This is a genomic window from Pseudomonas sp. AP3_22 TE3818, from assembly GCF_053628995.1.
Genome location: NZ_JBRJHL010000001.1, coordinates 5,299,379 through 5,414,721, shown reverse-complemented (window position 1 = coordinate 5,414,721; position 115,343 = coordinate 5,299,379). Strand labels below are relative to the sequence as shown.

General features: G+C 60.0%; 93 protein-coding genes and 1 pseudogene (2 of these 94 running past the window's edge). 52 read left to right on the top strand and 42 right to left on the bottom strand.

The features are described 5' to 3' along the window. Position 1 carries a 1-nt sliver of a PadR family transcriptional regulator gene (locus AB7M25_RS24690; protein WP_007975131.1) on the bottom strand. The gene continues 575 nt to the left of window position 1, outside the view, so just 1 of its 576 coding nucleotides falls inside the window; only part of the start codon is in view: it crosses the left edge, with 1 base visible at position 1; its stop codon lies off the left edge, out of view. 433 nt (positions 2-434) lie between these two features. On the opposite strand from AB7M25_RS24690, the gene AB7M25_RS24685 reads away from it, so the two are divergent. The 12 genes from AB7M25_RS24685 to AB7M25_RS24630 all read left to right on the top strand — a co-directional run bounded on the left by AB7M25_RS24685 (position 435) and on the right by AB7M25_RS24630 (position 15,193). Beyond that, positions 435-923, top strand: a complete 489-nt coding sequence (locus AB7M25_RS24685) for a CS1 type fimbrial major subunit (protein ID WP_429385684.1) — start codon at positions 435-437, stop codon at positions 921-923. A gap of 108 nt (positions 924-1,031) precedes the next feature. After that, positions 1,032-3,554: a TcfC E-set like domain-containing protein gene (locus AB7M25_RS24680; RefSeq protein WP_454238098.1), complete on the top strand. Its 2,523-nt coding sequence runs from the start codon at positions 1,032-1,034 to the stop codon at positions 3,552-3,554. A gap of 15 nt (positions 3,555-3,569) precedes the next feature. Further along, entirely contained in the window at positions 3,570-4,850 is a 1,281-nt protein-coding gene (locus AB7M25_RS24675; protein ID WP_454238097.1) for a hypothetical protein, read from the top strand. Between the two features lie 37 nt (positions 4,851-4,887). After that, positions 4,888-5,628 (top strand): molecular chaperone, encoded by a 741-nt coding sequence (locus AB7M25_RS24670; RefSeq protein ID WP_429391312.1) that lies wholly within the window; start codon positions 4,888-4,890, stop codon positions 5,626-5,628. Between the two features lie 8 nt (positions 5,629-5,636). After that, complete coding sequence (locus AB7M25_RS24665) at positions 5,637-6,221, top strand: CS1 type fimbrial major subunit (protein ID WP_429560251.1); 585 nt, start codon at positions 5,637-5,639, stop codon at positions 6,219-6,221. A 134-nt stretch (positions 6,222-6,355) separates the two neighbouring features. Continuing rightward, positions 6,356-7,624 carry a hypothetical protein gene (locus AB7M25_RS24660; RefSeq protein ID WP_454238096.1) on the top strand — a complete coding sequence of 423 codons (1,269 nt, stop codon included), beginning with the start codon at positions 6,356-6,358 and terminating at the stop codon, positions 7,622-7,624. A gap of 515 nt (positions 7,625-8,139) precedes the next feature. Beyond that, on the top strand, positions 8,140-8,619 hold the full coding sequence (locus tag AB7M25_RS24655; RefSeq protein ID WP_429385696.1) for a CS1 type fimbrial major subunit: 480 nt from the start codon (positions 8,140-8,142) through the stop codon (positions 8,617-8,619). Between the two features lie 111 nt (positions 8,620-8,730). Beyond that, on the top strand, positions 8,731-11,253 hold the full coding sequence (locus AB7M25_RS24650; protein WP_429517687.1) for a CS1-pili formation C-terminal domain-containing protein: 2,523 nt from the start codon (positions 8,731-8,733) through the stop codon (positions 11,251-11,253). Continuing rightward, positions 11,254-12,507: a hypothetical protein gene (locus tag AB7M25_RS24645; protein ID WP_454238095.1), complete on the top strand. Its 1,254-nt coding sequence runs from the start codon at positions 11,254-11,256 to the stop codon at positions 12,505-12,507. A gap of 59 nt (positions 12,508-12,566) precedes the next feature. After that, positions 12,567-13,310, top strand: coding sequence for a molecular chaperone (locus AB7M25_RS24640; RefSeq protein ID WP_454238094.1), 744 nt, complete (start codon positions 12,567-12,569; stop codon positions 13,308-13,310). Between the two features lie 40 nt (positions 13,311-13,350). Continuing rightward, positions 13,351-13,845 carry a CS1 type fimbrial major subunit gene (locus AB7M25_RS24635; protein ID WP_454238093.1) on the top strand — a complete coding sequence of 165 codons (495 nt, stop codon included), beginning with the start codon at positions 13,351-13,353 and terminating at the stop codon, positions 13,843-13,845. Positions 13,846-13,945: 100 nt separating this feature from the next. Further along, positions 13,946-15,193 carry a hypothetical protein gene (locus AB7M25_RS24630; RefSeq protein ID WP_454238092.1) on the top strand — a complete coding sequence of 416 codons (1,248 nt, stop codon included), beginning with the start codon at positions 13,946-13,948 and terminating at the stop codon, positions 15,191-15,193. A gap of 58 nt (positions 15,194-15,251) precedes the next feature. Here AB7M25_RS24630 and AB7M25_RS24625 read toward each other — a convergent pair whose 3' ends face one another. Next, positions 15,252-19,892, bottom strand: coding sequence for a dermonecrotic toxin domain-containing protein (locus AB7M25_RS24625; RefSeq protein ID WP_454238091.1), 4,641 nt, complete (start codon positions 19,890-19,892; stop codon positions 15,252-15,254). Positions 19,893-20,063: 171 nt separating this feature from the next. Then, on the bottom strand, positions 20,064-23,186 hold the full coding sequence (locus tag AB7M25_RS24620) for a transglycosylase domain-containing protein (protein ID WP_454238090.1): 3,123 nt from the start codon (positions 23,184-23,186) through the stop codon (positions 20,064-20,066). A gap of 609 nt (positions 23,187-23,795) precedes the next feature. Here AB7M25_RS24620 and AB7M25_RS24615 point away from each other — a divergent pair. Then, positions 23,796-25,217 (top strand): amino acid permease, encoded by a 1,422-nt coding sequence (locus AB7M25_RS24615; RefSeq protein ID WP_454238089.1) that lies wholly within the window; start codon positions 23,796-23,798, stop codon positions 25,215-25,217. 112 nt (positions 25,218-25,329) lie between these two features. Here the strand turns inward: AB7M25_RS24615 and AB7M25_RS24610 are convergent, their stop codons facing one another. Next, positions 25,330-26,469 (bottom strand): OpgC family protein, encoded by a 1,140-nt coding sequence (locus AB7M25_RS24610; protein ID WP_429385714.1) that lies wholly within the window; start codon positions 26,467-26,469, stop codon positions 25,330-25,332. 245 nt (positions 26,470-26,714) lie between these two features. Between AB7M25_RS24610 and AB7M25_RS24605 the strand changes: the two genes are divergently transcribed. The 3 genes from AB7M25_RS24605 to AB7M25_RS24595 are packed head-to-tail and all read left to right on the top strand — an operon-like array spanning position 26,715 to position 29,537. Further along, on the top strand, positions 26,715-27,089 hold the full coding sequence (locus AB7M25_RS24605; protein ID WP_429385716.1) for a GtrA family protein: 375 nt from the start codon (positions 26,715-26,717) through the stop codon (positions 27,087-27,089). Further along, the gene (locus AB7M25_RS24600) at positions 27,086-28,027 is read left to right on the top strand and encodes a glycosyltransferase family 2 protein (protein WP_454238088.1); all 942 of its coding nucleotides are present in this window, start codon (positions 27,086-27,088) and stop codon (positions 28,025-28,027) included. Before AB7M25_RS24605 ends, AB7M25_RS24600 begins: the two co-directional genes overlap by 4 nt. A 1-nt stretch (position 28,028) precedes the next feature. After that, positions 28,029-29,537 carry a glucosyltransferase domain-containing protein gene (locus AB7M25_RS24595; RefSeq protein ID WP_454238087.1) on the top strand — a complete coding sequence of 503 codons (1,509 nt, stop codon included), beginning with the start codon at positions 28,029-28,031 and terminating at the stop codon, positions 29,535-29,537. A gap of 55 nt (positions 29,538-29,592) precedes the next feature. Here AB7M25_RS24595 and AB7M25_RS24590 read toward each other — a convergent pair whose 3' ends face one another. Both AB7M25_RS24590 and AB7M25_RS24585 read right to left on the bottom strand, forming a co-directional pair. Continuing rightward, positions 29,593-31,212 (bottom strand): FMN-binding glutamate synthase family protein, encoded by a 1,620-nt coding sequence (locus tag AB7M25_RS24590; protein ID WP_429385722.1) that lies wholly within the window; start codon positions 31,210-31,212, stop codon positions 29,593-29,595. Positions 31,213-31,377: 165 nt separating this feature from the next. Further along, positions 31,378-32,178, bottom strand: a complete 801-nt coding sequence (locus tag AB7M25_RS24585; RefSeq protein ID WP_429385724.1) for a helix-turn-helix transcriptional regulator — start codon at positions 32,176-32,178, stop codon at positions 31,378-31,380. Between the two features lie 124 nt (positions 32,179-32,302). On the opposite strand from AB7M25_RS24585, the gene AB7M25_RS24580 reads away from it, so the two are divergent. The 4 genes from AB7M25_RS24580 to AB7M25_RS24565 all read left to right on the top strand — a co-directional run bounded on the left by AB7M25_RS24580 (position 32,303) and on the right by AB7M25_RS24565 (position 34,820). Beyond that, entirely contained in the window at positions 32,303-33,124 is an 822-nt protein-coding gene (locus tag AB7M25_RS24580; protein WP_429517696.1) for a carbon-nitrogen hydrolase family protein, read from the top strand. Between the two features lie 102 nt (positions 33,125-33,226). Then, positions 33,227-33,658 (top strand): NUDIX hydrolase, encoded by a 432-nt coding sequence (locus AB7M25_RS24575; RefSeq protein WP_429385728.1) that lies wholly within the window; start codon positions 33,227-33,229, stop codon positions 33,656-33,658. Between the two features lie 23 nt (positions 33,659-33,681). After that, on the top strand, positions 33,682-34,320 hold the full coding sequence (locus tag AB7M25_RS24570) for a LysE family translocator (protein WP_015093692.1): 639 nt from the start codon (positions 33,682-33,684) through the stop codon (positions 34,318-34,320). 2 nt (positions 34,321-34,322) lie between these two features. Beyond that, on the top strand, positions 34,323-34,820 hold the full coding sequence (locus AB7M25_RS24565) for a GNAT family N-acetyltransferase (RefSeq protein ID WP_429385729.1): 498 nt from the start codon (positions 34,323-34,325) through the stop codon (positions 34,818-34,820). A 178-nt stretch (positions 34,821-34,998) separates the two neighbouring features. On the opposite strand, the gene metR is transcribed toward AB7M25_RS24565, so the two are convergent. Together metR and AB7M25_RS24555 are read right to left on the bottom strand one after the other, a co-directional pair. Beyond that, positions 34,999-35,916, bottom strand: a complete 918-nt coding sequence (metR, locus tag AB7M25_RS24560) for a transcriptional regulator MetR (RefSeq protein WP_015093694.1) — start codon at positions 35,914-35,916, stop codon at positions 34,999-35,001. Between the two features lie 108 nt (positions 35,917-36,024). Further along, complete coding sequence (locus AB7M25_RS24555) at positions 36,025-41,259, bottom strand: dermonecrotic toxin domain-containing protein (RefSeq protein ID WP_454238086.1); 5,235 nt, start codon at positions 41,257-41,259, stop codon at positions 36,025-36,027. A gap of 218 nt (positions 41,260-41,477) precedes the next feature. On the opposite strand from AB7M25_RS24555, the gene AB7M25_RS24550 reads away from it, so the two are divergent. After that, positions 41,478-42,512 carry an alpha/beta fold hydrolase gene (locus AB7M25_RS24550; RefSeq protein ID WP_454238085.1) on the top strand — a complete coding sequence of 345 codons (1,035 nt, stop codon included), beginning with the start codon at positions 41,478-41,480 and terminating at the stop codon, positions 42,510-42,512. 199 nt (positions 42,513-42,711) lie between these two features. On the opposite strand, the gene AB7M25_RS24545 is transcribed toward AB7M25_RS24550, so the two are convergent. The 7 genes from AB7M25_RS24545 to AB7M25_RS24515 all read right to left on the bottom strand — a co-directional run bounded on the left by AB7M25_RS24545 (position 42,712) and on the right by AB7M25_RS24515 (position 51,333). Then, entirely contained in the window at positions 42,712-44,040 is a 1,329-nt protein-coding gene (locus AB7M25_RS24545; RefSeq protein ID WP_429385732.1) for a two-component response regulator AauR, read from the bottom strand. Further along, complete coding sequence (aauS, locus tag AB7M25_RS24540; protein ID WP_454238084.1) at positions 44,037-45,938, bottom strand: two-component sensor histidine kinase AauS; 1,902 nt, start codon at positions 45,936-45,938, stop codon at positions 44,037-44,039. Before aauS ends, AB7M25_RS24545 begins: the two co-directional genes overlap by 4 nt. A gap of 156 nt (positions 45,939-46,094) precedes the next feature. Then, positions 46,095-46,829: an amino acid ABC transporter ATP-binding protein gene (locus tag AB7M25_RS24535; protein ID WP_104450728.1), complete on the bottom strand. Its 735-nt coding sequence runs from the start codon at positions 46,827-46,829 to the stop codon at positions 46,095-46,097. Then, positions 46,826-47,497, bottom strand: coding sequence for an amino acid ABC transporter permease (locus AB7M25_RS24530; RefSeq protein ID WP_429385737.1), 672 nt, complete (start codon positions 47,495-47,497; stop codon positions 46,826-46,828). The genes AB7M25_RS24535 and AB7M25_RS24530 overlap by 4 nt, the downstream gene beginning before the upstream one ends. Next, positions 47,497-48,243: an amino acid ABC transporter permease gene (locus AB7M25_RS24525; RefSeq protein WP_429385734.1), complete on the bottom strand. Its 747-nt coding sequence runs from the start codon at positions 48,241-48,243 to the stop codon at positions 47,497-47,499. Before AB7M25_RS24525 ends, AB7M25_RS24530 begins: the two co-directional genes overlap by 1 nt. Positions 48,244-48,436: 193 nt before the next feature. Beyond that, entirely contained in the window at positions 48,437-49,351 is a 915-nt protein-coding gene (locus tag AB7M25_RS24520) for a glutamate/aspartate ABC transporter substrate-binding protein (protein WP_429385735.1), read from the bottom strand. 353 nt (positions 49,352-49,704) lie between these two features. Then, complete coding sequence (locus tag AB7M25_RS24515; protein ID WP_429560244.1) at positions 49,705-51,333, bottom strand: glucan biosynthesis protein D; 1,629 nt, start codon at positions 51,331-51,333, stop codon at positions 49,705-49,707. Between the two features lie 419 nt (positions 51,334-51,752). On the opposite strand from AB7M25_RS24515, the gene AB7M25_RS24510 reads away from it, so the two are divergent. Next, entirely contained in the window at positions 51,753-51,938 is a 186-nt protein-coding gene (locus AB7M25_RS24510; protein ID WP_007975077.1) for a hypothetical protein, read from the top strand. Between the two features lie 11 nt (positions 51,939-51,949). Here the strand turns inward: AB7M25_RS24510 and AB7M25_RS24505 are convergent, their stop codons facing one another. Both AB7M25_RS24505 and AB7M25_RS24500 read right to left on the bottom strand, forming a co-directional pair. Continuing rightward, on the bottom strand, positions 51,950-52,144 hold the full coding sequence (locus AB7M25_RS24505; protein WP_429386016.1) for a hypothetical protein: 195 nt from the start codon (positions 52,142-52,144) through the stop codon (positions 51,950-51,952). 100 nt (positions 52,145-52,244) lie between these two features. Then, positions 52,245-52,757, bottom strand: a complete 513-nt coding sequence (locus AB7M25_RS24500) for a BRO-N domain-containing protein (RefSeq protein WP_429386015.1) — start codon at positions 52,755-52,757, stop codon at positions 52,245-52,247. A gap of 438 nt (positions 52,758-53,195) precedes the next feature. On the opposite strand from AB7M25_RS24500, the gene AB7M25_RS24495 reads away from it, so the two are divergent. Together AB7M25_RS24495 and AB7M25_RS24490 are read left to right on the top strand one after the other, a co-directional pair. Beyond that, the gene (locus AB7M25_RS24495) at positions 53,196-53,762 is read left to right on the top strand and encodes an AbrB/MazE/SpoVT family DNA-binding domain-containing protein (RefSeq protein ID WP_429386013.1); all 567 of its coding nucleotides are present in this window, start codon (positions 53,196-53,198) and stop codon (positions 53,760-53,762) included. Further along, complete coding sequence (locus AB7M25_RS24490) at positions 53,762-54,163, top strand: type II toxin-antitoxin system VapC family toxin (protein WP_429386011.1); 402 nt, start codon at positions 53,762-53,764, stop codon at positions 54,161-54,163. The genes AB7M25_RS24495 and AB7M25_RS24490 overlap by 1 nt, the downstream gene beginning before the upstream one ends. 58 nt (positions 54,164-54,221) lie before the next feature. Here the strand turns inward: AB7M25_RS24490 and AB7M25_RS24485 are convergent, their stop codons facing one another. From AB7M25_RS24485 to AB7M25_RS24445, 9 genes are all read right to left on the bottom strand, one after another. Continuing rightward, positions 54,222-56,084 (bottom strand): NAD(P)-binding protein, encoded by a 1,863-nt coding sequence (locus AB7M25_RS24485; protein ID WP_429386010.1) that lies wholly within the window; start codon positions 56,082-56,084, stop codon positions 54,222-54,224. A gap of 62 nt (positions 56,085-56,146) precedes the next feature. Then, complete coding sequence (locus tag AB7M25_RS24480) at positions 56,147-57,631, bottom strand: APC family permease (protein WP_454238083.1); 1,485 nt, start codon at positions 57,629-57,631, stop codon at positions 56,147-56,149. Positions 57,632-57,906: 275 nt separating this feature from the next. After that, positions 57,907-59,331, bottom strand: coding sequence for a gamma-aminobutyraldehyde dehydrogenase (locus tag AB7M25_RS24475; protein WP_454238082.1), 1,425 nt, complete (start codon positions 59,329-59,331; stop codon positions 57,907-57,909). A gap of 178 nt (positions 59,332-59,509) precedes the next feature. Continuing rightward, a complete protein-coding gene (locus tag AB7M25_RS24470; protein ID WP_454238081.1) occupies positions 59,510-60,319 on the bottom strand; it encodes an ABC transporter permease in 810 nt (269 codons plus the stop codon). Beyond that, a complete protein-coding gene (locus AB7M25_RS24465; protein ID WP_015093713.1) occupies positions 60,309-61,256 on the bottom strand; it encodes an ABC transporter permease in 948 nt (315 codons plus the stop codon). Before AB7M25_RS24465 ends, AB7M25_RS24470 begins: the two co-directional genes overlap by 11 nt. Position 61,257: 1 nt before the next feature. Next, positions 61,258-62,295, bottom strand: a complete 1,038-nt coding sequence (locus tag AB7M25_RS24460; RefSeq protein ID WP_429386003.1) for an ABC transporter ATP-binding protein — start codon at positions 62,293-62,295, stop codon at positions 61,258-61,260. A 232-nt stretch (positions 62,296-62,527) separates the two neighbouring features. Beyond that, a complete protein-coding gene (gene ydcS / locus AB7M25_RS24455; protein WP_218485965.1) occupies positions 62,528-63,679 on the bottom strand; it encodes a putative ABC transporter substrate-binding protein YdcS in 1,152 nt (383 codons plus the stop codon). A 225-nt stretch (positions 63,680-63,904) separates the two neighbouring features. Further along, entirely contained in the window at positions 63,905-65,392 is a 1,488-nt protein-coding gene (locus tag AB7M25_RS24450) for a gamma-aminobutyraldehyde dehydrogenase (RefSeq protein WP_429391267.1), read from the bottom strand. 102 nt (positions 65,393-65,494) lie between these two features. Then, entirely contained in the window at positions 65,495-66,409 is a 915-nt protein-coding gene (locus AB7M25_RS24445) for a LysR family transcriptional regulator (RefSeq protein WP_007975056.1), read from the bottom strand. 183 nt (positions 66,410-66,592) lie between these two features. On the opposite strand from AB7M25_RS24445, the gene AB7M25_RS24440 reads away from it, so the two are divergent. From AB7M25_RS24440 to AB7M25_RS24365, 16 genes are all read left to right on the top strand, one after another. Next, the gene (locus AB7M25_RS24440; RefSeq protein WP_429385998.1) at positions 66,593-67,285 is read left to right on the top strand and encodes a tellurite resistance TerB family protein; all 693 of its coding nucleotides are present in this window, start codon (positions 66,593-66,595) and stop codon (positions 67,283-67,285) included. Positions 67,286-67,595: 310 nt separating this feature from the next. After that, a complete protein-coding gene (locus AB7M25_RS24435) occupies positions 67,596-69,218 on the top strand; it encodes a methyl-accepting chemotaxis protein (RefSeq protein ID WP_429385996.1) in 1,623 nt (540 codons plus the stop codon). Beyond that, positions 69,218-69,754 carry a chemotaxis protein CheW gene (locus AB7M25_RS24430; protein WP_429385994.1) on the top strand — a complete coding sequence of 179 codons (537 nt, stop codon included), beginning with the start codon at positions 69,218-69,220 and terminating at the stop codon, positions 69,752-69,754. The genes AB7M25_RS24435 and AB7M25_RS24430 overlap by 1 nt, the downstream gene beginning before the upstream one ends. Beyond that, entirely contained in the window at positions 69,751-71,022 is a 1,272-nt protein-coding gene (locus AB7M25_RS24425; RefSeq protein ID WP_429385992.1) for a CheR family methyltransferase, read from the top strand. The genes AB7M25_RS24430 and AB7M25_RS24425 overlap by 4 nt, the downstream gene beginning before the upstream one ends. Next, positions 71,019-71,699: a chemotaxis protein CheW gene (locus AB7M25_RS24420; RefSeq protein ID WP_429517717.1), complete on the top strand. Its 681-nt coding sequence runs from the start codon at positions 71,019-71,021 to the stop codon at positions 71,697-71,699. The genes AB7M25_RS24425 and AB7M25_RS24420 overlap by 4 nt, the downstream gene beginning before the upstream one ends. Next, positions 71,696-74,005, top strand: a complete 2,310-nt coding sequence (locus AB7M25_RS24415; protein ID WP_429385988.1) for a hybrid sensor histidine kinase/response regulator — start codon at positions 71,696-71,698, stop codon at positions 74,003-74,005. Before AB7M25_RS24420 ends, AB7M25_RS24415 begins: the two co-directional genes overlap by 4 nt. Further along, positions 74,002-75,012, top strand: a complete 1,011-nt coding sequence (cheB, locus tag AB7M25_RS24410) for a chemotaxis response regulator protein-glutamate methylesterase (RefSeq protein WP_429517719.1) — start codon at positions 74,002-74,004, stop codon at positions 75,010-75,012. The genes AB7M25_RS24415 and cheB overlap by 4 nt, the downstream gene beginning before the upstream one ends. A gap of 48 nt (positions 75,013-75,060) precedes the next feature. Then, a complete protein-coding gene (locus AB7M25_RS24405; protein ID WP_429517721.1) occupies positions 75,061-76,062 on the top strand; it encodes a diguanylate cyclase domain-containing protein in 1,002 nt (333 codons plus the stop codon). A gap of 207 nt (positions 76,063-76,269) precedes the next feature. Continuing rightward, a protein-coding gene (prfB, locus tag AB7M25_RS24400; RefSeq protein ID WP_095965010.1) for a peptide chain release factor 2 occupies positions 76,270-77,365 on the top strand; the annotation gives its coding sequence in 2 pieces (ribosomal slippage) (positions 76,270-76,341 and positions 76,343-77,365; 1,095 coding nt in all). Between the two features lie 95 nt (positions 77,366-77,460). After that, the gene (gene lysS, locus AB7M25_RS24395) at positions 77,461-78,963 is read left to right on the top strand and encodes a lysine--tRNA ligase (protein ID WP_429560243.1); all 1,503 of its coding nucleotides are present in this window, start codon (positions 77,461-77,463) and stop codon (positions 78,961-78,963) included. Positions 78,964-79,065: 102 nt separating this feature from the next. Continuing rightward, positions 79,066-80,288 (top strand): IS3 family transposase gene (locus tag AB7M25_RS24390; RefSeq protein WP_454236982.1). Its coding sequence is split into 2 segments (ribosomal slippage): positions 79,066-79,417 and positions 79,417-80,288, totalling 1,224 coding nucleotides; the frame shifts between segments, so codons are not numbered across the junction. 86 nt (positions 80,289-80,374) lie between these two features. After that, on the top strand, positions 80,375-81,091 hold the full coding sequence (locus tag AB7M25_RS24385) for a TetR/AcrR family transcriptional regulator (protein ID WP_429385983.1): 717 nt from the start codon (positions 80,375-80,377) through the stop codon (positions 81,089-81,091). Positions 81,092-81,230: 139 nt separating this feature from the next. Then, a complete protein-coding gene (locus AB7M25_RS24380; protein WP_429385981.1) occupies positions 81,231-81,785 on the top strand; it encodes a hypothetical protein in 555 nt (184 codons plus the stop codon). A 32-nt stretch (positions 81,786-81,817) separates the two neighbouring features. Beyond that, the gene (locus AB7M25_RS24375) at positions 81,818-83,095 is read left to right on the top strand and encodes a flavohemoglobin expression-modulating QEGLA motif protein (RefSeq protein WP_015093729.1); all 1,278 of its coding nucleotides are present in this window, start codon (positions 81,818-81,820) and stop codon (positions 83,093-83,095) included. Positions 83,096-83,234: 139 nt separating this feature from the next. Continuing rightward, entirely contained in the window at positions 83,235-84,149 is a 915-nt protein-coding gene (locus AB7M25_RS24370; RefSeq protein WP_454238080.1) for an alpha/beta hydrolase, read from the top strand. Next, the gene (locus tag AB7M25_RS24365; protein ID WP_008051386.1) at positions 84,146-84,475 is read left to right on the top strand and encodes a hypothetical protein; all 330 of its coding nucleotides are present in this window, start codon (positions 84,146-84,148) and stop codon (positions 84,473-84,475) included. The genes AB7M25_RS24370 and AB7M25_RS24365 overlap by 4 nt, the downstream gene beginning before the upstream one ends. A 102-nt stretch (positions 84,476-84,577) precedes the next feature. On the opposite strand, the gene AB7M25_RS24360 is transcribed toward AB7M25_RS24365, so the two are convergent. The 4 genes from AB7M25_RS24360 to AB7M25_RS24345 form a co-directional block, all read right to left on the bottom strand. After that, positions 84,578-85,963 carry a transposase gene (locus AB7M25_RS24360; RefSeq protein WP_454238079.1) on the bottom strand — a complete coding sequence of 462 codons (1,386 nt, stop codon included), beginning with the start codon at positions 85,961-85,963 and terminating at the stop codon, positions 84,578-84,580. 148 nt (positions 85,964-86,111) lie between these two features. Beyond that, the gene (locus AB7M25_RS24355) at positions 86,112-86,909 is read right to left on the bottom strand and encodes an OmpA family protein (protein WP_454238078.1); all 798 of its coding nucleotides are present in this window, start codon (positions 86,907-86,909) and stop codon (positions 86,112-86,114) included. 45 nt (positions 86,910-86,954) lie between these two features. After that, on the bottom strand, positions 86,955-87,368 hold the full coding sequence (locus tag AB7M25_RS24350; protein ID WP_007975021.1) for a DUF4398 domain-containing protein: 414 nt from the start codon (positions 87,366-87,368) through the stop codon (positions 86,955-86,957). A 372-nt stretch (positions 87,369-87,740) separates the two neighbouring features. Beyond that, positions 87,741-88,085, bottom strand: coding sequence for a pilin assembly protein (locus AB7M25_RS24345; RefSeq protein ID WP_104450704.1), 345 nt, complete (start codon positions 88,083-88,085; stop codon positions 87,741-87,743). 201 nt (positions 88,086-88,286) lie between these two features. Between AB7M25_RS24345 and ppc the strand changes: the two are divergent. From ppc to AB7M25_RS24315, 6 genes and pseudogenes are all read left to right on the top strand, one after another. Next, positions 88,287-90,918 (top strand): annotated as a pseudogene (ppc, locus tag AB7M25_RS24340) (phosphoenolpyruvate carboxylase). A 288-nt stretch (positions 90,919-91,206) separates the two neighbouring features. Beyond that, positions 91,207-91,854 (top strand): adenylate kinase, encoded by a 648-nt coding sequence (gene adk / locus AB7M25_RS24335; RefSeq protein ID WP_007990793.1) that lies wholly within the window; start codon positions 91,207-91,209, stop codon positions 91,852-91,854. A gap of 94 nt (positions 91,855-91,948) precedes the next feature. Beyond that, positions 91,949-92,623, top strand: coding sequence for a tRNA (adenosine(37)-N6)-threonylcarbamoyltransferase complex dimerization subunit type 1 TsaB (gene tsaB, locus AB7M25_RS24330; RefSeq protein WP_454238077.1), 675 nt, complete (start codon positions 91,949-91,951; stop codon positions 92,621-92,623). A gap of 255 nt (positions 92,624-92,878) precedes the next feature. Beyond that, positions 92,879-93,184, top strand: a complete 306-nt coding sequence (locus AB7M25_RS24325; RefSeq protein ID WP_429385967.1) for a hypothetical protein — start codon at positions 92,879-92,881, stop codon at positions 93,182-93,184. Beyond that, a complete protein-coding gene (locus AB7M25_RS24320) occupies positions 93,184-94,044 on the top strand; it encodes a DUF72 domain-containing protein (RefSeq protein WP_454238076.1) in 861 nt (286 codons plus the stop codon). The genes AB7M25_RS24325 and AB7M25_RS24320 overlap by 1 nt, the downstream gene beginning before the upstream one ends. A gap of 35 nt (positions 94,045-94,079) precedes the next feature. Beyond that, a complete protein-coding gene (locus AB7M25_RS24315) occupies positions 94,080-94,901 on the top strand; it encodes an isocitrate lyase/PEP mutase family protein (protein ID WP_454238075.1) in 822 nt (273 codons plus the stop codon). Between the two features lie 3 nt (positions 94,902-94,904). Here AB7M25_RS24315 and AB7M25_RS24310 read toward each other — a convergent pair whose 3' ends face one another. Further along, complete coding sequence (locus AB7M25_RS24310; RefSeq protein WP_429385962.1) at positions 94,905-95,525, bottom strand: energy transducer TonB; 621 nt, start codon at positions 95,523-95,525, stop codon at positions 94,905-94,907. 93 nt (positions 95,526-95,618) lie between these two features. Here AB7M25_RS24310 and AB7M25_RS24305 point away from each other — a divergent pair, with 93 nt between their 5' ends. Beyond that, a complete protein-coding gene (locus AB7M25_RS24305; RefSeq protein WP_007975001.1) occupies positions 95,619-96,401 on the top strand; it encodes a class I SAM-dependent methyltransferase in 783 nt (260 codons plus the stop codon). Between the two features lie 136 nt (positions 96,402-96,537). Here AB7M25_RS24305 and AB7M25_RS24300 read toward each other — a convergent pair whose 3' ends face one another. Continuing rightward, positions 96,538-97,176 (bottom strand): TetR/AcrR family transcriptional regulator, encoded by a 639-nt coding sequence (locus tag AB7M25_RS24300; RefSeq protein WP_454238074.1) that lies wholly within the window; start codon positions 97,174-97,176, stop codon positions 96,538-96,540. A gap of 93 nt (positions 97,177-97,269) precedes the next feature. Here AB7M25_RS24300 and AB7M25_RS24295 point away from each other — a divergent pair, with 93 nt between their 5' ends. The 3 genes from AB7M25_RS24295 to AB7M25_RS24285 all read left to right on the top strand — a co-directional run bounded on the left by AB7M25_RS24295 (position 97,270) and on the right by AB7M25_RS24285 (position 102,652). After that, positions 97,270-98,370, top strand: coding sequence for an efflux RND transporter periplasmic adaptor subunit (locus tag AB7M25_RS24295; protein WP_429391236.1), 1,101 nt, complete (start codon positions 97,270-97,272; stop codon positions 98,368-98,370). A 6-nt stretch (positions 98,371-98,376) separates the two neighbouring features. Further along, entirely contained in the window at positions 98,377-101,442 is a 3,066-nt protein-coding gene (locus AB7M25_RS24290) for an efflux RND transporter permease subunit (RefSeq protein ID WP_258684356.1), read from the top strand. Positions 101,443-102,370: 928 nt separating this feature from the next. After that, positions 102,371-102,652, top strand: a complete 282-nt coding sequence (locus AB7M25_RS24285) for a DUF6124 family protein (RefSeq protein WP_429385953.1) — start codon at positions 102,371-102,373, stop codon at positions 102,650-102,652. Positions 102,653-102,720: 68 nt separating this feature from the next. Here the strand turns inward: AB7M25_RS24285 and AB7M25_RS24280 are convergent, their stop codons facing one another. The 4 genes from AB7M25_RS24280 to plsB form a co-directional block, all read right to left on the bottom strand. After that, positions 102,721-103,410: a DUF4197 domain-containing protein gene (locus AB7M25_RS24280; RefSeq protein ID WP_102699395.1), complete on the bottom strand. Its 690-nt coding sequence runs from the start codon at positions 103,408-103,410 to the stop codon at positions 102,721-102,723. Positions 103,411-103,438: 28 nt separating this feature from the next. Next, positions 103,439-103,837 carry a YbaY family lipoprotein gene (locus AB7M25_RS24275; RefSeq protein WP_429385951.1) on the bottom strand — a complete coding sequence of 133 codons (399 nt, stop codon included), beginning with the start codon at positions 103,835-103,837 and terminating at the stop codon, positions 103,439-103,441. Between the two features lie 99 nt (positions 103,838-103,936). Next, complete coding sequence (locus AB7M25_RS24270) at positions 103,937-104,293, bottom strand: YbaY family lipoprotein (protein WP_429385949.1); 357 nt, start codon at positions 104,291-104,293, stop codon at positions 103,937-103,939. A 169-nt stretch (positions 104,294-104,462) separates the two neighbouring features. Further along, on the bottom strand, positions 104,463-106,955 hold the full coding sequence (gene plsB / locus AB7M25_RS24265) for a glycerol-3-phosphate 1-O-acyltransferase PlsB (protein ID WP_454238073.1): 2,493 nt from the start codon (positions 106,953-106,955) through the stop codon (positions 104,463-104,465). Between the two features lie 236 nt (positions 106,956-107,191). Between plsB and AB7M25_RS24260 the strand changes: the two genes are divergently transcribed. Continuing rightward, positions 107,192-107,401, top strand: coding sequence for a cold shock domain-containing protein (locus AB7M25_RS24260; RefSeq protein WP_007954750.1), 210 nt, complete (start codon positions 107,192-107,194; stop codon positions 107,399-107,401). A 125-nt stretch (positions 107,402-107,526) separates the two neighbouring features. Here the strand turns inward: AB7M25_RS24260 and AB7M25_RS24255 are convergent, their stop codons facing one another. The 4 genes from AB7M25_RS24255 to AB7M25_RS24240 form a co-directional block, all read right to left on the bottom strand. Beyond that, the gene (locus AB7M25_RS24255) at positions 107,527-107,904 is read right to left on the bottom strand and encodes a hypothetical protein (RefSeq protein ID WP_429385944.1); all 378 of its coding nucleotides are present in this window, start codon (positions 107,902-107,904) and stop codon (positions 107,527-107,529) included. An 84-nt stretch (positions 107,905-107,988) separates the two neighbouring features. Beyond that, positions 107,989-108,798, bottom strand: coding sequence for a putative RNA methyltransferase (locus AB7M25_RS24250; RefSeq protein WP_429385942.1), 810 nt, complete (start codon positions 108,796-108,798; stop codon positions 107,989-107,991). Next, the gene (dapE, locus tag AB7M25_RS24245; protein WP_007995764.1) at positions 108,798-109,949 is read right to left on the bottom strand and encodes a succinyl-diaminopimelate desuccinylase; all 1,152 of its coding nucleotides are present in this window, start codon (positions 109,947-109,949) and stop codon (positions 108,798-108,800) included. Before dapE ends, AB7M25_RS24250 begins: the two co-directional genes overlap by 1 nt. A 215-nt stretch (positions 109,950-110,164) precedes the next feature. Further along, a complete protein-coding gene (locus AB7M25_RS24240; RefSeq protein WP_429385938.1) occupies positions 110,165-112,756 on the bottom strand; it encodes a glycosyltransferase in 2,592 nt (863 codons plus the stop codon). Between the two features lie 250 nt (positions 112,757-113,006). On the opposite strand from AB7M25_RS24240, the gene tcdA reads away from it, so the two are divergent. After that, positions 113,007-113,825, top strand: a complete 819-nt coding sequence (gene tcdA, locus AB7M25_RS24235) for a tRNA cyclic N6-threonylcarbamoyladenosine(37) synthase TcdA (protein ID WP_429385936.1) — start codon at positions 113,007-113,009, stop codon at positions 113,823-113,825. Positions 113,826-113,939: 114 nt separating this feature from the next. Here tcdA and AB7M25_RS24230 read toward each other — a convergent pair whose 3' ends face one another. Further along, complete coding sequence (locus tag AB7M25_RS24230; RefSeq protein ID WP_429560237.1) at positions 113,940-114,344, bottom strand: SufE family protein; 405 nt, start codon at positions 114,342-114,344, stop codon at positions 113,940-113,942. After that, positions 114,341-115,343: the 3' portion of an aminotransferase class V-fold PLP-dependent enzyme gene (locus AB7M25_RS24225; protein WP_429385932.1), read on the bottom strand. Its footprint extends 203 nt past the window's final position; 1,003 of the gene's 1,206 nt are visible here — the last part of the coding sequence; the start codon falls outside the window, past its right edge — the gene reads right to left on this strand; it ends in the stop codon at positions 114,341-114,343. Before AB7M25_RS24225 ends, AB7M25_RS24230 begins: the two co-directional genes overlap by 4 nt.

The window sequence follows — 115,343 nt, the reverse complement described above, 5'->3', positions numbered from 1 at the left end:
TTTTTTGCGTTCTCTCACGTCGTGTTTAGATACAACTTAAGATATATCTTATGTCTTGTGCAAGCAGGATCGACCGACGGTTCCCCCCTATGCAAGAAAACCAGCACGCGAGAGGTCGGCATTGTAAGTAATTGAGTCTTACAAAATTGGCTGAGAGGTTTTTCAAATATCTGCTGATGCGGTTTGTAGTACTAGTTAAAGGAGTCTGTAGGTTTTTTATACGATGGAGTATTTCGCTATAGTTAATTCTTTTAGGACTACAGGTTACGGAGAACGGTCCTACATACCTTTCTTCTGCATTACTGGATCATCTGCGCCGTTAAAAGTCTGGATGAATAATCAATCACGAACTTGCTGCCCGCCCGGACAGTGAGGTTTGAGTATTTCCATTTGGCTTTTATATGCCTGTCAGTTAATTTATAAGGTAACAAGTCATGTTCAACAAAGTCGTATTTGCCGTTCCTGTAGCCCTTCTGGCGCTCAGCTCTTCTTTCGCATTCGCCGCCGATGATGCACGCAGCTCCATCAACATCAGCGCCACCATTCCAACCAAGGTTTTCCACGCCCAGCCACGGGACCCGAACTTCGGTAAAGACGAAAAAATGGCCTACAACCTGGTGGATGGCACCTTGTCTCCACTGCGTGCGGTATACGATGTGAAGCACACCGACGGTGCGGTGGGTGCCTATGTCGAGGGTGGTCCACAGCCATTGTTCAACGGTGCCAACAACATTCCGTTGACCTACACCTTTAATGGCAAAACCTTGACGGCGGTATCTCAGGAAGTAGTAGCTGAAGCCGAGGCCAAGGGCGGTATCGCGGCCGACCTGGTAATCGCCGCAGCCAAACCAACCGCTGACCAGAACGGCAACTACACCGCAACGCCAGTGGTGGTCTTCGACGCCATTCCGACAGTGCCGTAATTTGGTTATGAACTAAGGCTTAGTCATTATTTGATAACAATTACCGAATGACGAACTACTTTGTTTGTCGTTCGGTTTTAACGTTTTTATATTCAGAGTAATTCGTTCATGTTCCCGATGACTCCCATCGCGACGGCGCTTGCCCTTGTCTTTTGTGCAAATGCCTTGGCTGCGCCAACGGACAATGGCCATACACCTCGAAGTTTGCTGTCTCAGGCCAAGGGATTGCCGGCTGAGTTCGAGGAGCATTTCTTTGATGTGCCGTTGGCGGTCCGCGTGGAACTTGACCAACAATTTCTCGGTGAAGCGATGGTGGTGTTAAGCCGCGATGATCGCATCACCCTCGTTGACTTTACCGATGTCAGCGACAGCAAATTCAAGGCAGGCGAACGAGATACCTGGTCAAACTATCTGAGCCAGGGCGTAGCCCTCGGCAGCTGCCAGGGCAAATGCCCGGAGCAATTGCTTGCCGTGCACTACAGCCTGGAAAACTCACTCGTCTCCATCCTCACGGCAAATTCCGAACGCGATGAGCAGGCGCAGCGTTACTACAGCCTGCCGGAAGGCGGCAGCAGCGGCCTGATTGTGCGCAATCAATTGAACCTCAATGGCGGCCAGAACCAGGATACGGGCGGGCGCTACGGCCTCGAAGCCAGCAGCAGCCTGGGTAACTGGACTCAAGCCGTCAACCTGCAGTTGTCCCGAATGGGGGGCGTGGACAATCAGGTCTATCACGCCGTGCATGGGCTCTATACCCAGCGCGAACTGGAGGGCAATTTCCTGCGCCTGGGCTACTTCACTCCCACCACCGAAGGACTGACTCGCCAGCCTCGTACATTTGGCGTAAGCCCCGATACAGCGCTAGGTGTCATGTATGGCAGCTCCGACAGCCTGGTGATCAACAATCCGAAGCCGGCGATTTATCCGATCTACGTCACCGCCAATCGCCAGGGCTCGGTGGAAATCTACCGCGACGGCCTGTTGATCAATACCCAAGCCGTGCCCGCCGGATTGCAAACCCTCGATACGCGCCCGCTGCCGGGCGGCATCTACGAGGTGGAAGTGCGACTGGTCGAAGACGGTCAGATCACGTCCAGCACTCAGGAATTGGTCTACAAACCGAACAACTGGCGCAATCATGATGAGCGCTGGCGCTACAACCTTTTCGCCGGTCGTGAGTCCAGGTTGCTCAGCAACTGGGATGAGCAATCCGAGGGGGATATGACCGCCGGAGCGGCATTCAACTACCTGTTGCACCCGCGAGTGATCCTCGGTTTGACCGGCCGGCAGGTGCGTGACTCTCTGCAATACGGCGCATCGGTCGACTGGACGGTCGTCAACAACGCCAGTCTTTTCGCCAACATCTACCAGACCGAAGACTACGGTACCGGCCTTGATGTGCAGGGTTTGTATTCCTATGGAAAGGGCAGCATCGTCGCCAGCCATAACCGCAGCTGGCTCGACACGACCCGGCTTTACGACACCTTGCCCGACGGGACGCGGGTGCGTCAGCGCAATGTGTTCGTCGGCCAGACCAGCAACTCATCGCTATCGGTCAATCACCGACTGACCACCAAAAGCTCGGTCAATGCCCGTGTATCCCATAGCCAGGGCAATACCGAAGGCACGGGGCTGGACCTGGGATGGACTCAGCGTACTCAACTTTTCGGCAGCGATGCCAACTGGCGATTGTCGCTGTTCGACCGACCGGGCAGTGTCAGTTCAGGTAGTGACAGAAACCGTGGTATTGACCTGAGCCTCAACATCGCGCTGGGCGACTCGGGAGAGCAATGGTCCGGCAGCATCGGTTCGCGCACGGCGCGGGAGGGCGGGCGTGATAACAATGCCTCGCTGACCTATCGCAAAGAGCTTCAGGATCACTTGCTGCAGAGTGTCTCGGCCACGGCGACCTCCGATACCTATGGCATGGGCTTGTCCGCCATGACCACGATGCAATCGGACCTGGTCAATGGCGACGGTTTTATCCAGCGATCCTCCTATAACAATGACCTGACTGGCGGTCTTAACCTGGACAGCACCGTGGCAATCGGTGCGCGGAAAATGGTCATGACCAGCCAATCCCACCGCGACGGGGCGGGCATGATCATCGACGTGGAGTCGGATATCGCCGACATTGCCCTGCGTGCCGACGACCTGAGCGGCGGCAGTGCGGTGCTGCGCCCGGGTCGTAATTTCGTGCCGCTCACGGCGTATAAAAGCAGCTCGGTGAGCTTCGACTTCGAGGGCAACCACGTGCCCGCCGCGAGCATTCAACCGCCTCGCTCCAGCTATCACCTGAACAAGGGCGGCGTGGAGTACCGCAAGATCACCATCAGCAAAACCGTCACCGTGCTCGGGCGCTTGGTCGACCCCCAGGGTAAACCACTCAAGGGCCATCACATCATCAACCACGCCAGTCGTGGGGTGAGTGAAGTCGATGGTTTCTTCTCCATGGAAATGAACGCCGGCTCGCCGACGCTGGAGGTGCGCTCCGGCAACCACTTGCTCTGTCAGTTCCGACTCGATCCAGACAACGCCCAACGGGAAAACGATGTGTTGATGATTGGGGAGTTGCGTTGTTCGCCGGAGACGTTGGCGGATGCGATGTATCGGACGGAGAAGGCAATCTAAATGCTGGAGTGGAGTATGAAGGGTTTGTTTGTGACTTATAAAGCCGCTGCTGTATTTATTTTAAGTGGGGTTTTGTTTTGGATGTTTTCAGCTTCCGTCCGGGCTGATGTTGTACAAATTACTGCAGGCTTTAAACCTGATCCCGCGAAACCTTATATTAATTCATTTGAGAATCAAACGCCTGTTACGGGTGTCTGTCGCGATACTCCGGAAACGTGTAAATGGTTAGATGAAGGGCGTCAGGTTTTTAGTATCGAAACCAATATTGACTTCAATTCCATCGCTCCTATAGTGGCCCACGATGGAAATTTTCGTCAGGGCGCAATGTTTAATATTCCGGCCAATGCATGGAGACAGGTTTCGGTTCGATCTGCAGACGGTAAAGAGGCATTGGTTGAAGTAAGGATCGTCGGAATCGGCGGTCGATACAGACTTGGTAAACGCGTCCAGGAACTGACTGGAGAGCCTGATGCAGTTAGGGGGCATTATTTATTATGGGACCACGGAGATTGGGGCATTGCCCCCAAACCATGCCTCCATACGCGTGCTGGTGTGCGGCCAACTGACACAGACTTTACGTTCTTATGGTTAACACCCGCGGGAGCTGGTACTTGCGGAACAAGTGCAAATTTTGATATTCCCGGTTTCGCCTACCCGAAGTTGAATTTCATGTACTCCCTCCGTACGCCTGATCCTTTGAAGATGGCACCTGGTACTTACACCGGCAGCATTAATTACACCGTAGGTCCTTTTGGCGATTTCGACATGGGCGATAATCTTTTACCCACCGATTCCGGTCTTCAACTTGATTTTACCCTGAACGTGGAACACGTTCTATCTGTGGAGGTACCGCCCGCTGGTCATCGCGTGGAACTGGTTCCTGAGGGCGGCTGGCAGGCTTGGTTAAACCAAGGCCGTAAACCAACACGGTTGTTTCGGGATCAGTCCTTTAATATCTGGACCTCTACGAACTTCAAAATGCAGCTGGAGTGTCAATACTCCTTTGAGAATAGCTGTGCGCTTAAGGAGTCGAATTCCGGTGAAAATGCCCCTCTCTCTATCAGTGTGAGTTTGCCAAGTGATTTGAGGGATGTTAGCGGGCAACCGATTATTCGTCGTCCATTATTAATAGATGGCAGTGGTACTGAGTTGTTTCAGCCTAGCGTTTACCTCGTTCGCAAGCCGGCGACCCTGCACTTCGAGATTAGCAGGGAACATGTTGAGCGGATGCTGTCCGAGGGAGTCGCCAAGGAATATTCGGGTAATGTCACGGTGCTCTGGGACTCGCAAATTTAAGCGGTTTGGTTGTGTTTTACAATTGAGGTATTACGTCATGAAGCGCCTGTTGGCACTGTTTGGTTTTTCGCTTTTTTCTCACGCGGCCCTGGCCGCGCCGCAGATCAATGTCGGGGTGGTCTATGACTATCTGGATGGCGATAAAAGTTCTTATCTGAAACGAGTATTCAATGGTGGCGACAGCACGGCTTTCGTCAAGATCAATATTCTCGAAATCATCTACGATGCCGATGGCAAAGCCCGGGAAATTCCTTTGGTCAACCAGGCGGACGCTACGTCGCGTGACGGGCTGATGGCCAGTCCGGCGCGACTGATCGTGCCGGCCAATGGCATGCAGGGTTCGCGTTTGTTGTACATGGGGGAGCGTGACAAGGAACGTTACTTCCGCGTGCGTTATGTGCCGGTAGTGCCGGAAAAGGAAGATGAGTTCGCCGTCTCCGAGCAGGAGCGCGACGACTACAAGAAAAACCTGTCGGCCGGGGTTAATGTACTGGCGGGTTATGGCACGGTGTTCTTTGTTCGCCCGAAAGAGACACGCTTTGACAGCGTGATCGAGAACGAGGCGGGGCAGTACCGGATCCGCAACAACGGCAATAGTGTGGTGGTGATCGACGAATTCAAGGACTGCTCGATCAAGAACGAGCAGGAGTGCCAGCCAACGACCAAGCATCACATTCTGGCCGGTCGGACATTCCAGTTCGAAAAGCAGGCTGGTCGGCAATACCGTTTTACGATGGTTGAAGGAAGCAAAAGCCAGAACCTGGAGATCAAGGGATGAAGCCGTAGTTGGGTGAACGTCTGTTTGCTTCCAGGCTTTTTAGTTTTATATCGATTTCGATTTATTTGTTTGCAACATTGAAGTGCAAGCAACAGGTGAAGATCATGTTGAAAAAATGGATAACCGTCGCCTCGATGGTATGTCTGACGCTGGCGAGTGTTTACGCCTTTGCAATAGTGGAACGCGAAACCTTTGAAGTGTCAGTGACTATCCCTGTTGCGGAGTTTTATGTGTTGCCGGTGGATCCGGGGTGGATAGGGCGTGAACAAACACTACCCTGGAATATGGCGACGGAGGAACTTGGGTCGCTGCGTAAACAATTCGATGTCAAAAACGCCAATGGAGCGATTGCTGCTCGTTTGAGTGAGGTACCTTACTTAAGTAACGGCAGAGACATCGACAACATCGCGCTGGATGTAACGTTCAACCGGATAAAACTCACGCTGGATAATGCTGAGATTATTTCGGAACTGGACGGTAAAGCTGGCACACGCGTGGAGTTGGTGATTGCAGCAGTCAAACCGGATGACGGTTATAAGCCTGGTGAGTACTACGGTAGTGTGAATATGATTTTTGAGGCTGTCGTTCCATGATCCGGTTTAGAGCAGTAAGTGTTGCAAGCTTTTTTCATATTAAACATAAACTAACAATAAAGGTGAGAGGCGAGCAAAGCTCTAGATGTCAAGAGGTAAATCAAGCGCCTGATCTTAAGTTACAGGTAATAAACGTGTTTAAGGAAAAATCCGCAGAGACTTCGATAAAAAAAAATATAGCCCGATTCCTGTTTGGTGGGGTTTGCTTCTACTTCAGTTTATCTGCGGCGGCGGCAGTGAATGAGATAACCGCCGTCTTTAAACCGGATCCTGCAAATCCGCTGAGAAACCTGTTCCTCAACACAACACCAAACGGTCATTTCTGCGGTTCGCGTCCCAGTTTTTGCAAGGATCGCAATTTGTTCAGTCTACGTGTCAACATGCCGTTGGAGCAGACTGTCGGCGGTAAGATTTCCGCCGGTCATATCAATGAACGACTGGGAGCTTATCTCAAGGCCCCGTCTGAGTGGCGGTCGGTTGAGGTACATCCTCCGTCGGGTGGCCCCTCTGAAAGGGTCGAGGTCCGTATAGCTGGCATAGGTGGTAGGCACGATCTCGGTGCGCGAGCTACTGAACTGGCTCCTGGCGGTCATTCTGCGTTGTGGTCCATTCCTAGTTGGGCGTCAGCGCCAGCTCCCTGCAGTGGGTCGGGAAGTGTATGGGAGGGGCCTGACCACTCCATCTTCATGTGGATTGTTCCAGAAAATACAGGGAGTTGTTCTACTCAGGCGAAAGTTGATATCCCCAATTTTCGTTACCGCTACCTTGAAATTATGTATGAGCTTCGCACGCCCAACCCGCTAACAATGCGCACCGGAACCTACGTTGGCACTATCTCATACACGTTAGGGCCGATGATGGACTTCGATCTTGGTGATCTGGTACTTCCCAAAGATAACACCCTGCAACTTAATTTCACTCTGGATGTGCAACACAGCCTTAAAGTAGAGATTCCACCTGGCGGTAATCGAGTAGAGCTGGTTCCTCAAGGCGGCTGGCAGGCCTGGTTGAATCAGGGGCGCAAGCCTGTGCGCCTGTTCCGCGATCAAACCTTCAACGTCTCTTCTTCAATCCGCTTCAAGATGCAACTCGAATGCCAGTACACCGTGGGCAATACCTGCGCGTTGCGCGACACGGATTCCACTGATCTTGTGCCCTTGAACACCAGCATCAGCCTGCCCAACGGCTTGACGGACGGTTCGGGGCAGGCGGTCGATCGTCGTCCTCTGCGCCTCGATGGCAGCGGCACCGAGCTGTTCCAGCCCGGTTTCTATGTCGATCGCAAGCCAGGGACCCTGCACTTTGAGGTAACCAAGGAACACGTCGAGACGATATTGCGCGAGGGTGTTGGCAAGACCTACTCGGGTAACGTCACGGTGATCTGGGACTCTGAATTGATCTGACACCTGCGCCCCTGAAGTCTCCTGGTGGGAGTATTTCAGGGGCGTTTCATTGCCTCGCTCGCTGGGCAATCAGCTGCTTTTTCGTCAATTTCGTCGAGCCGATGTCCACATCAATTTTTTTCGGATCAAAAAAAGGGTTTTTTAGTCGAGTCAAGAAGCTGAAATTAGTGTTAACTCTCTAATTGTGCGGTTCACCCCTTAATTCGTTGGTTTTGTAATATCCCTCCTACAGAAGTTACTGTGTCGTTGTCGGCCTTAATTGCCTGTGTAATGGCTTCATGTAGTATGAATCTGACAGTCGAACAGTGACTTTATCAATATTTCAGTGTTTTTCTTGCCACTGTCGTGGCCCTTTGGCTACGCGCTTTGAGGAACTTGCCTGCTTACTTTCCAGAATATTTGATCGATCATCTTTCGGCGTTGAAAGTTCAGCTGCGCAAATAGCTGCTCGTGACAGTTTTGCTCAACTTGAACTTTCAACGACTCGATCCTTTTAAAAAGACAGGTACTGAAAGATGTTCAAGAAAATCGCGTTTGCTGCTCCTCTGGCTGTTCTGGCTCTGAGTTCTTCGATGGTATTTGCCGCTACCGAAGCCAGGCACTCCATCAGTCTGGTTGCTACTGTCAATGCTGACGACTTCTATGCGGTGCCGGTTGACTATGATCTGGTCAACAAGGATCAGGACATGAGCTACAACCCGTCTACCGACGCCATGCGCACCGTCGATGGGCACTTTGACGTGCTGCATACCGCCGGCAAGGTCAATGCACGACTTGAAGGCGTTCCAAAGCTGATCTCCGGTAACAACACCATCGACTTGAAAGTCGAACTTAATGGCAAGACGCTGACAACCACTTCGCAAGAGGTTGTTGGAGAAACTGAATCCAACACCCGTTATCGTGCGCCGTTTAAAATCAGCGCGGTCACCGCTAAAAAACCTGATGCAGGCGATTACACTGGCGTCGTGATGCTGGTCGTCGAACCGTCCGTCTAAGTAATACCTGCGACGGCAAAGCGCTTACTTTTCAAGTAGCGTTTTTCGGTCGGCAAACTTTTCGGTTTGTCGGCCGAGTTTTGATCTCCCTTGTAATCAGAGTATTCGTTCATGTTCCCGATGACGCCCATCGCGGCAGCGCTTGCGTTGCTGTTATGTAGCAGTGCATTTGCGGCGCCCACTTCAATTGATAATACGCCCCGAAGTTTGCTCGCCCAGGCCAAAGGCTTGCCGGCGGATTTCGAGGAGCACTTTTTCGATGTGCCGTTGGCCGTTCGGGTCGAACTCGATCAACAGCCCCTCGGCGAGGCGATGATCGTGTTGTCCCGCGATGACCGGGTCACCTTGCTCGATTTCACCGACACCAGCGACAGCCGCTTCAGCGCCGGCGAACGCGACACCTGGGCCGGCATTCTGAAACCCGGCGTGGCGCTGGGTACCTGCACCGCTCAATGCGCAGAACAAATGCTGGCGGTGCACTACAACCTGGAAAACTCGTTGCTGTCGATCGTCACCGAAAATGCCGAACGTGACACTGAGGCCAAGCGTTTCTACGACCAGCCCGAAGGTGGCAGCAGCGGCCTGATGGTGCGCAACCAGCTCAACCTCAATGGCGGCCAGGACCAGGACCTGGGCGGACGTTTTGGCCTGGAGGCCAGCGGCAGCCTCGGCAACTGGAGCCAGACCTTCAACATGCAACTGGCGCGTCTCGGCGGGCCGGACACCAAGACCTATCACGCGGTACACGAGCTCTACACCCAGCGCGAACTGCAAGGCAGTTTTTTCCGCCTGGGTTACTTCACCCCCAATTCCGAAGGTCTGACGCGTCAGCCGCGTTCGTTCGGCACCAGCCCCGACACCGCCGTGGGCGTGATGTACGGCAGTTCCGACAGCCTGGCGATCGACAGCCCGAAACCCAGCGTTTATCCGATCTATGTCACCGCCAATCGCCAGGCCTCGGTGGAGATTTATCGCGATGGTTTGCTGATCAACACCCAAGCTGTACCGGCGGGTTTGCAAACCCTCGACACCCGGCCATTGCCCGGTGGCATCTACGAGGTGGAAGTACGCCTGATCGAAGACGGCCAGATCACCTCGACCACCCTGGAGCTGATCTACAAGCCGAGCAACTGGCGCAACCATGACGAGCGCTGGCGCTACAACCTGTTCGCCGGGCAGGAAAGCAAACTGCTCAGCAACTGGGATCAACAGGACAGTGGCGATGCGACGGCAGGCGCGGCGATCAACTACCTGCTGCACCCACGGGTAATCCTCGGGCTGTCGGCACGCCAGGTGCGCAACACGCTGCAGTACGGCAGCTCCATCGACTGGAGCCTGGCCAACAGCGTCAGCCTCTACGCCAACCTGTACCAGACCGAAGACCACGGCACCGGTGCCGATCTGCAAGCGCTGTACAACTATGGTTCCGGCAGCCTGGTGGTGAGTCACAACCGCAGCTGGCTCGACACCACCAACACCTACGAAACGTTGCCCGACGGCACCCGCGTGCGCCAACGCAACGTGTTCACCGGTGAGACCAGCAATTCATCGCTGGCGCTGAACCACCGGATCAGCCGCAAGAACTCGCTCAATGCGCGGGTCTCCCACAGCGAAGGTAATGTCGAAGGTGTTGGCGTGGACCTGGGCTGGACGCAACGCACGTCGGTACTGGGCAGCGATGCCAACTGGCGGTTGTCGTTATTCGATCGGCCCGGCAGTTACAGCAGCGGCGATGCACGCAATCGTGGGGTCGACCTGAGCATCAACGTGGCGCTGGGTGGGCCGGGCCAGCAGATTTCCGGCAGCATCGGCAGCCGCACGGCCCGTGATGGCAGCCGCGACAACAACGCCTCGCTCGGCTACCGCAAAGACTTGCAAGACCACATCCTGCAGAGCGTCTCGGTGACCGCGCTGACTGACACTTACGGCGTCGGCCTGTCGAGCCTGGCGAACTTCCGTACCGATGCAATCAATGGCGACGGGTTTATCCAGCGCTCATCGTTCAACGACAACTTCACCGGTGGCCTGAACCTGGACAGCACCCTGGTCGTCGGCGGTCAGCGCATGGCGTTGACCAGTCAACATCAAGGACGCGGCGCCGGGATGATCGTCGACGTCGAATCCGATATCGATGGCATCGCCTTGCGTGCCGACGATCTCAGCGGTGGCAGCGCGGCGTTGCGCCCGGGGCGCAATTTCATCCCGCTGACCGCCTACAAGAACAGCTCGGTGAGCTTCGACTTCGAAGGCAATCACGCCCCGGCTGCGAGCATCGAACCGTCCCGCACCCGCTATCACCTGAACAAGGGCGGCGTGGAGTACCGCAAGGTCTACGTGATGAAAACCCTGACCGTGCTCGGTCGCCTCGTCGACCCGCAAGGCCGGCCGCTCAAGGGGCATCACGTGATCAACCACGCCAGCCGTGGCGTGAGTGAAGTCGACGGTTTCTTCTCGATGGAAATGCATGCCGGGTCGCCGACCCTGGAAGTGCGTCATGCCGATCAGTTGCTGTGCCAGTTCCGGCTCGATACCGACAAGCACCGAATTGAAAACAACGTGTTGATGATCGGTGATTTGCGCTGCTCGCCGGACACGTTGGCGGATGCCTCCTTCACTCGCCAGGAGGCCAGTTGAATGAAGAATTTCAAGACGTATCTGCCGCAGTGGCTGTGCCTGCTGGCTTTGTTGGTGACACCTTCGGCCGATGCCGTGCAGCAGGAGATCCGGGCGTTGTTCACGCCGGACTCGGCGAATCCGCAGCGCAACATTTTCGTCAACAAGACGCCGGTCACGGGTTATTGCGCCGAGTATCCGGGTGAGTGCCTGCAACAGGAAACCTTCAGCATCCGGTTGCCCGTGCGTTTCCGGTCGACCAGTGCCTTGCTGCCCAATACCGCGCCACGCCGAAACGCCCTGTTCAGTGTGCCGGCGCAGTGGCGTGCGTTGACGGTGACCAACGTCGATACGAAGGAGACCGAGACAGTCGAGCTGCGTATCGCCGGGTTCGGATCGCAATATTTGCTGAGCGATAGCGTCCGCAAGCTGACAGGCGCACCGACAGACCTGGAGGGCCACCGACTTTTGTGGTCCGGAGGAGCGCTCGGCAGTTGGGTCAATGCCCCACCTCCCTGCCAGTACAGCGGTGTGGGGGCCTATGAGTACAACTTTTATCGATTCTTCTGGAAAACCCCGACTCAAGGGGCCTGCGTCAAGTTGGCCCAATTCGAGATACCGGCCATGTCCTACGAGTATCTGGATATCGCTTACGAATTAAGGACGCCAAACCCGCTGGGCATGTCGTCGGGGCTCTACACCGGGAGCCTGAATTACCGCCTGGGGCCCAATGGTGACTTCGATATGGGCGATGTGATGGTGCCCGACGATCCCGATCTGACCCTGAATTTCGTGCTGGATGTGCAGCACACGCTCAAGGTCGACATTCCTCCCGGTGGTAACAAAATCCGACTGGAACCGCTTGGCGGATGGCAAAGCTGGCTGCAGGCCGGGCGGCGGCCGGTGGGGTTGTTCCGTGACCAGACGTTCAATATCTCGGCCTCAACGCGATTCAAGATCCAGATGGGATGCGGGCCTGGAGTGTCAGGCGAATGCGCATTGGAGAATAGAGAAGGGACGCGTCGAGTCCGCCTGTTCATCAGCGTCAGCCTGCCTGACGGCATCACCGATCTCTCCGGCCAACCCGTAAGACGCCTGCGACTGATGCATGGTGCGGAGAATGCGCAGCATTTCAAACCCGGCTTCTATGTGGACCGGGCACCGGGAACCCTGCATTTCGAAGTCCCGCAATCGCATATGGAATTCATGATCAGACCCGGTGAAGCAAGCACCTGGGCCGGCACGGTCATTGTGATCTGGGATTCGGAAATCTGATGGGCTGCGTATCGATCGTTCGTACCGGCAGTGTGTTCAAAGACCAAGGATTAAAGGTTATGAAGCGTGTGTTTCTATTGATGGGTTTGAGCGGGTTTTCCCTGGGGCTTCAGGCCGGCCCGCAGATCAACGTCGGTACGGTGTACGACTACCTCGACGGCGACAAAAGCACCTACCTCAAGCGCGTGTTCAACAGCGGTGACAGCACCGCATTCGTCAAGGTCAACATCCTCGAAATCGTCTACGACGCCGATGGCACGCCCAATGAAGTGCCCGTCAAAAGCGAGCCGGGGGCGACCTCGCGCGACGGCCTGATGGCCAGTCCCGCACGCCTGATCGTACCGGCCACCGGTATGCAGGGTACACGCCTGTTGTTCATGGGCGCGCGCGACACCGAGCGTTATTTCCGGGTGCGCTTCATTCCGGTCGTGCCGGAAAAGGAAGACGAATTTGCGGTGTCGAGCGAAGAGCGCGAGGACTACAAAAAGAATCTGTCGGCGGGGGTCAACGTCATGACCGGGTTTGGCACGGTGTTCTTCGTCCGGCCGAAGGACAGCCGCTACGACAGCGTGATCGACAATGGCGCCAGCACTTACCGCATCCGCAACAACGGCAATACGTCCGTGGTCGTCGACGAATTTCGCAACTGTTCGATCAAAAAGGAAAACGACTGCGAGCCCACCACCAAGCACCACATTCGCGCGGGCAAGGAGTTCGCCTTCGACAAGAAACCCGGGCGTGAATACCGCTTCAACCTGGTCGAGGGCGCGTCAAAGAAAACCCTGCGCATTGCCAGCCAGTAACGATAGCTCGCCGTTTTTTTTGACGTAACAGGTACCTGAAATGATCAAGTTATCGGCCATCGCCTTATGGACAGGCATCGCGGCATTGACCAGTTCCCTGGCGTTCGCCGCCCGGGAAGAGCACCGGTTCGAAGTGTCGGTGGACATTCCGACGCTGGGTTTCTATGTGATACCGGCCGAATCGGACTGGATTCACCGCGAGCAAGTCCTGCCGTGGAACATCCACACCGCGTCGCTGGAGGGGCTGCGCAAGAACTTCGACGTCAAGCATGACACCAGCGCCATCCACGCGCGGCTCGAGAGCGAACCCTATCTGTCCAACGGGCGTGACGAGCAAAACATCTACTTGCGTGTCAGTTTCAACGGCCAGGAGTTGAGCCATGAGCCGTTGCCCCGGCAAGTGGTGTCTGCCGAACAAGCCGTCGCTGGCGGGCGTTTTCCTCTGGAGATCCAGCCAAAAGTGCCGGCCGGTGGTTATAAACCGGGAAATTATTATGGCAGCGTCCAGTTGATCTTCAGTGCCGCGGCACCTTGACCTCAAGTGTCCCGCAGACGTTGGTGGATGCCGGTTTGCACTATGGAAAAATCAGGATGAATGACATCCGCTACAGCGGATTTCTAGGATTGGATCAGTGATGCATATGTCAGGTTTACCAGGCTCGGTAAAGAGCTGCTTTGCCATTTCAGGCCTGTTGATGGTGTTGTTGCCATCATCCGCCGTAGCTGTAACCCAGGAAATCCGGGCGGTGTTCAAACCGGACCCGGCGAATCCTCAATTCAACCAATTCCAGAACAGAACTCCACTGAGTGGCTTTTGCCTTGATAACCCGCCTCAGTGCCAGGCTGAAAACCTGTTCAGTTTGCGCTTGCCCATTCAAACCCACTCGAATACGACCATTCGGCGGAGTCACTCCAATGTGCGTCAGGGCGCCATGTTCAATATTCCATCGCAATGGCAAAGCATAACGGTTACCCATCCGACTGCCCCGCCACAGGTCGTCAAATTCCGGATTGCCGGTATGGGCGTGTCGTACCGGTTGCCCAAGCCTGCACCCGAGCTGACGGACGGGGCAGGGCATAACCACCTCTGGGAGGGATCTATCTGGGCTTACGCCGGTCCGCCTTGTGCTGGTCTCTCGGGGGCGGGTGACGATATCGGGTTCAATAGTTTCTGGAGGCATCCGGTCGGAACGGGCGCATGCGCCAAGAAAGCGATGTTCGATATTCCCCAGCCTTTCAAATATGAAACGTTCGACATCACCTACGAGCTCGTTACCCCTAACCCCATGGCAATGGTTGAGGGGCAATACACAGGTCAGCATACGTTTCGAGTGGGACCCAATCAGGACTTTGATCTGGGGGACGTGATGATCCCCAATGACGACATCATCGTTCTGGATTTTCACCTCGACGTAGAACATCAACTGAAAATCGACGTCCCTCCCGGCGGTGAAAAAGTCCGATTGGCACCGGCAGGCGGCTGGCAAAGCTGGCTGCATTCCGGGCGCAGACCGGAGCGCATTTTCCGTGACCAGACGTTCAACATTTCCGCCAGTTCGCGTTTCAAGATGTACCTGGATTGTCGGTTCGGTCCCGGCAGGGCCTGCTACCTGGATGACGGTAACAACGTCTTCGTGCCAATAGAGGTCAGCGTCAGTCTGCCCGGCGGGCTGATGGACAGCAGTGGCCGGCCGGTCAACCGAGAGGTGTTGAAAGTCGGGGAGGCGGCCGGGCTGCAGGTTCAACCCAGTCAGTACGTGGATCGCCAGCCGGGAACTTTGCATTTCGAACTGCACAAGGATGCGATCGAGATTGTGTTGTTGCCGTACACGGGCAAGCACTATCGCGGCAACGTCGTGGTGGTCTGGGATTCTGAAGTTTGATTGCGGTTTTTTTGCTGCCACCTGACGGCGTTCCTGCCGTCAGGTGGCAGCCATCGGATTACTGGCCCGCTTTTTTCAACGCATCACGGGTCAAGCGCCTCGACAGTTGTTTTTCGTCATCGCCCAGATCGACCAACAGCCTGTCGAATGTCGCCTCGCTGATCGGCTCATCGGCGAACACCACCGTCGCGGGCACCGGCAGATCGTTCATCAGTTCCTTGAGCCGGTTGCGCAATTGGGCTCGTTGCAGGTCCGACGTGGATTCAACCCATTCCCGCTGGGTGGATCGCAGGGTGGTGAGCGCGTCGAACTTGCTCTGGAACAGCTGTTTGTTGGTTTCGATCTGTGTCGGCCAGGTACGCTCCAGATAGTCCTGCCAAAACTGCTGTTCGAGCATTTTGTCGACCAGACCATCACCTTCGCCCAATGCCAGAACAGTCTCGTAGGCCTGATCGATCATGGCGTCGGTCACACCGGACACCGGTCGGAACAGCATGCCTTTGGATTGCCAGGGCAATTTCAAGCGATCGGCCAGGCCGGTCTGGTAAGCCAGATAGATCTCGACATCGTCCGGGTTACCGCCACGATCGGCGACATCGGCCCGGGCAATCTCGTTGACGTGCTCCAACCGCGCAGCGCCTTTGGCCAGGGTCACCAGTTTCTGCTCCAGCTGCGCCGGGTCGGTGGAGTACGACCAGGCCTCGGAGGCGAGCACGTTGATGCCCATATGGTTGAACAACTGCGCCCCGGCATCGGCGCAATCGACCGGTGCGATGGCCATGGTGTAGAGCTTTTGCCGCAGGTCGGTATCGATGTAGACCGCATCGAGCATCCGCACCACGCGCTGCATCAGTTGCTGGCGTGCCTCGCCGCCGAGGCGAAAGTCGGCGGAGTTCTTCGTGAGCTGCACTACGTTCAGGAACCGATGGGATTGCGGGTCGTCGGTCAGTTCAATCCAGTGAGTTGCCCGGTCTACTCCCCAACCGGGTACATCGGTCCAGGTATTCGGGTCGGTGATGTTGATGGCCACAGTTGCTTCACTGTGAGGGGGCACCAGGGGTTCGGGCGGTAACTTCAGCGAACGACGAATGTCCTGGTAGCGCAGTTGGTTCAGCTCCGACAGATTGGCGACATCCAGCCGGGTACGCGCCACGACCCAGGCTTGCGGTGATCCAGCAACGACTTCGGGTATCTGGCCGATGGGGTTGTCCCGCAGGTCCAGCAGGAAGCCGCGCGGTCTGGTTTTGGCCAGTGTGCCTTCAGGCCAGGTGGTCAGTCCGGTTTTTTTCAAGGCCACGACTTTCAGCCTTGGCATGCGACCAATGTCGGGCGACAAGGTCAAGGGATTGCCATCGAGCCTGAGGATTTCCAGATAGGTCAGGGCTTTGAGTTGTTCAACAGCGTTGGCGTCCAGCACGATTGCGTTGTCGCTCAGTTGCAGCCGTTCCATTCGGTGCAAAGCGCCGATGCTTTTGGGCAGGCTCGTCAGTTCGCAACGGCGGGCACTGAGCTGGCGCAGGTTGGGAAACGATTTGAGTAAACCATTGGCCTCGGCGGAAAAACGCGTGTTGTCGAGTTTCAGCACGGTGATCCTGTCGAGGAATTTTTGCAGCTCTGGTGGACGTTTTGCCCACCAGGTTTCCAGGTTCAAGGGCAGCATCTCCCTGGAGAGGTCGAGCGAATATTCATCCGGATTGGCACGGTTGCCGATTTCGCGGGTCTTTCTCTGGAAACTGTCGATCAGGCGCTCAGCGATGTGCTGGCCGCCGCCATCACGAAATTCATTGCTGCCCGGACCCCAGGCGGGTTCTTGCTGGTACTCCCAGCGATTGAGGATCACGCGCAGTTCATCGAGATCGTCTTCCCGCTGCTCGATGGCTTGCATCGGCTCGCCTTTGGCGATCAAGGCGTCGGCAAAGGCCTCGACCTCGCTGTCGCTGAAGTCTGGATGCAGGTCGAGGATGCGCTCGTGCAGGGTTTCACCGGCCCGGCTGGTGAACGCACCACGCACCAGCAAGACGGTCTGGTGCTCGGCCACGGCGCGGATCGGCGGCGCGGCGAGAATCGTGCGACGTTCGTTGAGGGGTTCGATCTTCGCCATGACCCACTGCCTGAAGCGTTCGGCGTCGCCGGGCTTGTAGCCCAGAGCATTTTGTCCATTGCGTGCGGTGGCCTGCAGCATGGCTTCAAAAAAACCGACCGCAGCATGAATCGGCTGATCCGCGCCGTCGCGAACCGCATATTTCCCCGCGTTGTCGCGAATCAACACCCGCACTCGCGATGCCTGCTCGGGCCCGGCGCTGCACCGAAGTTCACCGTCGAATGTACCTTCGCGGATTTCAATTCGCAGGTCGCCAAAGGTATCGCTGTTGATGCGCAAGGTGCCCAGCACCAAACGCTCGGTGTCGATGTTGCTCAAGGCGTCATCGTACAAACCATGAGCGGCACGCACTGATTGCGTCTCGAATTGCAGTTCTCGCGCCTGGTTTTTCAGGCGTAGCGGCAGGCGTTTGTTCTGCTTGATCTGCTGGCGTTCTTTGGCGCTGGCGTTGGCGAGGATTTTTTCCGCCACCGTCCCGGGCAGATCGGGGAATTCGCTGAACAACAAGGACGTGTCGGCGGGTAATGCGGGAGCCTTGGGAGCAGATGAGCCCAGGCGTTGCAGGGTATCGGTCAGCAGAGGCGGCGGCGAGGCGTTGTCCATGTGCATCCGGCGCAGGGCGGCCTCGTGGGTGCCGCTGATCTGACGAATCTGTTCCAGTTGTTCGTTGTTGAAGGCGTGGGTGGTGTGACCGATGCGCCGCATCAATGTCGGGCCTTGCCATTCGCGCGGGTTTTCCGTTTCGCTGACCCAGGCACCTTGACCGTTGTGACGCAAGGTCGGTGCGTATGCATCAGCGCGTTGCGGATGCTGGATGCGGTGTTGACCGGTGACCGGATCTTTCTTCACTTCGAAGTGCTGATCTTCCAAGCGCAGAATGTGTTGGTCCTGATGCGGGTAGAGGCCTAGCGCATCGGGTTTCGCGTCCGTCGGCAAGGCTGGGGTTTTCAGCTGATAAGGCGACAGGTCGGGGTTCCACAAGCGTGTCTGACCATTGGCCAGTTGCACCGGTTTCAAGCTTTCGAAAAACGGTGAGAGTTTTGCCCGCGCGACGTTGCCAATCGCCCCCCCTGCAGCAAACACACCCAGTTGAACAACACTTTCCAGCACACCGATGGCCTGTTCTCCCGCCTCGGCCGCGCGGCCTTCGGCCAGATCGACGAGGCCCTCGACCACTTCGTCGGTCAATTGATAGGCGGTGTAGGCCAGCATCATTTCGCCCAGGCCTGGCACGAAGGGCGTCACCACCATCAACGCGACATCGAGAATGTCCGAAAGTATTTTTTCCAGGTTGTCCCACCAGGCCCAGCGGGCCATGCGGTCGGCGTATTCGGTGGAAATCGCGATCTCCCGCGCGTCGTTGAGAATTTTGTTCAGGCTTGTTTGGTAAACGTATTCCCATGGGTCGCCGGTATAGCGGATCTGGCGATCGTCCTTGAACTTCATGATGTGAAATTGCAGGTCGGGGTTATCCACAGGGGTCTCGCGCCAACTCGGCAGGTTGGAGCCCGGTGGAGCCGGCCGCCATTTCACCTGGCTCAAGCGTTCACTCAACCTGGCAAAAAAGTGCCCGCGTTGATGGTGGGCGACAAACCGGCTGAAGAACTGCCGGTAGTTGGTATCGGGCGTGGCGTTGCGTAGCTGACGGGTCAGCTCCGCCATGAATTCCAGTGACGACGGATACTCCTTGAGCGGGTGTTCCGGGTCGTGCGGGACATAGGCGATCAGCGGCGCAGGCGTGGTGCCAGAGAGCGACTGGTGAGTGATCAGCACAATGCCGCTCAGGGCTGTGTCCATCATTACCAGGGTGTAATAGCCGACGGGTTGACCATGCCAGCGCAAACTTTCGCGACCTTCAAGGAGGCCCAGAGTGATGTCATACCCCTGCTGGCTGATGTCTTTTTTCATCAGGGCCATGTGGGCCGCGACTTCAAGTGCACGTTTCTGGTTAAGAATGACTTTGTAGCGCAGCACGTTGCTGGCCACGGGGTTGGTGGAAAGCAGCGTTTCGCGCAAATGCTGTTCGTATCGGGAGCCGATGTTCAGTTCGCGGCACAGTGACTTGAACTGATCGATGCTGATTTTGTGCTTCAGTTTCTTGACCGCGAAGTGTCCGCGCTCGTTGGGCCGGGTGATGAATTCCGAACCGCTGGCGAAGGTCTCGTCACTGGCAAAGTTATGCAGTGCCGCATCGAGCACGGAAACGGTTCGGGTTTGAGCGCCTGGCACATACAGGCGCAGCCAGGTCTCCTCGACGTCATCGTCCACACCGAAACGGTTTTTCAGAGCCTGTTGCAGCAAGGGTTTGGCGAAGGCGTAGACGTCTTGTAGATGGCTCAGCATCTGATCCACGTCGTTTTGTGCGTTCCAGGCCTGCTGCACTTTATTTTTAAGGTTTTGGTGGGCCGCGGCTGACCCATTCCTGTGCCATTCGGGCAGCGTCAGCCTGACGGTTTTCAACGCTTTGACGCGAGATGCCGAAGTCTTCAGTAGCCAGGAAGGGATGGCTTGTTTGATCAATTCGAAGTGGGTGCTTTTATCAGTCGCGGTGGTAAGCGCCTGCTCTGACCGATGAAGTGTCAGGGGGGGATTGGGCATTATTTGATCGTCCGTTGATCATGGATGGAGCGATCAGACTAGGCAGGCGGCAGTCCCAAAAAAAGCGCAAAAACCGGTTCGGAACGACGTCGATTGCGCCCCGAACCCGGTAAAAATCAGGAGTGAAAAATACATGGTTACCGCCACGCGGGCGTATCTGCCGATCCATGCCTAGCGGCGGGCGGTTGCCTCGGTTGTCGCTTTTGGCTGGCACATCGTGTGGGTGCCCGGTTGCAGGTACGGCGTCAGGATCGGCGCCATGCCCTTGAGCACCTGCACCGGCAACGCCGAGGTGAAGGTGAAGTTCTCCGCCGAGCGGCCCGGCACGAACGCCGTCAGCGTGCCGAAATGGTTATCGCCGATGTAGAACACGAACGTGGCCGTGCGGTTGAGCGATTTGGAACTCAGGATCCGTCCGCCCGAACCGATGGCCTCGATGCGGTTGTCACCGGTGCCGGTCTTGCCGCCCATGGCCAGCGGGGTTCCATCCGGCAGTTTGAAACTGCCAGCCACGCGTTTGGCCGTACCGGCATCCACCACTTGCGAAAGGGCTTCGCGCATGGCCGTGGCGACTTCGGACGGCATCACCCGTTTGCCGACGTCGGGGTCATTGATCAGTTGGGTTTCATAGGGTGTGTGCGCGGCGAAATGCAGGCTGTCGATACGCAGGGTCGGCATGCGCACGCCATCGTTGAGGATGGTGCCGATCAATTCGGCCAGGGCTGCCGGGCGGTCACCGGAGCTGCCGATGGCAGTGGCCAGCGACGGCACCAGGTGGTCGAACGGATAACCGACGTTCTGCCAGCGCTGGTGAATGTCGAGGAATGCCTCAATCTCCAGCATGGTGCGGATGCGACTGTCACGGGCGCCCTTGTGCCGGCTTTTGAACAGCCAGCTGTAGACCTCCTGGCGCTCGAACTGACTGGCTTTGACGACGTCGCCCCACTTGGCATCGGGGTGATTGAGCAAGTAGCCCATCATCCACAGGTCCAGCGGGTGAACCTTGGCGATGAAGCCCTGGTCCGGCAAGTCATAGGCACCTGGACCGTAGGCTTCGTAGAGCCGCACGAGACGTTCGTCAGTGAGTTTTTCCGTGAGCTTGGCACCCGTCAGGTGCGAGCGCACGAAGGCGTTGAAGCTTTCCTGGCTGGCCTGTGGCAGCAGGTAGCGATGGACGGCGGCCATGCGGATCGGCGTCGGGCGCATGCCGTCCAGGAAGGTTTCGAGGCGTTCCTGGGTGTCCTTGTTCCTGTACTTCTTCCAGAACTTGAGCAGGAACGAAGTGCCTTCGCGGTCGGCGAACTCGGCCAGGTATTCCTGGCGCCGCGGGTCGCGGTCGTCCTTGAGCAGTTCGGCACTGCTGTTCGGACCGGAATAGGTGGTGTAGCGCACCAGGTCCCGCATCAAGCGAATGAACGGCAGGTTGATCGACTCGCGCAAGGCGTCGCGCAGGGTTGGTATCCGGCCGTTGTCTTCCTTGCGGAAGTTGTGGAACACATGCAGGCCGCCCCCGGTGAAAAACGCCTCGCCGGGGCTGGCGGAGTATTTGCGGTCCAGGGCTGCGCCGAGCATCTTTTGCAGGTCGCGGTCCTTGTTTTCGATCAGGTAATCAACCGCCCAACGGCTCAGGCGGTCCTGATCCGGCACCTCGACTTTCTTGAGTTCCGGAACGGCCATGCCGGCGTATTTGTCGTGCAGTTCAGCGATGATTTGCAGGTAGGTGGTCAGCACGCGCATTTTCGCGGTGGAACCCAGTTCCAGTTTGCTGCCTTCATTGATGTCGAAGGGCTGGTCGGTGCTGTCGGTCTGTACCCGAACCCGCGAGCCGTCCGGCGTCAGTTCGAACAAGGTGAAGCTATAGCGCACCTGGGTGGTGCTGGTGGTGGTCAGCAGGCGTTCGCCGATCAGGCCGATTTGCGTGGCAAACGCAGGGTCGGCGAGTTTTTTCAGGTACTCGGTGGCCTCCGATTGCAACTCGCCTTGCAGGGTGCTGGTGGCGGAGAGGTCGAGGCGGTCGAGGTCATACAGGGGACGATTGAGCATGCCGGCCAGACGGCTGCGCGCCACGCTGATGCCCTTGTTGGTTTCGATCGGTTGCATGGTCGGCTGGGTGGCCCAGTCGCGGTAGGTCACTTTGCTGGCCAGGGCGGCGGCGGCGAACTCGGCGTCGATCACATGGTTTTGCGCCAGCAGGCGAATATGGCTGTCGGTGAGGTCGGCCAGTTCATCATGGCCCTTGGTCAGGTAATGCGACGGGCGGCGCTGGGCAATCATCAACGACAGCATTTCACGCAAGGCCAGGCCTTTTTCCGCCATGGTCTTTGGATCCGTCGCGGTGCTGTTCAGCACCTTGTTGGCGCTATCGAAATCGGAGCCGTACCACACACGCAACCCCTCAGCCATGCCATGCACTTCACCGTGGCCCGGTACGGCGGACAACGGCACGCTGTTGAGGTAGTCGCGAACCACGTTCTGCCGCGCTTCCAGAGTTTGTGGCCCGGCCTGATAGGCACGTACGGTGGCAGAAATCATCTGGCGAATTTTTTCCGCGCCATTGACCGTCAAACCATCGGGGGAATGCCGGTACTTCTCCAGTTGCGTGGCCAGGGTACTGCCACCGGCGGACTGGCCGGGCACGTGCAACAGCTTGGCCAACTGGGACCACGCCGCCATGCCGAACCGCGGCCAGTCCACCGCCGGGTTGGCGAGCGGCTGCCTGGGATCGAGCAGGAAGCGGTTCTCGATGAACAGCAGGCTGTTGACCACCACCGGCGGGATCGAGGCAAAGGTCGAGTAAAGCTGTTGCGGGTAGTTGTACTGGTACAGCGGTGCTGCGCGGCAATCGGTGATCGACAGCCCGGCCTGGATTTTCTCGGCATAAGGCACGAACAGGCCCTTGTCGGTGTACTTCAACAGTTCCGGAGAAAAGCGGGTTTGCGCCTCAACGACGAAGTTGCGCTTGATCAGGCGCGGCAGGAATTCATCCAGCGAGCTGTAGCCCAGGCGCCGATCGAACGGGCCGTCGCCCGGATAGCGAATCGCATCGCTGGGGCCGGGTTTGAGCTCATAGTTCAGTGACGCGGCGTATTTGCTGACTTCCCGGGCCTGGAACCTCGAGGTGCGCATCTCCCTCATGGCGGCCAGCCCCACGACGATCGCGATAATCAACAGCAATAGCCAGAACGCTCCCCATCCGTGCCTGGAACGACGGGGTTTTTCAGGTATAGGCGCTTCATCCACACTCTCAGTCGGAACCACGGTTTTACTCGAATCGGTTTGCCACAAAGCGCCCATAGTCGATTGATCCATTCACGCAGATTGATCGGACTTGACTCAAGCTTAGACGGTGGTTGGCGAGGGTGAAAAAAATGTGCAGGGCAAAATGATGCACGGACGCACCGATAATCAGGCCAATTGAAGCACTTGTGGCGAGGGGGCTTGCCCCCGTTCGGCTGCGAAGCAGTCGCAAACTCGGTAACCAAGGTGTGCCAGGCTTTTATCGGTTGCAGGTTTTAGCGCCGCACCGCCCCGTTGCGCTGCGAAGCGGCGCTAAAACCTGCGACTGGTGATTGTCTGGTACACCGCGTTTTCCTGTTTTGCGACTGCTACGCAGTCGAACGGGGGCAAGCCCCCTCGCCACAGATGCTGCTGCGGCTGAAGCTTGGTGGGTGGTCTGTAAAGGCCGAATTAGAGCCTTTTCCAGGGTAAATACGGCTTTGGCAGGGGCATGACGATGCACCATTGTTGTGCAATACTCGGCGTCGCTTTTCCCACTGATCTTGCGGGTTTTTCCTACAGGACGGCGTTGCCCACGAGGCAGGGCCGGTTCGGGATGCGATGGCTTATCGGCCTGCGCTTCGCCACTCGGTGGTCATATCCAATAACAAGACGAGGTTGTTCCCCATGCCCGTAGGCAATCACCTGCCCCAAGGCGAGACCGCTCAGGGCGGTCCGCTCAAACGTGAACTCGGCGAGCGGCATATTCGCCTGATGGCACTCGGTGCCTGTATCGGCGTCGGCCTGTTCCTGGGCTCGGCCAAGGCCATCGAAATGGCCGGCCCGGCCATCATGCTGTCCTACATCATCGGCGGTCTGGCGATCCTGGTGATCATGCGCGCCCTCGGCGAGATGGCCGTGCACAACCCGGTAGCCGGCTCGTTCAGCCGTTACGCCCAAGACTACCTGGGCCCGTTGGCGGGCTTCCTGACAGGCTGGAACTACTGGTTCCTGTGGCTGGTGACCTGCGTCGCGGAAATCACGGCCGTGGCGGTGTACATGGGCATCTGGTTTCCCGATGTACCGCGCTGGATCTGGGCGCTCGCGGCGTTGATCAGCATGGGCTCGATCAACCTGATCGCGGTCAAGGCTTTCGGTGAGTTCGAGTTCTGGTTTGCCTTGATCAAGATCGTCACCATCATTGCGATGGTGTTCGGCGGCATCGGCATCATTGCCTTCGGTTTCGGCAACGACGGCGTGGCCCTGGGGATTTCCAACCTGTGGACCCATGGCGGCTTCATGCCCAACGGCGTGCAAGGCGTGTTGATGTCCCTGCAAATGGTGATGTTTGCCTACCTGGGCGTGGAGATGATCGGCCTGACCGCCGGTGAGGCGAAGAACCCGCAGAAGACCATTCCGAACGCTATCGGCTCGGTGTTCTGGCGGATTCTGCTGTTCTACGTCGGCGCGTTGTTCGTGATCCTGTCGATCTACCCGTGGAATGAAATCGGCACCCAGGGTAGCCCGTTCGTGATGACCTTCGAGCGCCTGGGTATCAAGACCGCCGCCGGCATCATCAACTTCGTGGTGATCACGGCGGCGCTGTCGTCCTGCAACGGTGGCATCTTCAGTACCGGGCGCATGCTCTACAGCCTGGCGCAGAACGGCCAGGCCCCGGCCGGCTTTGCCAAGACCTCGAGCAACGGCGTGCCGCGTCGTGCATTGCTGCTGTCGATTGGCGCGTTGCTGTTGGGCGTATTGCTGAACTATCTGGTGCCGGAAAAGGTGTTTGTCTGGGTGACGGCCATTGCCACCTTCGGCGCAATCTGGACCTGGGTGATGATCCTGCTGGCCCAGCTCAAGTTCCGCAAAGGCCTGAGTGCCGGCGAAGCGGCCGGCCTGAAATATCGCATGTGGCTGTACCCGGTCAGTTCGTACCTGGCGCTGGCGTTCCTGGTGCTGGTGGTCGGCCTGATGGCGTACTTCCCGGACACCCGCGTGGCGTTGTATGTGGGGCCTGCGTTTTTGGTGCTGCTGACGGTGTTGTTCTATGTGTTCAAGCTGCAACCGACCCATGTGTCGCAGGGTGCGGTGCGTTCGGTTTCCTGAGTCGTAACGCTGAAACTTGTAGGAGCGAGCCTGCTCGCGATGGTCGTTAACGATTACGCGTCTTTTCTGGCTAAACGCGGCGCTCTTGAGTCCATCGCGAGCAAGCTCGCTCCTACATAAGGCGGTCCAGTGCGGGCACAGTTTGCAGCGATCGATTCAAGCGCTTGTTGAACTCAAGCCAGGTTGCCAGCAACGCCATCAACCCGGCACCCACCAGTGCCGTGAAGATCTGCATGGCAAACGCATCGTCGGTCAGGGCATTGACCATGTCCGCCAAGGGCGCCAGCAGCACGCCCAGGCAGAAAATCTCCAGCGAGAAACGGCCCATGCGGCAGCTTTGCTGCGCCAGCCAGTTTTGCGTCCATCCGTTGTCGGGAATCAGTTTCGCCGTGACGTAGGCCAGTGCGAGGAAGTGCAGCAGGCGCACGGGGGACAGGTTGGTTTTGCTGATGGGGTAGAAGAGGTTTTGCAGGCTCGCCGGCACCACGGCATTGTGCAGGTCCGGCCATCGCCACAGGACAGTCAACACACCGGCGACCACGACGTACAGCGCCGCACTCACAAACAAGGGCTGGCGTGCCAATGGTCGGGTCTCGGGCAAGCGCGGGCGCTGGCTGTGAATCGCAGCGGCACCGCCGAGCACGAACAGCAACTGCCAGGCGACCGGGTTGAAATACCACACGCCGTCCTTGATGGCCGCCAGGTTCCAGCCCGCCAGTGGCACCATCAGGTACAGCGCCACTGACATCGCGACCACCACCCAGGCCTTGCGCACCAGTATCGGCAGCACCAGGGGCAGCCCGGCCAGCAGCACGATGTACAGCGGCAACGGGTCCATCAGGTTCGGCTTGAAGCGCAACAGCAGTTCGTCGATCAGGGCCTGCTGAGGGTTGCTGATGAAGTGGTGCATGCCCATTTCCTCCACCAGATCCCGTGTTTCCACGTGGCTGTTGGCGAAAAACACGATGCCCATCAGCATCGCCAGCAGGAAGATATGCACCACATACAGCACCCACGCCCGGCGCAGGATTTTCACGCAGGCGATCAGAAAGCCTTCGCGCGCCAGGACTTTGCCGTACGCCAGCACTGCCGCATAACCGGCCAGAAACACGAAAACCTCGGCCGCATCGCTGAAGCCGAAGTTACGCAGGGTGATTTGTCCCAAAGGGTTGTGGGGCACGTGATCCCAAAAGATGAAGATCAGTGCCAGACCACGAAAAAAGTCGATCCGGTGATCGCGCGCTAACGTCATGACAGCAGGCTCGTATCCGCGAGTGAAAATGGGAATGGCTGCGGGTGCAAAGGGCCGCGCGCCAAGTCGGCGGCGCGCAGGGTGGCGTGATTCGCAGTGAATTGCAAAACCGGGATATTACCGGATGTCTCGGGCGTTGCTCCAAAGCTCAACCGCTGGTCTGAAAGGTCGGTCAATCTGCGATTTCTGACAGCAGACAGGCTCAAATACTCATAAGTGCAACGTTCTTCAAACGGGAGCCTCACATGAGACTGTTGTGGAAAGGGCTGTCCAGTTACACGGTGATCGGGGTCGCCAACACCCTGATTCACTGGCAGATCTTTTTCCTGTTGAGCGTGGCGGCCGGCCTCAGTCAGGCGATCAGCAATCTGAGCGCCTTCTGCGTGGCTGCGTCGTTTTCCTTCTACATGAACGCGCAATTTACCTTTGCCGCCAGTGGCTCGATCGCCGGTTATCTGCTGTTTCTTCTGGGCATGGGGACACTGAGCCTGGGCGTCGGTCACCTGGGTGATGTGTGGCGCCTGCATGGCCTGCTCACCGTCGTGCTGTTTTCCGCGTTGAGCCTGGTGTTTGGCTTCCTGTATTCCAAGTACGTGGTGTTTCGCGAGCGTGATCAATGAAAATCTCGCTCATCGTCCCGGTATTCAACGAGGAGCAGTCGATCAACCTGTTTTACCAGGCGGTGCGCCACGAGTTGAAACTGGGCGACGCCGAGATCGAGATTGTGTTCATCAACGACGGCAGCTCCGACCGCACAGCCGAACAGGCTACGGCACTGGCCGAGGCGGATGAGCAAGTGCTGCTGATCAATTTCTCGCGCAACTTCGGCAAGGAACCGGCCCTGTTTGCCGGCCTGGAGCACGCCAGCGGCGATGCCGTGATTCCCATGGATGTCGACCTGCAGGACCCGATCAGTGTCATCCCGCTGTTGGTCGAGCAATGGCAGAAGGGCGCCGATGTGGTGCTCGCCAAGCGCCGCAATCGGGACGTCGACGGCTACCTCAGACGCCACAGCGCGTCGATTTTCTACCACGTGCTCAATCGCATCGCCTACACCCGGATCGAGGAAAACGTCGGGGATTTCCGGCTGATGGATCGCAAGGTGGTCGACGTGATCCGTTCCCTGCCCGAGCATCAGTTGTTCATGAAAGGCGTGTTGTCGTGGGCCGGGTTCAACACCGTGATGGTGGAGTACGAGCGGGCCGGGCGGGTGGCGGGGAGCAGCAAGTTCAATGGCTGGAAGCTTTGGAATCTGGCCCTGGAAGGCGTGACCTCGTTCAGCACCGTGCCGCTGCGCTTGTGGACTTACGTTGGTGGCGCGGTGTCCGTTTTTGCGGTGCTTTACGCGGTGTACATGGTGCTGGACAAGATTTTCTTCGGCAACAACGTCCCCGGGTATCCGTCGCTGATGACCGCGATCCTGTTTCTCGGTGGCGTCCAACTGATCGGCATCGGCATCCTCGGCGAGTACATCGGTCGCATCTATATCGAGGCCAAGCACCGGCCGCGTTATGTGATCAAGGACATCGTCGGCGGCAAAGACCGGGGCGGGCACTAGCATGGGCCGTTTCAGCGACTTTTTTCTTCGCGAGCTCAGCCGGCACCAGGTCTGGCGGTTTTTTCTGCTCGCCACCCTGGTGTATGTCCTGCCGTTGATCCTCGCGGATTATCCTTACATCGACGACAACTGGCGCTCGCTGGCGGCGGGCATGGCCTGGTCCGAACAGGGTCGACTTTTCGCCCAACTGTTCTACAACGCGCTGACCTTCAGCCATGCCGCGCCGAACATCTTTCCCTTGCCCCTGCTGATCGCCACGTTGGCCATGGCGGCCGCGCTGACCAGTCTGACCTTCCATTACTTTCGCCAGCCGACCGTCGCTTGCTGCCTGGTGCTGTTGCCGCTCTGGTACAACCCGTTCTTCCTGCAGAACCTGTCCTATCAATACGACGGTCCCGCCACGGCCTTGAGCCTGGTGGCGGTGATCTACGCCATCACCTTTCGTCACCCGTGGCGCAGCGTGCAATGGCTGGTGCCCTCGTTTCTGATTGCACTGGCGCTGGGGTTGTATCAGATCAGCCTGAATGTGTTCCTGGGCCTGTGTTGCCTGGAATTGCTCAGGGCCGCCAACGATAAAACCGCCCCGGTGCCATGGCGCGAACTGCTGGGCTGGAAAGCCGCCCAGGTCATCCTCGGCGGGTTGATCTACAGCGTCAGCGCTTATCCGTTCATGGACTCCAATCGCACGTTGCTGCTCGATTGGACGACGCATCCTTTATTGCAGATCCAGATCAACATTGCCCGGGTCCTGGAGAAAGTCGTGCTGCTGTTCAATGGTGGATGGCTCTGGGTGTTCGGCGGGTTGCTGTTGTTGGCGATAGCGGGGGCGGTGCGGCTGGGACTGAACGTAGCGGCGCGTCAGGACGATGGGCTGAAGAAACTGTTGATCGGCGTGATGTGCTTGCTGACATTGCCGGTGGTGACGCTGCTGGTGTCCGGTGTCGCGCTGTTTTTCCGCGACTTCAACGAGGGCGCCCGCACCTTGATGGGCTTCGCTGTGCTGCTGGTGTTGCTGTGCTATTTGAGCCATCTGGCGCTGGCGTCGATTCATGAGCGACTGGCGCTGTTGTTGATCATTCCGCTGCTGGCCATGCTGTCGCTGTCGTTTGCCTATGGCCGGGTGCTGACGGTGCAGAAAACCTTTGCGTCCACGGCACTGGCCAGCCTTGCGTACGACATTGCCAGCCACCAGTCGCTGCGCGAGGCCAGGCGGATTTACCTCTCGGTGACTTACTCCGACTATTGGTTGGCGGCGGCGGCAGGCTCGTTCAAGCAGATGCCGGTGCTGCACTACCTGCTCAACATCGACTTTTACATGCTGGCCGAGAACCTGCCGAAAGCGGGCATCACCAATGTGGTGGCGGAGCGCGAGCGGCGCAATGCGACGCGGGTTGGCTATCAGGGCTATCCGGCGCTGGTGGACAGCCAGTTCTACCGGATTTACCTGATTGGCGATTACGGTTTTATCGTGATGAAGGAGCCGGCCCCGAGCAAATCGCTGCGGTGGTGACGGGCGCAGATCTAAAGATCGCAGCCTGCGGCAGCTCCTACAGGGTGGAGCTGGGTCAGGCGGCGGCTATTTCGTTGGGCTCGAAACTGTCGGCCCGGGCCATCTGCCACATCCGCGAGTAGAACTCGCCGTTCACTTCGCCGGTCAGCAACTCCCCCGGCTTGAGGAACACGTGCAACTGCGAGAACAGCTTGATCTCGGTCGCCGACATGCGTCGCACCAGATGCTTGGCCGACAACTGCGACGGATGTTCGAGGCCGGCGGCGGCGAGCATTTCCGCCAGGGCCTTGAGGGTGTTGCGGTGGAAGTTGAATACGCGCTGGGCCTTGTCCGGCACCACCAGCGCGCGCTGGCGCAGGGTGTCCTGGGTGGCGACGCCGGTCGGGCATTTGTTGGTGTGGCAGCTCTGCGACTGGATGCAACCGATGGCGAACATGAAGCCGCGCGCCGAGTTGGCCCAGTCGGCACCGATGGCCAGCACGCTGGCGATGTCGAAGGCGCTGACGATCTTGCCGCTGGCGCCGAGTTTGATCTTGTCCCGCAGGTTCAGGCCCACCAGGGTGTTGTGCACGAACAGCAGGCCTTCGCGCATCGGCACGCCGATGTGGTCGGTGAACTCCACGGGCGCGGCGCCGGTGCCGCCTTCCTTGCCGTCAACGACGATGAAGTCCGGGAGGATGCCCGTCTCGAGCATGGCCTTGGCAATGCCCATGAACTCCCACGGATGGCCGAGGCAGAACTTGAAGCCCACCGGTTTACCGCCGGACAACTCACGCAGTTGCGCGATGAAATGCATCATTTCGATCGGCGTCGAAAACGCCGTGTGGCGCGAGGGTGACACGCAATCCTCGCCCATGAGGATGCCGCGGGTTTCGGCGATTTCTTTGGTGACTTTGTGCTTGGGCAGGATGCCGCCGTGGCCGGGCTTGGCGCCCTGGCTCATCTTGATTTCGATCATCCGCACCTGTGGCGTGCGGGCTTGCGCGGCGAAGCGTTCCGGGTCGAAGCGACCGTCGCTGGTGCGGCAGCCGAAGTAACCGCTGCCCAGTTCCCAGGTCAGGTCACCGCCGTGTTCCCGGTGATAGGGGCTGATGCTGCCTTCGCCGGTGTCATGGGCGAAATTGCCGAGCTTGGCGCCCTGGTTCAACGCGCGGATGGCGTTGGCGCTGAGGGAACCGAAACTCATGGCCGAGATATTGAACACCGACGCCGAATACGGCTGGGTGCACTGCGGGCCGCCGACCGTGATGCGGAAACTGCTCGGGTCGCTCAACGGCGCCGGGCGCATGGAGTGGCCGATGAACTCGAAACCCGATTGGTACACGTCAATCAGTGTGCCGAAGGGTTTGTCGGCGGTTTCGTTCTTGGCCCGGGAATAAACCAGCGAGCGCTGGGCCCGGGAGAAGGGTAGGGCGTCGCTGTCGGATTCGAGCAGGTACTGGCGGATTTCCGGGCGGATGCCTTCGACCAGGTAGCGGATATTGCCCAGGATCGGGTAATTGCGCCGCACCGCGTGGGGGCTTTGCAGCAGATCGAACAGGCCGATCAGGCTGAGGACGCCGGTGACGGCGGTGATCGGCCAGAGCCAGTCATAGTCAAGAAAGGGCAGGCTGGCGAGGGTGAAGATCACGCAGACGGCAAAGAAGGCGTAGCGGCTCAGGAGTGACAGGCTCATACGGTTTCCTTGGGTTCGGACTCAATGAATTTGGCTAAACACAAATCACTGTGGGAGCGGGCTTGCCCGCGAAGACGGTGTGTCAGCCACCATCAATGTTGAATGTGAGGGCCTCTTCGCGGGCAAGCCCGCTCCCACATGAAAGCAAAGCACCTCACTGAGTTGTCAGGCATTTTGTGCCTGGAGAAAAATCGAAAACAGCTCGGACTGGGACTTGATTCCCAGCTTGCTGTACATGTGTTTCTTATGGACTTTCACGGTTTCGACGGAGATTTCCAGCTTACGGGCGATTTCTTTACTGGAGCAACCGCTGAGCATCAAACGCCCGACATCCAGCTCCCGGGCCGTCAACTGCACGCCTTTGAGCTGCTGCACCGAGGCCTCCAGTTGCACCCGCCAGTCGACTTGCGGCGGTGCGGGAGCGAGGGCCACCACTTCGTTGATTTCATAGGGCAGGCGCTGGCGCAACAGGCCGAGCACCCACGGCTGGGTCAGCGACAACAAGGCGATCTGCTGGCCGCTGAAGCGCTGCGTGCTGCCCAGGGACAGGCACAGCGTGCGGTCGCCTTCGAGCTGACAATTGAAGTGGATTTCGTCGGCCACCACATTCAGACGAAAGTAGCGCTGGTAATACTCGGTCAGCTCGAAGTGTTGCGGGGCCACTTCCGACAGACGATACAGCCCGGTGCGCGACTGCTCGCGGCAGGCGATGTAGAAGGGGTCGAGCAGGTACAGGCCGCGCAGGTAATCCTGGAACAACGGGTCGGGGCTGCCGTCCTCGCCGGGGCATTCGGCGAACACCTGCGGGCGCTGATCGGCGCTGAAAAGCAGGGCCACCCAGCTGTCGAAGGGCACGTGCTGATCCAGCAAACGCACCAGCTGGGTCCAGAAATTGGGCTTGTCCAGGGCGTCGATCAGTTGCCCCACCGAGCGGTGCCAGGCGATGTCGTCCAACGAGAGTGTCATGCATCTACCCCTATCGTGTTACCCCAGCGGCGTGATTCCCCGCCCGGTTGCTTGCTGCGCATACTGGCGCACAGACACCGACCGGGCAATCTTTCTGCCGCCCGGCCCATAACAAGGAATACCCATGAAGGTCGAACTCGCCCAATTGGCAGGCCGTGACAACGACACGGCCTACAATCTCGAACGCACCCTGGCGGCCATCGCCGCGTGCGCAGCCAACACACAGCTAATCATGTTCCCTGAAGGCCACTTGATGGGCTTCCCTTCGGCGGAGTCCGTGGCCGATGTCGCCGAACCCCTTGAGGGTCCGTCCGTTAGCGCGGTAGTCGCCGCCGCGCGCGAACGCAATATCGCCGTGGCCATCGGCATGGCCGAGAACGACGACGGTCGCTTCTACAACACCACGCTGCTGATCATCCCTGAAGGCATCGCGCTGAAATACCGCAAGACCCACCTGTGGGCGTCGGATCGCGGTGTGTATGAGGCGGGTGATCGCTACGCCACCTGTCTGTGGAACGGCGTGCGCGTGGGCCTGCTGATTTGCTACGACATCGAATTCCCCGAAAGCGCCCGTGCCCTGGCGCAACTGGGCGCCGAGCTGTTGATCGTCACCAACGGCAACATGGACCCCTACGGCCCGACTCACCGCACCGCCATCATGGCCCGCGCCCAGGAAAACCAGGCGTTTGCGCTGATGGTTAACCGGGTGGAAGAGGGGGATGGCGGTTTGTTGTTTGTCGGCGGCAGTGCGCTGGTTAATCCGCTGGGCACGCTGCTGTTCGAGGCCGGGCGCGAGGAAGGGCAGTTTGCCGTTCAGCTGGACCTGAGCCAGTTGACGGCGGCGCGTCAGGATTATCGGTACCTGGATGATCAGCGGCTGAAGTTGCCGGGGGAGGTGGTTGAGCATGCTTGCGGATTGCGCGAGCTGATGATTCCTTCGCGTTGAGCCGCTGACGCCATCGCTGGCAAGCCAGCTCCTACAAGGGCATTGCCGGTCTTCTGCCCTCATGTGATCCTTGTACCTTTCATCCAAGGCCAAACCTGATCCATGACACTTTTATCCGCGTCACCTCGGACCATCCGCATCGCCGCAGCCCTGTTGATCGGCCCCGATGGCCGCACGCTGCTGGTGCGCAAGCGCGGTACCACGGCGTTCATGCAGCCGGGCGGCAAGATCGAATCCCATGAATTGCCGGTTCATGCGCTGGCCCGGGAGCTGGAAGAAGAATTGGGGCTGGACATCGACCCGGCGCAGGCCGTTTACCTCGGTCCCTTCTCGGCACCGGCGGCCAACGAGCCGGGTTTTGTCGTACACGCCGAGCTCTTCCAGCTGAACGTTGATTCGGATGTCACTCCGGCGGCGGAGATCGAAGAGGTGATCTGGATCGACCCGGCCACCGAGGGTGGTGTCGTTCTGGCGCCATTGACACGGGACCTGATCCTGCCGTTTTATCGAGCATCGCTGACTGCGATCGCCTGATCATCACGCAAAGGACCTCGCCCATGATCCCGCTTCAAGACTTGCTGATTTTTGCCGCTGCCGCGTTGCTGATGGTGCTGACGCCAGGGCCGAACATGATCTACCTGATCTCCCGTTCGATCTGCCAGGGTCGCAAGGCCGGGGTGATCTCCTTGCTCGGCGTGGTCGCGGGTTTTTTCGTGCACCTGTTTGCTGCGGCCGCCGGTTTGACCGCCGTGTTCCTGGCGGTGCCGATGGCCTATGAGGTGTTGAAGTGGGCCGGTGCGCTGTACCTGTTGTGGCTGGCCTGGCAGGCGGTCAAACCCGGTGCGCGCTCGCCGTTCGAGGCGCAGCAGTTGCCCCCGGATTCGTCGCGCAAGTTGATCACCATGGGCTTTCTGACCAGTGCCCTGAACCCGAAAATCGCGGTGTTCTATCTGTCGGTGTTTCCGCAGTTCATCACGCCGGAGCATGGCTCGGTCTTCAGCCAGAGCATCATCCTCGGCCTGACCCAGATCAGCGTCAGTTTCTGCGTCAACCTGCTGATCGCCATGTTTGCTGCGGGTATCGCCTCGTGGTTCGTCAACAACCCGACCTGGCTGGCGATGCAGCGCTATTTCATGGGTTTCGTATTGTCGGGGCTGGCGTTGCGGCTGATGCTTGAGCAAAAACGGATGGCCTGAGGATGTGGATCGAGCGACTGGATGCCAGCCATGCCCTGGACTATCGGGCGATGATGCTCGAGGCCTACGACCTGCACCCGCAAGCCTTCACCTCGAGTGTGCGCGAGCGGGCGGCGATGCCGCTGGGTTGGTGGGAGTCGCGCCTGACGAGCAAGCTGGACGTGGTGCTCGGGGCGTTCGAGGACGGCCGGTTGGCCGGCATTGTCGGCCTCGCCTTCGAGCCTCGGGAAAAGGCCCGGCACAAGGTGACGCTGTTTGGCATGTACGTCTCGCCAACGGTTCGCCAGCGCGGGCTCGGCTATCAACTGGTTCAGGCGGCACTGATCGAGGCGCAGCACCATGCGGGTTTGCGCCTGATCCAGTTGACCGTCACCGCCGGCAACGATGCCGCGTTCAACCTCTACCGGCGCTGCGGTTTCGTCCAGTTCGGCCTGGAACCGATGGCGGTGCGGGTGGGGGAGGATTACTTCGACAAGATCCACATGTGGCGCGAACTCTGAAGTCGCCGCAGATCCCCTGTGGGAGCGGGCTTTTGTGGCGAGGGGGCTTGCCCCCGTTCGGCTGCGAAGCAGTCGCGAAACCTACAAGCGCGGTGACCCTGAAGGAATGCAAAGGGAGCGCTTCGCACTCCAACGGGGGCAAGCCCCCTCGCCACAAAGACCGCATCGTCTGATGGTTTCAGCGTACGGCGCTGACACCATCCAATGTAGAAAACGACGTGTCCTTGGCCGTCAACAAGAAGTCGCGCATGTACGGTGCATCGAGCATGTCGGCGCGGATCGCCGCATACAGCGTGGCGAACAAACCTTTCTCACCCAGCCGCTTGGCTTTCACATAACCCCGCGAGCTGTATTCGTGCAGCGCCCAATGGGGCATGCCGCACACCCCACGACCGCTGGCCACCAGCTGCATCATCATCACCGTCAGTTCCGAGGTGCGGACCTGGGCCGGTTCGATGTCGGCGGGTTCGAGGAAGCGGGTGAAGATGTCCAGCCGGTCCCGTTCCACCGGGTAGGTGATCAGGGTTTCCGGGAGCAGGTCTTCGGGGACGATATAGGCCTTGCCGGCCAGGCGGTGCTGGTTGGCCACCGCCAGCATCGCTTCATAAGTGAACAGCGGTACATAGGTGATCCCGGCCAGATCCAGCGGGTCGGAGGTCACCACCAGGTCCAGGTCGCCACGGGCCAGGGCCGGCAGCGGGGCGAAGGAGAAGCCCGAGGCCAGGTCCAGCTCGACTTCCGGCCAGGCATCGCGGAATTGGTCGATGGTCGGCATCAGCCACTGGAAGCAACTGTGGCATTCGATGGCCATGTGCAGGCGCCCGGCGGTGCCCCCGGCCAGGCGACTGATGTCGCGTTCGGCGGCGCGCAGCAATGGCAAGGTGGCGTCGGCCAATTGCAGCAGGCGCAAACCGGCGCTGGTGAAGCGCACCGGTTTGGTCTTGCGCACGAACAACGGCATGCCCATACGCTCTTCCAGCTCCTTGAACTGGTGAGACAGGGCCGACTGGGTCAGGTGCAGGCGATCGGCCGCATCCACCAGGCTGTCGGCTTCACGCAAGGCGTGCAGGGTCTTGAGGTGACGGATTTCAAGCACCGGAGGCTCCATGAGTAAAACTTGTCGATAAATCGAAAAGGTTGAGTTTGTCTCATGTTGGTGCCGCTGTCCACGACGGGGTACATGGCGTACCCCGTCGTTGTCATTTTACAGCGTGGAAAAGTGTTTGTTGCCCAGCCGTCTGCCGATGTCGCCTCGCCAGATCGCCTCGACCGTGCCACCACTGGCGGCCACGTCCTGCTGCCATTTCAGGCCGAGGTTGCGTTGATCCGGCAGTTTCAAATGGCCTTTGACGAATTCGCTGAACTGAGGCTTGGCCGAGGTGTAGTGGAAGTGGGCGTACCACAGGGTTTGCGCCGGTTCGCTGCGCAGGTCGCGCACCTCGTACTCCTGCAGGAAATCCCGTCGTCCGTCGGCACGTTTGCCCAGGTCGCGCAAGCCACCTTCCTTGCGGATATCCACCTTCCGTTGTTCAACCAAATAGTCCAGATAGCCATCGGTCGGGGTTTTGCTGCTCATGGTTTGATTGATGCGCAAGGTACGCCCCGTGCTCAACATCTCATCCGCCCGCTTGCGCAGTTGCAGCGCTACGGCATCGGTGGGGGACAAGCGTTCGATGGCCCGGGCACGCATGGTCAACTCCGAGGCCTCGCTGCTCATCATGTGCTCAAGGTCGACCGGCAGCATGTCCTGCCGCGCATACCCTGCGACTTTGCGGGTGTAGGCGTTTGCTGCCTCCAGCCTTTTCCTGGCTTCTGCCAGTAACGGCCCGACATCGGTCGGCAGTTCCGGCTGCACGGAACCCGTTGGCTCGCTGAGGTGATATTTGCCACTGGAGCGCGGCAACCAGGTTTCCGTGCGGCCAGCCACTCCTTCGATGGTGAAGCGCTTTTGGCGGGTGACCGCGTCGGTGCTGGCGATACCGATCAGCAACAGGTTGTCTTCGGTCTCGAACAGTTGCTGTCCGGGCCGTCCTTCTTTGGGCACCACAGATGGGCGCGTCTTGATGGCATGGCTGGCGAAATCCTCAATCTTGTCGAGGTTGTCCAGAAACGCGGTAACTTGCTCCAGGTCCAGGTGCTGCGGATAGCCTAGTGTCCAGGCACCCAACTGACGGCGGAACTCGGTATAGGTGGCCAGGCAGTCTTCGAGGACTTTGTTGCGTTGGCTGAAGCTGGCGCTCACCTGGGGCAGGTGATGTTGCGTCTGTAACGCGCGGCCGATCTTGTTGCGGGCTGCATTCAACTGCGTGTGGAAGTACACCCAGGACAGGTCGATCACCGCGTCATAGCGGGCGATGATTTCCAGGGTGTGCGCCGTTTTCAGATAGAAGTGATTGGCGTCGCTGAATTTTTCATTCACGGTCGCCATGTCCTGCGCCACCTTCTTTTTTTGCACCCGGTTGGTGATCCGGCGGTTCCAGCGATTGGCTTCCTCGACTGTCGTATGGAGCTGGTCGAAGTCTTTGAGACAGTCTTTGCGGACCTGTTTACGCTGGGCCATGAGCTGCAAGTGCGCGGCGGTGTCGGTGACCGGAGTGGTGTCTGAACGGGCGATCAACTGATCGATACGGTCGAGCTGCTCCACCAGCCGTTCCTTGGCCAGGCCGATCCGCCGCACCGAACGGTCGACGATGATCCAGGCGCAGCGGCTTTGGATATCTTCGATCTGCACGCGTTTGCGACCATGGCTGTACGGCATCAGCTCATCGAGATTCAGGTATTGGGTCTGGGCAAGGTCGATATCGTTCGCACAGGCGGCATCGGCACGGGCGCGAAGGGCTGCGCGCTGCCGGGGTTCGAGGGCGAAGTAGTGTTCCAGCGTGACGTTGCTGCTGCGAGTCTGGGTATCGAGCCGTCGCGAGTAGGCGTCGGCGGTATGGGTCAGGGTCAATTGCCGACGCAAGGCGCGGTCCGTCCACCAGCGCGGCAGCCAGCGGCGAATGGCGGCAGGCCAGAGCGGGTCCAGCCCGTCGGCCATATGCCCGAGCACCGCGCCACCGCCCGCGCCGCCGCCTTCGATCACAGTGCCGTACACCGCGTAGTGGGTGTTCCAGTGGCCTGCCTCATCGAGGGCGACTGGCTGTTTGTAGGTCCGCGTAGACGTGCCGCTCAAACGCCAGCGCGGCGGATTGCCTTCCAGTTCGATGCGATAGATTCGTCCCTGGCTGAGCATGAAGTCGCCGTCGGTGTGGCGATACACGTTGCGATAAATGCCTTCGCTGCCCGGTTGCAGTCCCGCGAGGGAAATCGGCTTTTCATATTCATAACCCTTGAAGCGCTCCAGCGACCGCCGTGCCTGGCGTTGCGTCGATACCTGCAAGGCCCGCGGACTTTTGCCCAGCGCCCGCCACTGACGACTGCGCGTGGCGACGCGGGCGACACCAGGGGTGGCAGTGGTGCCGGGGAGAATGTCCATGGCCGCGTCGATCAGCGACAACAACACCGCCTCCACCTCGGCCAGGCCATGGCCGACATCGCCGCGCAGGAAGGCCGCCACCGCGAGGTTGGCGCTGTTCCAGGCGTCGTACAGGGCGATGGTCGTACCGACGAAGGGCAGCATGCCCACGGCCATTTTCAGGTAGTTGAACATTGCGCCGGACTTCAAGGCGACCTGCTCCAGGTACAACGCATCATTGGAGCGCGATGACGCCCGATGGGCTTCCAGCAAACGGCCCATGTGCACATTCAGCAGATGCGCCGCCAGGGAGGTGCTGGCCGGCCAGGGCGTACCGACGCCGATCAGCCCGTCGAAGTTTTTCAAGCGGGCCTGGTTGATCCGGCTGACGTGTTGGGCGACATCGCCCGTCAAGGCCCGGCCGGCCAGGTAGTTGACCATCGAGCTGCGCAGGCAATCGTTGAACAGGCGCATCCGCGCCTGTTCAAGGCTATCGAACTGGCGCAGATAAACGCCGTCGGGGCTGTCGGGTAGATACAGCAGGGTCAGGCCGCTGACGTGCTCCACGATAAAGGTGACGCCGGTCAACGTGCTCGGTCCCTCGGCGTGGGTGTCCTTGCCGCCCACGGTCAGGTGCGCGGGCAGCAACTCGATGCGCTTGCCGTCGCTGGCAAAGGCTTCACGGCTGTTGGCGTCGATGGCGATTTCCAGCACTTGCCGGCCGTTGGCGTCTATGTCCTTTGCCAGCTCGGCGAATTCGCCTTGCAGGCGAAGCATCAGGCGCCCTGGCTCACTCAGGCATTCGCGCCGATATTCATTACTGAACGTCGATGCCGTCGAGGAGCCGAGGAAGGTCTCGCGGATCAGCCTTTCATATTGCCCGGCCAGATCCAGCTCGGTGACCCGCTTGCGCAGCCAGGACGTCGTGATGGCGCTTTTCAGTTTCTGTTGTTGCACGGCGTCGGCACCGCTGACCTCGACCTGCATGAACGACAGTCGCCACCACATTTCCTGATCGATGTTGCTCAGCGCCAGCTCACCCAGGGACAGCTTGCTGCGCTGCTCGCTGGCGACCAGCACATTTTGTTGAGGGGTGCCCGGAGCGGCGCCTTCAGTCACCACTTTCTGCCACAGCGTGGAATCGGGAACGTCGAGCTGCACCTCCACCTGTTGAGTGAGGTCGAATTCCACCCGCAGCCGGGCGTCGACAGCCTTGATGGCGAAGGCTTCCCGTGGCGGCAGTTCACGTTCGAGCCACGCGTGGGAGCGCTGCATCGCGCCGATCCAGGATTTGAACAGCGTCTTGAGCCGGTCACGCTGCACGGGGGACAGTTCGCGATGCCACGACGGCAATTGAGCGGCCAGCGCACTGCTCTGGTTTTGCTCGACGATGCGTGCGTACACCCAGTCCCGGGCGGCGGGTTGGGGGGCGGTCAGGCAGGCGAGGGTCTGTTCGCGCAGTTTTTCCAGTTCGGCCGCACGCTGGCTGGTACGAAGCGGAACAGGATTGGCTGCGATGATCCGGGCCGCTTGTTGTTCACAGCTGAGGAGCTGGGTTTGCAGGGCGTATTCAAACGGCGAGCCGCTCAGCGGCAAAACGTGCACTGCCAGGGCAGGGTCGTTGACCGGGCGTTTGAACAGCGACTGTTCCAGCAGCTGTAGAGAGGCAAAGCGTTGCAGTCCACCGAAGCGTCCTGGCCAGTAGAGCAACAGGCTGTCGGTCGAATGCGCCAGCAGCGCCGAGGGTTTGGCAAACAGCAGAACGCCGTCCAGTTCCTCGGTTTGCGTGCGGCGGGTGTCGCCTTCGGTGTCGGTTGCCGACAGTTCCAGCCGCGCGACCACCAGGTCCTCCGCTCGGGGCTGATCAGGGGCATCCAGCACGCTGATGAGCCATTGATGCTCTTCACTGTCGATCTGATTCAGGCTCAATTGCAGTTCGGCTTCGGCGCGCAAGCCGTCTTGGCGTGCCTGGAGCAGGGCGGCGTAATGCGGGCCCGGCTGGTGGCGCAACTCCAGCCATTTGAGGCCATCGGCGGTGCCCAGTAGCGCCGTCGCGGCGGCGTTGCTGGCCTGCTCGGCAGCGCTGAGGGTCTCGAGTTGCTGGTGCAGGCGTTGCAGGCGTGGATCCTTGGCATCACCCGCAAAGTCGTCGCCGAGCAGACTCTCCAGGGCCGTGCGTTGTTGTGCCAGCGCGCGGTGCCGCACGCCCAAGGGAATATCGGGACTGAGCTGGCCGAACAGGGCCGCGTCGTCGTCAGTCTCCACAAGGGGCAGGTCGGGGGGCGCGGTCAGTACGGCAGCATTGCCGGGCCGGTCAGCGGGGGCGACGGACAAGCGGGACAACAGGGCTTCGGCGCCGGTGCGCAGCACAGCCTTGTCGAGGACGGTGTAATCGACGCTGCCCTTGTCCATCGACAGCCGGGGCTGGTCGAACCTCTGTGGCTGATGCTCGGTCAGCCAGCGCTCCAGTTCAATCCGGCTTTGAAAGGTCATCCAGACGGATGAGTTTGAAGGCAGGTACAACAGCTGAGCGACCGGTTGATCGGTATCCCGGGTGATGACCAGCGCGCCCGACAGTGGGGCAGACAGACCCTTGTCATCTTTGAGATTCAGCTGTTCGACGTACACGGGGTGCGGGTCTGGCGTTGTTGTTGGCGCTGGCGGGTCGATGAGCGCCAGTAACGTTTTGATCTGCCCGGCATCGAGGATGCCCTGGGCAAACGCCCATTGGCTCGACACCTCGAAATGCTGGCGATACAAGCGGATGGCTTGTTCCCGACGCGAGCGATCGGTGCCGAGCGCACGTGCGCTCCACCAAGCGGTGTCGAGCTGGGCTTGCGAGCTTTGCGCCATGAGGCTGAGCCACTGCTCGCAGCACTCTTCCCAGCGTGCCGAGGCGCTCAGGCTCAGGCCCTGGTCCGGGTTGGCGGGCAATGGGTAGATGAGGCCGAAATCGGCCGCAAGGGGGGTGGTTTCGTCAACCATGACGATGAGTCTCCAGAAAGCCGGGCCGTGCCGGCGGTGCGGGCATTAGGCGACAGTCGACAGGAGGAGGGGCGGTACATAGTTATCGCGAAACCGGGTGTGACGCCGGATGACCGCCCGGCGCCCTTCATCAAACTGTCATGGAACTGTGGCAGCGCGCTTGAACAAACTTCATCAGACTCGCGCTCTACTGGGGTTCTGCGTTTTGGTGTTTTTTCATGGGTGCTGCATTCTTTTCACGAATCATGTTTCTGGCCGCGTTGTTGTTCGGCCTGCCGTCCCTGGCGGCTTCGCGTTGTGAGGTCAATGTTGCGACCGAACGGGTGGATCTGGCCCAGGTAAGCCTGGCGTACCAGAGCATCGGCCGCGCGTCGGATCCGGCCTTGCTGCTGGTGATGGGCCTGGGCGGGCAGTTGATCCACTGGCCGGACGAGGTGGTGGTTGCCCTGTGCCAGCAGGGGTTCCGGGTGATTCGCTATGACAATCGCGATGTCGGCCTGTCGACCTGGCGGCAAGCCCCGGCCGAAGCCAACCTGACGTTCGAAGTGCTGCGCTACAAACTCGGATTGCCGGTGTCGTCGCCGTACTCGCTGACCGACATGGCCGACGATGGCCTGGGCTTGATGGATGCCTTGCACATCGATCAATTCCACGTGTTGGGCGCCAGCATGGGCGGGATGATCGCCCAGCACATGGCGGCCATGGCACCGCAGCGGGTCGAGAGCCTGACCCTGATCATGACCAGCTCCGGGGCCGAAGGTTTGCCGGCGCCGAGTGCGGCGCTGGTGCAATTGCTGGCGCGACGTGGCGCACCGAACCGCGAGGTGGCCCTGGAACAACAGGCCGACTTGCTGGCGGCGCTGGGCAGCCCGATGGTGAGCGATGATCGTCAGGTGCTGCTGCATCAGGCGGCGCAGTCCTATGACCGGGCGTTCAATCCCGAGGGCGTAAAACGCCAGATCATGGCCATTCTGGCCGAGCCGAGCCGGGTCGCGCTGCTCAACCGGTTGCGGGTGCCGGCGCTGGTGGTGCATGGCACGGCCGACCCCTTGCTGCCGGTGATGCACGGGGTGCATCTGGCGGCGCATCTGCGTGGCAGTCGGTTGGTCTTGATTCCGGGCCTGGCCCATCGTTTCCAGGAGGCGTTCAAGGCGCCGTTGCTGGGGGCGGTGTTGCCGTACTTGCGAGAGCACCGTGAAGACACTTCGCACTGGGCGCAGATCGAGCCTGTGGCCGATCACAATCTCCTCTAACCCCCCCGATCCAATGTGGGAGCGGGCTTGCTCGCGAAGAGGGAGTATCAGTTGGCATTTGAGTTGACTGACACACCGCTTTCGCGAGCAAGCCCGCTCCCACAGGAGAATGTATTTCTCTGTGAAAGCGTAGCCAGGCCAGCGAGGCTCACCACCAACGCCGCGCCCAGGGTCGCTTTGAGAGTCAGGTCCACACAGCTCAATGGCTCAGGCCGTACTTTTTCACTTTGTCGAACAGCGTGGTCTTGGCCATGCCCAGTTCCTGGCTGGCCTGGGTCAGGTTGCCGCCGCTGCGTTGCAAGGCATCGCTGAGCAGGTTGCGCTCGAAGGCCTCCACCGCTTCGGCAAACGCCAGGCCTTGATTGCTGCCGCCGGCACCGGTTTTCTTGAACGCCGGCAGGCCCAGGGCAAAGCGCTCGGCAACGTTGCGCAGCTCACGCACGTTGCCCGGCCAGTCGTGGCTCATCAGGTTTGAAAGGGTCTGGTTGTCCAGCTCCGGCACCGCGCGGTCGAAGCGCAGGGACGACTGCTGCAGAAAGTGTTCGAACAACTGCAGGATGTCCTCGCGGCGCTCGCGCAGCGGCGGCAGTTCCAGGGTCACCACGTTGAGGCGGTAATACAGGTCGCTGCGGAATTCGCCGGTCTTGCTCGACTCGACGAGGTCGGACTTGGTCGCCGCGATGACGCGGCAATCCACCGCCACGCTCTGGTTCGAACCGAGGCGTTCGAGGGTGCGTTCCTGCAAGACCCGCAGCAGCTTGATCTGCAAGGGCAGGGGCATGCTTTCCACTTCGTCGAGGAACAGCGTGCCGCCGTCGGCGTGTTCGATCTTGCCGATCCGCCGTTTGCCCGCACCGGTAAAGGCGTTGGCTTCGTGGCCGAAGATTTCGCTTTCGAAGAGGTTCTCCGGCAGGCCGCCGCAGTTCAACGCGACGAACTGCTTGGTGTGCCGCCGACTGAAATCATGCAGGCAGCGCGCAACCAGTTCCTTGCCGGTGCCGGTCTCGCCTTCGATCAACACGTTGGCCGAGGTATCGGCGACGTTGGCGATCAGTTCCCGCAGGTTCTGCATGGCCGGCGAGCGCCCGATGATCCGCCCTTCGAGGGAGTCGCGCTCGGCCAGTTGCCGGCGCAGCGACGACACTTCCCGTGCCAGGCTGCGTTGCTCGAGGGCGCGGCGGGCCACGTCCACCAGACGCTCCGGGGAGAACGGCTTTTCCATGAAGTCGTAGGCGCCTTTCTGCATCGCACCGACAGCCATGGAAATGTCGCCGTGGCCGGTGATCAGCACCACCGGCAGGCTGCGGTCGCGCTCCTTGAGCCGGGTCAGCAGTTCCAGGCCATCGATGCCCGGCAGGCGAATGTCGCTGACGACGATGCCGGCGAAGTTGTCGCCGACCCGCTCCAGGGCTTCTTCGGCGCTGCCCACGCCAATGCAGGGAATGTCTTCCAGGGTCAGCGCCTGTTGGCAGCCGAGCAGTACATGGGGGTCGTCTTCGACGATCAATACACTAAGGTCGTTGTTCATATTGGCTCGGCGGGAGTGGGGCTTACCAACGGTAAACTGAGGACGAATGCGGTACCACCGCTGGCCGGGTGCTCGACACCCAGGTGACCGCCGGTGGCGGCGGCCAGGCTGGCGGAAAGGGTCAGGCCCAGGCCGAGGCCCTGTTCGCCGGGTTTGGTGGTGAAGAAGGGTTCGAACAGGTGCTTGCGCGCTTCGGCGTCGATGCCGTGGCCGTTGTCACGCACGCGCAGCCGGTATTTGCCATCGAAGGTTTCGCCTTCGAGCCACAACTCCGGCAGCGGCTGCGCTTGCATCGCATCCAGGGCGTTGCCGATGAGGTTGACCAGAATCTGCTCCAGGCGGGTCTGGTCGATTTGCACCTGCACCGCGTCAAAATGGCGGTGCAATTGCAGAGGCGTGTTTTCCACCCGAGCGCCGTGCAATTGCAGGGCCGCGTCCACCGCTTTGCCAAGGCAGGCCTGACCCTTGTCGTCACCGCGTCGGGCGAACGAGCGCAGGCTGGCGGTGATGCGGCCCATGCGGTCGATCAGTTCGTTGATGGTCTTGAGGTTGGTGCTGGCGACGTCGAGCTGACCGCGTTCGAGGAAGCGCACGGTATTGCCGGACAAGGTGCGCAGCGCCGCCAGCGGCTGGTTCAGTTCGTGGGCGATGCTGGTGGACATCTGGCCGATGGCCGCGAGTTTTCCGGCCTGTACCAGTTCATCCTGGGCGCGGCGCAAGGTCTCTTCGGCGTGCCGGCGTTCGCGGATCTGCCCCTTGAGCCGTTCGTTGCTGGCGCGCAGGTCGGTGGTGCGTTCGGTAATCCGACGTTCCAGCTGGTTGTTGGCTTCCTGCAAGGCTTCCCGGGCCGCGAGGCGGGTGGCGATCACCTTGCGCCGCTCGTTCCAGGCGATCAACAGAAAGGCGCAGAGGGCAAACGCCACGGCCACCAGAATCCCCTGGTTGATCGCTTCGCGGCGCAAGTCCTGGAGCGGCGTGAGCAGGGTGAAATTCCACGGCGTATCGCTCAAGGGCCGGGTTTGCGACAGGTAGCTGATGTTTTCATCATCGGACACCAGTTCGCTGTTGGCCGGGAACGTGAGTTTTTCCACGCCTTCGGAGAGGGTTTCCCGGGCCAGCGGCTGCAGTTCGTTGAGCGGGAACCAGTAGTACTGCAGGCTGCGGGCAAGTTTTTCCTTGGTTTCTTCGCTCAGCGGCACCACCGATTTCAAGCGTCGGGCCGGATCGCTGGAGAGAATGATGATGCCGTTCTCGTCGCTGACGAAGGCTTCCAGGCGCGCGCGCTGCCAGCGCTCTTCCATGGCCTCCAGGCGCACCTTGACCACCGCGACGCCGATGATCTTGCCGTGTTCTTCCAGGCCATGGGCCAGGTAGTAACCGGGTTCGCCGTTGGTGCTGCCGATGCCGTAGAAACGCCCCGGTTGACCGCGCACGGCGTTCTGGAAATAGGCGCGGAAGGACAGGTCTTCACCCAGGTAACTGTCGACATCGCGCCAGTTGCTGGTGGCCATGACGCGGCCGGTGGTGTCCATCACGTAGATGGCCCGACTGCGGCTGCGCCGGTTCAGGCCTTCGAGGTAATCGTTGACCGTTTGCCGGTGTTCCGGGGTCGGGTCGGCCAGCAACTGCGAAACACTGGTTTCGAGCTCCAGCAGGCTGGGCAGGTAGGTGTATTTGCTGATTTCGCTTTCGACGGCACGGGCGTGCAGTTCCAGCTGACGCTGGCCGTTCTCGCCAAGGCTGCGAATACCATAGTGCTCACTGATCCAGAAGCCGATATAGCCCAGGCCGATCATCATGGCGATGATCAGTGGCGGCAGGAACAAATGACGAACCAGACGGGGTTTCACGGCGAGTGATGGCGACGCTGCGCGATAAAGATTAGGGTCGCATTTCATCACAGATGCCTTGGGTCAACCACCACACAAATCCGAACCTTGCGCCGCCCTTGTAGGAGCCGGCTTGCCGGCGATGGCGGTGTGCCTGACAACAGGGTTGTCAGGTTGGGATCGCATCGCTGGCAAGCCAGCTCCTACAGGGGACGGTGGTGGTTTTTAGTGCTGCAGAATCTTGTTGAGGAAGTGCTGCGTACGCTCGGCACGGTGGTTGATATCGCCGAAGAACTCTTCTTTCTTGCAGTCTTCGATGATCTTGCCGGCGTCCATGAAGATCACCCGGTCGGCCACTTTACGGGCGAAGCCCATTTCGTGGGTCACGCACATCATGGTCATGCCTTCGTGGGCCAGTTGCACCATCACGTCGAGCACTTCGTTGACCATTTCCGGGTCCAGCGCCGAGGTCGGTTCGTCGAACAGCATGACGATCGGGTCCATCGCCAGTGCACGGGCAATCGCCACGCGCTGCTGCTGACCACCAGACAGTTGGCCTGGATGCTTGTGGGCGTGAGCCGAGAGGCCGACGCGCTCGAGCAGTTGCAGGCCTTTCTTGGTGGCTTCTTCCTTGCTGCGGCCCAATACCTTGATCTGCGCGATGGTCAGGTTTTCGGTGATGGTCAGGTGCGGGAACAGTTCGAAGTGCTGGAACACCATGCCCACGCGCGAACGCAGCTTCGGCAGGTTGGTCTTCGGGTCGGCGATGGAGGTGCCGTCGACCACGATGTCGCCCTTCTGGAAGGGTTCCAGGGCGTTGACGCACTTGATCAGGGTCGACTTGCCGGAACCGGATGGCCCGCACACCACGATCACTTCGCCTTTTTTGACCTCGGTGCTGCAATCGGTCAGAACCTGGAAGTCCCCATACCACTTGTTGATGCTTTTGATAGAGATCATACGGCGAACCTTTTTTGCAGACGCTTGACCAGCTGCGAGGCGGCAAAGCTGATGATGAAGTACACGAGACCCGCGAAAATCAGGAACTCATTGGAGCGGCCAATGATGTCGCCACTGGCGCGCGAAGCATTGAGGAAGTCCACCAGGCCGACGGCGTAGACCAGCGAGGTGTCCTGAAACAGGATGATGCTCTGTTGCAGCAACAGCGGCGTCATCTTGCGGAACGCTTGCGGCAGGATGATCAGGCGCATCATCTGGCCGTAGGACATGCCCAGGGCCTGGGCAGCGCCCATCTGGCCCTTGGGAATCGACTGCACACCGGCACGGACGATTTCGCAGAAGTACGCCGCTTCGAACATCATGAACGCCACGATGCACGAGGCGAACGCTCCGATCGGGGTGTCTTCGCCGGTGATCCAGCGCAACACGAACGGCACCGCCAGGTAGAACCAGGTGATCACCAGCAGCAACGGAATCGAGCGGAAGTAGTTGACGTAGGCGCCAGCCAGGTTCGACAGCAGTTTGCTGTGGGACAGGCGACACAACGCCAGAATGGTGCCGAGAATGATCCCGCCGACGACGCCCATGATCATCAGCTTGAGGGTCATGACCATGCCGTTCCACAAGCCGGGAATGGCCGGGATGATGCCCGAGAAGTCGAATTCCATCATTTACCCCCTACGGAGATCAGGCCCGGTACGGCGACTTTCTTCTCGACCAGGCGCATCAGCAACATCAGGCTCATGTTCAGGGTGAAGTAGATCAGCGTGGCCAGGGTAAAGGCTTCGAACAGGTTGGCGGAGAACTCGGCGGTCTGTTTGGTCTGCGCGAGCAATTCCATCAAGCCGATCAGCGAGGCCACGGAGGTGTTCTTGAAGACGTTCAAAAATTCCGAGGTAAGCGGCGGAATGATGATCCGGTAAGCCTGGGGCAGCAGCACGTTCCAGTAGATCTGCGGCAGCTTGAAACCCATGGCGCGGGCCGCCGATTCCTGGCCTTTGGGCAGGGCCTGGATACCGGTGCGCACCTGTTCGCAAACCCGGGCGGTGGTGAACAGACCCAGGCACACGACGACGCTGAGGAAGGCCGAGGTGGTCGGGTTCAGGTCCTGCTTGTACCACTCTTGCAGGTCGGCCGGCAGCAGGTCGGGTACCAGGAAGTACCAGATGAACAGCTGAACCAGCAGCGGCACGTTACGGAAGAGTTCGACGTAGCAGGTGGCGATGCCCGATACGATGCGGTTCGGCACGGTACGCATGACGCCCAGGATCGAGCCCAGTGTCAGGGCGATGATCCAGGCCGCGATGGCGATGCCGATGGTCCAGCCCAGACCGGACAGGTACCAGTCGAAATAGGTCTCGCTGCCCACGCCGGTGGACTTGAAGAACACGCCCCAGTCCCAGTTGTAATTCATTAGGGTCTCCCCTCGGATTCGATCGATGTACAAATGCCCGCTTGGGGGAAGCTCCGTTCCCGCCTGTCCTTGGGGGACAGGCACACGCGCTCGGCTCGACAGCCACCGGTTCGAGTGTTTCCAGAAATGCCAGCAGGGAGTGCATTCCCCTGAAAGGGCTACGGCCCTTTCAGGGGATAAGGTTAGTCAGAAATCAGGACTTCTTGTCGTCAGCCGCTTTATCAGTCGGATTGGCGATCAGGGCCTTGAGTTCGTCGCTCATCGGGAAGTTCAGGTTCAGGCCTTTTGGCGGGATTGGCTGCATGAACCATTTTTCGTAGATCTTGTTGATCTCGCCCGATGCGTAGGTGGCCTTGATGGCGTCATCCACAGCCTTTTTGAACGGCTCGTCGCCTTTGCGCACCATGCAGCCGTAGATTTCATAGGACTGTGGAGTACCGGTCACGGCCCAGTCATCGGCTTTCTTGGCCTTGGCTGCTTCACCGGCCAGCAGGGCGTCGTCCATCATGAAGGCCACGGCACGGCCGGTTTCCAGCATCTGGAATGACTCGCCGTGGTCTTTGGCGGAGATGACGTTCATGCCCATCTGCTTGTCGGCGTTCATCGCCTTGAGGATGCGCTCGGACGTGGTGCCGGCGGTGGTCACGACGTTCTTGCCGGCCAGGTCAGGGAAGTCCTTGTACTTGGAGTCTTTCTTGGACAGCAGGCGAGTACCGATTTCGAAGATGCCGACGGAGAAGTCGACTTGCTGCTGACGCTCGACGTTGTTGGTGGTGGAACCGCACTCGAGGTCCACGGTGCCGTTCTGCACCAGCGGGATACGGGTTTGCGAAGTCACCAGGTTGTATTTGACCTGGAGGTTCGGCATGTCGAGGTCTTTTTTCAGGGCTTCGACGACTTTCAGCTGGATGTCGTGGGAGTAGCCGACCGGCTTGCCGGTAGCATCCGCGATATAGGAAAACGGAATGGAAGCGTCGCGATGGCCCAGGGTGATGGTGCCGGACTCTTTGATCTTCTTCAGGGTGCCGGTGAGTTCGGCGGCGAAAACCGGAGTGCTGATCAGAGCGGCAGCAATGGCTGCGCCCAGGATATGGGGAACGATGCGCATCAAATTTTCCTCGACTTTGTTTTTTTTATGGAGCCAGTTCATCGGCCCTTTTGTGCTGCAAAACACCTGAGCGCCACGATGAGTGAGCGCAAAGGACATTCGTCGAAGAAGTGTAGAGCATGACTCGTGCCAGACCAGTCTGAATTAGTCAAAATATTGATTTGTAAGGGAATTAAATATTTTTTGCGCTGAAATGTCAGTGAAGTGATCCGGTTAACCGAACCGACCCGCAGGTCGCGTTCGGAAAACCGAATGGCGGATTGCCTGCATCGCTTTTTGTAGGAGCCGGATTGCCGGCGATAGCGCTCTCAAGGGCGCCATCGCCGGCAAGCCGGCTCCTACGGGGGGGGCAGTCAGGAATATTTGCGTTTGTCCGGGGCTGGCGGGAAGTACTGGTACAACCAGGTCTCACTCAGCGTGCGGTCGTTGGTGCGGATGAACAGACGCAGTTCGACAGGCTCGACGCTGTCATTGGTCGGGTACCAGTCAAACAGGACACGGTAACCCTTGATGTCATCGAGCTTGAGCACGCTGAAATCCTTGACCTCGCCGTTCGAGCAAGTGACCACCGGCTCGATGCCCGCGCCCTCGGGCAGGCGGTCCAGACCGCCGCCGGTGAAGTCCACGGCAAAACGACGGGCCCAGACGGGCGGGTAATGCTCGCCCGGCGCCCAGCCTTCGGTGAAACCGCCCATCCCGGAACGGGTGGCATGGACCCGCGCCAGCGGCGTGCCGACCGGTGGCAGCGCGCTCCAGTAGAGCTTGTAGCCGTAGTTCAGCGAATCGCCGGCAGCCACCGGTTTCTTCGGGGTCCAGAAGGCGACGATGTTGTCCATGGTTTCGCCGGTGGTAGGGATTTCCAGCAGATCGACCGAGCCTTCGCCCCATGCGGTGGTCGGTTCGACCCACAGGCTCGGGCGGCGGCTGTACCAGTCGACGGTGTCCTGATAGCTGGCGAACTCGTGGTCGGTCTGCACCAGGCCGAAACCTTTCGGGTCCTTGTCGGCGAAGGCATTGAATTGCAGGGTCGCCGGGTTGTTCAGCGGGCGGCAGATCCACTCGCCGTTGCCGCGCCACATGGCCAGGCGATCGGAGTCGTGGATTTGCGGGTGAATGGTGTCGCACATGCGGCGTTCGTGAGTGCCGCAGCTGAACATGCTGGTCATCGGCGCGATGCCCAACTGGTCAATGGCGGTGCGCGCGTTGACGTGGGCATCGACCTCCATCACCACGCGCTCGGCCTGGCAGTCGATATCGAAGCGGTAGGCACCGGTGGCGCTCGGCGAGTCGAGCAGGGCGTAGACCACGAAGCGGGTGCTGTCCTTGTCCGGCGTCTCGAACCAGAACTTGGTGAAGTCGGGGAATTCTTCGCGCTTCCTGGCGTAGGTGTCGATGGCCAGGCCGCGGGCCGACAAGCCGTACTGGCCGGTGGCGTCCACCGCACGGAAGTAACTGGCGCCGAGGAAGGACACGACGTCGTGCTTGTCCAGTTCCGGGGCCTTGAACAACTTGAAGCCGGAGAAACCCAGGTCGCCCTTGAGCTGGGCGGTGTCGACCGTGGTGTTTTCATAGTTGAACAGCGACGGGCGGAAATGCACCTCGCGGGCCATCCGGGTTTTCGGGTCGACGCTGTACATGCGCACCGGTTGCTTGAAGCCCATGCCGACGTGGAAGAACTGCACATCCAGCTGACCCTTGAGTTCTTTCCACAACGAATGATTGCCGTCGTAGCGGATCGCATTGAAGTTCTGCGGCGTCATGCTCGCCAGGGTCGGCGGCAACTGTTGCTTGGTGTCCTGGTAGCGATTGCTGGCGAGCTGTTTGGCCTGGCGCTTCAGCGCCTCGAAATCGAATGCGCTGGCCTCGCCATCAGCGGTGCCGCCACTGGCGGCCCAGGCTTGGGCGGCCAACAGGCCCGTGGCGGACAAACCGGTGTAGGCCGCGATGGCCATGGAGGCTTTGAGCAAGTTTCTGCGGTGCATAAATACAACCTGTCGTGAGCAATCCCGCGCCGTTCCTGGCACGTACTGGATCAGAAAAAACGGTTCGGACATGCCTTCGGCCAAACGCAACGGACTGTAAAACAGATGCCCGACAGCTTAAACCGTTCGATTGCAGAGCAAAATTGAATGATGGCACAGCGCCGGTTCGGCAATGAAACAAGACATGTCGGGAAACAATTCCGACAGGGGTTTCTGATTTACAGGGCATTTCTGCTTTTTTCGACTAATTACTCTAAAAACCACTTTTCAGCGCCCGGAAAATTTCTATTCTGTGCACATGACCGGTTTATGCCCTTCGGACCGGTGCGGTTCAGTGGGCACCCAGCGGCTGCTGAAAAAGGGATAGGGCGATGCGGTTTTTTGCAGTTTTCTTTGACGTATAGAGAAGGACATCGTCCATGTCGAAAGTACAAGGCATCACTGAAATGTTGGGAATCTTTCCGTGCCTGGCCATCGGGCGACGCAGGCGCCGGCTTAATAACGAGGAAATGAAACTGGTGGAGCGGTATAGGGAGCTGTCGGAGAGCGACAGGATCGCGATGAGGTATCTGGTGGATGCGATGAGGAGTGTTTCGAGGTTTTGAAGCAGGGCTGGTTACCGTGAGAGCCATTTGGCTTTTAGGGTGGCCAGGCTGGTTAACCTGCCTGCATCGGCGTCGGCTATGCCAGCGTCTATTGCTTGCTGTCGGACAGATTGCTGGTCGAGCTTATGGAGATACGCTTCTGCAAAAGAGCTATCACAGGGAATCATTTCGATGATGTTTCGTTTGACGCTGTGAGTCTCGTTCATGTGGATATAGCTCATTCAGCAGGACAATTAATTGAGAGGACTCAAACCAAAGGGACGGACTGTGAAGTCTGTCCCTTTTTGATCAGCTCGATTTATCCCTTCAACGGCAAGTGCCAGCGATTGGGAAGGGTCGCTGCACCTGCATCAACTCAGGCATGTCTCGCCACTTGATCCAGGCGTGATGCTGGTAATGCAGCAAGGGCACCGAAACTCCCGCCCAATTCAAGGAACTCAGGCTTGGCAGGTTTTCCACAGGCTCTGATTTCGCATCACGCAGCGAGGGTATGACTTCGTTGCTCAACCACTGGCGCAGGTTGCGGTTTTCCGGGACGAAGTGGTGAACCAACAAGGCGTACATGCCTGATTCGCTGACCATCAGTGTTTCGACCGATTTGCCGTCCTTGAGCAGACAGACGCTGCGACGTTGGTCGGGATCGAGTTTCAAGGTCAAGCGTTCATTGAGTGGTTTGCCCATCAAGCGACCCAGATCCTGGACGCAAAACCAAGCTTGGTTGTTTTGCATGAAGGCATGGAGGAAGCGGTTGTGGCGAGTGAAGACTTTAGGGATGAAGCAGGAAGGAATTTCAGTCGGATGTGATGTGTGCTTGTGCATTTTTCGACTCCATGTTGAAAAAGGAGCCGCCACTAATCCTTCGACAGATTTGGGTGGCGGACCGTGCGGCGTTCGAAGTCGGAACATTCTCGATCAACATGGAAGCCGAGAGGCCCGCGCCACACGGCCCGCCATAACGCGAAACTGAAAGGCAAAAAAATGCCCCAGCTCATATGGGGGCGCGGATGCGCCATGTTGATATGTTCCGGCTTCGACTCCGGGCCGCTGATTTGGCAGCGACGGATTGAAGCCTATCGGTCAGGCGCTCGCGGCGCCAAGTCTACTCTGGCGACGCTTGTTGTAGGAATCGGCGCCGGTATTCGAAGGTTTGATCTGTAGGATTTTCCTGTTTTTGCATGAGGTGCTGAGAGTCAGCACCTGAGCCGCAGTTTTTCCTTTATTTATTCGCATCCAGCGAATGAACTGCAGGTTTTCTCCATGCTGATCGATTTTTCGGTTTCCAATTACCGCTCTTTCAGGGATAGGCAAGCGTTGTCTAAGGCGGCCGCTCCGTACCTGAGCAAAGCGCGAAATGTGCTCAAACCTTCGAAGTGCGCAGAAAGGGTCCCTGATTTATTGAAGAATGCTGCAATTTACAGATCTGACTCCCCCGGTAAATTTTCACTGATCCGAGCGCATGAGATAGGCGGGCAGCTTTCTTCAGTTCACTCCAAACTTACCTACGATGAGCGGAGGTTGCGGAGTTTTAAGCAAAGTATTACTTTTTTATCGAGGGTAATACTTGAGGGTGGAGATATGTCGACAACCATGACCAGCAAGGGGCAGGTCACTATTCCGAAGCCAATTCGTGACGCTCTGCATCTGACGCCGGGTTCGGCGGTTGAATTCAGTGTCAACGCCAATGGCGAGGTGGTGCTGCACAGCGGTAACCCAAAAAAAACTGACAAGTCAATTGTTTCTGACCGATTTGAGGCTGTGCGGGGCAAGGCCGATATCAAATGGCGTACAGATGAATTGATGGCGTTGCTACGGGGTGAGGACTGATGATTTTGGTCGACACGAATGTGTTGATTGATGTTTTGGAAGACGACCCGGTTTGGGCTGATTGGTCCATCAAGCAGCTTCGTGCCCAGTCACAGATTCATGAATTGGCTATTAATCCAATTATCTACGCTGAGCTATCCCAGACGTTCTCAACCTTTGAGGCACTGGATGATGTCATTCACCAGCTCGGTCTCGCAATGTGCGAAGTCCCGCGGCCAGCTTTGTTTTTGGCCGGGAAGGCTTTCATTCGGTATCGGAAAGTAGGTGGCGGTAAAAATAATGTCTTGGCGGATTTTTTCATCGGGGCACATGCCGCTGTAAAACGGCTGCCATTGTTGACTCGAGATGCCAAGCGCTACCGAAGCTATTTTCCTTCGGTTGAATTGATTGTGCCCATTTGATTTTTTTGACTCCACGGATCGGCGGGAATGGCCATCCGTGGAGCTCAAATACCGTTGCTTAACCTACTTCCCCCACCGCCCGATACGCCTCATCGATCGCCGCATGAGCATACGCGCTCCACGCCGCGTCCGAGTTGGCGATGCTCACCCGTCCAACCGGCTGACGGGCCAGGTTCATCAGTTTTTCGCTTTCGTCGGCATCGTCGTACAGGCTGTTGGAGAAGTACGCGTAGCCGTGTGACCAGCGGTTGACGGTGATGGCGAGGATGTCGGTTTCGTGGTTGAAGCCGCCAGGGCCGAGCATGCGTTGCAGTTGGTCACGCAGTTGCGCTTCCAGTTGCTCGAACGATTGGCCGTACAGGCGGCCACGGCCGGCGCGGGCCTGGTCGCGGGCGTTCATGCCGCTGTTGGGGCTGGTGGGTACGTAGACCATGTGCAGGCCGATCGGCTGTGTCGGGTCTTTCGGGTGGTCGTAGCCGCCCATGCTTACCGGGTAGTCGAGTTTGATCCGGCTGTAGGGTTGGGTCGCCGCATAGATTTCGTGCACGCCGAGTTTCTGGAACGACTGCCAGTTGCGGATCACCACCTTGGTGTACACCAACGGGAACTTCACGTTCTGGCTCAGGGCGTGGGATTGCTCCGGCGGCAGGTCGCGCAGCAGGTACGGGATGATCATGTTGTAGCAGGCCATGATGCAGTGCTTGCCGCGCACCTGGCTGAGCTGGCCGCCGCGGCTGTAGCCGACGTTCACGCCGCTGCCGACGTTGCGCACGTTAACCGCTGTGCTATTCAGACGGATGCGCACCGGGGCTTTGGCCTGATCGAGTTTGGCGTAGTCGAATGGGGCGAGGACGATATCGTCCATGGTGTGCCCCGGTGCCACGGCCGGGATCAGGCTGCGCACCAGCAAGCGCGCCAGCGAGGCGTTGCCGTCGGGGAAGTGGTAGATGTAGGGCTCTTCCATTTCCGCCTGGGCTTCTTCGCTGATCGGCTCCAGATTCATCGCGCTGAAACCTGGGAAACCGACTGAGTAGGCGTCGGACGCGGCAACCGCATCGATGCTCAGGGCCATGAAGTCGTTGGTGCGGCTTTGGAAGTATTTCACCGCTTGGGCCGACAAGCCTACGTCCTTGAGCAGGAAGTCCTGGTAGCTGGTGGCTTCCAGGTGTGCGGTTTTTTCCTCGATGGTTTTGCCGGGCAGGTAATCCTTGGGCGTCATGTGCAAGGCGATCAGCGCCTGGCGGTCGGCTTGCGGTAGCGGGAAGTCGTTGATGAAGTCCGGGATGGAGCGGGCGTGCAACTGGTCCGGGGCGATGTCGTCGGCCACCATCGGCGTCGGGTCGCCGGTCACCAGTTTGTCTTCGCCGAAGTTTTCCTTGTCGAAGAACACCCCGCGCGACAGGCCCAGGCCCGGGTAGAACTGGCGGTCAAACGCGGTCTCGAAGCGTTTGATGTTCACCCCGAGTTTCTTCAGCAGGCCGTTCACTTCCTGGCTGTACAGATGATTCGGCGACTGGAAGGCTTCGCTGCCGCCGTAGCCGATGATCATGCGACCACCGGCGGAGAATTCGTTGCGCTTGGCGTGACCGCCGAAGTCGTCGTGGTTTTCCAGAATCAGGATGCGCGCTTTCGGATGTTTCTCACGGTAGAACCACGCAGCGGACAGTCCGCTGAGGCCGCCTCCGACCACCACCAGGTCATATTCCTCGGTGATCGGCAGCTTGTCGGTGTCGAAGACCTTTTTCTCCCAACCCATCTGGTGGGCCATTTCGAACGAGCCGACGTGGCTACCCCGCAGGCCGGTCAGTGCCGGAGGGTAGTAGCGCCCGTCAGGGGCGGCCTGGAGAAGTTGCAGCGGGGTCATGCCGGCAGCGAGGGTGACAGCGACGCCGTTGAGAAAGTCGCGGCGGGTAATATCCATATTCAATCCTTGTTGTTTTTTCAGATCGCCCCGGTGCCACGACGGCGCCGGGGCGAATGCCGTTACCGGCTGACTTTCCAGGCATCGCCCGCCGGGGCGGTGCCGTGGTCATACGGTTTGGCGATCCACATGTAGAGCAGGCCCAGGCCAATCACGATGGCCGTGCTCAGTACCATGGCGTAGTTGATGTACCACGCGGCATCCGGTGTCCGTGGCCAGGCCATGTTGATAATGGCCCCGACACCATAGACCAGTGCGCCGATGTTCACCGCCCAGCCCCAGGCGCCGAGGGTGAATTTGCCGCTTGGTTTCCAGCCCTTCATGCGGGCGTACAGGGCCGCGAGCACGATCATCTGGAACGCCAGGTAGATGCCGATGGCCGCGAAGCTGACGATGGTGGCGACTGCATCCTGCAGGAAGAAGCCGAGGATGATGATCAGCGCCGGCAGGACACCGGAGACGAACAGCGCGGCAACCGGAACCTGCGTCGTAGGGGAAATCTTCTTCAGCAGTCGGCTGCCGATGACCATTTCGTCACGGGCGTAGGAATACAGCAGGCGACTGGCCGCCGCTTGCAGACTGATCACGCAGGAGATGAAGGAAATCATCACCACGCCCATCACCACTTTCGAACCCACCGGCCCGAACGCGTTGTTGAGGATGGTGGTGACCGGGTCCTTGTCGGTGCCGTTGATCACGGCCTGCATGTCTGGCACCGCGAGGATCAGCGCCAGGCAGGCGAACATCGCCGCAATGCCGCCGATGTAGATGGTCATGCGCATCGCCACCGGGATCTGCTTGCTCGGGTTCGGGGTTTCTTCGGCCACGTCGCCGCAGGCCTCGAAACCGTAGTACAGGAACATCCCCGCCAGCGAAGCGGTAAGGAACGCCGGCAGGTATGAGCCATCGACGCTGATATCGAAGGTGTTGAACAACACGCTGATCGATTGATGACGCTCGAAGATCAGCAGGTAAACGCCAACGATGACTGCGCCGACCAGTTCACACAGGAAACCGAACATGGCGATGCGCGCCAGCACTTTGGTGCCGCTGAGGTTGACCAGGGTGGCGAACAGCGTCAGGAACAGGGCGATGATGATGTTGGTGTTGTTGCTCGGTTCAAATCCCATCATGGCGGCCAGGTACGGACCGGCACCAACGGCTACGGCAGCGATGGTCACGCACAGGGCGATGGAGTAGATCCAGCCCACCATCCACGCCCAGCGCTTGCCCACCAGACGACGGGCCCATGGGTACACGCCGCCGGAAATCGGGAACTGCGAAACCACTTCGCCGAAGATCAGGCACACCAGCAACTGGCCGCAACCGACCAGCAAATAGGCCCAGAACATCGGTGGCCCGCCCGCGGCCAGGCACAGGCCGAACAGGGTATAAACCCCGACGACCGGGGACAGGTAGGTGAAGCCCAGGGCGAAGTTTTCCCACAGGCTCATGCTGCGATTGAAGTTGGAGGTGTAACCCAGTTTGCGCAGTTGCTCGGCATCGCTGTCGGCAAGGACTGCAGAGAGATCGGGTGATGCACTCATGTGTGTTTACTCCGGAAAATCGGCAGATTTCGGATGTCCGACACCGTGGCGGGGCCTTGAGGGCACTGCCAGGATCGGTGGTTATTGTTTTGTCTTCTTTGGGGTGAAGCCTGGTGGTGCGTACTGCCGGTTTCTGCCTTGAAACCGAGGTGATCCCTTCGCTGTAGGAGCGAGCCTGCTCGCGCAAAACCTGAGGACACCGCGGGGCGTCAGGATCCCCGCGTCAACGTTGACGTCCATCGCGAGCAGGCTCGCTCCTACAGGCGATGCGTTTCTTAGTGCTTGAACATCACATGCCGAACGACGGTGTAATCTTCGAGCCCGTACATGGACATGTCCTTGCCATACCCGGACAACTTCTGCCCGCCGTGGGGCATTTCGCTGACCAGCATGAAGTGTGTGTTGACCCAGGTGCAGCCGTACTGCAAACGCGCCGACATCCGATGGGCGCGGCCGACATCGGCGGTCCACACGGAGGAGGCCAGGCCGTAGTCCGAATCGTTGGCCCAGCCCAGCACCTGCGCTTCATCGCTGAATTGGGTCACCGACACCACCGGCCCGAACACTTCGCGCCGGACGATTTCGTCATCCTGCTGGGCATCGGCCAGCACCGTTGGTTCGAAGAAGAAGCCATTGCCCTCGACAGCCTTGCCGCCAGTGATCAGGCGAATGTGCGGCTGGGCGATGGCGCGTTCGACAAAACCGGCGACGCGGTCACGGTGTTGTGCGGTGATCAGCGGGCCGAGTTCGGTCGACGGATCGTCCTGCAAGCCGTACTTGATGCTGCTGACCGCCGCTCCGAGTTTCTCGACGAATTTCTCGTAGATGCCTTCCTGCGCGTAGATGCGGCAGGCGGCAGTGCAGTCTTGCCCGGCGTTGTAGAAACCGAAGGTGCGGATGCCTTCGACGGCGGCGTCGATGTCGGCGTCGTCGAAGATGATCACCGGGGCCTTGCCGCCCAGTTCCATGTGCATGCGTTTGACGCTGTCGGCGGTGCTGGAAATGATGTTCGAGCCGGTGGCGATCGAACCGGTCAGCGACACCATGCGCACTTTCGGGTGGGTGACCAGCGGGCTGCCGACGCTAGGGCCACGGCCGAACACCAGGTTGAGCACGCCGGCCGGGAAGATGTCCGACGCCAGTTCGGCCAGGCGCAGGGCGGTCAGCGGGGTCTGTTCCGACGGCTTGAGCACCACGGTATTGCCAGCGGCGAGGGCCGGGGCGATTTTCCAGGCGACCATCATCAGCGGGTAGTTCCACGGCGCGATGGAGGCGATCACGCCCACCGGGTCGCGGCGGATCATCGAGGTGTGGCCCGGCAGGTACTCGCCACCGGCCGAACCGCTCATGCAGCGGCTGGCGCCGGCGAAGAAGCGGAACACGTCGGCAATCGCCGGGATCTCGTCGTTCAGCGCGGCGCTGTAAGGCTTGCCGCAGTTGTCCGACTCCAGTTTGGCCAGCTCTGCGCCGTGGGCCTCGATGGCATCGGCGAGTTTGAGCAGCAGCAGCGAACGTTCTTTCGGCGGGGTCTGCGACCAGCTGTCGAAGGCGGTATCGGCGGCGCGCACGGCGGCATCGACCTGGGCTTCGCTGGCTTCGTTGATTTCCACCAGCACGCGACCCAGCGCCGGGTTGAACACCGGTTGGGCGGGGCCTTCGCCGTCTTGCAGTTGGCCGTTGATCAAGAGTTTGGTTTGCATGGCATGTGTCCTCTTCAAAACTGTTGTTGTTCTTCTGCCGAAACGGGGCCCCCTGTAGGAGCTGGCTTGCCAGCGAAGGCGGTGGATCAGCCAACATCTTTGTTGAACCTGATGGCCCCATCGCTGGCAAGCCAGCTCCCACACGAGTTCATTCCCACAGCAGGTCATGAGTTGTCAGTTACTTGCCGCCACTGCCCGCAACGCTTTCGCCGCCACGTGTCAGGTAATAGGCGCCGAGGATCGGCAGCATGGTCACGATCATCACCAGCATCGCCACGACGTTGGTCACCGGCACGTCCCGTGGGCGGCTGAGCTGGTTGAGCAGCCACAGTGGCAGGGTGCGTTCATGGCCGGCGGTGAAGGTGGTGACGATGATTTCGTCGAACGACAGGGCAAACGCCAGCATGCCGCCGGCCAGCAACGCCGAGCCGAGGTTCGGCAGGATGATGTAGCGGAAGGTCTGCCAGCCGTCGGCGCCGAGGTCCATCGAGGCCTCGATCAAGCTGTGGGACGTACGGCGCAAGCGGGCGATGACGTTGTTGTAGACGATCACCACGCAGAAGGTCGCGTGGCCGACGATGATGGTGAACATCCCCGGCTCGATGCCCAGTGTCTTGAAGGTCGCCAGCAACGCGATCCCGGTGATGATCCCCGGCAAGGCGATCGGCAGGATCAGCATCAGCGAGATGCCTTGCTTGCCGAAGAAGTCCCGGCGGTACAACGCCGCCGAAGCCAGCGTGCCGAGGATCATGGCGATCAGCGTGGCAATCGAGGCGATCTGCAACGACAGCTTGATGGCCTCGAGCACGTCCGGCCGGGAGAACGCCACGCCGATCCACTTCAGGGTGAAGCCCTTGGGCGGAAAGCTGAACGCCGCGTCTTCGGTGTTGAAGGCGTACAGGAAGATGATCAGGATCGGGAAGTGCAGGAACACCAGCCCGCCCCAGGCGGCGATGCGCAGGCCTAAGGATGCTTTTTCAGAGTGCATCGAAGGCCCCCAGACGTTTGACGATGGACAGGTAGATGGCGATCAGCACGATCGGCACCAGGGTGAACGCGGCAGCCATTGGCATGTTGCCGATCGCGCCTTGCTGGGCGTAGACCATGCTGCCGACGAAGTAGCCGGGCGGGCCGACCAGTTGCGGCACGATGAAGTCGCCCAGGGTCAGCGAGAAGGTGAAGATCGAACCGGCGGCAATGCCCGGGATCGACAGCGGCAAAATCACTTGCATGAAGGTCTGGCGCGGCTTGGCCCCGAGGTCGGCGGAGGCTTGCAGCAGTGAGGGCGGCAGGCGTTCCAGCGAGGCCTGGATCGGCAGGATCATGAACGGCAGCCAGATGTAGACGAACACCATGAAGCGCCCCAGGTGCGAGGTCGACAAGGTGCTGCCGCCGACACCGGGAATGCCCAGTACGAATTGCAGGACCGGTTCCAGCCCCAGGTGCTGCACGAACCACTGCGCCACGCCGCCCTTGGCCAGCAGCAAGGTCCAGGCGTAGGCCTTGACGATGTAACTGGCCCACATCGGCATCATCACCGCGATGTAGAAAAACGCCTTGGTCTTGCCCGTGGTGTAGCGCGCCATGTAGTAGGCAATCGGGAACGCGACGATGGCGCTGGCAATCGACACGGCAATCGCCATGCCCAGGGTGCGCAGGATGATGTCGAAGTTCGACGGCTGGAACAGCGCGGTGAAGTTCGCCAGGGTCAGGTCGGGGGTGACCGCCATGGTGAAGTCATCGAAGGTGTAGAAACCTTGCCACAGCAGCACCAGCAATGAGCCCAGGTAGATTGCGCCGAACCACAGCAGCGGCGGTACCAGCAGGAGCGACAGGTAAAAATTCGGCCGGCGATACAGCAGGTTGGAAAACCTGCGCAGCAGCGAGCCGCTGGCCGGAGATTGAGGGATAGCTACGGTGTTCATCTCACACCCCGCCTGCAACGGTATCGTGCAACGGGATCATGGCTTCGCGTGCCCAGCGCGCGCTGATGCGCTGCCCGGTCTGGTGTTGTGCGCTGGTGTCCAGCCACTGATTGTTGGCCTGGCTGACGTTCAGGGTCTGGCCGTTTTCCAGTTTCAGTTCATAGCGGGTGGCGCTGCCCTGATACTGGATATCGTGCAGCAAGCCGGTGACTTCGATTTCGTGGCTGGCCAGCGGGCCTTCGGCGAAACGCACGTGTTCCGGGCGAATCGAGAACGGCTGCGGATTGCCACTGATTTGCTTCGCCAGATCACCGCGGATGACGTTGGAGGTGCCGACGAATTCGGCGACGAAGGTGGTGGCCGGTTTCATGTACAGGTTGCGCGGGCTGTCGACTTGTTCGATGCGGCCCTTGTTGAACACCGCCACGCGGTCAGACATCGACAGTGCTTCGGTCTGGTCGTGGGTGACGAAAATGAAGGTGATGCCGAGCTGGCGTTGCAGCTTTTTCAGCTCGCTCTGCATTTGCTCGCGCAGTTTCAGGTCGAGTGCGCCCAGTGGCTCGTCGAGCAACAGTACGCGAGGACGGTTGACCAGGGCGCGGGCCAGGGCCACACGCTGGCGCTGACCGCCGGACAGCTGCACCGGCTTGCGGTCGCCATAGCCACCGAGGGCCACCATATCGAGCGCCTCTTCGGCGCGCTTCAGGCGTTCGGTCTTGCCCACGCCTTTGACTTTCAAACCATAGGCGACGTTGTCGCGAACGTTCATGTGCGGGAACAGCGCGTAATCCTGGAACACGGTGTTCACGTCACGCTGGTAAGGCGGCAGGCCGGCGGCCTCTTCGCCATGAATACGGATGGAACCTGCGCTCGGTTGTTCAAAACCGGCGATCAGGCGCAAACAGGTGGTCTTGCCCGAGCCGGAAGGCCCCAGCATGGAGAAGAACTCGCCGTCCTGGATGTCGATGGAAACCCGGTCTACGGCTTTCACTTCGCCGAATTGACGGGAAACGTTGGTGAACTGGACTGCAAGCGTCATGGTGCGGTGCTCCAAAAAGGCGAAGGCCGTCGCAGCGGCCCTGCCTGGACTTCTGAAAAAACGAATAACGGTCAACTACAGCCGGATGCCTTGCTCGGCAGTGGCAACAGAGGTGATCAATTGTGGGAGCTGGCTTGCCAGCGATGGGGGCCGCTCAGTCAGTATCGTGTTGCCTGACACTCCGCCATCGCGGGCAAGCCCGCTCCCACAGGTATTTCCTTCACTTCAAGGATCAGCGGCCGCCCATGATCGCGATGTAGTCCTGGGTCCAGCGGCTGTACGGCACGAACTTGCCGCCTTCAGCCTGCGGGGTTTTCCAGAAGGCGATCTTGTCGAACTGGTCGAAACCGTTGGTCTTGCAGCCTTCGGCGCCGAGCAGTTCGCTCTCCTTGCACGCCGCAGGGACCGCTGGCAGCGAGCCGAACCATGCCGCTACGTCACCCTGGACTTTCGGTTGCAGCGACCAGTCCATCCACTTGTAGGCGCAGTTCGGGTGCTTGGCCTCGGTGTGCATCATGGTGGTGTCGGCCCAACCGGTGGCGCCTTCTTTCGGGATGGTCGAGGCGATTGGCTGTTTCTCGTTCATCAGGCCGTTGACCTGATACGGCCAGGCACCGGAGGCGACCACGCCTTCGTTCTTGAAGTCACTCATTTGCACGGTGGTGTCGTGCCAGTAGCGGTGGATCAACGGCTGCTGGGCGCGCAGCAGGTCGAGCACGGCCTTGTACTGGGCTTCGGTCAGTTCGTACGGGCTCTGGATGCCCAGTTCCGGTTTGGCGGTCTTCAGGTACAGCGCCGCGTCGGCGATGTAGATCGGGCCGTCATAGGCTTGCACGCGACCCTTGTTCGGCTTGCCGTCCGGCAGGTTTTCGGCATTGAACAGTACGCCCCAGGTGGTCGGCGCGGTCTTGAACACGTTGGTGTTGTACATCAACACATTCGGGCCCCACTGATACGGGGTGCCATAGGTCTGCTTGTTGACCACGTACCAGGGTGCATCCTTGAGGCGCGGGTCGAGGTTTTTCCAGTTCGGGATCAACGCGGTGTTGATCGGCTGCACACGCTTGCCGACGATCAGGCGCAGGGAGGCGTCGCCCGACGCCGTCACCAGATCGTAACCACCCTTGGCCATCAGGCTGACCATTTCATCGGAAGTGGCCGCGGTCTTGACGTTGACCTTGCAGCCGGTTTCCTTCTCGAAACCGGTCACCCAGTCGTAGGCCTTGTCGCTCTCGCCACGTTCGATGTAGCCAGGCCAGGCCACAATATCCAGTTGGCCCTCGCCAGCCCCGACAGCTTTGAGCGGCTCGGCGGCCTGGAGGCTGGCACTGGCCAGCAGCGCGGTGGTGATTGCACTGAGCAGTGCGGTCTTGTGCGCGAACATGGGAATTCCCTCTTCTTTAATTATGGTCGGGGCAGTTTTTTGAACATGGTTTTCAACGTCGTAAACAAGATCCTGTAGGAGCCGGCTTGCCGGCGATGAGTCCTTCAAACCTTGCGGTGTCCTGGTGGACGCCATCGCTGGCAAGCCAGCTCCTACAAGGGGACCGCTTTGTTCCAACGTTTCTACATCAATGCCTTTACGGCTAATTGTTAGCGTAGTGCGCTTTTATAAATGCTGTCCGTGGCGGGCCATGATGTGCCGCACCACGCTGTAGTCCTGAAGCGAATCGCTGGACAGGTCCTTGCCGTAGCCCGAACGCTTCAGGCCGCCATGGGGCATTTCACTGACCAGCATGAAATGGCTGTTGATCCAGGTGCAGCCGTACTGCAGGCGCGCCGCGACCTGCATGGCCTTGTCGAGGTTCTGCGTCCAGACCGACGACGCCAGGCCGTATTCCGAATCGTTGGCCCAGTCCACTGCTTGTTCGAGTTCATCGAAACGGGTCACGGTGACCACCGGTCCGAACACTTCGCGCTGGACGATCTCATCGCTTTGCTTGCAGCCGGCCAGCAGGGTCGGCTGGTAATAGAAGCCGGCGCCGGAATGCACGGCCGCGCCGGTCACCCGTTCGATGTGCGGCTGGCCGAGGGCGCGTTCGACAAAACTGGCCACACGGTCGCGCTGGCGGGTGCTGATCAGCGGGCCGATTTCGTTGTCGGCGTCGCGTTTGCCGGCGAAGCGCAGGCTGCTGACGGCCGCGCCGAGCTCGGCCACCAGACGGTCGTGAATCCCGGCCTGGGCATAAATGCGGCAAGCGGCGGTGCAATCCTGGCCGGCGTTGTAGTAGCCATAGGTGCGCACACCTTCGACCACGGCCTGAATGTCGGCATCGTTGCAGACGATCACCGGAGCCTTGCCGCCGAGTTCGAGGTGGGTACGCTTGAGGGTTTTCGAGGCGGCCTGGAGGATTTTCTGCCCGGTGACGATATCGCCGGTCAGCGACACCATGCGCACTTTAGGGTGGCTCACCAGGTGGCTGCCGACGCCTTCGCCACCCCCGCAAACGATGTTGATCACACCCCGTGGCAGGATCTCGGCCAGCGCGGGTGCCAGGGCCAGGATCGACAACGGCGTGTGTTCCGACGGCTTGAACACCAGGGTGTTGCCGGCGGCGAGGGCCGGGGCGATTTTCCACGCGGCCATCATGATCGGGTAGTTCCATGGCGCAATCGACGCCACCACCCCGATAGGATCGCGGCGCACCATGCTGGTGTAGCCCGGCAGGTATTCGCCGCTGAGCTGGCCGGTCTGGCAACGCACGGCACCGGCGAAGAAGCGGAACACGTCGACCGTGGCACTCAGGTCATCCTGGCGCGCCAGGTGCAACGGCTTGCCGCAGTTCATGGATTCGAGGCGGGCCAGCAAGTCGGCGTTTTTTTCGATGGCGTTGGCGATGTCCAGCAACAGGTTCGAACGTTGCTGTGGCGTGGTCCGTGACCAACCGGCAAAGGCGCGGTGGGCGGCGAGGATCGCGGCTTCGACTTGCTCGGTGCTGGCTTCGGCGATTTGCGTGATGATTTCGCCGGTGGCCGGGTTGAGAATCGGCTCGACACAGCCTTGACCGGCGACTAATTCACCATCGATCAACAATGCGGTGAACAACGGAGTCTGCGCGCCAGCCATTTTTCGGGTTCTCTTTTCTTGTGTGGCCATGGTGTTCCCAGTGGTTGGGACCCGGCCGTCTTATATAGATGTAACAAGACTAGTTCGCGGGCCCGAGGACAACAAATACTAAATACTGAAGGTGGCGTTCGATTAAATAGATGGCTTGCGCCCGCCATGGGGTTGTTCGCGGGCGACCGTCAGGAACGGGTCCACCAGCGCCGGCCGGGCCGTGCCGCGACGCCAGGCAAGGCCGACATCCAGGGTCTGGCTGAGGTCGGCGATCGGCCGCGCTTCGATGATGTCGCCCTCAAGCGACCACGGGCGATAGGTCATGTCGGGCTGGATCGATACCCCCAGACCGGCGGCCACCAGGCTTCGCACCGCTTCGGTCGAGGCCGTGCGCAGGGTGATGCGCGGTTGCAGGGAGGCGGCGGACCACATGCGTTGGGCGTTGCGGTCCATTTCATCGACGTTCAGTTGAATCAATGGTTCGCGGGCCACATCGGCGAGGTTGATGCTGTCGTGTTCCAGTAATGGGTGCTGGGCCGGCAGCCATAGCCGGTGCGGCGAGTGGGTGAGCACTTCGGTCTGCAAGGCGTGACGGTCTTCGAGGTTGGAGAGGATCAGCACGCCGACATCGATCTCGCCGCTGACCAGCAAATGCTCAATGTACGGGCGCTCGTCTTCCATCACGCGGATTTCCACGTTGGGGTAGGCGCGCTGGAAACGGGTGAGCAAATCCGCCAGGTAATAACCGGCCACCAGGCTGGTCACGCCGACGATCAATTGCCCGGCGACCTGGTCGGTGCTCTGTTGCAGGCTGCGCTTGGCGTTATCCACGGTGGCCAGGATCAAGTGCGCCTGGCGCAGGAATTGATGGCCCTGGTGGGTCAGGGTCATGCCCTTGGCGTGGCGGCTGAACAGGCTGACGCCGATTTCCTCCTCCAGTTGCTGGATGGCCAGGGTCAGGGTCGACTGGGAAATGAACGCGGTTTGTGCGGCGGCGGAGATCGAACCGGTCTCGGCCACAGCGATGAAATGGCGAATCTGACGCAAGGTCATCATGGGGGAAGCACCCGGTGGGCTGTTTTTATCGATTTGTTGGAGTGTATATCTTTTTTTTCGATGGTCAGCGCCAGGTGCCCTGGTGATGCAACATCTGGAAGCACTCTCGCGCACGGGGCGTCGGCACTTTCGATCTAGGCTGGTGCCCTTGATTTCAGGTTAAACGTCCTGTGGAGGCAGCAAATGAATACCCGTGGATTGCTCGATCAGCTACTCAAGTCCGGCCAGGACCTGCTGCAGAACAAGGCCGGTGGCTCACAGCAAAAGGGCGCGAGCGCTGGCACCGGTGCCCTCGGCGGTTTACTTTCCGGCGCGAGCGGCGGGGCATTGGCGGCAGGCGCCATGGGCTTGCTGCTCGGCAGCAAGAAAGCCCGCAAGGTGGGCGGCAAGGTTGCGGTCTACGGCGGCCTCGCCGCGTTGGGCGTGCTGGCCTACAAGGCCTACGGCAACTGGCAGGCCCAACAGGGCACTGCGCCAGAAACCGAACCGCAAACCCTCGACCGCTTGCCTGCCGCGCAAGTCGAGCAGCACAGCCAGGCGATTCTCAAGGCGCTGGTGGCCGCGGCCAAGGCTGACGGGCATGTCGACGAACGTGAGCGCGCACTGATCGAGGGCGAGTTCATCAAGCTCGACAATGACCAGGAGCTGCAACACTGGCTGCACGCCGAACTCAACAAGCCGCTGGACCCCAGCGACGTCGCCCGTGCCGCGCGTACGCCGGAGACCGCCGCCGAGATGTACATCGCGAGTGTGATGATGGTCGACGAGGAGAACTTCATGGAGAAGTCCTACCTGGATGAGTTGGCGCGGCAACTCAAGCTGGAACCGGGGTTGAAGGCTGAACTGGAGAAGCAGGTTCGCCAGGCTTCGATGTAATTGCAGGAGCTGGCTTGCCAGCGAAGGCGGTCATTCAGTCAGTAATCGGTTGCCTGACACGACGCTTTAGCTGGCAAGCCAGCTCCCACAGGGTTCTGGTTTCAGCCGCGCCACATCCCCAATGGCCGATCCATCGCCCGATTCTACCCAATCACCCCTAACACCCCGTCCCTCAATTAGCGGACAGTCCCCTCCAGAGCCCATCCCGCCTTTTTTCAACGGGATGAGAAGTGGCGTGCATCCGTCTTATAAATGAAACACCGCCCTCGGCTATACTCCCCGCATTTCGAATCAGGCCTGAGGATTGACTGTGAAGAATTGGACATTGCGCCAACGCATTTTGGCGAGTTTTGCGGTCATTATCGCCATCATGTTGTTGATGGTGGTCGTCTCGTATTCGCGGTTGTTGAAGATCGAAAGCAGTGAAGCGAGCGTACGGGAAGACGCGCTTCCCGGGCTGTATTACAGCTCCATGGTTCGCAGCGCCTGGGTGGACAGTTACCTTCGGACCCAGGAAATACTCGGGTTCAGGGAAGGGCAGGGGTTGAGTGCTGAACAGGCGGAAAACTTCAAAACCTTCGAAACCCGCCTGCAAGAACAGATGAAGAACTACAACGACACGGTCACCACGGATGAAGACAAGGTCGAGTACGCCACCTTCATAAAGCTTCACGACGACTACAGCAAAGTCCTGGCCGCCGTGCTCGACCTGCACAAGCGCAATCAGGCCGTTGAAGCGATCCGCTTGTTCAACGAACAATTGACCCCGGCCTGGACCGCGGGGCGCATGAAACTCAACGACATCATCAGCGAAAACAAAGCAGTGGCCGACCGGGATATCGCGGCCATCGACGATGCGGTGCTCACCGCAAAAACCATCATGGGCATTTCCCTGTTGGTGGCGGTGCTGGCGGCCGGTCTCTGCGGCCTGTTGTTGATGCGCGCGATCATGGCGCCGATGAACCGTATCGTGCAGATCCTCGAAGTCATGCGTACGGGCGATCTCAGCCGCCGTCTCAACCTGGAGCGCAAGGACGAGTTCGGCGCGGTGGAGACCGGTTTCAACGACATGATGACCGAGCTCACTTCGCTGGTGTCCCAGGCACAGCGCTCGTCGGTGCAGGTGACCACGTCGGTCACCGAGATCGCCGCCACCTCCAAGCAGCAACAGGCCACTGCCACGGAAACCGCCGCCACCACCACGGAAATCGGCGCGACCTCCCGTGAAATCGCCGCCACCTCCCGGGATCTGGTGCGCACCATGACCGAGGTCTCCACCGCCGCCGATCAGGCTTCCGTGGCTGCCGGTTCCGGGCAGCAGGGCCTGGCGCGCATGGAGGAAACCATGCACTCGGTGATGGGCGCGGCCGATCTGGTCAATGCCAAGCTGGCGATCCTCAACGAGAAGGCCGGCAACATCAATCAGGTGGTGGTGACCATCGTCAAGGTGGCCGACCAGACCAACCTGTTGTCGCTCAACGCCGCCATCGAGGCCGAGAAGGCCGGGGAATACGGGCGCGGTTTTGCCGTGGTCGCCACCGAAGTGCGGCGTCTGGCGGACCAGACGGCGGTGGCCACCTACGACATCGAGCAAATGGTGCGCGAGATCCAGTCAGCGGTATCGGCCGGGGTCATGGGCATGGACAAGTTCTCCGAAGAAGTGCGTCGCGGCATGTCCGAGGTGCAGCAGGTCGGCGAGCAGTTGTCGCAGATCATCCATCAGGTCCAGGCGCTGGCGCCGCGGGTGCTGATGGTCAACGAAGGGATGCAGGCCCAGGCTACCGGTGCCGAGCAGATCAACCATGCGCTGGTGCAGTTGGGTGATGCCAGCAGCCAGACGGTCGAGTCATTGCGCCAGGCCAGTTTCGCCATCGATGAACTGAGCCAGGTGGCCGTCGGGCTGCGCAGCGGCGTTTCGCGATTCAAAGTCTGATGAGCGAAATCACGGCCAAGCGCTCTGCCGTGAAGCAGGCGCTGCATGCATTGTTTCTGGTGTTTCGCATCGGCAACGAGCGCTATGCCTTGAAGGCTGTCGAAGTGGCTGAAGTGCTGCCGCGCCTGCCCTTGAAGCCCATTGCCCATGCCCCCGCCTGGGTTGCCGGGGTGTTCGCCTATCGGGGCGCCGTGGTGCCGGTGATCGACTTGAGTGCACTGACGTTTGGCGTGCCGGCACAGGCCCGTACCAGCACCCGGCTAGTGTTGGTCAACTACCGCCCGGATGAAACCGGCGAGACACGACTGCTCGGGCTGATTCTGGAACAGGCGACCGACACCTTGCGCTGTGATCCGGCGGATTTTCAGCCCTACGGCCTGGACAATCGCCAGGCGCCTTACCTGGGGCCGGTGCGCAAGGACGAGCAAGGCTTGCTGCAGTGGGTACGGGTCAGCGATCTGCTGAACGATCAGGTGCGCGCCTTGTTGTTTCCTTCGCCGCCAATGGATCCGGCGCTGCTGGAGGTGCGGCCATGAGCAGCGACCAGCGTTTTTTCGACTTCCTCAAGGAGCGTATCGGACTCGACGTGACCTCGGTGGGGCCGGCCATCATCGAGCGGGCGGTGCGCCAGCGCAGCGTCGCTGCGCAAGCAGCCTCGGCCGATGAGTATTGGCATACCTTGCAGGGCTCACGGGACGAGCAACAGGCATTGATCGAAGCGGTGATCGTTCCGGAAACCTGGTTCTTCCGGTATCCGGAATCCTTCGCCACCCTGGCGAAACTGGCGAGCAAGCGTCTGGCTGAAATCAACAACCTGCGCGCACTGCGGATTCTCAGCCTGCCGTGTTCCACCGGTGAAGAACCGTATTCAATCGCCATGGCGTTGCTCGATGCCGGGCTCAAGCCGCACCAGTTCAAGGTCGACGGCATGGACGTCAGCCCGTTGTCGGTGGATAAAGCCAGGCGAGCCTTGTACGGCAAGAATTCCTTTCGGGGCGACGACATTGCGTTTCGCGAACGCCATTTCATTGCAGTGGGCGACGGCTATCGCCTGGACCCGCGGGTGCAGGAACAGGTGCGCTTGCAGGTCGGCAATCTGCTGGACCCGGCCTTGCTGGCCGGTGAACCGCCATTCGATTTCGTGTTTTGTCGCAACCTGCTGATCTATTTCGACCAGCCGACCCAGAAGCAAGTCTTTGAAGTGCTCAAGCGCCTGACCCATGATGACGGCGTGCTGTTTATCGGCCCGGCCGAAGGCAGTCTGCTGGGGCGTTTGGGGATGCGCTCGATCGGTATCGCGCAGTCCTTCGCCTTCAGTCGACAAGGGGCTGCGGAGCCTGAACCCCTGCCGGCATTCATTCCAACCCCCTTGCCTGTGCCGCAACCGCTGCGCAATCGACCCGCTGCGCCGGTGCGCAGTCGTCCGTTCGCCGGTGTTGTGCCACTGGCGTCAGTGCCGAAAACCTCTGGCACCGATACGGCTGTGCTGCTGGCGAACATCGCCGGGCTGGCCAACGAAGGCAAAAGCGCCGAGGCAAAGGCCGCGTGTGAAAGCTATTTGCGCAGTCATGAGCCGGTAGCCCAGGTGTTCTATTGGCTGGGACTGCTCAGTGATGTAACGGGAAACGTCTTGGAGGCCCAGGGCTTTTATCGCAAGGCGTTGTACCTCGAACCGCAACATCCCGAAGCGTTGGTGCACCTGGCCGCCTTGCTGCAGGCCCAGGGTGACGCGGCGGGGGCCAGACGATTGCAGGAACGTGCCGCCCGCAGCGCACGCGCCGCCGACAGTGAGCGTAAACGATGATCGCCTCCGACACCTTCAGCGTCACCCGGGATGCCCAGGCCATCGACGATTGCTGGAACCGCATCGGTATCCACGGCGACAAGTCCTGCCCGTTGCTGGCCGAACATATTCATTGCCGCAATTGTGCGGTGTATTCGGCAGCCGCGACGCGTCTGCTCGATCGTTATGCCTTGCAGCAGGAAGAGCGCGGACCAGTGTCCGTCGCGCTCGAGAGTGAGGTGAAAACCCGCTCGCTGTTGATGTTCCGTCTGGGGGAGGAGTGGTTGGGCCTGGCCACGCGCAGCCTGGTGGAAGTGTCGCCGTTGCAGGCGATTCACTCTTTGCCGCACCAGCGCTCCCGGGCCTTGCTCGGCGTGGCGAATGTGCGCGGCGCACTGGTCGCCTGCCTGTCGCTGGTGGAGCTGCTCGGGCTCGACGGCACCGGCAATGTGGCGCCGGGTGCGCGGGTCATGCCGCGCATGCTGATCATCGCGGCCCACGGCGGGCCGGTGGTGGTGCCGGTGGACGAAGTCGACGGGATTCACGCCATCGACGAGCATATCCTCGATAGCGCATCGCGCTCGGGGGCCCAGGCCAGCGCCAAATACACCCGTGGCGTGTTGCAATTCAAAGGTCGCAGCCTGCGTTGGCTGGATGAAGAACAGCTGTTGTCCGCCGTGACCCGGAGCCTCACATGACCCCCGAGCAAATGCGCGACGCCTCTTTGCTGGAGCTGTTCAGCCTGGAGGCCGAAGCCCAGACCCAGGTCTTGAGTGCCGGCCTGCTGGCGCTTGAGCGCGATCCGACCCTGGCCGATCAGCTTGAATCTTGCATGCGTGCGGCGCACTCGCTCAAGGGGGCGGCGCGGATCGTGGGCGTCGATGCCGGAGTCAGTGTCGCCCACGTCATGGAAGATTGCCTGGTCAGTGCCCAGGAAGGGCGCCTGTTGCTGCGCCCCGAACACATCGATGCGTTGCTGCAAGGCACCGATCTGCTGATGCGCATCGCCACGCCGGGCAACACCCCGCAGGCCACGGACATTGAGGCTTACGTAACCTTGATGGCACGCTTGCTGGATCCGACAGCGCTGCTGGTTGCGCCTGCCGACCCGGCCATGGCCGACCGGGTTATGTCCGAGCCGATTATGTCCGAGCTCATGCTCGGAGCACCCGCGCCCGAGGTCGAGCCGCCGGCGCCTGTCGTCGAACCGCCTCCGGCGCCAGCCCTGCGCCAGACCAAACGCACCACCGAAAATGGCGAACGTGTGTTGCGCGTCACCGCCGAGCGCCTGAACAGTCTGCTCGACCTGTCGAGCAAATCCCTGGTGGAGACCCAGCGGCTCAAACCGCACCTGGCGACCATGCAGCGACTCAAGCGCATGCAAAGCAACAGCCTGCGAGCGCTGGAGAATCTCAACGTTCACCTCAAGGATCACGCCTTGAGCCTGGAAGCCCAGGAAGCCCTTGAGGATGCGCGGCGCTTGCTCGCGCAATCCCAGCAATTGCTCATGGAAAAGAACGCCGAACTCGATGAGTTCGCCTGGCAGGCCAGCCAGCGGGCGCAGGTGTTGTACGACACGGCGCTGGCTTGTCGCATGCGGCCCTTTGCCGATGTGCTGACCGGGCAGGTGCGCATGGTCCGTGATCTGGGGCGGGATCTGGGCAAACAAGTGCGACTGGAGATTGAAGGCGAGAAAACCCAGGTCGATCGCGACGTGCTGGAAAAGCTCGAGGCGCCGCTGACTCACCTGTTGCGCAACGCGGTCGATCACGGCATCGAACTCCCGGAACAACGCCTGCTGGCGGGCAAGCCGGCGGAAGGTTTGATTCGCCTGCGCGCCTCTCATCAGGCCGGTTTGCTGGTGCTTGAATTGAGCGATGACGGTAACGGCGTGGACCTGGAAAAGCTCCGTCGCAGTATCGTTGAACGAAATCTGTCCCCCGCGGAAACCGCCGCGCAGTTGAGCGAAGAAGAGCTGCTGACGTTCCTGTTCCTGCCCGGTTTCAGTCTGCGTGACAGGGTCACCGAGGTGTCCGGTCGTGGCGTCGGCCTGGATGCGGTGCAGCACATGGTCCGACAGTTGCGCGGTGCGGTGGTGCTGGAGCAGACGGCGGGCGAGGGCAGTCGTTTCCATCTTGAAGTGCCGTTGACCCTGTCGGTGGTGCGCAGCCTGGTGGTGGAAGTCGGCGACGAGGCCTATGCCTTTCCGCTGGCGCACATTGAGCGCATGTGCGATCTGGAGCCGGCGGACATCGTGCAGGTCGAAGGTCGCCAGCATTTCTGGCACGAAGGCCGGCATGTCGGGCTGGTGGCGGCCAGCCAGTTGCTGCATCGCCCGGCCAGCCAGAACAGTGGGGAAACCCTGAAAGTCGTGGTGATTCGCGAGCGCGATGCGATCTACGGCGTGGCCGTGGAGCGGTTTATCGGTGAGCGTACATTGGTGGTGCTGCCGCTGGATGAACGTCTGGGCAAGGTGCAGGACATTTCCGCCGGGGCCCTGCTCGACGACGGCTCGGTGGTACTGATCGTTGATGTCGAAGACATGCTGCGTTCGGTGGAAAAACTGCTCAACACCGGGCGCCTGGAACGCATCGCCCGCCACAGCAATCAGGTGGTCGAGGCGGCCCGCAAACGAATTCTGGTGGTGGACGATTCCCTGACCGTGCGAGAGTTGCAGCGCAAGCTGTTGCTCAATCGCGGATACGACGTGGCGGTTGCGGTAGACGGCATGGACGGCTGGAACGCGTTGCGTTCGGAGGATTTCGATCTGCTGATCACCGACATTGATATGCCGCGCATGGACGGCATCGAACTGGTTACGTTGCTGCGTCGGGACAATCGCCTGCAATCGCTGCCGGTGATGGTGGTGTCCTACAAGGATCGTGAGGAGGACCGGCGCCGTGGACTGGATGCCGGGGCCGACTATTATCTAGCCAAGGCCAGTTTTCATGACGACGCCTTGCTCGATGCAGTGGTCGAGCTCATTGGAGGGGCGCGTGCATGAGGATTGCAATCGTCAACGACATGCCCATGGCGGTGGAGGCCCTGCGCCGTGCCCTGGCATTCGAACCGACACACGAGGTGGTCTGGGTCGCCAGCAATGGCGCCGAAGCGGTGCGCCTGTGCGCACAGGACACGCCGGACCTGATCCTGATGGACCTGATCATGCCGGTGATGGATGGCGTCGAGGCCACGCGGCGGATCATGGCCGAGACCCCGTGCGCCATTGTCATCGTCACCGTGGATCGCCAGCAGAACGTGCACCGGGTGTTCGAGGCCATGGGCCACGGTGCGTTGGACGTGGTCGACACCCCGACCGTCGGCGCCGGCAATGCCCAGGAAGCGGCTGCGCCGTTGTTGCGCAAGATCATGAACATCGGCTGGCTGATCGGCGACAAGGGCAACCGCCCGCGCCCGGCGCCGGCACCGTTGCGCAGTTCGGGCTCACGCCAGAGCCTGATCGCCATTGGCTCATCCGCCGGTGGGCCGGCGGCGCTGGAACTCTTGCTCAAGGGCCTGCCGCGTGATTTCTCTCCGGCCATCGTGCTGGTGCAGCACGTTGACCAGGTGTTTGCCGCCGGCATGGCTGAATGGCTCGGCAGTGCCAGCGGCCTCAACGTGCGCCTGGCCGAGGAAGGCGAGCCGCCGCAAAGCGGCACGGTATTGCTGGCCGGCACCAATCACCATATTCGCTTGCTGAAAAACGGCACGCTGGCCTACACCGCTGAACCGGTCAACGAAATCTACCGGCCCTCCATCGATGTGTTCTTCGAGAGCGTGGCCAGTTACTGGAGCGGTGACGCCGTGGGGGTTTTACTCACCGGCATGGGGCGTGATGGCGCCCAGGGGCTTAAACTCATGCGCCAACAGGGTTACCTGACCATCGCACAAGACCAAGGCAGCAGTGCGGTGTATGGCATGCCGAAGGCGGCCGCCGCCATCGACGCTGCCGTGGAGATTCACCCGCTGGACAAGATAGCGCCACGATTGCTGGAGATTTTCGCCAAATGAGCACCTTTTTCCTCATTCCTGGCTCAGGTAGTACTCAGGTGACCGCACATGAATGAATTACAGCTCGACGATTTCAAGACCGACGAAAACGCCGCCATGGTGTTGCTGGTGGACGATCAGGCCATGATCGGCGAAGCCGTGCGCCGGGGCCTGGCGAACGAAGAGAACATCGATTTCCATTTCTGCGCCGACCCGCACCAGGCCATCGCCCACGCGGTGCGCATCAAGCCGACGGTGATCCTGCAGGATCTGGTCATGCCCGGCCTTGACGGTCTGAGCCTGGTGCGCGCATACCGCAATCACCCGGCGACCAAGGACATTCCGATCATCGTCCTGTCGACCAAGGAAGATCCGCTGATCAAGAGCGCGGCCTTCGCGGCCGGGGCCAACGATTACCTGGTCAAGCTGCCGGACACCATCGAACTGGTCGCGCGCATCCGCTATCACTCGCGGTCCTACATGACCCTGCTGCAACGGGACGCGGCCTACCGCGCGTTGCGGGTCAGCCAGCAGCAACTGCTCGATACCAACCTGGTACTGCAACGCCTGATGAACTCCGATGGCCTGACCGGGCTGTCGAACCGTCGGCACTTCGACGAATACATGGAGCTGGAGTGGCGCCGTTCGCTGCGTGAGCAGAGCCAGTTGTCGTTGCTGATGATCGATGTCGACTACTTCAAGGCCTACAACGACAGTTTCGGCCACCTGGAAGGCGATGAAGCCCTGCGCAAGGTCGCCACGGCGATCAAGGAGGCCAGTGCCCGGCCTTCGGACCTGCCGGCCCGCTACGGAGGCGAAGAATTTGCCCTGGTGCTGCCCAACACCTCCCAAGGCGGCGCGCGGCTTGTCGCCGAGAAGCTGCGCCAGACCGTGGCAGCCCTGAAGATCCCGCATAACTCGCCAGCCGAAGGGTCGAGCCTGACCATCAGCATCGGCCTGTCGACCATCACCCCGAAAGCGGGCAGCAACTGCCGCGACCTGATCCTGGCGGCGGACAAGGGGCTGTATTTGGCGAAGAATAACGGGCGCAACCAGGTGGGGATTGGGTGAACGCCACGCCCCTGTAGGAGCGAGCCTGCTCGCGATGGGCGTTAACGATGACGATGGCTATCTGAATAAACGCGGTGCCTGAGCGTTTCTCGCGAGCAAGCTCGCTCCTACAGGGACTTGGCATTTCAGCCAAGCGGACTGCCGTTTTCGGCTGTTTCCCGGTATACTCGCCGGCTTTCAAAAGTTCGCCAACGAGTGCTGCCCGTCATGGAAATCAACCCGATCCTGAACACCATCAAGGACCTGTCCGAGCGCTCCGAAACTATTCGGGGGTATCTTTGACTACGATCAAAAGCATGAGCGTCTGACCGAGGTCAATCGCGAGCTTGAAGATCCGAGTGTCTGGAACAAACCTGAATACGCCCAGGAGTTGGGCCGCGAGCGCGCTGCGCTGGCGCAAATCGTCGATACCCTGGACGAACTGAACACCGGTCTGGCCGATTGCCGCGACCTGCTGGACATGGCTGTCGAAGAAAACGACGAAGGCGCAGTGGACGATGTCGTCGCCGAACTGGCCCGTCTCGAGGAAAGTCTGGCCAAGCTGGAATTCCGTCGCATGTTCAGCCACGAAATGGACCCGAATAACGCCTACCTGGACATCCAGGCCGGTTCCGGCGGCACCGAAGCCCAGGACTGGGCCAACATTCTGCTGCGCATGTACCTGCGCTGGGCCGACAAACGCGGTTTCGACGCGACCATCATGGAACTGTCCGCCGGTGAAGTCGCCGGGATCAAGGGCGCGACCGTGCACATCAAGGGCGAATACGCGTTTGGCTGGTTGCGCACCGAGATCGGCGTACACCGTCTGGTGCGCAAGAGCCCGTTCGACTCCGGCAACCGTCGCCACACCTCGTTTTCCGCGGTGTTCGTCTCGCCAGAGATCGATGACAAGGTGGAAATCGAAATCAACCCGGCAGACTTGCGGATCGACACCTATCGTTCCTCGGGTGCCGGTGGTCAGCACGTAAACACCACCGACTCGGCCGTACGTATCACCCACGTACCGACCAACACCGTGGTCAGCTGCCAGAACGAACGTTCCCAGCACGCCAACAAGGACACCGCCATGAAAATGCTGCGGGCCAAGTTGTACGAGCAGGAAATGCAGAAGCGCAACGCGGCGTCCCAGGCGCTGGAAGACACCAAGTCCGATATCGGCTGGGGTCATCAGATCCGTTCGTACGTGCTCGATGCCTCGCGGATCAAGGATCTGCGTACCAACATCGAACGCAGCGACTGTGACAAGGTGCTCGATGGCGACATCGACGAATACCTGGAAGCGAGCCTGAAGTCCGGGCTGTAAGTTACTGACACACCGCGATCCCCTGTAGGAGCCGGCTTGCCGGCGATCCCCGGCCGCAGGCCGGGGAAAACGAACCAGATGGAATATTTAAAGACATGAGCGACCTAGAACTCGACCCGCAAGCCCTGCAACAGGAAGAAAACTCCCTGATCGCCCTGCGCAAGGAAAAGCTTGCTGCCGAGCGCGCCAAGGGCAATGCCTTCCCGAATGACTTCCGCCGCGAAAACTACTGCGATGCACTGCAGAAACAGTACGCGGACAAGACCAAGGAAGAGCTGGCAGAGGCTGCGATCCCGGTCAAGGTTGCCGGTCGTATCATGCTCAACCGTGGCTCGTTCATGGTGATCCAGGACATGACCGGTCGTATCCAGGTCTACGTCAATCGCAAGACCCTGTCCGAAGAAACCCTGGCCGCGGTGAAAACCTGGGACATGGGCGACATCATTGCCGCCGAAGGCACCCTGGCCCGTTCCGGCAAGGGTGACCTGTACGTTGAAATGACCAGCGTGCGCCTGCTGACCAAATCCCTGCGCCCGCTGCCGGACAAGCACCACGGCCTGACCGACACCGAACAGCGCTACCGCCAGCGCTACGTTGACCTGATCGTCAACGAAGACGTGCGCCAGACCTTCCGCGTGCGTTCGCAAGTCATCGCCCACATCCGCAGCTTCCTGATGAAGCGTGATTTCCTGGAAGTGGAAACACCGATGCTGCAGACCATTCCGGGCGGCGCGGCAGCCAAGCCGTTCGAAACCCACCACAACGCGCTGGACATGGAAATGTTCTTGCGCATTGCGCCTGAGCTGTACCTCAAGCGGCTTGTTGTCGGCGGGTTCGAGAAGGTGTTCGAGATCAACCGCAACTTCCGCAACGAAGGCGTTTCGACTCGTCACAACCCTGAATTCACCATGTTGGAGTTCTACCAGGCCTACGCCGACTACGAAGACAACATGGACCTGACCGAAGAACTGTTCCGTGAACTGGCGCAGCTGGTTCTGGGCAGCACCGACGTGCCGTACGGCGACAAGGTGTTCCACTTCGGCGAGCCGTTCGTGCGCCTGTCGGTGTTCGACTCGATCCTCAAGTACAACCCCGAGCTGACCGCCGACGACCTGAACGACATCGACAAGGCTCGCGCCATCGCCAAGAAAGCCGGCGCCAAGGTGTTGGGCTTCGAAGGCCTGGGCAAGCTGCAGGTGATGATTTTCGAAGAGCTGGTCGAGCACAAGCTGGAACAGCCGCACTTCATTACCCAGTACCCGTTCGAAGTGTCGCCGCTGGCACGTCGTAACGACGAGAACCCGAACGTCACCGACCGTTTCGAGCTGTTCATCGGTGGTCGTGAAATCGCCAACGCCTACTCCGAGTTGAACGACGCGGAAGACCAGGCCGAGCGTTTCATGGCCCAGGTGGCCGACAAGGACGCCGGCGACGACGAAGCCATGCACTACGACGCCGATTTCGTGCGTGCGCTGGAGTACGGCATGCCGCCAACGGCAGGTGAAGGCATCGGTATCGACCGTCTGGTGATGCTGCTGACCAACTCCCCGTCGATCCGCGACGTGATCCTGTTCCCGCACATGCGGCCGCAAGCGTAAGTGTTTCAACTAAAAAAGCCGCCTTTTCAGGCGGCTTTTTTATTGCCTGTGTCCCGTCCTGAATAAGGTTTACACCTTCTGACTTCTTTTCAGGAAGGTGCAATGGATACGGGTACGAAACGCAGTCAGCGTGATTACACGCTGGCTTTTAAATTATCGGTCGTCGACCAGGTCGAAAAAGGCGAGTTGAGTTATAAAGAGGCTCAGCGGCGCTATGGGATTCAGGGTCGGTCGACGGTGTTGGTTTGGTTACGCAAGCATGGTCGCCAGGACTGGAGCCAAGGCGCCTCCATTCGCTCCCAGAGGATCAGACCTATGGACGAGCCAACCTTGCCATTGACTCCCGAGCAAAGAATCAAAGAACTTGAGGAGCAGTTGGCGCTGGCGAATCAGAAAGCCCAATTTTTTGAAGCCGTGGTTGATGTTCTGAAGAACGACTACGGCGTATCTGTCGTAAAAAAGCGACCCGGCAAGTCGTTGCGCAAACCCAAACCCTGAGTGTCAGCAGGGCTTGCCAATTTATGGGAATAAGCCGTCAGGCCTATTACAAACGTAACCGGGTCTACAGGGCTCGGGCCGACCAGGATCGGCAGCTCATAGCGTTTGTACAGAAAATCCGTGTCCGCCAACCTTGCATCGGTACCCGGAAGCTGCACTCGATGATGCATGAGCAGCGCGAGCAACGGGAGCTTCATGTTGGCCGGGATCGTTTATTCGCGGTTTTGCGTGAAAGCCGCCAGTTGGTCCACAGAAAGCGAGCGTATCACAAGACGACCGACAGTCATCATCGCTTCCGCCGGCACCCCAATTTGCTGAAACCAAGCCCGGAACAAATAATCGCTAACGGCCCGGAACAGGTCTGGGTGGCCGATATTACGTACCTGCCTACCCGTGATGGCGTGGCCTATTTGAGTTTGGTGACGGATGCCTTTTCGAGAAAAATAGTCGGCTATCACGTGCATGAGAATCTGCACACCAACTCCGTGGTGCAAGCCTTTCGAATGGCTTTGAAGCGGCGTCGAAGCGGTCAGAAACTAGTCCATCACTCGGATCGAGGCGCCCAGTACTGCTCGGCCCTTTACCAAGAAGTGCACGCAAAACATGGCATTACTTGCTCGATGACTGATGGCTACGACTGCTACCAGAACGCCTTGGCAGAGCGGGTCAACGGCATCTTGAAAACAGAGTTCTTGATCCATCGACCAGCGGATTTGGCGCAGGCCACACAGATGGTGCAAGAGGCGGTCACGATCTACAACCAGGAGCGGCCGCACCTGTCTTTAAAATACAAAACGCCCGATGCGGTGCATCGGGCGTTAGGGTGAAACAGGTGTAAACCTATTTCAGGACTAGACACTGTCTGGTACAAACGTATCAACTTGTTACTTTCATCTGAGAGGAAATACCTGTCGTGATTCGTGCAATGGCTCAAGAAGGTGCAGCGGGTATCGCCACTGCGGTCGCTGAAAGTGTTCAGTACCAGGGTCGCAAGGCCAGCCGACAGGGCAGTGAGCAGCGTCGACAGGACATTCTCGACGCCGCGATGCGCATTGTCGTGCGCGATGGCGTGCGCGCCGTACGGCACCGTGCGGTGGCCGCCGAGGCGCAAGTGCCGTTGTCGGCGACCACTTACTATTTCAAGGATATCGATGATTTGCTCACCGATACCTTCGCCCAATACGTGGAACGCAGTGCGGCGTACATGGGCAAGCTGTGGGTGAACAACGAGGGCCTGCTGCGCGACATGATCGCCAGTGGCGATGGCAGCCCGCAGGCGCGCTCGAAACTGGCGGACGATATTGCACGGCTGATGACCGATTATGTTCACCGGCAACTGATCAATCGCCGTGAACACCTGATGGCCGAGCAGGCGTTCCGCCAGGAAGCGTTGCTTAACCCGCGCCTGGCCGAACTGGTGCGTTCGCATCAGCAAATCCTGTTGCAGGGCTCTTGCCAGCTGTTCCAGGTGCTGGGCTCGCGCGAGCCGCATCAGGATGCCAAGGTGTTGACGGCGATTATCGGCCGGATGGAATATCAGGGCCTGCTCAACGTAGACGAGCCTGCCGCCGAAGAGGAAATACTCGGCATCCTGACGCGCTACATGCACCTGGTGCTGGCATCGGTGTGAGCGAAGGGCTCGACCCTGTGGGAGCGGGCTTGCTCGCGAAGGCGGTGTGTCAGTCAACATTAATGTTGAATGTTGTACCACTTTCGCGAGCAAGCCCGCTCCCACATTTGCTCGGCATATGTTTCATAGGGAGTATTGAATGAAAGCCTGGCGTGTCGTTGTGATCGCCTTGTCGTTCTTGCTGCTCAGTGGCTGTCTGGTGTCCTTCAAGGAGCCGCTGCCGGCAAGCGACCCCGCGCCCAAAGGATTACTCGGCAAATGGACCAGCACCAATGCCTGGGGCGAGGCGCTCAATCTCGAACTGACCCGCCTCGGCGACAACCGCTATCAGGCCGTCAGCTATTACCGGGCCAGGCCCGGGGAGCGGGAGGCCTATCCCTTCACGGTGTCGCGTCATGGCAGCCGCTGGTATCTGTCGGCGAAGGTGCCGGCGCAGTTCGGCGGGCATTTCACCCTCGGCGGTTTTGAGCTGACCGACAAACATGAGTTGGTGGTCTACAACCTCGACCTCGAACAGATCAACCAGGCCATCAAGCAAAAAGTCCTGAGCGGTGAAAGGTTCCAGACCAGCGATGGCGATGGCGTATTGATCGACAGCCACATGGATCAAGTCGCCGCCTACCTCGACGACCCGGCCAATTCCGATGTGTTCGTCGAAGCGGTGCGCTATCAGCGCCAGGCCAAAGCCAAATAACCGGCACCCACAGGTTTCTACAGGAGTTTCGCGTGGACGATTACCAACAGTCGATACGCATTTTGTCCGATCGCATCGTGCTGGCACAGACGCCGATCCGCGTACTCGATGCGGTCAAATGGGATGACAATATTCGCAAGGGCTTCCTCAAGGCCAAGGGCAAGGAAATGCCGGCGGTGGACCGCGACTACTACCTCAACCGGCCACTGGCATTCGACTCCAGCAAAGTGAAGCTGGAGTTCCAGAACATCGAGCGCGACATCACCCGCCAGCTCGGCCAGTTCAACCCTGTCGGCCAGATCATGCGGCGCATGTGCAAGGAGTACCGCATGGTGGTGCGCATGCTCGAAGCGCGCGGCACCGAGGATTTCGGCCTGATTTCCCAGGAGTTGTACGGTGCCGCGTCCGACGCATTCCATGCCGGCGACCCGACCCTGTCCGACCTCGGCATGATGCTGTCCGAATACCTGAACAACATCGACGGCCGTGGCGACCTCAAGGACGAACCGAAGACGCTGACGGCCAAGGAAGCGGTCGACCTGTTGCAGCACCGGTTGAACAAGGTGTTTGGCGAAGCCGAGGAAACCATCCGGGTGTTCGAGTCCGACGGCATCGTCGCCGATGCGGCGGCCGGCGCCGACTACATCAAGATCCGTTCCGATGCGATGTTCAACCAGCGCGATGTGCGCGCCCTGGAGGTCCACGAAGGGCTGGTGCACGTCGGCACCACGCTCAACGGCCTGAACCAGCCAATCTGCACCTTTCTCGCCAAAGGCCCGCCCTCGTCGACGGTGACCCAGGAAGGCCTGGCGATCCTGATGGAAATCATCACCTTCGCCTCGTACCCCAGTCGCCTGCGCAAACTCACCAACCGCACCCGTGCGATTCACATGGTGGAGGAGGGTGCGGATTTCCTGCAGGTGTTCGAGTTCTTCCGTGAGCAAGGCTTCGAGATGCCCGAGAGCTACAGCAACGCCAGCCGCGTGTTCCGCGGCTCGGTGCCGACAGGTCTGCCATTTACCAAAGACTTGTCCTACCTCAAGGGCTTCATCATGATTTACAACTACATTCAACTGGCCGTGCGTAAAGGCAAGCTGGAGCAGATTCCGCTGTTGTTCTGCGGCAAGACCACCCTGGAAGACATGCGTACCTTGCGTCAGTTGGTGGACGAAGGCCTGGTGGTGCCGCCCAAGTACCTGCCGGAACAGTTCCGCGACATGAACGCGTTGTCGGCGTGGATGTGCTTCTCCAACTTCCTCAACCACCTGAGCCTGGACCGGATTGAGGCGGATTACTCCAATATCCTGTGATCCCCACACCTTCTGTAGGAGCTGGCTTGCCAGCGAAGAACGATAACGCGGTGCGTCAGTTGAATCGAGGTGCGGCGTTCGCTGGCAAGCCAGCTCCTACAGGGGCGGGGTGTCCATACTCACTGCGAGGTTTCAACGGATGAGAATCCTCGGCATCCTCTGCCTTTTCCTGGTCTTGAATGGCTGCAGCTCGCTGCTGTTCTACCCGGAGCCCGGCCAATTGTTCACCCCGGAAAAGGCCGGGCTTGAATACCGCACCGTCACCCTGAACACCGCCGATGGCCTCAAGCTCAATGCCTGGTGGCTGCCGGTGAAGCAGGGGGTTGAGGTCAAGGGCACGGTGCTGCACTTGCACGGCAATGGCGGAAACCTGCCCATGCACCTTGGCGGCAGCTACTGGTTGCCGAAAAATGGTTACCAGGTGTTGCTTGTGGACTATCGCGGTTACGGCCTGTCCGAAGGCGAACCGAGCCTGCCGGCGATCTACCAGGACATCGATGCGGCGTTCGCCTGGCTGGACAAGGCGCCGGAGGTTCAAGGCAAGCCGCTGATCCTGCTCGGCCAGAGTCTCGGTGGCTCAATGGCCGTGCATTACCTGGTCCAGCACCCGCAACGGCAGAAACAACTGAAGGCTTTTGTCCTTGACGGTGTGCCCGCCAGTTATCGCAGTGTCGGTCGGTATGCGCTGAGTAATTCATGGGTGTTCTGGACGTTCCAGGTGCCGTTGTCGTGGCTGGTGCCAGACGGCGACAGCGCGATCAACTCCATGGCGCAGCTTAAAGATGTGCCGAAACTGATCTACCACAGCATCGACGATCCGATCGTGCCTCTTTCCAACGGCATCCGACTGTATCAAGCTGCGCCGCCGCCGCGGGTGCTGCAACTGACTCGTGGCGGTCACGTGCAGACGTTCGCCGATCCGGTCTGGCGTACCGTCATGCTGCGCTTTCTCGATGACCCGCAGCATTTCAACGGCCTGCGCCGCCTGGGTGAAATCCCCAATTACCCGGCACCCCCGAATTCTGAAGATGAACCACCAGAGAGTCCGCAATGAGTGAAGAACGTAACGCCATTCCGCTGATCATCACCGGTATCTGCAGCATCCTCGGCACCGTCGGTGCCCTGTGGTGGTACGGCTACCTGCACTTCGCCAAGCCCGAGGATGCGTTGCTGCTCAACGAATTCACCATGCTCAAGACCATTCCGGGCGAAGACTACAAAGTCTCACTGGAACCGGCCGCGCAAGTGGCGCAGTGCATCGATGGCGTACTAGTGTTGTTTGACATGGAACAGAAAGGCCTGACCGGCGTGCTGGTCGACAGCAAGAAAAAAGCCGTGCGTTGCATGGGGCAGGAGACGCCGCAGAAGCTGGAGCAGTAACCATAACGGTGTAGGGAGTGCTTCCTTCTTTTAATTCAAGAAATTTAAGGAGGAAGCCCCCGTTTTGCTCTGACATACGAAGCTGGATAGCAAAATAAAAAGCTACCGCGCTACTTCAAACCAGCGAAAGCTTATGAGTGATGTGCTGTTACCGACCATCTGTAACGCCGAGGCGACATATTTTCCTGAAGGTAATGGCGGTAATGTTGTTTTCCAAGTTCCAGCCGCATCCGCGATAAGTTCAGCAGAGGCGCTATCGTCAGATCCGGAGTTGTAAGTAAGGAGTATCTTCGCCCCAGGGATGCTCGTACCGATAAATGTTACGGGGTTTTGAGTAGCAGGCGCTCCAGAATCAGGATTTTGAATATAAGGTGCGGCCAGTGCGAGTCCTTCTGGGCAAACTGGAGCCACCTCACCGTTTACCCCAATGGCGACCGTCGCCCCGTTAGCCGATGCCGTACAGACATGAACGCTAATGCCTGCGGTCTTATCTTCAAGAGTCTTGCCTGGTTGTAAAGTTGGATCAGTCGTCGTGGCTGTTTCCGGTGTAGCATCTAGCTGTAGGTTTTTTACGGTTCCTCCCATGGTTGTGTACCGCACCCAGACACCATTCGCTCGATTATCGGTCGGTGGGAAATTATCGTAATGGGTGGGTTGGCGGTACTCCAGGGCGATTTGCCTGGGAGTCAATCCAGTACGATTGATGAGATAAAGTTGCGGTCCACTTTGGCCCTGTACACCCAGGCGATATAGACCTGAGCGTTCGATTACCGCTACTTGAGAGTTATCCAGCCAACCGGCATACCAACGATAATTTGCAGGATAGAGGCCTCTGCCCTGCGATACCGGGTCTCCGGAGTCGACACCGGGGCGGGCCGGGATGATCTCGCATTGGTCGGGAGCTAAGACGGTATCGTTGATTTTTGGGCATTTGGTGTAGGTTTCACCATGATTGAATCCGAGGTTATGCCCGAACTCATGTGCCCACAAATAGTGGCCTCCATACTGCCCGCGTACAATCAGCGACCCCCCCGGCGTCCACGCTTGACCTCCACCAGGACCATTTTCGATAACCATTAAGTAGTCGTATTGTTTATAATCATAGCCCTGTTTCAGCGCCTCCTCTGCAGCTTCCCTGTAACCGTTAGGCCATCCTGGATACGGCGTCGTAATCCTGACCGTGACCGTCGTCCATTTAAGCGTTAATTTGCCCATTGAGGCTTGTCGTATGTAATCACCTAGAGACCCGGGTTGTTCCGAGGCGGTGTCTGCATCAAGTTTTTGCATGTCTATTTCTTTACTGCCTTGCCAATGAGTGGCTATCAACAAGACTGTTTTTTCCCCAACAACGGGCCGTTGATTAACGCCGGCTTTAGGCAAGGGGATTTCGGTGGGAATGGCATCGTCGTCCACGGCATCTGGTGTGCTCGCGTAAGCCATCGTTGTCGCGATCAAACAGGACAGTAATAAAGCAGCTGACAGTTTCATGGTCCTTCCTCAAAGTTCTGAAGATCCTTCATAACTTTTGCGAGGTCTTTTATCTGCTGTCAGAAATAACAGTGACGACCAGCGGCGTAAAAATAAATAGCCCCGGCTGAACAGGTCAGACGGGGCTTTTGTTTAGTTCACCGGCCAGCTATTGAGTGTTCGCGCTCACCGCCGAACGCGGCATCACCGGCTGATTGTCATTGGAAATGGTTACCTCCACCCGGCGGTTCATCGCCCGGCCCGAGGTGCTGTTGTTATCCGCCACCGGATACTCCTTGCCGTACCCCTGGGCAACGATACGCGCCGGATCAACGCCCATCTTCACCAGGGCCGCTCGCACGGAATCCGCACGACGTTCCGAGAGCGACTGGTTGTGCGATACCGTACCGGTGCTGTCGGTATAACCCTCGACAATCACTTTGCGGTCGGGGTTTTCCTGGAGGTACTGCGCCAGTTTGTTGATGTTCATCAGGCCGTTGGTTTTCAGCTCGGCCTTGTCGGTGGCGAACAGCACATCCCCGAAGGTCACCAGCGTCCCGCGCTCGGTCTGCCTGGCGTTGAGGCTGTCCTTCAGTTGTTTGATCTGCTGATCCCGGCCTGCCAGGCGGGCCTCGGCCCGTTGTGCCGAGGTGTTTTTCAGATTGGCCTCGGCGGTGCGCAGGGCAATGGTCTGCTTGGCCACTTCAACCCGCTGGTTGGTCAGATAGGCAAGCTGGTCAACCTTGGTTGCGTCTTCCTTTTCCCTGTAGGCCTGGTCGGCCTTGTCCAGATAATCGCTGGCTTCCTTGGTTTCCAGGGCTGCGACTTTGCTGGCCTGCGGGTCGGCTTGCAGGCCGGTGTAGTTGGTGCGGGCCTGTTCGAGGTTGGGGTTGGGCGGCGTGGAGCAGGCCGCCAGGGCCACGGTGACAGCCAGCAGGGCAGGGATCATCAGTTGATTGCGTTTCATGATTTCGTCCTTTTAGTCGAGTGGGAATGCGTGGAGCCGCGCCGCTTACTGAACGGTGCGCTGGCTTTCCTGACGCAATTCCTGAACGCCTTTCTGCGCGTCCTTCACGGATTGTTCAGCCTTCATCGCCTGGGCCTTGCGCTCTGCGACACGAGCGTCCCACTCAGCTTGTTCGGCGAGCATCCGGGCCTGGTCATATTTTTTGTCGTGCATGGCGATTTCGGCCTGCTTGAGCTTGTCCTGGGCCGACTTCATTTCCACCGCGGCGAACTCGGTGCCGCCGGCGCTCACGGCGTCGTTGACGGCCGATTGGGTCACCGCGTACTGCTCGGTCGGCGGGTTACCGGCGCAACCGGCCAGGATCAGGCTGCTGCCGAGGGCCAGCGCCGCCAGCTGGAGGCCGCGCGAATGAGTGAACGAGGATGTGCCGGTTCGGGTTTTCATGGTCTTCAACTCCATTGGGCTAACTCCTGAAAAGCATTGAATCCATCCTGGGCAGGGCGCTGAAGCCATCAATTGCGGGGTGTTTTGAAACGCTCGTCCCAGGCGTGGTTACTTGGGTTGACCCGAGGCTTTTTTTGAAAGTTCAGAGAAATTAGCCGGCTATCGAAAAAACTTTGACCGAGTCGACAGGGCTCTAAGTTGGGGATTTACATGACGCGAAGCGCTATGCCGGGCCTTTTACAGGTCCGGAGAAACGCAATTTACGAAGTGAAATACAGGCCAATGTGGGAGCGGGCTTGCTCGCGAAGGCGTAGTGTCAGGCAACATTGATATCGGCTGACACACCGCTTTCGCGAGCAAGCCCGCTCCCACAGGTTGTGTGGATAATCAGTGTTTCTGTTTGTCGTCCGGCATCGACAAATCGTGCAGATGCCGACGCGACAGCGCCAGAAAACGCGGGGTCGGCCCGATGTCTTCGTACAGCGGATCACCTTCTTCGTCAGTGGCGACCACGGTCGAGCCCTTGACGTACGGGAAGCTTCTTTCCAGCTCTTCGAGCGCGGCGCCAATCAGATCGCCGAGCAGTTCTTCGGGATGCCGCTTGGGGTACATCTCGACGAGCGCGGCCAGCCGTGCGGCGGACTCCACATCCAGATGAATCGAGTAGCCGGTGTCGGTCAGGCGACCCTTGGCGTTTTCTTCCCAGTGGTGGGCAAGCTCGCGGATTTTCATATTGACCTCATGGCGCGACCGCTCGTGGCGGGCAGGTTGAGTGTCCGGCATTGGCCGGCGACAGCCGTTGTACGGCTTATCTTCAGACTAGCTTCAACAGGCAAGGTTTGAAGGCCCTTCGTCGTCTTGCTTGTAAGAACCTGTCTGGGGCGGCACTCTCTAGGTTCCAAGCCGCCCGGATTTTTTGCTGGAGACCTGCTGATGACCGATATTGATGCACGCTTGCGCGAGGACGTTCACCTGTTGGGTGAGCTGTTGGGCAACACCATTCGTGAACAATATGGCGATGGTTTTCTCGACAAGATCGAGCAGATCCGCAAGGGCGCCAAGGCTGACCGGCGCGGCTCCATGGACGCCGAACTCAGCGCCAGCCTCAACCAGTTGAGCGAAGACGAACTGTTGCCGGTAGCGCGGGCGTTCAACCAGTTTCTCAACCTGGCCAATATCGCCGAGCAATACCAGTTGATTCACCGTCGGGAGGAGTCTCAACCGGCGCCGTTCGAAGCCCGGGTGTTGCCCGAATTGCTCGCTCGCCTGCGCGCCGAGGGCCATGGTGCCGAAGCACTGGCCCGGCAATTGGGGCGACTGGAGATTGAACTGGTGCTGACGGCGCACCCGACCGAAGTCGCGCGCCGCACGCTGATCCAGAAGTACGACGCCATCGCCGCGCAATTGGCAGCGCAGGATCACCGCGACCTGACCCGTGCCGAGCGTGAGCAGATCAAGACCACCTTGCAGCGCCTGATCGCCGAAGCCTGGCACACCGAGGAAATCCGCCGCACGCGTCCGACACCGGTGGACGAAGCCAAGTGGGGTTTCGCGGTGATCGAGCATTCGCTGTGGCAGGCCATTCCCAATTACCTGCGCAAGGCCGATCAGGCCCTGCACGCCGCCACCGGCCTGCGCTTGCCACTGGAGGCGGCGCCGATTCGCTTTGCCTCGTGGATGGGCGGCGACCGCGACGGCAACCCCAATGTGACGGCGGCGGTTACCCGAGAGGTTTTACTGTTGGCGCGCTGGATGGCGGCTGATCTGTACCTGCGCGATGTCGATCACTTGGCGGCTGAACTGTCGATGCAGCAGGCCAGCGATGAATTGAAGGCCAAGGCGGGTGACAGCGCCGAACCATACCGGGCCGTGCTCAAACAGCTGCGCGAACGCCTGCGGGCGACGCGCAACTGGGCGCACACCTCGTTGTCGACACCCACGCCGGCACCGGCCGACGTGCTGCAAAACAACCGCGAACTGCTCGACCCGCTGGAGCTGTGCTACCACTCGTTGCACGAGTGCGGCATGGGCGTGATTGCCGACGGACCGTTGCTCGACTGCCTGCGCCGGGCGGTGACCTTTGGCCTGTTCCTGGTTCGTCTGGATGTGCGCCAGGATTCGTCGCGACACACCGCTGCCATGACCGAAATCACCGACTACCTCGGCCTGGGGCGCTACGAGGACTGGAGCGAGGAAGAACGCATCGCCTTCCTGATGCGTGAACTGAATAACCGCCGGCCGTTGCTGCCGGCGTACTTCAAACCCTCCGCCGATACCGCCGAAGTGCTGGCGACCTGCCGGGAAATCGCCGCTGCACCGGGGGCGTCCCTCGGTTCCTATGTGATCTCGATGGCCGGTGCCGCTTCCGATGTGCTGGCGGTGCAATTGTTGCTCAAGGAATCCGGCGTGCTGCGGCCGATGCGCGTGGTGCCGCTGTTCGAAACCCTGGCCGATCTCGACAACGCCGGCCCGGTGATCGAGAAACTGCTGCTGTTACCGGGCTATCGCTCGCGCCTGCAAGGGCCGCAGGAAGTGATGATCGGCTATTCCGATTCGGCCAAGGACGCCGGCACCACTGCGGCGGCCTGGGCGCAGTACCGGGCGCAGGAGCGACTGGTGGATATCTGCCGCGAACAACAAGTGGAGCTGCTGCTGTTCCACGGTCGCGGCGGCACCGTGGGGCGTGGCGGCGGTCCGGCCCACGCGGCGATCCTGTCGCAGCCGCCGGGTTCGGTGGCGGGGCGCTTCCGCACCACCGAACAGGGTGAAATGATTCGATTCAAATTCGGCCTGCCGGACATCGCCGAGCAAAACCTCAACCTGTACCTGGCCGCCGTGCTTGAGGCGACCTTGCTGCCACCGGCCGCCACCGACGCCTGAGTGGCGCCATTTGATGGACGAACTGGCCGCAGACGGTGTCAGCGCCTACCGCGCCGTGGTGCGGGAAAATCCGCAGTTCGTGGAGTATTTCCGCCAGTCCACGCCGGAACAGGAACTCGGTCGTTTGCCGCTGGGCAGTCGCCCGGCCAAGCGCCGGGCCGGGGGGATCGAAAGCCTGCGCGCGATTCCGTGGATCTTCGGTTGGACCCAGACGCGTCTGATGCTGCCGGCCTGGCTGGGTTGGGAAGCCGCCCTGAGCAAGGCACTGGAGCGTGGTGAGGGTGAACTGCTGGGGCAGATGCGTGAGCAATGGCCGTTCTTCCGCACCCGCATCGATATGCTGGAGATGGTCCTGGCCAAGGCGGATGCCGACATTGCCCAGTCCTATGACGAGCGTCTGGTGGAGCCGAATCTGTTGCCATTGGGTGCGCACTTACGCGACCTATTGTCGCAGGCGTGCTCCATCGTCCTCGGCCTGACCGGGCAGTCGCAGCTGCTGGCACATAGCCCAGCGACCCTTGAATTCATCCGCTTGCGCAACACTTACCTCGACCCGCTTCATCTATTGCAGGCCGAGTTGCTGGCCCGTTCACGCGTGCAGGACGTGGCGCAGGGCAGCCCGGTAGAACAGGCCCTGCTGGTGTCTGTCGCGGGGATTGCCGCCGGTTTGCGTAACACCGGCTAAGGTTTTTGCCTTGGGGGCAGGCATCCGGCAGGTGAGGCGGATGCCGCCGCAGGACGGGTTGAAAAGTGCTGTCAGGCGACAGTTAATGTTGGGGTTGCGACTTGGGGAACCGTGCGCAATGGTCGCAGGAGGCAGCGGTTTCTCCGACTTTTGGCGTCTTGTGTGGGCGCAGCCTGCTGTGTATCTTGATCAGCCTTTGGCCGTTTGGGCGGCCACGACCCTTTTTTTGAGATTGGCCCCACGAGGCGAATCTGACGTTATCCATATAAAAAATTGAGGAGCACATCGATGCGCGTCATTCTGCTGGGAGCTCCCGGGGCCGGTAAAGGTACTCAGGCTAAGTTCATCACCGAAAAATTCGGCATTCCGCAAATCTCCACCGGCGACATGCTGCGTGCAGCGGTCAAGGCCGGCACCGAGTTGGGCATCAAGGCCAAGAGCATCATGGATGCCGGTGGCCTGGTGTCCGATGACCTGATCATCGCACTGGTCAAGGACCGCATCGCCCAGTCCGACTGCGCCAACGGTTTCCTGTTCGACGGCTTCCCGCGCACCATTCCCCAGGCTGAAGCCCTGGTAACGGCTGGCGTCGAGCTGGATGCAGTGGTTGAAATCGCCGTCGAAGACGAAGAGATCGTCCAGCGTATCGCCGGTCGTCGTGTTCACGAGGCCAGCGGCCGCGTGTACCACATCGTCTACAACCCGCCGAAAATCGCCGGCAAGGACGACATCACCGGTGAAGAGCTGGTTCAGCGCAAGGACGACACTGAAGAAACCGTGCGTCATCGCCTGTCGGTCTACCACTCCCAGACCAAGCCGCTGGTGGACTTCTACCAGAAGCTGTCGGCTGCCAATGGCAAGCCGCAGTACAGCCATATCGAAGGCGTCGGTTCGGTTGAAGCGATCACCGCCAAGGTGCTTGCAGCCCTGAGCTGAAAAGTCTGATCCGCTGCATCATCCACGGCCCGCTTGCGGGCCGTAGTTGTTTATACTGACGCACTTTTTCTGACCTCTTGTTACGGATACATCGATGAGCACCTTGCTGGCCCTGGACACCGCGACTGAAGCTTGCTCCGTTGCCTTGCTGCATGACGGCAAGGTCACGAGCCATTACGAGGTGATCCCGCGCCTGCACGCGCAGAAGCTGTTGCCGATGATCAAGCAGTTGCTGACCGATGCCGGGACAACGCTGCAAGCGGTCGATGCCATTGCGTTCGGCCGTGGCCCGGGAGCCTTCACCGGTGTGCGCATCGCCATCGGTGTGGTGCAAGGCCTGGCGTTTGCCCTGGATCGCCCGGTGCTGCCGGTGTCGAACCTGGCCGTGCTGGCGCAACGTGCATTGCGCGAACACGGCGCCACTCAGGTCGCCGCTGCCATCGATGCGCGCATGGATGAAGTGTATTGGGGTTGCTACCGCGAAACGGCCGGGGAGATGCGCCTGGTGGGCGCTGAAGCGGTACTGCCGCCGGAGTCCGCGGCATTGCCGGCCGATGCTGGCGGCGAGTGGTTCGGCGCTGGCACCGGTTGGGGTTATGGCGAACGCATCGCGGTCAGCCTGAGCGGCCAGGACGCGGCCATGTTGCCTCATGCCGAAGACCTGCTGACCCTGGCGCGATTTGCCTGGGCGCGTGGCGAGGCGATCGTGGCCGACGAGGCGCAGCCGGTTTATCTGCGGGACAAAGTGGCGACGCCTAAAGCGCGTTGATTCACGCAGTACCTGTGGGAGCGGGCTTGTTCGCGAAGGCGGTATAACATTCGACATTTCTGTTGCCTGACACACCGTCTTCGCGAGCAAGCCCGCTCCCACAGGGTTGGTGTTCTGCTCTAATTCTGCCAATCGTTATTTTCTAACCCCAGCTTTTAAACCTTTTGCCTTTTATGTGTTCTAGTTATCACTCGGCAGTTTGCGAAGTGGGTTTTGCGCCACTAAACTGCCATCACTGATTCCGAGTATGCACGTATGCGTATCGACGGCGTTTCCTCTCAGTCCTACCCCATCAAGCGCAAGCCACCCAAAGACCGTGTGGTGGAAGACGACACCGTTGATATCGAAGGCGAGCCGGAATTCCCGACTGAAGAGCAGCTAGCTGCCCGCGCCGCCAAAGCCTCTGCGCAAAAACTGAGCAATCTTCCCGCCCGTCAGCAAGACATGATTTACCACCGTGCCATGAGCAAAAGCGTGGCGACGGCGCTGGCCAGCTACCTGAGTACCGCCGGTTTCGTCGATTGGGATGCGGATGTGCTGGGTCTCGACCTGTACATCTGATGGTGCTTCCGTATTACCTCGGTTGCCCGTCCTGGAGCGAGAACGCCTGGCGCGATTACCTGTATCCGCCGCACGCCAGGCCCGCTGAGTTTCTTGATCTCTATTGCCAGGTTTTCAATGCCGTAGAAGGCAACACGACCTTCTACGCCAGCCCTGCTGCCAGCACCGTGCAGCGTTGGGCTCAAACCATGCCGCAGCACTTTCGCTTTACGGCCAAGTTTCCCGGCGAGATCAGCCACGGTGGCGATCTGCGCGAACAGCTGACAGCCGCCGAAACCTTCCTGCAATTGCTCAGTCCGCTGGGTGATCGGGTGTCGCCATTGTGGTTGCAGCTGTCGAAAAACTTCACGCCCCAACGCTTGCCCGAGCTGGCCGGATTTATCGATGCCCTGCAGCGCCCGCTGGCCGTTGAAGTGCGCCATGGCGACTTCTTTGCCAAGGGTGACAGCGAACGGATGCTCAATCGTCTGCTGCTGGATCGCGGTGTTGAACGCATCTGTCTTGATCCCCGTGCATTATTCAGTTGCACATCGACCGAGCTTTCGGTGCTTCACGCCCAATCGAAGAAGCCTCGGGTGCCTCCGCGTCCGGCAGCGTTCACGCAGTGTCCGCAGGTGCGTTTTATCGGCCATCCGGTGCTTGAGGCCAACGATCCGTTCCTGAAGCCCTGGGTCGAGAAAATCGCGCTGTGGATCGAAGAAGGACGCACGCCGTATATCTTCCTGCACACCGCCGACAACCTGCTGGCGGCGAAACTGGCGCAGCGTTTTCACGCCAGGCTGATGCGGCGTCTGCCTGGCTTGCCGGCGCTGCCTGAGCTATACAGAGAACCCGCCGCCGAGCAACTTGGTCTGCTCTGAGGCGGATTCCTTCCCCCTCTTCAGGAGCCTGCCCCATGGATGCGCAAACCCTTCGAGCCCAGGCGTTCAAAGCCCTTCACGAACGCTCCGGCGCTTTTGTGATTCCCAATCCGTGGGATGCGGGTTCAGCGAAGATACTCGCCAGCCTCGGCTTCGAGGCGCTGGCGACCACCAGTGCCGGTTATGCCTTTTCCCAGGGGCGTGCCGATGGCGGCTTGAGCCTCGACGATACCCTGATGAACGTTCAGGCGATTGTCGCCGCCACTGACTTGCCGGTTGCCGTGGACCTGGAAAACGGCTTTGCCGACAACCCGGCCGACTGCGCGAAAAGCATTTTGCGCGCGGCAGAGGCCGGAGCCGTCGGGGGTTCGATTGAAGACGCCACCGGCCGCGAAGAAGGCCCGATCTACTGTTTCGACCACGCGGTGGCACGCATCGAGGCCTCTGTGGCTGCCGCTCGCAGTTTGCCATTCCCCTTCACATTGACCGCCCGGGCCGAAAACTTCCTGCACGGCAATCCTGATCTGCCCGATACCATCCGCCGCTTGCAGGCATTCGCCGAGGCCGGTGCCGATGTGCTTTACGCACCCGGACTGCGCAGTGCCGAGGATGTGCTGGCGGTGGTGCGCGCGGTGGCGCCCAAACCGGTGAATGTGTTGATGTCGGGCGGCTTGAAGCTGACGGTCGCGCAGTTGGCTGAAATGGGCGTCAAACGCATTAGCGTCGGTTCGGCGCTGGCGTTGGCGGCCTATGGTGAATTCTTCCGCGCCGCCGAAGAAATCCAGACATCAGGCACGTTCGGCTTCACTTCGCGGTCGATGCCGTACCAGAAGGCCAATCAGTTCTTCAAAGGCTGAGGGTCAGGCGGCGATGCGCAGGTTTTGCAGGATGATCGGGCGCGCCCAACCATTGTCGAAGTCCAGTTGTTTCTGCTGTTCCCGCCGTTCATCTGGCGAGAACGGCGGGAACGGCTTGTCGAGCAGATCGAGTTCGAATTCGGCAATCGGCAGGTGCAGCGGGCGCGGTTGCGGGGCAGGGCCGGCTTCCGGCAGAGGCTGACCGGCGTTGAGCACGATCGGGCGAACCCAGCCGCTGTCGAAGTCCTGTTGTTTTTGCTGGGCGACAATTTCATCCGCCGGGAACGGTGGGAATGGTTTGTCGGCCAGTTCCATTTCGAATTCGGCAATCGGCAGGAACAGAGGCTCTGGCGGGCGGACCTCGGTCTCTTTGACGTCGCACTCACGCTGGGAAACGATGTGCTCCAACAGCTCGCTGCCAACGGTCGGCTCGACCGGGCTTTGGAGATCGACCGGTGGGAAATTCAGCGATTCAGGCAGCACATCACCCGACTGATCGGCCAGCGCACGGGCAAAGAAATCCTGCCAGATGTGACTGACACCGCTCAGTGCCTGGGTGTTTCGCAGGTTGTAATTGCCGTAGGGCGATATAAAACCTGTGATTGTGGGTTGAATGTCTGACATTTCTCTCGGTCGACGCTCAGCTCTGGCAAAATGCTCGATAGTTTTGTTATCGGCAGTTTTTGCCGATCATTAATTTTTTGAGCGTGTTTTCCGATGATTGATCAACCCGCGGCCTGCCGCATCCATGTCCAGGCGCTGGACGCGGCTTTCGAGTCACAAGCCGAGCAATGGGCCGAGCGCCTGGGCTTGCCGATGCAAGTGGCGGACGGCGAATTTGCCTTGCAGGTGGGCGACCAGGGTTTGCAGTTGCAACAGCTGGGGCCGGACGCGCCGGGGCCGGTGCGGGTGGACTTCGTCGAAGGTGGTGCGGCCCATCGCCGGTTGTACGGCGGCGGCAGCGGGCAGATGATCGCCAAGGCTGTTGGTGTCGCCCAGGGTGTGCGCCCGCGGGTACTGGATGCCACGGCAGGGCTGGGCAAGGACGCGTTCGTGCTGGCCAGCCTCGGTTGCGAGATGAGCCTGATCGAACGTCAGCCGCTGATCGGCGCCTTGCTGGAAGATGGCCTGGCCCGTGGTGCGGAAGATTTCGACGTGGCGCCGATCGTGGCGCGCATGCGGCTGCTCAAGGGCAACTCGATCGAGGTGATGCGTAATTGGGAGGGTGAACCGCCGCAGGTGATCTACCTGGACCCGATGTTCCCGCACCGTGAGAAAACCGCGCTGGTGAAGAAGGAAATGCGCCTGTTCCGGCCGCTGGTCGGCGATGACCCGGATGCGCCGGCCTTGCTCGAAGCGGCGTTGGCCCTGGCCAGCCACCGGGTGGTGGTCAAGCGCCCGCGCAAGGCGCCGTGCATCGACGGGCCGAAGCCGAGCCATGCGCTGGATGGCAAGTCCAGTCGTTACGATATTTATCCGAAGAAAGCGCTCAAGCCATAGACCGAGTCGCCTTCATCGCTGGCAAGCCAGCTCCTACAGGTTTTGTGCCGGGTTCAAAATTCGAGTACACCTCGGCCCCTGTAGGAGCTGGCTTGCCAGCGATAGCGCCCGCCCAGACACGACAAATCCATCAGGCTCACTCAGGCCGATAAGCCCGCATAAACAACCCCACCACTTCCCGCACATGGCTCTCCGCCTCCTCACCGACCGGCGGTTCGCCGCAGCCATACAGCAAGCGGAAATTCCCGGCGCCCTTGAGCAGGCAGAAGAAGTGCTCGGCGGCGTTGTGCGGCTTGTCGATGCTCAGCACGCCACACTCGTCGATCCGGCTCAGCAAGCGTTCCATGCCATGCAGCATGCGCTCCGGGCCCGCCTCAAAGAAGATTTGCGCGAGTTTCGGGTCCTGGCTGCCCAAGGTCACCATCAGTCGGTGCAGGTTCACTGATTCGTCACTGTTGATCAGCTGATGAAAACCGCGCGCGATGTTCAGCAGCACGGTTTCCACCGCCACGCCTTCGGGCAACTCGAAGAACAGCGGGGGCAACTGCTCCTCGCACTTGGCCACCACGGCGGCGGAGAACAGCGTCTCCTTGTCGTTGAAGTGGCTGTAGACCGTCAGCTTCGACACACCGGCCTCGGCTGCGACGGCATCCATGCTGGTATTGGCATAACCCTTACTCAGAAACAGCACTTTCGCCGCATCGAGAATCGCCTGGCGCTTGACCAGATCCTTGGGTCTGCCTGGGCCATTGGGTGCTGAAAGATTGTTTGGCATATTCGCTTTTATTACTGGACTGGTGAGTTTGCTATTAATAACATACTGCTCAGTATAATTATTCAAAGCACCATTAGCGAAAGGTCCTTCACCATGTTCCGCTATGCCTTGCCCCTCGCGTTGCCAGTCACCCTGGCTTTTTTACTGTCTGCGTGTGGCTCCGACGAAGTGCCGCCAGTCAGCGTGCGCCCGGCCATGGTGGTTCAGCCAGAGCCTTCGGCACAGGCCATGGAAAGTTATCCAGGTGAAGTCCGTGCGCGTTATGAGCCGGACCTGGCGTTCCGCATCGGCGGTAAAGTCAGCCGACGACTGGTCGAGGAAGGGCAGCGGGTCAAGGCCGATCAACCCTTGGCGGAGCTCGATCCTCAGGACGTGCGCCTGCAACTGGAGGCCACCCGGGCCCAGGTCGCTGCAGCTGAAGCCAATTTGAGCATGGTGCGTGCCGAGCGTGATCGCTACAAAACCCTGATGGAGCGTCAGCTGGTCAGCCGTTCGCAGTACGACAATCACGAAAACCTCTACCGCTCCGGCGAAGCGCGCCTCAAGCAAATCAAGGCCGAATTCAACGTTTCCAACAACCAGGCCAGCTACGCCGTGCTGCGTGCGCCGCAGGACGGCGTCGTGGCCAAGCGGCTGGTGGAAGTCGGGCAAGTCGTGGCCGCGGGGCAAACGGTGTTCACCCTGGCGACCGATGGCGAGCGTGAAGTGTTGATCAGCCTGCCGGAGCAGAACTTCGGCCGCTTCAAGGTCGGTGAACCGGTGGCGGTGGAGCTCTGGACCCAGCCCGGCCAGCGTTTCGAAGGGCGCATCCGTGAGCTGTCGCCGGCGGCTGATCCAAAGTCCCGCACCTTCGCGGCGCGCATCGCCTTCGCCTCCGGCAAGGTGCCGGTGGAGCTGGGCCAGAGCGCCCGGGTGTTCGTGCAGGCCGCCGACGTGGTGCCTCTGTCCGTTCCGCTGTCGGCGTTGACCGCAGAAAACGGCGTGACCTATGTCTGGGTCGTCAGCGCCAACAACACCTTGAAGAAAACCCCGGTGCGAGTGGGTGCCTTCGGTGAGAAAACCGTACCGGTGCTCGAGGGGCTCAACGCCAGCGACTGGGTCGTGGCCGCCGGTGTCCATGTGCTTCTCGAAGGGCAGCAGGTGCGCCCGGTGGATCGCTCCAATCGCGTGGTCAATCTGGCGGACAAGGAGTAAGCCCCGATGCGCTTCAACGTTTCCGAATGGGCGCTGCGTAATCGCCAGATCGTACTGTTCCTGATGCTGTTGCTGGCCATCGTCGGCGCACTTTCCTACACCAAGCTCGGCCAGAGTGAAGACCCACCGTTCACCTTCAAGGCCATGGTGATTCGCACCAACTGGCCGGGCGCGACCGCCGAGGAAGTCTCGCGCCAGGTCACCGAACGCATCGAAAAAAAGCTGATGGAAACCGGCGAGTACGAGCGCATTGTTTCGTTCTCGCGGCCCGGGGAATCCCAGGTCACCTTCATTGCGCGTGATTCCATGCACTCGGCAGAGATCCCGGAGCTTTGGTATCAGGTGCGCAAGAAAATCAGCGACATCCGTCATACCCTGCCGCCGGGGATTCAGGGGCCGTTCTTCAACGATGAATTCGGTACTACGTTCGGCAACATCTACGCCTTGACCGGCGAGGGTTTCGACTACGCCGTGCTCAAGGATTACGCCGACCGCATCCAGATCCAGCTGCAACGGGTCAAGGATGTGGGCAAGGTCGAACTGCTGGGGTTGCAGGACGAGAAAATCTGGATCGAACTCTCCAACGTCAAGCTTGCCACCCTTGGCTTGCCGCTGGCGGCTGTCCAGCAAGCCCTTGAAGAGCAGAACGCGGTGTCCACGGCAGGTTTCTTCGAAACCAGCAGCGAGCGCTTGCAGCTACGGGTGACGGGGAATTTTCAGACGGTCGACGAGATCAAGAACTTCCCGATCCGCGTCGGTGATCGCACCTTCCGTATCTCCGATGTGGCCGATGTACGGCGTGGTTTCAATGATCCGCCGGCGCCGCGCATGCGCTTCATGGCGCAAGACGCCATCGGCCTGGCGGTGGCGATGAAAGACGGCGGTGACATCCTGGTATTGGGCAAGGCACTGGAAGTCGAATTCGCCCGCATCCAGAAAAACCTCCCGGCCGGTATGGAGCTGCGCAAAGTTTCCGACCAGCCGGCGGCGGTGAAAACCGGTGTCGGCGAGTTCGTGCAAGTGCTGGTCGAGGCGCTGGCCATCGTGTTGCTGGTGAGCTTCTTCTCCCTCGGCGTGCGCACCGGCATGGTGGTGGCCCTGGCGATTCCGCTGGTGCTGGCGATGACGTTTGCCAGCATGTATTACCTCGGCATCGGCCTGCACAAGATTTCTCTCGGTGCATTGGTACTGGCGCTGGGCTTGCTGGTGGACGACGCGATCATCGCCGTGGAAATGATGGCGATCAAAATGGAGCAGGGGTTCGACCGGGTCAAAGCCGCGAGTTACGCCTGGACCAGCACAGCGTTCCCGATGCTCACCGGTACGCTGATCACCGCGGCCGGCTTCCTGCCGATTGCCACGGCGCAATCGGGCACTGGCGAATACACCCGTTCGATCTTCGAAGTGGTCACCATCGCGCTGTTGGCGTCCTGGGTGGCCGCTGTGGTTTTCGTACCCTATCTCGGGGAAAAACTCCTGCCGGACCTGGCGAAGATTCACGCCGCCAAGCACGGTGCCGGCCAACCCGATCCCTATGGCACGCCGTTCTATCAGCGCGTCCGGCGTCTGGTGGAATGGTGTGTGCGCTGGCGCAAAACCGTGATCGCCGCGACTGTGCTGTTGTTCATCGCCTCCATTGTGCTGTTCAAGTTTGTACCGCAGCAGTTCTTCCCGGCATCGGGTCGCCTGGAGTTGATGGTCGACCTGAAACTGGCCGAAGGTGCTTCGCTGAGCAACACCGCCGACGAGGTCAAACGCCTCGAAGCGTTGCTCAAGGACAAGGCAGGGATCGACAACTACGTGGCGTACGTCGGCACCGGTTCACCGCGCTTTTACCTGCCGCTGGATCAGCAACTGCCGGCGGCGAGCTTCGCCCAGTTTGTCGTCCTGGCGAAAACCATCGAAGAACGGGAAGCCCTGCGCACCTGGTTGATCTCAACCCTCAACGAGCAATTCCCCGCTCTGCGCTCGCGGGTCACGCGTCTGGAAAACGGTCCGCCGGTTGGCTACCCGGTACAGTTCCGCGTGACCGGGGAGCACATCGAGGAGGTGCGAGCGCTGGCGCGCAAAGTGGCGGCCAAGGTTCGCGAGAACCCGCATGTGGTCAATGTCCACCTGGATTGGGAAGAACCGAGCAAGGTGGTGTACCTGAACATCGATCAGGACCGCGCGCGGGCGCTGGGCGTGAGCACGGCGAATCTGTCGAAGTTCCTGCAAAGCTCGCTCACCGGTTCCAGCGTCAGCCAGTACCGTGAAGACAACGAGTTGATCGAGATCCTGTTGCGCGGCACCGTGCATGAACGCACCGAGCTGTCATTGCTGCCGAGCCTGGCGGTGCCGACCGATAACGGTCGCAGCGTCGCGCTGTCGCAGATCGCGACCCTGGAGTACGGCTTCGAAGAGGGCATCATCTGGCACCGCAACCGCCTGCCTAACGTGACGGTTCGCGCCGACATCTATGACAAGCAGCAACCGGCGACACTGGTGCAGCAAATCATGCCGACCCTCGACCCGATCCGCGCCGAACTGCCTGACGGCTACTTGCTGGATGTCGGCGGCACCGTTGAAGATTCGGCGCGTGGACAGAACTCGGTGAAGGCCGGCGTGCCGTTGTTCATCGTGGTGGTGTTGACCCTGCTGATGCTGCAACTGCGCAGTTTCTCGCGCACGGCGATGGTGTTTCTGACGGCGCCGCTGGGGTTGATCGGGGTGACGCTGTTTCTGTTGGTGTTTCGCCAGCCGTTCGGTTTCGTGGCGATGCTGGGGACTATCGCCTTGTCGGGGATGATCATGCGTAACTCGGTGATTCTGGTGGATCAGATCGAGCAGGACATTGCTGCCGGGTTGAAGCCCTGGCAGGCGATCATCGAGGCGACGGTGCGGCGGTTCCGGCCGATTGTGTTGACGGCACTGGCGGCTGTTCTGGCGATGATTCCTTTGTCACGCAGTGTGTTTTTCGGGCCGATGGCGGTGGCGATCATGGGGGGGTTGATTGTTGCTACGGCGTTGACGCTGCTGTTTTTGCCTGCGCTTTATGCGGCCTGGTTTCGGGTCAGGAAGGAGTCTGTTTGATCGGGGGCATATCCATTTCTTCGGTAGCGGCGGCTGGCGGTTTCGCCCTTACGGCGAGTTCCTTTTGGCAAACGCCCCAAAAGTAACCAAAAGGTCTCGCCCCTTACGTACGGCCCCTCGCTGAGGCTCGGGGTTCCTTCGCTGCGGTATTCATCCGGGGGCATTGCCCTCCGGTCGGCTTCGCTTCGACCTACATGCAATGAGTTCGACTGCGTCGAACGGCGCTGCGCGCCCATCCCCGGATGAACACCTGCGCTCAGCCTGCCGAGGGGGCGGGTGGATCAAGATCAAGAGCTGCAGGCGAGCTAACGCTCGGCCTGGTGAGTGGTGAAGAGCAGCAGCGAGTGCCGTCCCCTGTAGGAGCTGGCTTGCCAGCGATGGCGGCCTGCCAGCCGACCTGGCTTTTGCAGACATACTCGGTCCCTGTGGGAGCTGGCTTGCCAGCGAAGGCGGCCTGTCAGCCGACCTGGCTTTTGCAGACATACTCGGTCCCTGTGGGAGCTGGCTTGCCAGCGAAGGCGGCCTGTCAGCCGACCTGATTCTGGCGGATGTCCATCATCCCTGTGGGAGCTGGCTTGCCCGCGAAGGCGTCCTGACAGTCAACAACGTTTATCGCCCAAGCCAACCATTCAGATCATTCCCACAAGACTTTCAGGTTGCCTGTCGGAAGCACGATCACTAGCCTCTGACGGTCGCTGCCAATTCAGCGACCGGGACTGCAAGCCCGCCAATAGTTTGTTAGGCGCCCACTGGCGCACCTATAATCGTGGCGCTTTTTTAGCGACCACCGATTTATGGTGGCTGTGTGCGGGAGATCTTCGGGTCTGCCGGGTTTGCCTAACGACTCGGTCTTGCAGACCCGCATACAGCTGCCACCCATCATCTGCAAGTGATGTTGGCTGCTCCAATTTTCGTTAGGAGCTTCACAATGATCAAACACAGTCCAAATCCCCCAGAAACAAATCTCGAACAACTGGCGAAAGCCTCCAATCGTCTCTGCCCAATTTTTACCATCCACCCTGGTGTGAATTCCGAAACCCTTCTAGTCCATGCCTTTGAAACGCTTACTTCGGCCAACGTGATGGCGACCGAGTTGTCATCCAGCCTGACCGGTCCGACGTGCAATCTGGTGCTCGGTATTCAGCAGATGATTGTCCTCGCACAGCTATCGGTGAGCGAGGTTCTGGATCACCTTGATCCGCAGCAATAGAGAACGAAAAAGCCCGCTGACCTTTACAAGGATCAGCGGGCTTTTCTGGTGTTGCCGTCAGCTAATAATTACAAAGTACCAAACACCTTCTTCGCCAAACTGGTCGCCGCAGCCGCCGGGTTCTGGCGGATGGTTTCTTCCTGTTTGCCGATCATTTCGAACAAGCCATTCAATGCCTGCTCGGTGACGTAGTTTTCGACGTTCGCATTCTTCGCGTCCAATACGCCCATGGTCGCCGCTTGTCCTGCGAACGAGTTGTACTGCTGGGCCAGGCCAACCTTGTCGGTGGCTTGCTTGACGATCGGCAGGAACTTGGCGCGGATCTGTTCGCGGCTGGTCTTGTTCAGGTATTGGGTGGCCGAGTCGTTGCCGCCGCTGAGGATGCCCTTGGCGTCTTCCACGGTCATTTTCTTCACGGCATCGACGAGGATTGGCTGGGCCTGGGTCACGGCGGTTTCGGCTGCTTTGTTCATGCTGGCTTCCAGTTCATCGACCTGGTCACCCATGCCGAACTGTTTCATTTTGCTGGCGACCTTGCCCAGTTTGCCCGGCAGTTCGATTTTTACTTCCGGGTTGTTGCTGAAACCGCCCGGGGTGCCGAGTTGTTTCACGGCCAGTTGCGCGCCTTGGGTGAGTGCGTCCTTGAGCCCGCCGGTGGCGTCTTTCTGCGACAGGTCGCTGAGGGATAGCGCCAGGGCGTTGGCACAGATCATCAAACCTGCGCACAGGCCGGCAAAACGAAGGGTAGGGCGGAGCATGGCAGCTTCCTTGTTCAAAAAGAGAGAATTAGCGAACGGCGTCGACGCGGATTTTCAGTGGTTGCGGGTCCTTGCCATCAAGACGCACGGCATGGTTTTCGGTGGTGATGAACATCAGCTTTCCGTCGACTTCGATGCGCGCGCTGACCGAGTAGCGATGGCCCGGTTTGACCTGCGCCGGATCGTAACTCAGATGAAACGGCAGTGGCACCTGGCCTTTGACTGGGCCGTTCTGTTCGTCGAGGACAATGGCCGGTGCGTCGGCCAGAGACACGTCCTGCAAGCTCACGCTCAGGGTAGCGGTGGGCGGCAGGGCGCTGCGTTGCAGGTAAAAGACTTCGCCGTCGAGGCTGGCTTTCGGGGCAGGTTGCATGGATTGGCAGGCGCCGAGCAAAACCGTAAGGCCGAGGAGAGAGAGTTTTTTCATGAAGCGGATCCTTGTCATTGGCGCCGGAAGAAGACTGGCGCCAACGACAATTTAACGGATTTTACCGAGGATATCGCCCAACTTGCCTCGGGGGTGTTCTCAGCTGACGCGGACCCGCACTTCCTGCTCTTCTACATGATCGACACCCAGATCCACCAAGCGTGGATCTAAGGTGGCGAAGATCAGACGGTGTTCATGGGTGATGGTCGCGCTGATTGCATAGGTATGGCCAGGCAGGACATCAGCAACGCTGTACGTCAGGCTGAATTTCAGCCCGCCTTTTTCTGCGTTGGGAGTTTTCTGTACGGCCAGCACCTTCGGGAAGACAACTTGCGAGCTGACATCTTGCAAGCTGACATCCAGCAGGCGGACCTGAAGAGTCGAGTTAGACATCAGGGCTATCCTTTCCAGGTAATACACTTCGCCACTGATAGTTTTTACGGTTTCGTTGCTCATATTGATTTCCTTATCAATTGATCGTCGGTATTGACGAGCGCCCAGCATAGGGTCGAGGCAACGTTTGCTATGTAGGGGGATTCCTACGAGCAGGGGCGAAGAGGAGGTGGCATAAGCAAGAAGCGTCCTTGCTTCAGCCATGAAACTTCCGCGCAGAGATGTGAGTGAGTCAGAGCGGTGTGACCAACTCCGCCGCATCTTCACTGCGATGCAGCGCCACCTGCCGGATCGACAAACGAATCTCCGCTGGCAACACCCGTTTGGCCGCGCCTTCGGCCAGTTCGCCGAGCAGTTCGTGATAACCGAGCTTGCCCGCTTCGTCGCGCTTGAGCACTTCGAGGTCGAGCAGGGTCTGGATGAAGTGGCGGAACAGGCTCTTGTCGAAGAATTCCGGGGCGTTCAGGCCATGCAGGATCGACAGGCGCTGGGCCATGACCGTGCACAGGTCTTCCAGCTCTTCGGCGCTGATGCTGTTCTGGCCGCTGTTGAGCAGCAGGGAAACGGTCATGTAGAAGCGCTGCAGGGTCTGGGCGATGCTTTTCGACAGCAGCGTCAGCAACACGAAATGCCGTGAGCTTGGCGCCGGGCGCAGGTACACATCGTTCTCGAAACGCAGCAGGCCTTGCTCGACGAACGCCGCCAGCCATTGATCGATCACCGCATCCAGTTCGTCCAGCGACCAGCGAATGAACAGCTCCGCTTGCAGGTACGGGTACAGCGCGCGGGTGTAGCGCAGGATCTGTTCGCGACTCATGCGCGAGGCGCTCTGGAAGAAACTTGCCAATAGCGCCGGCAAGGCGAAGATGTGCAGCACGTTGTTGCGGTAGTAGGTCATCAGGACGGCGTTCTGCTCATCCAGATACAGAATCTTGCCCAGGGCATCGCTCTGCTCGGCCAGCAGGTCCATATCCTTCACATGCTCGATCAACGCCCGGCCGTCACCGTCCGGCAGGGTGGTGTGCGGCGAGTACGGCACCTTGCGCAGCAGCGCCAGATACAGGTCGAGCACCCGTGCCATGGCGCGGTCGTCCAGGGCCAGGCGGCTGGTGGACAGCAGTGCCAGGGCAACGAGGTTGACCGGGTTGATCGCCGCCGCCTCGTTCAAATGCTGCGCGACTTTTTCGCCGAGGCGGTTGGTGGTTTCGTTGAGCCAGGCCGGTCTGAACTGCGGGCCGAGTGCCTGTTGGCGCCAGTCCGGCTGTTCGCTGTCGAGGAATTGCGCCAGTTTGATCGGCTCGCCGAAGTTCACCGCGACCTGGCCGAAGCGCTGCTTGAGTGCGCCGATGACTTTGAAGATGTCGAAGATCGATTCTTTCTTCTTGGCCGCACCGCGCAGCTCGCCAAGATAGGTTCGACCTTCCAGTACGCGCTCGTAGCCGATGTACACCGGCACGAACACGATAGGCATCCGCGAGGAACGCAGGAAGCTGCGCAGGGTGATGGCCAGCATCCCGGTTTTCGGTTGCAGCATGCGCCCGGTGCGCGAACGTCCACCCTCGACGAAGTACTCCACCGGGAAGCCCTTGGTGAACAGGGTGTGCAGGTATTCGTTGAACACCGAGGTGTACAGCGGGTTGCCCTTGAACGTTCGGCGCATGAAAAACGCGCCGCCACGACGCAGCAGGCCGCCGATCACCGGCATGTTCAGGTTGATCCCGGCGGCGATGTGCGGCGGGGTCAGGCCGTTGCGGAACAGCAGGTAGGACAGCAGCAGATAATCGATGTGACTGCGGTGACAGGGTACGTAGATCACTTCGTGACCCTGGGCGACCTTCTGCACGCCTTCGATGTGGTTGACCTTGATGCCGTCGTAGATCTTGTTCCAGAACCAGCTCAGCACCACTTCCATAAAACGGATGGCGGTGTAGGTGTAGTCCGAGGCGATTTCGTTGCCATAGCGCAGGGCCTGGGCCTTGGCTTTTTCCGGTGAAATGTTCTCGCGTTCGGCCTCGTCGAGGATCGCTTGTCTGACCTGCGGCTGGTTCAGCAGGCCCTTGACCAGGTTGCGACGGTGGGAAATGTCCGGGCCGATCACTGCCGCCTTCAGGTTGCGAAAGTGCACCCGCAGGATGCGCTGGGCCATGCGCACGGTGCGCTCGTGGCCTTTGTTGTGCGCGATCAGTTCGCGCAGGTGAATCGGCGCGGAGAACTGCACGCGAGTCTTGCGCCCCAACACGATGATGCTCAGCAAGCGACGCAGACGCCCGGTTACCGCCCAGCTATCGGCGAACAGGAGTTTCCACGGGCTGTTTTCGCTGTCCGGCGACTGGCCCCAGAATACGCTGACCGGAATGATCTGCGCGTCTTCGGCGGCGTTCTGGCTCAGGGCGCTGACCAGGCGGGTCAAGGTTGGCGGCGCGCCGCGCTTGTCCTGGCGGCCGAGCCAGTCCGGGTCCGGCGTCAGGTAGAAGAACGCGGCCGGTTCCAGCAGGTTGCCCACCGATACCGGCAGCACCGGGCGCGGCAGGCCGGCCTTGCTGCACTCGGTGTCGACCACGGCAAGGTCGGTCAGCGATGGGTTTTGCAGGACGTAGAACACCGGACGACTGCGGTCGAGGTTGAGGGTGAACGACGACTGGTTGATCGTCTCCGAGCGAACCCAGAGGTACAGCAGGCGGCGCAGGGTGCCAAACACAAGACGGCGGAACGGGGAACGGGTCATACGGCTTCTGCGTGAGTGAATGAAACCAAGCGTTTGCTCGGGCGCTGCGTAGTGTGCCGGATTCGTCGAAAATCGGCAAAAAAGCGGCGAAGTAAAGTGCTATTGAGAGTTTCAGCGTCTGTCATATACTCGGCGCTCTGTCGCCGTTGCCCTCATGGGACCGGTATGCGCAGGCTGACGTTCCCGAGGCTTTCCTGCGAAAAGCCCGATCAATAATAAAAAGGGAGTATGAACAAATGGCAACACGCGAAACCGGCAACGTGAAGTGGTTCAACGACGCCAAGGGCTACGGCTTCATTCAGCGCGAAGACGGGGTGGACGTGTTCGTGCACTACCGCGCGATTCGCGGCGAGGGGCACCGTTCACTGACCGAAGGCCAGCAAGTTGAGTATGCGGTGGTCGAAGGGCAGAAGGGGTTGCAGGCTGAGGATGTTGTAGGTCTGTAATCACGCAAAACCATTGTGGGAGCGGGCTTGCTCGCGAATGCGGTGTGCCAGTCGCAGTTGATGCCGGCTGATCCACCGCATTCGCGAGCAAGCCCGCTCCCACATTTGATCGGTGTTGTTGGCTATTAAGTGGTCTTCCAGGTGATTTCTTCTTCACCATCGGCGCTGATGCGAATCCAGCGGTCCGCCGTCTCTTCACCTTCTTCCTCGACCCAGGTTCCCGGCGCGCAACGCACTTCGACGTTCAGCGCGGTAAACGCGGCGCGGGCGCAGGCGATGTCGTCGTCCCATGGGGTCTGGTCGCTTTCCAGGTACAGGCTGTTCCACTTGCCGACCGCTTTTGGCAGCCAGGTCACCGGTACGTTGCCGGCCTTGCACTTGTAGGTCTGGCCCTTCTGCACCCAATCCGAACACGGGCCAAGTGCCGCGCCGAGCCAGGCGGCAATGGCTTTGTGGTCGACGTCGGCGTCTTTCAGGTAAATCTCGATATCGGGCTGGCGCATGGATGTCCTCACTGCGGGTCTGAAAAATCCATTCGCGGATTTAGCCGGCCTTGAGCTGTTGCCCAAGACCAAAAATGTTTGAAGTTATTGAAGAACGAAATAATCGTAGCGCATCGACACGGTGACCTCGAACGGTTCGGCCTGCTCGATAACGGCAGCACGGCGTTCGGCACTGGCGCGCCAGCCGTGGGGCGTCATGGCCAGCAGGTTCGCCCGGTCCTGACCACTGTGGAGCGTCAGCTTGAATTCCAGGGTTTCACTGTGCGCCAGCGCCATGCCTTCCGGCACCAGGTCCAGATGCTTGTCGTCGATGTACTCGCGGACTTCATCGTACAGCCGCTCGCGCAATTCCATCAGGTGGCCGCTGGTCGGCCCGACTTTCATCAGGCCGCCGCCGACGCTGAGCAGGCGTTTGGCTTCTTCCCAGTCCAGCGGGCTGAAGACGCTGGCGAGGAACTGGCAACTGCCGGAAGCCAACGGTACCCGCGCCATGCTGGCGATCAACCAGGTGAGTTGCGGGTTGCGTTTGCAGGCGCGCTTGACCGCTTCGCGGGAGATGTCCAGAGCATAACCTTCGGCTTCCGGCAGCGCCTCGGCGATTTGCGCGGTGTAGTAGCCCTCGCCACAACCGATGTCCAGCCAGCGCTGCGGTGCATAGCTGGCGGCCAGCTCCGCCAGACGCCTGGCCACCGGGGCGTAATGCCCGGCATTCAGGAAGTCACGGCGGGCTTCGACCATCGCCTGGTTATCCCCAGGGTCGCGGCTGTTCTTGTGCTGCACCGGCAGCAGGTTCAGGTAACCCTGGCGCGCACGGTCGAACCGATGCCCGGCGGGGCAGACCACACCGTTGTCCACCGCGTTGAGCGGTGCGCTGCAGATTGGGCAGGCAAGCATCAGGCGAGCAACTTGATCAGGGTCTGGTAGTAGATTTCGGTCAGTACATCGAGGTCGGCTGCCAGCACGCGCTCGTTGACCTGGTGGATGGTCGCGTTGACCGGGCCCAGCTCAACCACTTGCGTGCCCATGGTCGCGATGAAGCGCCCGTCGGAAGTGCCGCCGCTGGTGGACGCCTTGGTGTCGCGACCGGTGATGTCCTTGATGCTCGACGACACCGCGTCCAGCAGCGCGCCTGGCTCGGTGAGGAACGGCAGACCGGACAAGGCCCAGTCGACGTGCCAGTCCAGGCCATGTTTGTCGAGGATGTCGGCGACGCGCTTTTGCAGGCCTTCGACCGTGGATTCGGTGGAGAAACGGAAGTTGAACACCGCCACCAGGTCACCCGGGATCACGTTGGTTGCACCGGTGCCGGAGTTGACGTTGGAGATCTGGAAACTGGTCGGCGGGAAGAAATCGTTGCCGTGGTCCCAATGCTCGGCGGCCAGTTCGGCCAGGGCCGGAGCGGCGAGGTGGATCGGGTTCTTCGCCAGGTGCGGGTAAGCCACGTGACCTTGCACGCCGCGCACGGTCAGCTTGGCGCCGAGGGAGCCGCGACGGCCGTTCTTGACCACGTCACCCACCAGGGTGGTGCTCGACGGTTCGCCGACGATGCACCAGTCCAGACGCTCCTTGCGCGCGGCGAGGCGTTCGACCACCGCCTTGGTGCCGTGGTGCGCCGGGCCTTCTTCATCGCTGGTGATCAGGAACGCGACTTTGCCCTTGTGATTGGGGTAGTCGGCGACAAAACGCTCGGACGCGACGGTCATGGCGGCGAGGCTGCCTTTCATGTCGGCGGCGCCACGGCCGCAGAGCATGCCGTGTTCGTCGATCAGCGCGTTGAACGGTTCGATCTGCCAGGCCGTTACCGGGCCGGTCGGGACCACGTCGGTGTGGCCGGCGAAGCACAGCACCGGACCGTCGTCCTGGCCGTGGGTGGCCCAGAAGTTATCCACATCTTCGATGCGCATCGGTTCCAGGGTGAAACCGGCATCGCCCAGGCGCTGCATCATCTGCTTCTGGCAATCGGCGTCGATCGGCGTCACGGATGGACGGCGGATCAGGTCGATGGCGAGTTGAAGGGTCGGCGAAAGGTCGGCGTGGGCCGTCATGGAAAACTCCGGAATCATGAAATATGGGCTTGGGCTTCAATGTGGGAGCGGGCTTGCTCGCGAAAGCGGTGTGTCAGTCAACATACGCCTCAACTGTTACAACGCATTCGCGAGCAAGCCCGCTCCCACAGGGATAGGGCCAAGCCCCGCAAAATGGCGGTTATCTTAAAGCAAAACGGCGACCATTGGCCGCCGTTTAGTGCATCCGCAAAGATTTAGACGACAGGTGCCGTTTCAGGCTCGGCGGCCGGTTTCGGCAGCGACGACAGGAACGCCATGATCAGCGCCGCCAGATACGGCAGCGACTGCACCAGCAGCATGGTGACCCAGAAGCGCATGTCGTTGCTCGGCATGCCGTTGACCAGATAAATCCCCAGTGCAGCGCTCCACAACAGCAGCATGATGAACACCTCTTCGCGTGCTTCCGAAATCGCCACCCAGAAACCATGGTTGTCGGCGTTTTTCGGCGTGCGGAAGAACGGAATGCTGCTGGTGAAGAAGCCGTACAGCACCGCTTTGGCGATGGTGTGAGACAACGCCAGACCGGCCAGCGCCGCGCAGAACGCATCCTTCAAGTTCACCCCGACCGCACGACGGTAGAGGAAAATGATCTTGGCCACCTTGAACACGAATAGCGCCAATGGCGGGATTGCGAAGATCAGCAGCGGCGGATCGACCCGTTGCGGCACGATGATCATCGCCGCCGACCACAACAGCGCACCGACGGTGAAGAAGATGTTCATGCCGTCCGCCACCCACGGCAACCAGCCCGCGAGGAAGTGGTAGCGCTGGCCGCGGGTCAGCTCGGTGTCCTTGCCGCGCAGCAGGCTGGCGGTGTGGCGCTTGATGATCTGAATCGCTCCGTAGGCCCAGCGGAAACGCTGTTTCTTGAAGTCGATGAAGGTATCGGGCATCAGGCCCTTGCCATAACTGGTGTGGTAATACGCCGCCGACAGGCCTTTCTCGAATACGCGCAGGCCCAGCTCGGCGTCTTCGCAGATGCACCAGTCGGCCCAGCCCAGCTCTTCGAGCACCGAGCGGCGGGTCATGGTCATGGTGCCGTGCTGGATGATCGCGTCGCGGTCGTTGCGGGTGACCATGCCGATATGGAAGAAGCCCTTGTATTCCGCGTAGCAGAGCTTCTTGAAGGTGCTTTCGTTCTGGTCGCGGTAGTCCTGCGGCGACTGCACCACGGCGATTTTCGGGTCGGCGAAGTGCGGCACCATGTGCTTGAGCCAGTTGCGGTCGACGCAGTAGTCCGAGTCGATCACGGCAATCACTTCGGCGTCCTTGGCGGTGTGCGGAATCAGGTAGTTCAGCGCACCACCCTTGAAGCCGGCCAGCGGTGCCACGTGGAAGAACTTGAAGCGCGGGCCGAGGGTTTCGCAATAATCGCGCACCGGTTCCCAGACCGCCGGGTCCTTGGTGTTGTTGTCGATGATCAGGACTTCGAAATCCGGATAGTCGAGGTTGGCCAGGGCATTGAGGGTCTGTTTGACCATCTCCGGCGGCTCGTTGTAGCAGGGCACGTGAATCGATACTTTCGGGCGGTAGCTGGAATCGCCTTCCACCGGCAAGAACTCGCGGCGGCGCTTGTGCACCCACACCGCTTCGGCCAGTTCATGGGCCTCGGTCAGCAACACGATAAACACCCCGAGCGCGCCGAGGGCGAGCAGGAAACCCACCGTCAGGCTGAACCAGGTGCTGTATTGCAGGCTGTAGTCGTAACCGATCCACACCAGCACCGAACCACAGAGGAACGCAATGAAGGTCAGGAAGGTGCGACCACGCTGGCGCAGGGCCGAGCCGTCGATCATCAGCAGGGTCAGCGACAACAGCGCCAATACCACCGAGCCAACGGCCAGTACGCGCCACTGCGGAATCGCCACCACCGGGCCTTCGAAGTTGAACTTCTGCTGGCGCGCGGCGTTGAACACGCCCCAGTAGGCGCCAACGGAACCTTCGTCGCTGGCTTTCCACGGTTGGTCAAACGCTTCGATCACGAAGTAGTTGAAGCCCTGGCGATTGAGCTTGTTGACCAAGGTTCGCAGGTAGATCGCCTGGTCTGCCGGCGACGCATCGGCGCCACCGCGCATGCGACCGTTGCTCGGCCAGCCCACTTCGGACAGCAGCAGCGGCTTTTTCGGGAACATCTTTTTCAGGTCGCGGGCGCGGTCGAGGACGAACTGCTGGGCCTTGTCCACCGGAATGAATTCCCAGTAAGGCAGGACGTGCGCGGCGATCAGGTCGACGTGCTTGGCCAGTTCCGGGTGTTCTTCCCAGACGTGCCATTGCTCGGACGTGGTCACTGGCACCTTCACGGCAGCACGGACTCGGTCGAGCATCACGCTCAGCTCAGCGGCGGTGATTTCCTTGCGGAAGATCGCTTCGTTGCCGACCACCACACGAACCACGCTGCGCGAGGAGTTGGCGATTTCGATGGCGCGGGTGATTTCCCGTTCGTTGCGTTCCTGGTCCGGGCTGATCCAGATCCCCAGTGTCACCCGCAAGCCGAATTCTTCTGCCAGTTTCGGGATGTCTTGCAGGGTGCCATCGACCGAGTAGATGCGGATGTTGTCCGTCAGCTTGCTCATGATCTCCAGGTCGCGACGCATTTGATCGTCGGTCGGGTACTGGTCTTTCTGCGGGAACTGGCCCTGCTGGAAGGGTGAGTAGGAGAAGCCGGAGATCTGTTCAGGCCAGTTGGGGGCGGTGACCGGACGGTTGATCAGCGCCCAGAAGCCGGTAAACAAGGCCGCGATGGCGAGCACCACGACCAGGTTGAGTCCAAATTTACGCGATGACATGGCTATTTCGGGTTCCAAAGACTGTGGAACGGAGGAACGGTTGGCGGCCGAGAGAGGGCGCGCATCCTACACTTGGCATTATCTGACCGTACAGCAGGCAGAGAAATGTCGGACATTGGGCAATCCGTATTCACTAAAGTTCTGTCATTTCTGGTGTAGGGCATATTGAAATCGATTTGTAGGCTGTGTCTCCTATCTGTGTAGGACTTGTTACCGTCTGGCCGTATAATACGCGCCGGTTTTTTAGGTAATGGTCATGAGTACAGAAGATCCGCGGTTTGCCGGCATCGCCCGCTTGTATGGCATCGAAGGGCTGGAGCGACTGCGGGCTGCCCATGTGGCGATTGTTGGCGTCGGTGGTGTCGGTTCCTGGGCGGCGGAAGCCATGGCCCGTTGTGGCGTGGGCGAGATTTCGCTGTTCGATCTGGACGACGTCTGCGTCAGCAACGCCAACCGTCAGTTGCACGCGCTGGACAGTACCGTCGGCAAACCCAAGGTCGAGGTGATGGCCGAGCGTCTGCGCGGGATCAACCCGGGCTGCACGGTGCACGCGGTGCCGGACTTCGTCACCCGCGACACCATGGCCGAGTACATCACACCGAACATCGACTGCGTGATCGACTGCATCGACAGCGTCAACGCCAAGGCTGCGCTGATCGCCTGGTGCAAGCGTCGCAAGATCCAGATCATCACGACCGGCGGTGCGGGAGGGCAGATCGACCCGACCTTGATTCAGGTCTGCGACTTGAATCGCACGTTCAATGACCCATTAGCTTCGAAAGTGCGCTCCACGCTGCGCCGCGACTACGGCTTTTCACGCACCGTGACCCGCCATTACAGCGTGCCGTGCGTGTTTTCCACCGAGCAGCTGCGTTATCCGAAACCGGACGGCAGCATTTGCCTGCAGAAGAGCTTTGTCGGTGATGGCGTGAAGCTCGACTGCGCCGGCGGGTTTGGCGCGGTGATGATGGTGACGGCGACCTTCGGCATGGTCGCGGCGACCAAGGCTGTGGACAAGATCGTGGCGGGAGTGCGGCGGCCGGCGGAGCGCATCAAACCTGAGGCCTGAAACACATTCCTTGTAGGAGCTGGCTTGCCAGCGATGGCGGCGATCCTGATACACCGCGGTGCCTGGGTCGCCAGCAAGCCGGCTCCTACAAGGACATTTCACGCATCCATAAAGTCAGGCAGCCAACTCGCGCATGCGTTGCAATACGGCATTCAAGCCATTACTGCGGGACTCGGACAACTGTCGTCCCAGCCCCAACTGATTGAACCAGTCCGGCAAATCCACCTGCTGCAATTCAGCCGCCGACAAGCCGTTGACCCGCGCCAGCAGCAACGCCACCAACCCGCGAATCAAGCGCGCATCGCTGTTGGCGCTGAACTGCCAATGGCCGTCGCGCAATTCGCCCACCAGCCACACCTGGCTTTCACAACCGTACACCCGGTTGGCGTCGCACATCTGCGCGTCGCTCAAGGCAGGCAGGCGCTCGCCCCATTGCATCAGCAGGCGTGCGCGTTGTTCCCAGCCGGCGGCTTTGCCAAAGGTATCGAGTGCGGTCACGGCATCGGCAGGCAGTTTCATCGCAGCATCTCCAGCGCCTGATCCAGGGCTTCAAAAAACCGTTCCAGGTCTTCGGAGTCGTTGTACAGCGCCAACGACAACCGAATCGCCCCCGCCAGTTCATAGTGTTTGAGCAATGGCATGGCGCAGTGATGGCCAGCGCGCACCGCAATTCCTTGCTCAGTCAACAAATGCGCCAGGTCGGCGTTATGTACACCCTCAACGGTGAAACTGGCCAGTGCCACTTGCGGCTTGCCCAGCAAGCGGATGCCGTGACGTGCCTCAAGGCCTTTGAGCAGGCAGCCATGCAGCGCCGTTTCATGGGCGGACACGGCGTCCTGATCAAGCCCGGCGAGGTAATCCAGGGTCGCTCCCAGTCCGATCACACTGGCAATCGGCGGCGTCCCGGCCTCGAAGCCCAAGGGGGCCGGGCGAAAGCGTGCGTCGTGATAATTGGCATCCAGCACCATTTCACCGCCGAACTGCCAGGGGCGCAGCTGTTGCAGCGCTGTATTGCGCCCGAACAGCACGCCCAGGCCATCGGGGCCGTAGAGCTTGTGGCTGGAGAACACATAAAAATCGCAGCCCAATGCTTGCACGTCGTGGCGGCCATGGACCACGCCCTGGGCACCATCGATCACGGTCAGGGCGTTGTGCCCCTTGGCCAGTGCCAGCAATTGAGGCAGCGGCTGCCACGCGCCAATCACGTTGGACAGTTGACTGACGGCCAGCAGACGCGTGCGTGGGCCGATCAAGCCGGCGGCGGCTTCAAGGTCGATCACGCCGTCGGCGTCCAGCGGCAGGATCACCAGCTTCAGCTCGCGACGGTGCGCCAGTTGCTGCCACGGCAAAAGGTTGGCGTGATGCTCCAGGGCGCTGATGACAATTTCGTCGCCCGGATTGAAAAGAGGTTCCAGGCCATAGGCCAGGAGATTCAGCGCGGACGTCGCGCCGTGGGTAAAGATGATCTGCCCGCAATCGCCGGCATTGAGCCATTGCGCGGCTTTGCGACGGCTGTCC

What these genes read in the sequence shown, in the direction of transcription:
- AB7M25_RS24685 (WP_429385684.1), top strand. Translation starts at nt 435, where the DNA reads ATGTTCAACAAAGTCGTATTTGCCGTTCCTGTAGCCCTTCTGGCGCTC.
- AB7M25_RS24680 (WP_454238098.1), top strand. Translation starts at nt 1,032, where the DNA reads ATGTTCCCGATGACTCCCATCGCGACGGCGCTTGCCCTTGTCTTTTGT.
- AB7M25_RS24675 (WP_454238097.1), top strand. Translation starts at nt 3,570, where the DNA reads ATGAAGGGTTTGTTTGTGACTTATAAAGCCGCTGCTGTATTTATTTTA.
- AB7M25_RS24670 (WP_429391312.1), top strand. Translation starts at nt 4,888, where the DNA reads ATGAAGCGCCTGTTGGCACTGTTTGGTTTTTCGCTTTTTTCTCACGCG.
- AB7M25_RS24655 (WP_429385696.1), top strand. Translation starts at nt 8,140, where the DNA reads ATGTTCAAGAAAATCGCGTTTGCTGCTCCTCTGGCTGTTCTGGCTCTG.
- AB7M25_RS24650 (WP_429517687.1), top strand. Translation starts at nt 8,731, where the DNA reads ATGTTCCCGATGACGCCCATCGCGGCAGCGCTTGCGTTGCTGTTATGT.
- AB7M25_RS24645 (WP_454238095.1), top strand. Translation starts at nt 11,254, where the DNA reads ATGAAGAATTTCAAGACGTATCTGCCGCAGTGGCTGTGCCTGCTGGCT.
- AB7M25_RS24640 (WP_454238094.1), top strand. Translation starts at nt 12,567, where the DNA reads ATGAAGCGTGTGTTTCTATTGATGGGTTTGAGCGGGTTTTCCCTGGGG.
- AB7M25_RS24635 (WP_454238093.1), top strand. Translation starts at nt 13,351, where the DNA reads ATGATCAAGTTATCGGCCATCGCCTTATGGACAGGCATCGCGGCATTG.
- AB7M25_RS24630 (WP_454238092.1), top strand. Translation starts at nt 13,946, where the DNA reads ATGCATATGTCAGGTTTACCAGGCTCGGTAAAGAGCTGCTTTGCCATT.
- AB7M25_RS24625 (WP_454238091.1), bottom strand. Translation starts at nt 19,892, where the DNA reads ATGCCCAATCCCCCCCTGACACTTCATCGGTCAGAGCAGGCGCTTACC.
- AB7M25_RS24620 (WP_454238090.1), bottom strand. Translation starts at nt 23,186, where the DNA reads ATGGGCGCTTTGTGGCAAACCGATTCGAGTAAAACCGTGGTTCCGACT.
- AB7M25_RS24615 (WP_454238089.1), top strand. Translation starts at nt 23,796, where the DNA reads ATGCCCGTAGGCAATCACCTGCCCCAAGGCGAGACCGCTCAGGGCGGT.
- AB7M25_RS24610 (WP_429385714.1), bottom strand. Translation starts at nt 26,469, where the DNA reads ATGACGTTAGCGCGCGATCACCGGATCGACTTTTTTCGTGGTCTGGCA.
- AB7M25_RS24605 (WP_429385716.1), top strand. Translation starts at nt 26,715, where the DNA reads ATGAGACTGTTGTGGAAAGGGCTGTCCAGTTACACGGTGATCGGGGTC.
- AB7M25_RS24600 (WP_454238088.1), top strand. Translation starts at nt 27,086, where the DNA reads ATGAAAATCTCGCTCATCGTCCCGGTATTCAACGAGGAGCAGTCGATC.
- AB7M25_RS24595 (WP_454238087.1), top strand. Translation starts at nt 28,029, where the DNA reads ATGGGCCGTTTCAGCGACTTTTTTCTTCGCGAGCTCAGCCGGCACCAG.
- AB7M25_RS24590 (WP_429385722.1), bottom strand. Translation starts at nt 31,212, where the DNA reads ATGAGCCTGTCACTCCTGAGCCGCTACGCCTTCTTTGCCGTCTGCGTG.
- AB7M25_RS24585 (WP_429385724.1), bottom strand. Translation starts at nt 32,178, where the DNA reads ATGACACTCTCGTTGGACGACATCGCCTGGCACCGCTCGGTGGGGCAA.
- AB7M25_RS24580 (WP_429517696.1), top strand. Translation starts at nt 32,303, where the DNA reads ATGAAGGTCGAACTCGCCCAATTGGCAGGCCGTGACAACGACACGGCC.
- AB7M25_RS24575 (WP_429385728.1), top strand. Translation starts at nt 33,227, where the DNA reads ATGACACTTTTATCCGCGTCACCTCGGACCATCCGCATCGCCGCAGCC.
- AB7M25_RS24570 (WP_015093692.1), top strand. Translation starts at nt 33,682, where the DNA reads ATGATCCCGCTTCAAGACTTGCTGATTTTTGCCGCTGCCGCGTTGCTG.
- AB7M25_RS24565 (WP_429385729.1), top strand. Translation starts at nt 34,323, where the DNA reads ATGTGGATCGAGCGACTGGATGCCAGCCATGCCCTGGACTATCGGGCG.
- AB7M25_RS24555 (WP_454238086.1), bottom strand. Translation starts at nt 41,259, where the DNA reads ATGGTTGACGAAACCACCCCCCTTGCGGCCGATTTCGGCCTCATCTAC.
- AB7M25_RS24550 (WP_454238085.1), top strand. Translation starts at nt 41,478, where the DNA reads ATGGGTGCTGCATTCTTTTCACGAATCATGTTTCTGGCCGCGTTGTTG.
- AB7M25_RS24545 (WP_429385732.1), bottom strand. Translation starts at nt 44,040, where the DNA reads ATGAACAACGACCTTAGTGTATTGATCGTCGAAGACGACCCCCATGTA.
- aauS (WP_454238084.1), bottom strand. Translation starts at nt 45,938, where the DNA reads ATGAAATGCGACCCTAATCTTTATCGCGCAGCGTCGCCATCACTCGCC.
- AB7M25_RS24535 (WP_104450728.1), bottom strand. Translation starts at nt 46,829, where the DNA reads ATGATCTCTATCAAAAGCATCAACAAGTGGTATGGGGACTTCCAGGTT.
- AB7M25_RS24530 (WP_429385737.1), bottom strand. Translation starts at nt 47,497, where the DNA reads ATGGAATTCGACTTCTCGGGCATCATCCCGGCCATTCCCGGCTTGTGG.
- AB7M25_RS24525 (WP_429385734.1), bottom strand. Translation starts at nt 48,243, where the DNA reads ATGAATTACAACTGGGACTGGGGCGTGTTCTTCAAGTCCACCGGCGTG.
- AB7M25_RS24520 (WP_429385735.1), bottom strand. Translation starts at nt 49,351, where the DNA reads ATGCGCATCGTTCCCCATATCCTGGGCGCAGCCATTGCTGCCGCTCTG.
- AB7M25_RS24515 (WP_429560244.1), bottom strand. Translation starts at nt 51,333, where the DNA reads ATGCACCGCAGAAACTTGCTCAAAGCCTCCATGGCCATCGCGGCCTAC.
- AB7M25_RS24510 (WP_007975077.1), top strand. Translation starts at nt 51,753, where the DNA reads ATGTCGAAAGTACAAGGCATCACTGAAATGTTGGGAATCTTTCCGTGC.
- AB7M25_RS24505 (WP_429386016.1), bottom strand. Translation starts at nt 52,144, where the DNA reads ATGAACGAGACTCACAGCGTCAAACGAAACATCATCGAAATGATTCCC.
- AB7M25_RS24500 (WP_429386015.1), bottom strand. Translation starts at nt 52,757, where the DNA reads ATGCACAAGCACACATCACATCCGACTGAAATTCCTTCCTGCTTCATC.
- AB7M25_RS24495 (WP_429386013.1), top strand. Translation starts at nt 53,196, where the DNA reads ATGCTGATCGATTTTTCGGTTTCCAATTACCGCTCTTTCAGGGATAGG.
- AB7M25_RS24490 (WP_429386011.1), top strand. Translation starts at nt 53,762, where the DNA reads ATGATTTTGGTCGACACGAATGTGTTGATTGATGTTTTGGAAGACGAC.
- AB7M25_RS24485 (WP_429386010.1), bottom strand. Translation starts at nt 56,084, where the DNA reads ATGGATATTACCCGCCGCGACTTTCTCAACGGCGTCGCTGTCACCCTC.
- AB7M25_RS24480 (WP_454238083.1), bottom strand. Translation starts at nt 57,631, where the DNA reads ATGAGTGCATCACCCGATCTCTCTGCAGTCCTTGCCGACAGCGATGCC.
- AB7M25_RS24475 (WP_454238082.1), bottom strand. Translation starts at nt 59,331, where the DNA reads ATGCAAACCAAACTCTTGATCAACGGCCAACTGCAAGACGGCGAAGGC.
- AB7M25_RS24470 (WP_454238081.1), bottom strand. Translation starts at nt 60,319, where the DNA reads ATGCACTCTGAAAAAGCATCCTTAGGCCTGCGCATCGCCGCCTGGGGC.
- AB7M25_RS24465 (WP_015093713.1), bottom strand. Translation starts at nt 61,256, where the DNA reads ATGAACACCGTAGCTATCCCTCAATCTCCGGCCAGCGGCTCGCTGCTG.
- AB7M25_RS24460 (WP_429386003.1), bottom strand. Translation starts at nt 62,295, where the DNA reads ATGACGCTTGCAGTCCAGTTCACCAACGTTTCCCGTCAATTCGGCGAA.
- ydcS (WP_218485965.1), bottom strand. Translation starts at nt 63,679, where the DNA reads ATGTTCGCGCACAAGACCGCACTGCTCAGTGCAATCACCACCGCGCTG.
- AB7M25_RS24450 (WP_429391267.1), bottom strand. Translation starts at nt 65,392, where the DNA reads ATGGCCACACAAGAAAAGAGAACCCGAAAAATGGCTGGCGCGCAGACT.
- AB7M25_RS24445 (WP_007975056.1), bottom strand. Translation starts at nt 66,409, where the DNA reads ATGATGACCTTGCGTCAGATTCGCCATTTCATCGCTGTGGCCGAGACC.
- AB7M25_RS24440 (WP_429385998.1), top strand. Translation starts at nt 66,593, where the DNA reads ATGAATACCCGTGGATTGCTCGATCAGCTACTCAAGTCCGGCCAGGAC.
- AB7M25_RS24430 (WP_429385994.1), top strand. Translation starts at nt 69,218, where the DNA reads ATGAGCGAAATCACGGCCAAGCGCTCTGCCGTGAAGCAGGCGCTGCAT.
- AB7M25_RS24425 (WP_429385992.1), top strand. Translation starts at nt 69,751, where the DNA reads ATGAGCAGCGACCAGCGTTTTTTCGACTTCCTCAAGGAGCGTATCGGA.
- AB7M25_RS24420 (WP_429517717.1), top strand. Translation starts at nt 71,019, where the DNA reads ATGATCGCCTCCGACACCTTCAGCGTCACCCGGGATGCCCAGGCCATC.
- AB7M25_RS24415 (WP_429385988.1), top strand. Translation starts at nt 71,696, where the DNA reads ATGACCCCCGAGCAAATGCGCGACGCCTCTTTGCTGGAGCTGTTCAGC.
- cheB (WP_429517719.1), top strand. Translation starts at nt 74,002, where the DNA reads ATGAGGATTGCAATCGTCAACGACATGCCCATGGCGGTGGAGGCCCTG.
- AB7M25_RS24405 (WP_429517721.1), top strand. Translation starts at nt 75,061, where the DNA reads ATGAATGAATTACAGCTCGACGATTTCAAGACCGACGAAAACGCCGCC.
- lysS (WP_429560243.1), top strand. Translation starts at nt 77,461, where the DNA reads ATGAGCGACCTAGAACTCGACCCGCAAGCCCTGCAACAGGAAGAAAAC.
- AB7M25_RS24380 (WP_429385981.1), top strand. Translation starts at nt 81,231, where the DNA reads ATGAAAGCCTGGCGTGTCGTTGTGATCGCCTTGTCGTTCTTGCTGCTC.
- AB7M25_RS24370 (WP_454238080.1), top strand. Translation starts at nt 83,235, where the DNA reads ATGAGAATCCTCGGCATCCTCTGCCTTTTCCTGGTCTTGAATGGCTGC.
- AB7M25_RS24365 (WP_008051386.1), top strand. Translation starts at nt 84,146, where the DNA reads ATGAGTGAAGAACGTAACGCCATTCCGCTGATCATCACCGGTATCTGC.
- AB7M25_RS24360 (WP_454238079.1), bottom strand. Translation starts at nt 85,963, where the DNA reads ATGAAACTGTCAGCTGCTTTATTACTGTCCTGTTTGATCGCGACAACG.
- AB7M25_RS24355 (WP_454238078.1), bottom strand. Translation starts at nt 86,909, where the DNA reads ATGAAACGCAATCAACTGATGATCCCTGCCCTGCTGGCTGTCACCGTG.
- AB7M25_RS24350 (WP_007975021.1), bottom strand. Translation starts at nt 87,368, where the DNA reads ATGGAGTTGAAGACCATGAAAACCCGAACCGGCACATCCTCGTTCACT.
- AB7M25_RS24345 (WP_104450704.1), bottom strand. Translation starts at nt 88,085, where the DNA reads ATGAAAATCCGCGAGCTTGCCCACCACTGGGAAGAAAACGCCAAGGGT.
- adk (WP_007990793.1), top strand. Translation starts at nt 91,207, where the DNA reads ATGCGCGTCATTCTGCTGGGAGCTCCCGGGGCCGGTAAAGGTACTCAG.
- tsaB (WP_454238077.1), top strand. Translation starts at nt 91,949, where the DNA reads ATGAGCACCTTGCTGGCCCTGGACACCGCGACTGAAGCTTGCTCCGTT.
- AB7M25_RS24325 (WP_429385967.1), top strand. Translation starts at nt 92,879, where the DNA reads ATGCGTATCGACGGCGTTTCCTCTCAGTCCTACCCCATCAAGCGCAAG.
- AB7M25_RS24320 (WP_454238076.1), top strand. Translation starts at nt 93,184, where the DNA reads ATGGTGCTTCCGTATTACCTCGGTTGCCCGTCCTGGAGCGAGAACGCC.
- AB7M25_RS24315 (WP_454238075.1), top strand. Translation starts at nt 94,080, where the DNA reads ATGGATGCGCAAACCCTTCGAGCCCAGGCGTTCAAAGCCCTTCACGAA.
- AB7M25_RS24310 (WP_429385962.1), bottom strand. Translation starts at nt 95,525, where the DNA reads ATGTCAGACATTCAACCCACAATCACAGGTTTTATATCGCCCTACGGC.
- AB7M25_RS24305 (WP_007975001.1), top strand. Translation starts at nt 95,619, where the DNA reads ATGATTGATCAACCCGCGGCCTGCCGCATCCATGTCCAGGCGCTGGAC.
- AB7M25_RS24300 (WP_454238074.1), bottom strand. Translation starts at nt 97,176, where the DNA reads ATGCCAAACAATCTTTCAGCACCCAATGGCCCAGGCAGACCCAAGGAT.
- AB7M25_RS24295 (WP_429391236.1), top strand. Translation starts at nt 97,270, where the DNA reads ATGTTCCGCTATGCCTTGCCCCTCGCGTTGCCAGTCACCCTGGCTTTT.
- AB7M25_RS24290 (WP_258684356.1), top strand. Translation starts at nt 98,377, where the DNA reads ATGCGCTTCAACGTTTCCGAATGGGCGCTGCGTAATCGCCAGATCGTA.
- AB7M25_RS24285 (WP_429385953.1), top strand. Translation starts at nt 102,371, where the DNA reads ATGATCAAACACAGTCCAAATCCCCCAGAAACAAATCTCGAACAACTG.
- AB7M25_RS24280 (WP_102699395.1), bottom strand. Translation starts at nt 103,410, where the DNA reads ATGCTCCGCCCTACCCTTCGTTTTGCCGGCCTGTGCGCAGGTTTGATG.
- AB7M25_RS24275 (WP_429385951.1), bottom strand. Translation starts at nt 103,837, where the DNA reads ATGAAAAAACTCTCTCTCCTCGGCCTTACGGTTTTGCTCGGCGCCTGC.
- AB7M25_RS24270 (WP_429385949.1), bottom strand. Translation starts at nt 104,293, where the DNA reads ATGAGCAACGAAACCGTAAAAACTATCAGTGGCGAAGTGTATTACCTG.
- plsB (WP_454238073.1), bottom strand. Translation starts at nt 106,955, where the DNA reads ATGACCCGTTCCCCGTTCCGCCGTCTTGTGTTTGGCACCCTGCGCCGC.
- AB7M25_RS24260 (WP_007954750.1), top strand. Translation starts at nt 107,192, where the DNA reads ATGGCAACACGCGAAACCGGCAACGTGAAGTGGTTCAACGACGCCAAG.
- AB7M25_RS24255 (WP_429385944.1), bottom strand. Translation starts at nt 107,904, where the DNA reads ATGCGCCAGCCCGATATCGAGATTTACCTGAAAGACGCCGACGTCGAC.
- AB7M25_RS24250 (WP_429385942.1), bottom strand. Translation starts at nt 108,798, where the DNA reads ATGCTTGCCTGCCCAATCTGCAGCGCACCGCTCAACGCGGTGGACAAC.
- dapE (WP_007995764.1), bottom strand. Translation starts at nt 109,949, where the DNA reads ATGACGGCCCACGCCGACCTTTCGCCGACCCTTCAACTCGCCATCGAC.
- AB7M25_RS24240 (WP_429385938.1), bottom strand. Translation starts at nt 112,756, where the DNA reads ATGTCATCGCGTAAATTTGGACTCAACCTGGTCGTGGTGCTCGCCATC.
- tcdA (WP_429385936.1), top strand. Translation starts at nt 113,007, where the DNA reads ATGGTCATGAGTACAGAAGATCCGCGGTTTGCCGGCATCGCCCGCTTG.
- AB7M25_RS24230 (WP_429560237.1), bottom strand. Translation starts at nt 114,344, where the DNA reads ATGAAACTGCCTGCCGATGCCGTGACCGCACTCGATACCTTTGGCAAA.